General features: G+C 64.9%; 108 protein-coding genes, 1 tRNA gene and 2 riboswitches (2 of these 111 cut by a window edge). Of the genes, 57 read left to right on the plus strand and 52 right to left on the minus strand.

The window, feature by feature from the left end; all coding sequences use genetic code 11:
* From mnmG to hemJ, 4 genes are all read right to left on the minus strand, one after another.
* Positions 1 to 287 carry the start of a tRNA uridine-5-carboxymethylaminomethyl(34) synthesis enzyme MnmG gene (mnmG, locus tag HXX15_RS07440; RefSeq protein WP_296514314.1) on the minus strand. Its footprint begins 1588 nt before the window's first position, so 287 of the gene's 1875 nt are visible here — the first part of the coding sequence; the start codon lies at positions 285 to 287; its stop codon lies off the left edge, out of view.
* Between the two features lie 162 nt (positions 288 to 449).
* Positions 450 to 1844 carry a tRNA uridine-5-carboxymethylaminomethyl(34) synthesis GTPase MnmE gene (gene mnmE / locus HXX15_RS07445; protein WP_296514316.1) on the minus strand — a complete coding sequence of 465 codons (1395 nt, stop codon included), beginning with the start codon at positions 1842 to 1844 and terminating at the stop codon, positions 450 to 452.
* 137 nt (positions 1845 to 1981) lie between these two features.
* Positions 1982 to 3247 carry a transcription termination factor Rho gene (gene rho, locus HXX15_RS07450; RefSeq protein WP_296514319.1) on the minus strand — a complete coding sequence of 422 codons (1266 nt, stop codon included), beginning with the start codon at positions 3245 to 3247 and terminating at the stop codon, positions 1982 to 1984.
* A 267-nt stretch (positions 3248 to 3514) separates the two neighbouring features.
* The gene (hemJ, locus tag HXX15_RS07455) at positions 3515 to 3949 is read right to left on the minus strand and encodes a protoporphyrinogen oxidase HemJ (protein ID WP_296514323.1); all 435 of its coding nucleotides are present in this window, start codon (positions 3947 to 3949) and stop codon (positions 3515 to 3517) included.
* Between the two features lie 464 nt (positions 3950 to 4413).
* Between hemJ and HXX15_RS07460 the strand changes: the two genes are divergently transcribed.
* From HXX15_RS07460 to dnaQ, 4 genes are read left to right on the plus strand one after another with little or no spacing between them, the layout of a single operon-like run.
* Entirely contained in the window at positions 4414 to 5253 is an 840-nt protein-coding gene (locus tag HXX15_RS07460) for a pyruvate, water dikinase regulatory protein (protein ID WP_296514326.1), read from the plus strand.
* On the plus strand, positions 5250 to 5858 hold the full coding sequence (locus HXX15_RS07465; RefSeq protein WP_296514331.1) for a Maf family protein: 609 nt from the start codon (positions 5250 to 5252) through the stop codon (positions 5856 to 5858). The genes HXX15_RS07460 and HXX15_RS07465 overlap by 4 nt, the downstream gene beginning before the upstream one ends.
* 27 nt (positions 5859 to 5885) lie before the next feature.
* Positions 5886 to 6485 (plus strand): dephospho-CoA kinase, encoded by a 600-nt coding sequence (gene coaE, locus HXX15_RS07470; protein ID WP_296514333.1) that lies wholly within the window; start codon positions 5886 to 5888, stop codon positions 6483 to 6485.
* A 24-nt stretch (positions 6486 to 6509) separates the two neighbouring features.
* The gene (gene dnaQ, locus HXX15_RS07475; protein WP_296514335.1) at positions 6510 to 7199 is read left to right on the plus strand and encodes a DNA polymerase III subunit epsilon; all 690 of its coding nucleotides are present in this window, start codon (positions 6510 to 6512) and stop codon (positions 7197 to 7199) included.
* Positions 7200 to 7211: 12 nt separating this feature from the next.
* On the opposite strand, the gene secB is transcribed toward dnaQ, so the two are convergent.
* Positions 7212 to 7694 carry a protein-export chaperone SecB gene (secB, locus tag HXX15_RS07480; protein WP_296514337.1) on the minus strand — a complete coding sequence of 161 codons (483 nt, stop codon included), beginning with the start codon at positions 7692 to 7694 and terminating at the stop codon, positions 7212 to 7214.
* 470 nt (positions 7695 to 8164) lie between these two features.
* On the opposite strand from secB, the gene HXX15_RS07485 reads away from it, so the two are divergent.
* From HXX15_RS07485 to HXX15_RS07495, 3 genes are read left to right on the plus strand one after another with little or no spacing between them, the layout of a single operon-like run.
* Positions 8165 to 8872 carry a Tim44/TimA family putative adaptor protein gene (locus tag HXX15_RS07485; RefSeq protein WP_296514339.1) on the plus strand — a complete coding sequence of 236 codons (708 nt, stop codon included), beginning with the start codon at positions 8165 to 8167 and terminating at the stop codon, positions 8870 to 8872.
* Positions 8796 to 10343, plus strand: coding sequence for an MltA domain-containing protein (locus HXX15_RS07490; protein ID WP_296514341.1), 1548 nt, complete (start codon positions 8796 to 8798; stop codon positions 10341 to 10343). The genes HXX15_RS07485 and HXX15_RS07490 overlap by 77 nt, the downstream gene beginning before the upstream one ends.
* Positions 10340 to 10933 carry a Smr/MutS family protein gene (locus HXX15_RS07495; protein WP_296514343.1) on the plus strand — a complete coding sequence of 198 codons (594 nt, stop codon included), beginning with the start codon at positions 10340 to 10342 and terminating at the stop codon, positions 10931 to 10933. Before HXX15_RS07490 ends, HXX15_RS07495 begins: the two co-directional genes overlap by 4 nt.
* 166 nt (positions 10934 to 11099) lie before the next feature.
* Here HXX15_RS07495 and hslU read toward each other — a convergent pair whose 3' ends face one another.
* Both hslU and hslV read right to left on the minus strand, forming a co-directional pair.
* Positions 11100 to 12398: an ATP-dependent protease ATPase subunit HslU gene (gene hslU / locus HXX15_RS07500; RefSeq protein WP_296514345.1), complete on the minus strand. Its 1299-nt coding sequence runs from the start codon at positions 12396 to 12398 to the stop codon at positions 11100 to 11102.
* Between the two features lie 117 nt (positions 12399 to 12515).
* A complete protein-coding gene (gene hslV, locus HXX15_RS07505; protein ID WP_296514348.1) occupies positions 12516 to 13079 on the minus strand; it encodes an ATP-dependent protease subunit HslV in 564 nt (187 codons plus the stop codon).
* Between the two features lie 179 nt (positions 13080 to 13258).
* On the opposite strand from hslV, the gene hisB reads away from it, so the two are divergent.
* The 7 genes from hisB to coaA all read left to right on the plus strand — a co-directional run bounded on the left by hisB (position 13259) and on the right by coaA (position 17961).
* Positions 13259 to 13852 carry an imidazoleglycerol-phosphate dehydratase HisB gene (hisB, locus tag HXX15_RS07510; RefSeq protein WP_296514350.1) on the plus strand — a complete coding sequence of 198 codons (594 nt, stop codon included), beginning with the start codon at positions 13259 to 13261 and terminating at the stop codon, positions 13850 to 13852.
* 28 nt (positions 13853 to 13880) lie between these two features.
* The gene (locus HXX15_RS07515; protein ID WP_296514352.1) at positions 13881 to 14399 is read left to right on the plus strand and encodes a DUF2628 domain-containing protein; all 519 of its coding nucleotides are present in this window, start codon (positions 13881 to 13883) and stop codon (positions 14397 to 14399) included.
* On the plus strand, positions 14396 to 15046 hold the full coding sequence (gene hisH, locus HXX15_RS07520) for an imidazole glycerol phosphate synthase subunit HisH (RefSeq protein ID WP_296514357.1): 651 nt from the start codon (positions 14396 to 14398) through the stop codon (positions 15044 to 15046). Before HXX15_RS07515 ends, hisH begins: the two co-directional genes overlap by 4 nt.
* Positions 15043 to 15780, plus strand: a complete 738-nt coding sequence (gene hisA, locus HXX15_RS07525) for a 1-(5-phosphoribosyl)-5-[(5-phosphoribosylamino)methylideneamino]imidazole-4-carboxamide isomerase (RefSeq protein ID WP_296514359.1) — start codon at positions 15043 to 15045, stop codon at positions 15778 to 15780. The genes hisH and hisA overlap by 4 nt, the downstream gene beginning before the upstream one ends.
* 8 nt (positions 15781 to 15788) lie before the next feature.
* The gene (gene hisF / locus HXX15_RS07530; protein WP_296514361.1) at positions 15789 to 16565 is read left to right on the plus strand and encodes an imidazole glycerol phosphate synthase subunit HisF; all 777 of its coding nucleotides are present in this window, start codon (positions 15789 to 15791) and stop codon (positions 16563 to 16565) included.
* A 53-nt stretch (positions 16566 to 16618) separates the two neighbouring features.
* Positions 16619 to 16942, plus strand: coding sequence for a phosphoribosyl-ATP diphosphatase (locus HXX15_RS07535; protein WP_296514364.1), 324 nt, complete (start codon positions 16619 to 16621; stop codon positions 16940 to 16942).
* Between the two features lie 65 nt (positions 16943 to 17007).
* Positions 17008 to 17961: a type I pantothenate kinase gene (gene coaA / locus HXX15_RS07540; protein ID WP_296514367.1), complete on the plus strand. Its 954-nt coding sequence runs from the start codon at positions 17008 to 17010 to the stop codon at positions 17959 to 17961.
* Between the two features lie 192 nt (positions 17962 to 18153).
* On the opposite strand, the gene HXX15_RS07545 is transcribed toward coaA, so the two are convergent.
* From HXX15_RS07545 to HXX15_RS07560, 4 genes are all read right to left on the minus strand, one after another.
* Positions 18154 to 19116, minus strand: coding sequence for a GNAT family N-acyltransferase (locus HXX15_RS07545; protein ID WP_296514369.1), 963 nt, complete (start codon positions 19114 to 19116; stop codon positions 18154 to 18156).
* Positions 19117 to 19325: 209 nt separating this feature from the next.
* On the minus strand, positions 19326 to 21584 hold the full coding sequence (locus HXX15_RS07550) for a response regulator (RefSeq protein WP_296514372.1): 2259 nt from the start codon (positions 21582 to 21584) through the stop codon (positions 19326 to 19328).
* A gap of 150 nt (positions 21585 to 21734) precedes the next feature.
* Positions 21735 to 22214 (minus strand): hypothetical protein, encoded by a 480-nt coding sequence (locus HXX15_RS07555; RefSeq protein WP_296514374.1) that lies wholly within the window; start codon positions 22212 to 22214, stop codon positions 21735 to 21737.
* A 112-nt stretch (positions 22215 to 22326) separates the two neighbouring features.
* Positions 22327 to 23865 (minus strand): YifB family Mg chelatase-like AAA ATPase, encoded by a 1539-nt coding sequence (locus tag HXX15_RS07560; RefSeq protein ID WP_296514376.1) that lies wholly within the window; start codon positions 23863 to 23865, stop codon positions 22327 to 22329.
* A 184-nt stretch (positions 23866 to 24049) separates the two neighbouring features.
* Between HXX15_RS07560 and HXX15_RS07565 the strand changes: the two genes are divergently transcribed.
* Positions 24050 to 25105: a sensor domain-containing diguanylate cyclase gene (locus HXX15_RS07565; protein WP_296514378.1), complete on the plus strand. Its 1056-nt coding sequence runs from the start codon at positions 24050 to 24052 to the stop codon at positions 25103 to 25105.
* 81 nt (positions 25106 to 25186) lie between these two features.
* On the opposite strand, the gene HXX15_RS07570 is transcribed toward HXX15_RS07565, so the two are convergent.
* The 4 genes from HXX15_RS07570 to rsmI all read right to left on the minus strand — a co-directional run bounded on the left by HXX15_RS07570 (position 25187) and on the right by rsmI (position 28682).
* Positions 25187 to 26155, minus strand: coding sequence for an MBL fold metallo-hydrolase (locus HXX15_RS07570; RefSeq protein WP_296514380.1), 969 nt, complete (start codon positions 26153 to 26155; stop codon positions 25187 to 25189).
* A gap of 179 nt (positions 26156 to 26334) precedes the next feature.
* The gene (gene gshB / locus HXX15_RS07575; RefSeq protein WP_296514383.1) at positions 26335 to 27276 is read right to left on the minus strand and encodes a glutathione synthase; all 942 of its coding nucleotides are present in this window, start codon (positions 27274 to 27276) and stop codon (positions 26335 to 26337) included.
* 46 nt (positions 27277 to 27322) lie between these two features.
* On the minus strand, positions 27323 to 27736 hold the full coding sequence (locus HXX15_RS07580; protein WP_296514386.1) for a YraN family protein: 414 nt from the start codon (positions 27734 to 27736) through the stop codon (positions 27323 to 27325).
* Complete coding sequence (gene rsmI, locus HXX15_RS07585) at positions 27723 to 28682, minus strand: 16S rRNA (cytidine(1402)-2'-O)-methyltransferase (RefSeq protein ID WP_296514388.1); 960 nt, start codon at positions 28680 to 28682, stop codon at positions 27723 to 27725. The genes HXX15_RS07580 and rsmI overlap by 14 nt, the downstream gene beginning before the upstream one ends.
* A gap of 192 nt (positions 28683 to 28874) precedes the next feature.
* Here rsmI and HXX15_RS07590 point away from each other — a divergent pair, with 192 nt between their 5' ends.
* Positions 28875 to 30071, plus strand: a complete 1197-nt coding sequence (locus HXX15_RS07590) for a penicillin-binding protein activator (RefSeq protein WP_296514390.1) — start codon at positions 28875 to 28877, stop codon at positions 30069 to 30071.
* A gap of 9 nt (positions 30072 to 30080) precedes the next feature.
* Here the strand turns inward: HXX15_RS07590 and hemW are convergent, their stop codons facing one another.
* The 3 genes from hemW to rph are packed head-to-tail and all read right to left on the minus strand — an operon-like array spanning position 30081 to position 32634.
* On the minus strand, positions 30081 to 31241 hold the full coding sequence (gene hemW / locus HXX15_RS07595; RefSeq protein ID WP_296514393.1) for a radical SAM family heme chaperone HemW: 1161 nt from the start codon (positions 31239 to 31241) through the stop codon (positions 30081 to 30083).
* Positions 31228 to 31863 carry an RdgB/HAM1 family non-canonical purine NTP pyrophosphatase gene (gene rdgB, locus HXX15_RS07600; RefSeq protein ID WP_296514395.1) on the minus strand — a complete coding sequence of 212 codons (636 nt, stop codon included), beginning with the start codon at positions 31861 to 31863 and terminating at the stop codon, positions 31228 to 31230. The genes hemW and rdgB overlap by 14 nt, the downstream gene beginning before the upstream one ends.
* 51 nt (positions 31864 to 31914) lie before the next feature.
* Positions 31915 to 32634, minus strand: coding sequence for a ribonuclease PH (gene rph / locus HXX15_RS07605; protein WP_296514397.1), 720 nt, complete (start codon positions 32632 to 32634; stop codon positions 31915 to 31917).
* Between the two features lie 154 nt (positions 32635 to 32788).
* On the opposite strand from rph, the gene hrcA reads away from it, so the two are divergent.
* Positions 32789 to 33877, plus strand: coding sequence for a heat-inducible transcriptional repressor HrcA (hrcA, locus tag HXX15_RS07610; RefSeq protein WP_296514399.1), 1089 nt, complete (start codon positions 32789 to 32791; stop codon positions 33875 to 33877).
* Between the two features lie 102 nt (positions 33878 to 33979).
* Entirely contained in the window at positions 33980 to 34591 is a 612-nt protein-coding gene (gene grpE / locus HXX15_RS07615) for a nucleotide exchange factor GrpE (protein WP_296514402.1), read from the plus strand.
* Between the two features lie 2 nt (positions 34592 to 34593).
* Here grpE and HXX15_RS07620 read toward each other — a convergent pair whose 3' ends face one another.
* A complete protein-coding gene (locus HXX15_RS07620; protein WP_296514405.1) occupies positions 34594 to 35535 on the minus strand; it encodes a hypothetical protein in 942 nt (313 codons plus the stop codon).
* Between the two features lie 406 nt (positions 35536 to 35941).
* On the opposite strand from HXX15_RS07620, the gene dnaK reads away from it, so the two are divergent.
* The 8 genes from dnaK (at position 35942) to HXX15_RS07660 (ending at position 43021) form a co-directional block, all read left to right on the plus strand.
* Positions 35942 to 37843, plus strand: a complete 1902-nt coding sequence (gene dnaK / locus HXX15_RS07625; RefSeq protein WP_296514407.1) for a molecular chaperone DnaK — start codon at positions 35942 to 35944, stop codon at positions 37841 to 37843.
* A gap of 139 nt (positions 37844 to 37982) precedes the next feature.
* Complete coding sequence (dnaJ, locus tag HXX15_RS07630; RefSeq protein ID WP_296514411.1) at positions 37983 to 39125, plus strand: molecular chaperone DnaJ; 1143 nt, start codon at positions 37983 to 37985, stop codon at positions 39123 to 39125.
* A 94-nt stretch (positions 39126 to 39219) separates the two neighbouring features.
* Positions 39220 to 39822 carry an rRNA adenine N-6-methyltransferase family protein gene (locus HXX15_RS07635; RefSeq protein ID WP_296514413.1) on the plus strand — a complete coding sequence of 201 codons (603 nt, stop codon included), beginning with the start codon at positions 39220 to 39222 and terminating at the stop codon, positions 39820 to 39822.
* A gap of 45 nt (positions 39823 to 39867) precedes the next feature.
* Complete coding sequence (locus tag HXX15_RS07640) at positions 39868 to 40446, plus strand: NAD(P)H-dependent oxidoreductase (RefSeq protein ID WP_296514415.1); 579 nt, start codon at positions 39868 to 39870, stop codon at positions 40444 to 40446.
* 6 nt (positions 40447 to 40452) lie between these two features.
* Positions 40453 to 41163: an orotidine-5'-phosphate decarboxylase gene (pyrF, locus tag HXX15_RS07645; protein WP_296514418.1), complete on the plus strand. Its 711-nt coding sequence runs from the start codon at positions 40453 to 40455 to the stop codon at positions 41161 to 41163.
* A 24-nt stretch (positions 41164 to 41187) separates the two neighbouring features.
* Positions 41188 to 41490 carry a DUF1330 domain-containing protein gene (locus tag HXX15_RS07650; protein ID WP_296514420.1) on the plus strand — a complete coding sequence of 101 codons (303 nt, stop codon included), beginning with the start codon at positions 41188 to 41190 and terminating at the stop codon, positions 41488 to 41490.
* A gap of 68 nt (positions 41491 to 41558) precedes the next feature.
* Positions 41559 to 42374, plus strand: a complete 816-nt coding sequence (gene dapB, locus HXX15_RS07655; protein WP_296514422.1) for a 4-hydroxy-tetrahydrodipicolinate reductase — start codon at positions 41559 to 41561, stop codon at positions 42372 to 42374.
* Between the two features lie 23 nt (positions 42375 to 42397).
* The gene (locus HXX15_RS07660) at positions 42398 to 43021 is read left to right on the plus strand and encodes a 2,3-bisphosphoglycerate-dependent phosphoglycerate mutase (RefSeq protein WP_296514425.1); all 624 of its coding nucleotides are present in this window, start codon (positions 42398 to 42400) and stop codon (positions 43019 to 43021) included.
* An 89-nt stretch (positions 43022 to 43110) separates the two neighbouring features.
* On the opposite strand, the gene HXX15_RS07665 is transcribed toward HXX15_RS07660, so the two are convergent.
* Both HXX15_RS07665 and HXX15_RS07670 read right to left on the minus strand, forming a co-directional pair.
* Positions 43111 to 44007, minus strand: a complete 897-nt coding sequence (locus tag HXX15_RS07665) for a bifunctional helix-turn-helix domain-containing protein/methylated-DNA--[protein]-cysteine S-methyltransferase (RefSeq protein WP_296514428.1) — start codon at positions 44005 to 44007, stop codon at positions 43111 to 43113.
* A 59-nt stretch (positions 44008 to 44066) separates the two neighbouring features.
* Positions 44067 to 44582 (minus strand): DUF2244 domain-containing protein, encoded by a 516-nt coding sequence (locus HXX15_RS07670; protein WP_296514430.1) that lies wholly within the window; start codon positions 44580 to 44582, stop codon positions 44067 to 44069.
* Between the two features lie 22 nt (positions 44583 to 44604).
* Between HXX15_RS07670 and nth the strand changes: the two genes are divergently transcribed.
* Positions 44605 to 45396, plus strand: a complete 792-nt coding sequence (gene nth, locus HXX15_RS07675) for an endonuclease III (protein ID WP_296514893.1) — start codon at positions 44605 to 44607, stop codon at positions 45394 to 45396.
* 159 nt (positions 45397 to 45555) lie between these two features.
* Here the strand turns inward: nth and HXX15_RS07680 are convergent, their stop codons facing one another.
* On the minus strand, positions 45556 to 47103 hold the full coding sequence (locus HXX15_RS07680) for a peptidase S10 (protein WP_296514432.1): 1548 nt from the start codon (positions 47101 to 47103) through the stop codon (positions 45556 to 45558).
* A gap of 177 nt (positions 47104 to 47280) precedes the next feature.
* Entirely contained in the window at positions 47281 to 48252 is a 972-nt protein-coding gene (bchO, locus tag HXX15_RS07685; RefSeq protein ID WP_296514894.1) for an alpha/beta fold hydrolase BchO, read from the minus strand.
* A 680-nt stretch (positions 48253 to 48932) separates the two neighbouring features.
* Here bchO and HXX15_RS07690 point away from each other — a divergent pair.
* Entirely contained in the window at positions 48933 to 50675 is a 1743-nt protein-coding gene (locus HXX15_RS07690; protein WP_296514435.1) for an adenylate/guanylate cyclase domain-containing protein, read from the plus strand.
* A 22-nt stretch (positions 50676 to 50697) separates the two neighbouring features.
* On the opposite strand, the gene HXX15_RS07695 is transcribed toward HXX15_RS07690, so the two are convergent.
* From HXX15_RS07695 to lepA, 6 genes are all read right to left on the minus strand, one after another.
* The gene (locus HXX15_RS07695) at positions 50698 to 51450 is read right to left on the minus strand and encodes a sulfate transporter family protein (protein WP_296514437.1); all 753 of its coding nucleotides are present in this window, start codon (positions 51448 to 51450) and stop codon (positions 50698 to 50700) included.
* A 90-nt stretch (positions 51451 to 51540) separates the two neighbouring features.
* The gene (gene aceK / locus HXX15_RS07700; RefSeq protein WP_296514439.1) at positions 51541 to 53412 is read right to left on the minus strand and encodes a bifunctional isocitrate dehydrogenase kinase/phosphatase; all 1872 of its coding nucleotides are present in this window, start codon (positions 53410 to 53412) and stop codon (positions 51541 to 51543) included.
* A 287-nt stretch (positions 53413 to 53699) separates the two neighbouring features.
* Positions 53700 to 53882 (minus strand): YegP family protein, encoded by a 183-nt coding sequence (locus tag HXX15_RS07705; RefSeq protein ID WP_296514441.1) that lies wholly within the window; start codon positions 53880 to 53882, stop codon positions 53700 to 53702.
* A gap of 113 nt (positions 53883 to 53995) precedes the next feature.
* Complete coding sequence (locus HXX15_RS07710; RefSeq protein ID WP_296514444.1) at positions 53996 to 55963, minus strand: methyl-accepting chemotaxis protein; 1968 nt, start codon at positions 55961 to 55963, stop codon at positions 53996 to 53998.
* A gap of 136 nt (positions 55964 to 56099) precedes the next feature.
* A complete protein-coding gene (locus tag HXX15_RS07715; RefSeq protein ID WP_296514447.1) occupies positions 56100 to 58061 on the minus strand; it encodes a methyl-accepting chemotaxis protein in 1962 nt (653 codons plus the stop codon).
* A gap of 197 nt (positions 58062 to 58258) precedes the next feature.
* Positions 58259 to 60064, minus strand: coding sequence for a translation elongation factor 4 (lepA, locus tag HXX15_RS07720; protein WP_296514449.1), 1806 nt, complete (start codon positions 60062 to 60064; stop codon positions 58259 to 58261).
* A gap of 149 nt (positions 60065 to 60213) precedes the next feature.
* Here lepA and HXX15_RS07725 point away from each other — a divergent pair, with 149 nt between their 5' ends.
* On the plus strand, positions 60214 to 61752 hold the full coding sequence (locus HXX15_RS07725; RefSeq protein WP_296514451.1) for a glycosyltransferase family 39 protein: 1539 nt from the start codon (positions 60214 to 60216) through the stop codon (positions 61750 to 61752).
* Positions 61753 to 61904: 152 nt separating this feature from the next.
* On the opposite strand, the gene HXX15_RS07730 is transcribed toward HXX15_RS07725, so the two are convergent.
* The 5 genes from HXX15_RS07730 to HXX15_RS07750 all read right to left on the minus strand — a co-directional run bounded on the left by HXX15_RS07730 (position 61905) and on the right by HXX15_RS07750 (position 65924).
* On the minus strand, positions 61905 to 62246 hold the full coding sequence (locus tag HXX15_RS07730; RefSeq protein WP_296514453.1) for an HPr family phosphocarrier protein: 342 nt from the start codon (positions 62244 to 62246) through the stop codon (positions 61905 to 61907).
* On the minus strand, positions 62243 to 62644 hold the full coding sequence (locus tag HXX15_RS07735) for a PTS sugar transporter subunit IIA (protein ID WP_011471077.1): 402 nt from the start codon (positions 62642 to 62644) through the stop codon (positions 62243 to 62245). Before HXX15_RS07735 ends, HXX15_RS07730 begins: the two co-directional genes overlap by 4 nt.
* A 129-nt stretch (positions 62645 to 62773) precedes the next feature.
* Positions 62774 to 63313, minus strand: coding sequence for an HPr kinase/phosphorylase (locus HXX15_RS07740; protein WP_296514461.1), 540 nt, complete (start codon positions 63311 to 63313; stop codon positions 62774 to 62776).
* Complete coding sequence (locus HXX15_RS07745; RefSeq protein WP_296514464.1) at positions 63310 to 65118, minus strand: sensor histidine kinase; 1809 nt, start codon at positions 65116 to 65118, stop codon at positions 63310 to 63312. The genes HXX15_RS07740 and HXX15_RS07745 overlap by 4 nt, the downstream gene beginning before the upstream one ends.
* A 104-nt stretch (positions 65119 to 65222) precedes the next feature.
* Positions 65223 to 65924 carry a response regulator transcription factor gene (locus tag HXX15_RS07750; RefSeq protein ID WP_044412750.1) on the minus strand — a complete coding sequence of 234 codons (702 nt, stop codon included), beginning with the start codon at positions 65922 to 65924 and terminating at the stop codon, positions 65223 to 65225.
* A 222-nt stretch (positions 65925 to 66146) separates the two neighbouring features.
* Between HXX15_RS07750 and HXX15_RS07755 the strand changes: the two genes are divergently transcribed.
* On the plus strand, positions 66147 to 66887 hold the full coding sequence (locus tag HXX15_RS07755; RefSeq protein ID WP_296514896.1) for a DUF2470 domain-containing protein: 741 nt from the start codon (positions 66147 to 66149) through the stop codon (positions 66885 to 66887).
* Positions 66888 to 67067: 180 nt separating this feature from the next.
* Positions 67068 to 68684 carry a phosphoenolpyruvate carboxykinase gene (locus HXX15_RS07760; RefSeq protein WP_296514469.1) on the plus strand — a complete coding sequence of 539 codons (1617 nt, stop codon included), beginning with the start codon at positions 67068 to 67070 and terminating at the stop codon, positions 68682 to 68684.
* A 92-nt stretch (positions 68685 to 68776) separates the two neighbouring features.
* Here HXX15_RS07760 and HXX15_RS07765 read toward each other — a convergent pair whose 3' ends face one another.
* On the minus strand, positions 68777 to 69385 hold the full coding sequence (locus tag HXX15_RS07765) for a sigma-70 family RNA polymerase sigma factor (RefSeq protein WP_296514471.1): 609 nt from the start codon (positions 69383 to 69385) through the stop codon (positions 68777 to 68779).
* Positions 69386 to 69643: 258 nt separating this feature from the next.
* Here HXX15_RS07765 and HXX15_RS07770 point away from each other — a divergent pair, with 258 nt between their 5' ends.
* Both HXX15_RS07770 and HXX15_RS07775 read left to right on the plus strand, forming a co-directional pair.
* Positions 69644 to 70186, plus strand: coding sequence for a sigma-70 family RNA polymerase sigma factor (locus HXX15_RS07770; RefSeq protein ID WP_296514473.1), 543 nt, complete (start codon positions 69644 to 69646; stop codon positions 70184 to 70186).
* A 29-nt stretch (positions 70187 to 70215) separates the two neighbouring features.
* Entirely contained in the window at positions 70216 to 70746 is a 531-nt protein-coding gene (locus HXX15_RS07775) for a cupin domain-containing protein (RefSeq protein WP_296514475.1), read from the plus strand.
* Between the two features lie 21 nt (positions 70747 to 70767).
* On the opposite strand, the gene HXX15_RS07780 is transcribed toward HXX15_RS07775, so the two are convergent.
* The 3 genes from HXX15_RS07780 to HXX15_RS07790 are packed head-to-tail and all read right to left on the minus strand — an operon-like array spanning position 70768 to position 72461.
* Positions 70768 to 71562, minus strand: a complete 795-nt coding sequence (locus tag HXX15_RS07780; RefSeq protein WP_296514477.1) for a sulfite exporter TauE/SafE family protein — start codon at positions 71560 to 71562, stop codon at positions 70768 to 70770.
* Positions 71563 to 71578: 16 nt separating this feature from the next.
* Positions 71579 to 72112 carry a rhodanese-like domain-containing protein gene (locus tag HXX15_RS07785; RefSeq protein WP_296514480.1) on the minus strand — a complete coding sequence of 178 codons (534 nt, stop codon included), beginning with the start codon at positions 72110 to 72112 and terminating at the stop codon, positions 71579 to 71581.
* Between the two features lie 22 nt (positions 72113 to 72134).
* Positions 72135 to 72461, minus strand: coding sequence for a metalloregulator ArsR/SmtB family transcription factor (locus tag HXX15_RS07790; protein WP_296514482.1), 327 nt, complete (start codon positions 72459 to 72461; stop codon positions 72135 to 72137).
* 80 nt (positions 72462 to 72541) lie between these two features.
* On the opposite strand from HXX15_RS07790, the gene HXX15_RS07795 reads away from it, so the two are divergent.
* Together HXX15_RS07795 and HXX15_RS07800 are read left to right on the plus strand one after the other, a co-directional pair.
* On the plus strand, positions 72542 to 73435 hold the full coding sequence (locus HXX15_RS07795; protein WP_296514484.1) for an MBL fold metallo-hydrolase: 894 nt from the start codon (positions 72542 to 72544) through the stop codon (positions 73433 to 73435).
* Between the two features lie 119 nt (positions 73436 to 73554).
* The gene (locus HXX15_RS07800; protein WP_296514486.1) at positions 73555 to 73923 is read left to right on the plus strand and encodes a hypothetical protein; all 369 of its coding nucleotides are present in this window, start codon (positions 73555 to 73557) and stop codon (positions 73921 to 73923) included.
* A gap of 98 nt (positions 73924 to 74021) precedes the next feature.
* On the opposite strand, the gene rpoH is transcribed toward HXX15_RS07800, so the two are convergent.
* Both rpoH and HXX15_RS07810 read right to left on the minus strand, forming a co-directional pair.
* Positions 74022 to 74921, minus strand: a complete 900-nt coding sequence (rpoH, locus tag HXX15_RS07805) for an RNA polymerase sigma factor RpoH (RefSeq protein ID WP_296514489.1) — start codon at positions 74919 to 74921, stop codon at positions 74022 to 74024.
* Between the two features lie 216 nt (positions 74922 to 75137).
* Complete coding sequence (locus HXX15_RS07810; protein ID WP_296514491.1) at positions 75138 to 76151, minus strand: RluA family pseudouridine synthase; 1014 nt, start codon at positions 76149 to 76151, stop codon at positions 75138 to 75140.
* Positions 76152 to 76212: 61 nt separating this feature from the next.
* On the opposite strand from HXX15_RS07810, the gene HXX15_RS07815 reads away from it, so the two are divergent.
* The 5 genes from HXX15_RS07815 to HXX15_RS07835 all read left to right on the plus strand — a co-directional run bounded on the left by HXX15_RS07815 (position 76213) and on the right by HXX15_RS07835 (position 79226).
* On the plus strand, positions 76213 to 76545 hold the full coding sequence (locus HXX15_RS07815) for a hypothetical protein (protein ID WP_296514493.1): 333 nt from the start codon (positions 76213 to 76215) through the stop codon (positions 76543 to 76545).
* Positions 76546 to 76648: 103 nt separating this feature from the next.
* Positions 76649 to 76723: transfer RNA gene (locus tag HXX15_RS07820), tRNA-Glu, on the plus strand.
* Positions 76724 to 77253: 530 nt separating this feature from the next.
* Complete coding sequence (locus tag HXX15_RS07825) at positions 77254 to 78027, plus strand: TIGR04255 family protein (protein ID WP_296514496.1); 774 nt, start codon at positions 77254 to 77256, stop codon at positions 78025 to 78027.
* Positions 78028 to 78037: 10 nt separating this feature from the next.
* Complete coding sequence (locus tag HXX15_RS07830) at positions 78038 to 78544, plus strand: hypothetical protein (RefSeq protein ID WP_296514498.1); 507 nt, start codon at positions 78038 to 78040, stop codon at positions 78542 to 78544.
* 4 nt (positions 78545 to 78548) lie between these two features.
* A complete protein-coding gene (locus HXX15_RS07835) occupies positions 78549 to 79226 on the plus strand; it encodes a hypothetical protein (RefSeq protein WP_296514500.1) in 678 nt (225 codons plus the stop codon).
* A 229-nt stretch (positions 79227 to 79455) separates the two neighbouring features.
* Here HXX15_RS07835 and bluB read toward each other — a convergent pair whose 3' ends face one another.
* The 3 genes from bluB to cobT are packed head-to-tail and all read right to left on the minus strand — an operon-like array spanning position 79456 to position 82526.
* Positions 79456 to 80124, minus strand: coding sequence for a 5,6-dimethylbenzimidazole synthase (bluB, locus tag HXX15_RS07840; RefSeq protein WP_296514503.1), 669 nt, complete (start codon positions 80122 to 80124; stop codon positions 79456 to 79458).
* Between the two features lie 11 nt (positions 80125 to 80135).
* The gene (locus HXX15_RS07845) at positions 80136 to 81470 is read right to left on the minus strand and encodes a cobyrinate a,c-diamide synthase (protein WP_296514506.1); all 1335 of its coding nucleotides are present in this window, start codon (positions 81468 to 81470) and stop codon (positions 80136 to 80138) included.
* Positions 81471 to 82526 (minus strand): nicotinate-nucleotide--dimethylbenzimidazole phosphoribosyltransferase, encoded by a 1056-nt coding sequence (gene cobT / locus HXX15_RS07850; RefSeq protein WP_296514508.1) that lies wholly within the window; start codon positions 82524 to 82526, stop codon positions 81471 to 81473.
* A gap of 90 nt (positions 82527 to 82616) precedes the next feature.
* Positions 82617 to 82808, plus strand: a riboswitch (cobalamin riboswitch).
* 110 nt (positions 82809 to 82918) lie between these two features.
* Between cobT and HXX15_RS07855 the strand changes: the two genes are divergently transcribed.
* From HXX15_RS07855 to HXX15_RS07870, 4 genes are read left to right on the plus strand one after another with little or no spacing between them, the layout of a single operon-like run.
* Positions 82919 to 83371 carry a DUF1636 domain-containing protein gene (locus HXX15_RS07855; RefSeq protein WP_296514510.1) on the plus strand — a complete coding sequence of 151 codons (453 nt, stop codon included), beginning with the start codon at positions 82919 to 82921 and terminating at the stop codon, positions 83369 to 83371.
* The gene (gene cobU, locus HXX15_RS07860; RefSeq protein WP_296514513.1) at positions 83368 to 83901 is read left to right on the plus strand and encodes a bifunctional adenosylcobinamide kinase/adenosylcobinamide-phosphate guanylyltransferase; all 534 of its coding nucleotides are present in this window, start codon (positions 83368 to 83370) and stop codon (positions 83899 to 83901) included. Before HXX15_RS07855 ends, cobU begins: the two co-directional genes overlap by 4 nt.
* 4 nt (positions 83902 to 83905) lie before the next feature.
* On the plus strand, positions 83906 to 84532 hold the full coding sequence (cobO, locus tag HXX15_RS07865) for a cob(I)yrinic acid a,c-diamide adenosyltransferase (protein ID WP_296514515.1): 627 nt from the start codon (positions 83906 to 83908) through the stop codon (positions 84530 to 84532).
* Positions 84532 to 86019, plus strand: a complete 1488-nt coding sequence (locus HXX15_RS07870) for a cobyric acid synthase (RefSeq protein WP_296514517.1) — start codon at positions 84532 to 84534, stop codon at positions 86017 to 86019. Before cobO ends, HXX15_RS07870 begins: the two co-directional genes overlap by 1 nt.
* On the opposite strand, the gene cbiB is transcribed toward HXX15_RS07870, so the two are convergent.
* Positions 85992 to 86942, minus strand: coding sequence for an adenosylcobinamide-phosphate synthase CbiB (gene cbiB, locus HXX15_RS07875; protein WP_296514520.1), 951 nt, complete (start codon positions 86940 to 86942; stop codon positions 85992 to 85994). The genes HXX15_RS07870 and cbiB overlap by 28 nt on opposite strands.
* Before the next feature lies 1 nt (position 86943).
* Positions 86944 to 87753, minus strand: a complete 810-nt coding sequence (locus tag HXX15_RS07880; RefSeq protein ID WP_296514545.1) for an ABC transporter substrate-binding protein — start codon at positions 87751 to 87753, stop codon at positions 86944 to 86946.
* A gap of 66 nt (positions 87754 to 87819) precedes the next feature.
* On the opposite strand from HXX15_RS07880, the gene cobD reads away from it, so the two are divergent.
* Positions 87820 to 88800 carry a threonine-phosphate decarboxylase CobD gene (gene cobD, locus HXX15_RS07885; protein ID WP_296514547.1) on the plus strand — a complete coding sequence of 327 codons (981 nt, stop codon included), beginning with the start codon at positions 87820 to 87822 and terminating at the stop codon, positions 88798 to 88800.
* A 6-nt stretch (positions 88801 to 88806) separates the two neighbouring features.
* Here the strand turns inward: cobD and HXX15_RS07890 are convergent, their stop codons facing one another.
* From HXX15_RS07890 to HXX15_RS07905, 4 genes are all read right to left on the minus strand, one after another.
* A complete protein-coding gene (locus HXX15_RS07890; RefSeq protein ID WP_296514549.1) occupies positions 88807 to 89589 on the minus strand; it encodes an ABC transporter ATP-binding protein in 783 nt (260 codons plus the stop codon).
* Positions 89586 to 90608, minus strand: a complete 1023-nt coding sequence (locus tag HXX15_RS07895) for an iron ABC transporter permease (RefSeq protein WP_296514553.1) — start codon at positions 90606 to 90608, stop codon at positions 89586 to 89588. Before HXX15_RS07895 ends, HXX15_RS07890 begins: the two co-directional genes overlap by 4 nt.
* Entirely contained in the window at positions 90602 to 92512 is a 1911-nt protein-coding gene (locus HXX15_RS07900; RefSeq protein WP_296514555.1) for a TonB-dependent receptor, read from the minus strand. Before HXX15_RS07900 ends, HXX15_RS07895 begins: the two co-directional genes overlap by 7 nt.
* A 77-nt stretch (positions 92513 to 92589) precedes the next feature.
* A riboswitch (cobalamin riboswitch) is annotated at positions 92590 to 92848 on the minus strand.
* 128 nt (positions 92849 to 92976) lie between these two features.
* Positions 92977 to 93561 carry a hypothetical protein gene (locus tag HXX15_RS07905; protein ID WP_296514557.1) on the minus strand — a complete coding sequence of 195 codons (585 nt, stop codon included), beginning with the start codon at positions 93559 to 93561 and terminating at the stop codon, positions 92977 to 92979.
* A gap of 175 nt (positions 93562 to 93736) precedes the next feature.
* Here HXX15_RS07905 and HXX15_RS07910 point away from each other — a divergent pair, with 175 nt between their 5' ends.
* From HXX15_RS07910 to glgA, 3 genes are all read left to right on the plus strand, one after another.
* Complete coding sequence (locus HXX15_RS07910) at positions 93737 to 95449, plus strand: caspase domain-containing protein (protein ID WP_296514559.1); 1713 nt, start codon at positions 93737 to 93739, stop codon at positions 95447 to 95449.
* A gap of 188 nt (positions 95450 to 95637) precedes the next feature.
* Entirely contained in the window at positions 95638 to 96900 is a 1263-nt protein-coding gene (gene glgC / locus HXX15_RS07915) for a glucose-1-phosphate adenylyltransferase (protein ID WP_296514561.1), read from the plus strand.
* Positions 96897 to 98348 (plus strand): glycogen synthase GlgA, encoded by a 1452-nt coding sequence (gene glgA / locus HXX15_RS07920; RefSeq protein ID WP_296514563.1) that lies wholly within the window; start codon positions 96897 to 96899, stop codon positions 98346 to 98348. The genes glgC and glgA overlap by 4 nt, the downstream gene beginning before the upstream one ends.
* Positions 98349 to 98541: 193 nt before the next feature.
* On the opposite strand, the gene cysK is transcribed toward glgA, so the two are convergent.
* On the minus strand, positions 98542 to 99540 hold the full coding sequence (gene cysK / locus HXX15_RS07925; RefSeq protein ID WP_296514565.1) for a cysteine synthase A: 999 nt from the start codon (positions 99538 to 99540) through the stop codon (positions 98542 to 98544).
* A 275-nt stretch (positions 99541 to 99815) separates the two neighbouring features.
* Here cysK and HXX15_RS07930 point away from each other — a divergent pair, with 275 nt between their 5' ends.
* The 6 genes from HXX15_RS07930 (at position 99816) to HXX15_RS07955 (ending at position 106348) form a co-directional block, all read left to right on the plus strand.
* Positions 99816 to 100373 (plus strand): HNH endonuclease, encoded by a 558-nt coding sequence (locus HXX15_RS07930; RefSeq protein ID WP_296514566.1) that lies wholly within the window; start codon positions 99816 to 99818, stop codon positions 100371 to 100373.
* Positions 100374 to 100700: 327 nt separating this feature from the next.
* Positions 100701 to 101348, plus strand: a complete 648-nt coding sequence (locus HXX15_RS07935) for a TetR/AcrR family transcriptional regulator (RefSeq protein ID WP_296514569.1) — start codon at positions 100701 to 100703, stop codon at positions 101346 to 101348.
* Positions 101349 to 101356: 8 nt separating this feature from the next.
* On the plus strand, positions 101357 to 102361 hold the full coding sequence (locus HXX15_RS07940) for an HlyD family efflux transporter periplasmic adaptor subunit (protein ID WP_296514898.1): 1005 nt from the start codon (positions 101357 to 101359) through the stop codon (positions 102359 to 102361).
* Positions 102362 to 102363: 2 nt separating this feature from the next.
* Complete coding sequence (locus HXX15_RS07945) at positions 102364 to 104097, plus strand: ATP-binding cassette domain-containing protein (RefSeq protein WP_296514572.1); 1734 nt, start codon at positions 102364 to 102366, stop codon at positions 104095 to 104097.
* A gap of 5 nt (positions 104098 to 104102) precedes the next feature.
* Positions 104103 to 105233 (plus strand): ABC transporter permease, encoded by a 1131-nt coding sequence (locus HXX15_RS07950; RefSeq protein ID WP_296514901.1) that lies wholly within the window; start codon positions 104103 to 104105, stop codon positions 105231 to 105233.
* Positions 105155 to 106348: an ABC transporter permease gene (locus tag HXX15_RS07955; protein ID WP_296514575.1), complete on the plus strand. Its 1194-nt coding sequence runs from the start codon at positions 105155 to 105157 to the stop codon at positions 106346 to 106348. Before HXX15_RS07950 ends, HXX15_RS07955 begins: the two co-directional genes overlap by 79 nt.
* A gap of 51 nt (positions 106349 to 106399) precedes the next feature.
* On the opposite strand, the gene HXX15_RS07960 is transcribed toward HXX15_RS07955, so the two are convergent.
* On the minus strand, positions 106400 to 107467 hold the full coding sequence (locus HXX15_RS07960) for an AI-2E family transporter (protein ID WP_296514577.1): 1068 nt from the start codon (positions 107465 to 107467) through the stop codon (positions 106400 to 106402).
* 160 nt (positions 107468 to 107627) lie between these two features.
* Here HXX15_RS07960 and HXX15_RS07965 point away from each other — a divergent pair, with 160 nt between their 5' ends.
* Positions 107628 to 108893, plus strand: a complete 1266-nt coding sequence (locus tag HXX15_RS07965; RefSeq protein WP_296514580.1) for a DUF4010 domain-containing protein — start codon at positions 107628 to 107630, stop codon at positions 108891 to 108893.
* A gap of 3 nt (positions 108894 to 108896) precedes the next feature.
* Here the strand turns inward: HXX15_RS07965 and HXX15_RS07970 are convergent, their stop codons facing one another.
* Positions 108897 to 109451, minus strand: a complete 555-nt coding sequence (locus HXX15_RS07970) for a hypothetical protein (RefSeq protein WP_296514582.1) — start codon at positions 109449 to 109451, stop codon at positions 108897 to 108899.
* Positions 109452 to 109595: 144 nt separating this feature from the next.
* On the opposite strand from HXX15_RS07970, the gene HXX15_RS07975 reads away from it, so the two are divergent.
* Entirely contained in the window at positions 109596 to 110666 is a 1071-nt protein-coding gene (locus tag HXX15_RS07975; RefSeq protein ID WP_296514585.1) for a DUF2252 family protein, read from the plus strand.
* 36 nt (positions 110667 to 110702) lie between these two features.
* Positions 110703 to 111688, plus strand: the 5' portion of a protein-coding gene (locus HXX15_RS07980; protein WP_296514588.1) for a phospholipase. 91 nt of this gene lie beyond the right edge of the window; only the first 986 of its 1077 coding nucleotides appear in the window; it begins with the start codon at positions 110703 to 110705; the stop codon falls past the right edge of the window.

Below are 111688 nucleotides of genomic sequence, written 5' to 3' on the forward strand. Positions count from 1 at the left end.
TGCGCGCGCGGCCCGCGCACAGCGGGGCCCTTGCGACGATTGAGCATTCGGAACTGGATTCCGCCGGCGTCAGCCGCGCGACCCATTAACCCGTCGAGCGCATCGACCTCGCGGACCAGATGACCCTTGCCGAGCCCGCCGATCGCCGGGTTGCACGACATCGCGCCGATGGTCGCGAACTTATGGGTGACCAGCGCGGTGCGGGCGCCAAGACGCGCGGACGCTGCTGCCGCCTCGCTGCCGGCGTGGCCGCCTCCAATCACGATCACATCAAACGAATTCCGCATCGCAGGCTTCTAGCGCAGGTTTGCGGTGCCTTGAAGCGGGAACTTACCTTTGGCTGCAGTCAACTGAGATCGATGTTTCACGTGAAACAACCGCCATCCCTCAATTTCGAAAACAAAGAAATAAATATATATTCATCATATATAAAAATGAATAAAGAAATATTATTTACCTACACAAAATCGACTGAAGATTTCTCCGAGCACTTCCTCGACATCCACCCGCCCCAACAGGCGCCCAAGCGTGTTGCCCGCCACCCTCAACTCCTCCGCAACGACTTCCACACCGATCCCAACCTCCATGCTGCACTGCAACGCAACCGCAGCATGCTGCAGCAACTGCCGGTGCCGCTCTCGACTGATCAACACGCCCGCGCCGACACCAAAAAAAACCTCAGCGAACCCCTGCAGACGCCCCACCAACTCGGGAACCCCGTCGCCCCGACTGGCGGAAATCCGATAGATTGCCGCCGGATGATCTCCGTCCGGCTGCCCCAACTCAGCCTCAAGCCGCCCTCGGTTCGCCGCAACATTCCCCACCGCCGAATCATCGGCTTTCGCCGGCTCGAGATCGATCTTGTTGCGCACGTTCCAGACCACGGTTTCCCCACCGAAGCCCTCACCCTTATCCACGCCATTGCCGACACTCAGCCAAAGCACCAGATCGGCCTCCGCCGCCCGCACCTTTGCCCGCCGCACGCCCTCCTGCTCGACCGGATCGTCGCTGTCACGAATCCCGGCGGTGTCGATCACCGTCACCGGATAGCCGCCGAGATCCAACTGCACCTCGATGATGTCACGCGTGGTGCCGGCATGCGGCGACACGATCGCGACCTCGCGCCGTGCCAGCTGATTCATCAGCGTCGACTTGCCGACATTCGGCGGCCCCGCGATCGCCACCACCAAACCGTCGCGTAGCCGCTCACTTCGCCCCTGCGCCCCAAGCACTTCTTCGATCTCGCCGCGCAGTGCTGCGATCCGTCGCAACGCCGGGGCCATCAGCTCGCCCGCGACGTCGCCTTCATCCGAGAAATCGATCCCGGCCTCGATCAGCGCCGCTGCTTCGATGATCTGCTCGCGCCAACGCCGCGCACGGTCGCCGAGCAGACCCTTCAGTTGCCGCAACGCCTGGCGCCGTTGCTGGTCGGTGTCGGCGTGGATCAGATCGTCGAGCCCCTCGGCTTCGGTCAGATCAAGCTTACCGTTCTCGAAACCGCGCCGGGTGAACTCGCCGGGCTCCGCCGGTCGCACATCGTCGAACGACGCCAACGCAGAAAACAGCGCTACGAGCACCGCGCGGCCGCCATGGACATGAAACTCGGCGACGTCTTCGCCGGTCGCGCTTGCCGGCGCGGGAAACCACAGGACCAGGGCGTCGTCGATAAGCTCTTGATTCTGATCGCGTAATAGCGCGCGCGTAGAAACGCGCGGCGGCGGATTGCTGCCGCTCAGCGCGCGCAGCAAGTCCCCGGCACGTGAGCCCGACACCCGAACGATGGCAATCGCAGTCGGCGGCCGGCCCGATGCCAGGGCGAAGATCGTCTGGTCCCGCGGATGCATCGCCTCTCTTGCCGCCGAGCCACCGAAAAGGCAACGCAGTTTGCGGGCAGTCGAGATCCGATCTTGCAGCAACCTTGCAGCAAAACAAAAGGCGCCCCGCTCGCGCGGGACGCCTTCAACCAATCCGAACCAGCCGATCAGGTATTCATCGACTCGAAGAATTCGGCGTTGTTCTTGGTGTTGCGCAACTTGTCGAGCAGGAAGTCGATGGCATCCATCGTTCCCATCGGATTCAGGATTCGGCGCAGCACGTACATCTTCTTCAGCAGCTGCGGATCAGTGATCAGCTCTTCCTTGCGGGTGCCCGAGCGCGAAATGTCGATCGCCGGGAAGGTCCGCTTGTCTGAGACCTTGCGGTCGAGAATCAGTTCCGAGTTGCCGGTTCCCTTGAACTCTTCGAAGATCACTTCGTCCATACGCGAGCCGGTATCGACCAGCGCGGTGGCGATGATGGTGAGCGAACCGCCCTCTTCGATGTTGCGCGCGGCGCCGAAGAACCGCTTCGGCCGTTGCAACGCGTTAGCGTCCACGCCGCCGGTCAGCACCTTGCCGGAAGACGGCACCACCGTGTTGTAGGCGCGCCCCAGACGCGTAATCGAGTCGAGCAGGATCACGACATCGCGGCCGTGTTCGACCAGCCGCTTGGCCTTCTCGATCACCATCTCGGCGACCTGGACGTGACGCACCGCGGGTTCGTCGAAGGTCGAGGACACGACCTCGCCCTTCACCGAGCGCTGCATATCGGTGACTTCTTCGGGCCGCTCGTCAATCAGCAGCACAATCAGATAGCACTCCGGATGATTGGCTGTGATCGAATGCGCGATGTTCTGCATCAGCACGGTCTTGCCAGTCCGCGGCGGCGCCACGATCAAGGCGCGCTGGCCTTTGCCGATCGGCGCGACGATGTCGATGACGCGCGCTGACAGATCCTTGCGGGTCGAATCCTCCAGCTCGAGGCGGAAGCGTTCATCCGGAAACAACGGTGTCAGATTGTCGAAATTGACCTTGTGCTTTGACTTCTCCGGGTCCTCAAAGTTCAGCGTGTTGACCTTCAGCAGTGCGAAGTAGCGCTCGCCCTCCTTCGGGCTGCGGATATGGCCCTCGATGGTATCGCCGGTCCGTAGGCCGAATCGCCTGATCTGCGACGGCGAAACATAGATGTCATCCGGACCAGGCAGATAATTCGCATCGGGCGACCGCAGAAATCCGAATCCGTCGGACAGTACTTCGACGACGCCTTCCCCGATGATGTCGGTCTCCTTCGCCGAAAGCTGCTTGAGGCTGGCGAACATCAGCTCCTGCTTGCGCATCGTGCTGGCGTTTTCGACCCCCAGATCTTCCGCGAATGACACCAGTTCGGCTGGCGTCTTGGCCTTGAGGTCTTGAAGCTTCATTTCCCGCATTGGGATGGTCCTGTGGAAAATCGGGGGAGGGGAGTCGCGAGGTGGAAGAAAGTGCTGACGCCGAGCTATCAGGGGAGTCCGCAGGTCTTCAGAAACGAAGTCTTGAGCAACGAAGGTGCGGAGAGGCTTCAAACCTGATGCGGCGGCCGGTGTATGACAAAACCGGTTCGCAACCACATCCGCCTGCGTGGGGTGGGATGGCCGCACTATAGAAAATCAGGTGGTCTCACGCAAGGCGTTCCGTATTCGCCCCGCGCCTGGCCCGACCTAAAACGGTTTGACGATCACAAGAAGCACCACAAAGATCATCAATAATGTCGGTACTTCATTGATAATACGATAGAATTTATGTCCGTGCCGATTCTTGTCGGCGGCGAAAGCCTTCACCGAATGACCAAGGAAGAAGTGGATCGCCGTCATCGCCACCACCATCGCGAGCTTGCCGTGAAACCATGGTTCCGCGAAGAACTGCCGGTCCCAGGCGATGTACAGCCCGACAATCCAAGCGACAATCATCGCCGGCGTCATGATCGCCTTGTACAGCCGCCGTTCCATGATCTTGAAGGTTTCGGACTGCTTCGATCCGATCTCGGCATCGCAATGGTAGACGAACAGCCGCGGCATGTAGAGTATTCCGGCCATCCAGGAAATCACCGCGATCACATGCAGCGCCTTCAGCCACGGGTACAACAGATCAGCCATTCGGTCGTCTCGCCGCTGCCGATCGGCAGCCCTATGTTTTTCCGATCCTTCGGAACGCCATGCCTAACATGGGCAATATCGGAATGCTCGAAGATAGACTTGTTCGCAAGCCGTCCTTTTCTAAAACAATAGTTATAGATTCTTAGGTCTGAGTCTAAGTGACAGTGGATTAGGCCCACGCAACGCTGTCCATGAGTTTTCAGTATTTTGTTCACAACCCCACGGTGACAGCACCACGTTCTGGAGAATCCTGATAACGCGACTGGAGTCAGACAGTTGCGCCCCCGGTTAGCCGCTTTATCAAGAGACAAATCCACATAACCCCGCTAACATTCCCAGCACTCCGGAATCGTCTCCTCACACGAGGCCTGTGAAGAAAAAACCGGGTTATCCCGAGCCCGCCGGCCAAGGCGCCGCAATCTGGCCCCAGCCCCACAGCTTTTCACAGGATATACAGGGTTAGAATGCCGACCGAAGGCAGCTATTTTCATCTTCACCTGGTCTCCGATTCGACCGGCGAAACGCTGATCACGGTGTCCCGCGCCGTGGCCGCGCAATACGCCAATGTCACCCCGGTCGAACACGTCTATCCGCTGGTGCGCAGCCAGAAGCAGCTCGACCGCGTCCTCGCTGAAATCGAGGAAGCCCCCGGTATCGTGCTATTCACCTTGCTGGAAAAGGATCTGGTTGAACGCCTCGAGGCCAAGTGTCACGAGATCAACAGCCCGAGCCTGTCAATCATCGGTCCGGTGATGCAACTGTTCCAGGCCTATCTCGGCGCCGCCACCACCGGGCGCGTCGGCGCCCAGCACACCCTCAACGCGGAATATTTCAAGCGAATCGACGCGCTGAATTATTCGATGATGCACGATGATGGCCAACACGTCGAAGGCTTGGAAGAGGCGGACGTGGTGCTGGTCGGCGTGTCGCGGACCTCGAAGACACCGACCTCGATCTATCTCGCCAACCGCGGCATCCGCACCGCGAACGTGCCGCTGGTCGCCGGGATCGCAATTCCACATCAGCTGGAGACGCTGAAGAAGCCGCTTGTGGTCAGCCTTCATGCCACCCCGGAACGGCTCATTCAGGTCCGTCAGAATCGTCTGCTGAGCATGGGCGCCAGCAGCGGCAATGACACCTATACTGATCGTCAATCGGTGACCGACGAAGTGGCGCTGGCGCGGCGACTGAGTGCCAAATACGGCTGGGCGCTGCTTGAAGTCACCCGCCGATCGATCGAGGAAACCGCGGCCGCGATCATGAAATTGCTCGCTGACCGGCAACGTCAGAGGACCCACGAATGACGTTGTGGCTGGCGTCGCAGCCCCTGATTCTGGCTTCGCAAAGCCGCGCCCGGCAGTCACTGTTGGCCAATGCCGGGATTCCGTTCGAGGCCATTCCAGCCGCGATCGACGAACGCATCATCGCTGAAGCATCCGGCCTGTCGTCGCCGGGCGAAATCGCAGCTTTGCTCGCCGAAGAAAAAGCCGCCTCGGTTTCCAGCCGCCATCCCGGGCGTTTCGTGCTCGGGGCTGATCAGACCTTGGCGCTCGGAGAACACAGCTTCAACAAGCCGGCCGATCGCGCCGAGGCAGCAAAGCAGTTGCGCGAACTCGCCGGCCGCCGTCATGAATTGCATTCCGCGGTCGCGTTGGTGTGCGACGGCAAGACCCTGTTCGCCGACGTGGTGATCGCGCGGATGACGATGCGACCACTCGGCGCCAGTGACATCGAGGCCTATCTGGATGCGGCCGGCGATACGGTGACGTCGAGCGTCGGCGCCTATCAGGTCGAAGGTCTCGGCGTGCATCTGTTCGACGGCATCCACGGCGATCATTTCACCATTCTCGGCCTGTCGCTGCTGCCCTTGCTTGGATTCCTGCGACGGCAGAAACTGCTCGCGCTGTAACGAAAACAAAAAACGGGGAGCGGATCGATGCTGATCCTTGGTCTGACCGGCTCGATCGGAATGGGCAAGTCCACCACCGCGAAGCTGTTCGCGGAAGCCGGCGTCCCGGTCTATGACGCCGATGCCACCGTTCACATGGTCTATGACGGCGAGGCGGTCCCCGCCATCGAGGCGGCGTTTCCCGGCACCACGGTCGACGGCAAGGTTGATCGTGCCAAACTATCGGCGCAGGTGGTGCATGATCCGGCGGCGATGCAGCGGCTGGAGCAGATCGTGCATCCGATGCTCGGCGCCTATCACCGGAAATTCCTCGACGATGCGGAACGCTCCGGTGCGCCGATCGCCGTGGTCGACGTGCCGCTGCTGTATGAGACCGGTGGCGAGAAGCGGGTCGACGCGGTTGTGGTCGTCTCGACCACGCCCGAGCTGCAGCGCGAACGGATCCTCGCGCGCGACAATATGACGCCGGAGAAACTCGACGCCATCCTGGCGCGGCAATTGCCCGACGCGGAAAAGCGCAAACGCGCGGATTTCGTGGTGGATACTTCGCACGGACTCGATCCGGTACGCGTCCGAATCCGCGAAATTCTCAGCCAGGCTGCTAGGATGCCACAGCGGCGGGCGTGATTCGCTGCCTGATTGGCAAAATAGATGCGTGAGATCGTCCTCGATACCGAAACGACCGGCCTCGACCCGCTCCGCGGCGACCGGCTGGTCGAGATCGGCTGCGTCGAGATCTTCAACCGGATGCCGACCGGCCAGAGCTTTCACCGCCACATCAACCCGGAACGCGACATGCCGGCGGAAGCGTTCGCTGTACATGGCCTGTCCGGCGAGTTTCTAGCCGACAAGCCGCGGTTCGCCGAGGTCGTCGACGAGTTCCTGGAATTCATCGGCGACACGCCGCTGGTGATCCACAACGCCTCGTTCGATATCGGGTTCATCAATGCCGAGCTGGCGCGGATTTCGCGGCCACCGATCCCGCGCGATCGACTGGTCGATACGCTGTTACTGGCGCGACGCAAGCATCCCGGCGTCTCGAACCGACTCGATGATTTATGTTCGCGCTATGCGATCGACAATTCACGCCGCACCAAGCACGGCGCGCTGCTCGACGCCGAATTGCTGGCCGAGGTCTATATCGATCTGATCGGCGCCCGGCAGTCGCAGCTGATTCTCGCCGAAACCCAGGCCGACCGCACCATCCGGGAAGGCGAGGCCCCGCGCCGGCAGCGGCAGCTGCCGCTCGCGCCGCGCGTCAGCGAGGCCGCTCGCGCTGAACATCGGGCGTTTGCCGCCACGCTTGGCGACAAGCTGATCTGGAACGATTATCTGGCCTGACGGGGAGTCCGATCAGCTCGGCTTGCCCTGTTGCGCGGCCGCCTGCCGCTCCATGTTCTGCCGGTACAGTCCGACGAAATCAACCGGATCGAGCATCAGCGGCGGGAAGCCGCCGTCGCGCACCGCGGTCGCGATGATCTCCCGGGCGAACGGGAACAGCAGCCGAGGGCATTCGATCATCACCAGCGGGTGAAGATTCTCCTGCGGCACGTTGAGGATGCGGAACACGCCGGCATAAGCGAGCTCGAACCTGAACATCAAGGCATCGCCATTTTCGGCTTTGCCCTCGATCGACAGAGTCACCTCGAACTCATTCTCGGCGATGGTATTGGCGCCGACATTGATCTGGATGTTGATCGCCGGCTGCTGTTGCTGCGGCGCCAGCGAGGCCGGGGCATTCGGATTTTCGAACGACAGGTCCTTGGTATACTGCGCCAGCACGTTGAGCTGCGGGGGAGGACCGCCTTCAGGAGGGGTTCCGTTACCGTTGGTCATTGATGTCTCTCCAGAAGCGTTTTCAGGCAGCTGCGACCGGCTTGCGCCGGAAATCGCGCGAAAGGCAAGAGATTCCGTCGGGGCGAGTGGCTATCATAGCCCCGCGGCGGTCCACAAGGTGGGCGGAAGCATCAACCTGGCGAAACCGGGGCCCGCACGAGGATTTTCCGGCGCTGTACGACCGCAGCTTGCTCGGGAGCTCGCAATTGCCGGCCGGTTGAATAGGCGGGATTTCCCACCATGATCCGGTTTCCCCGCAGGGGCGAAACGCGTACAATTCGTCGGAATCAACGGCCCGCGCGCCAATTTGACGGGCTTCGCCAATGCGTTTGTTTGTGAGAAAACGCACCATTGGCTCGGCGCAGTTCATGCCTACATGGTGAGGGTTAGACCTTGCCGTCCCAATTCGTCTCCCCGGAGACGCACCTAAGCCGGCCCCGCGCTGGCGCCGACCAGAAAGTGAATGCGACGTGGATATTTACACCATCATCTTCCTGGCACTCGCGGTGTTTATTTTCCTGCGTCTTCGCAACGTGCTGGGCCAACGCACCGGCAACGAGCGGCCGCCGTTCGACCGCGCTGCGGCGCGCGATGTTCTTCAAGGCAAGCAGGACAATAACGTCGTGCCGTTGCCGGGCTCGCTGATCGACCAGACGCCGCTGGCGCCGACCGCCGATGTGGTGCCGCCGAGCGATCGCTGGAAGGGAATCGCCGAGCCCGGCTCCGACCTCGAGCACGCTCTCAATGCCATCGCCACACAGGATTCCTCGTTCGATCCGCATCATTTCCTCTCCGGTGCCAAGGGCGCTTATGAGATGATCGTGCTGGCCTTCGCCAATGGCGACCGCCGTGCGCTGAAGGATCTGCTGTCGTCCGAGGTCTACGAAAGCTTCGAAACGGTCATCAAGGATCGCGAAAAGCACGAGCAGAAGACAGAGACCCGATTCGTTTCGATCGAAAAGGCCGAACTGGTCGGCGCCGAGGTCCGTGACCGCGCGGCACAGCTGACGGTGCGGTTCGTGTCGCAGATGATTTCGGCGACCCGCGACAAGGCGGGCGCCGTGGTCGACGGCAACCCGGATCAGGTCGCGGATATCACCGATGTTTGGACCTTTGCACGCGACATTGGCTCGCGCGATCCGAACTGGAAGCTGGTTGGAACGGGAAGCTCTCACTAAGGCCAATTGTCGCCGCGTCGCCGCCTGCGTGATCGCGGCCGCGATTCTGCTTGTGCCGTTTTCGGCCGCTGAGGCCCGGCACCGGCACCATCATCATCACCCCAAGAAGCAGCTGATCTGGCCGCTTGAGATCCCCGGCAGCCAATACAGCCCGGTGGCATGGGGTGAGATCGCCGGCTGGAGTGACGACGACCAGTTCGCGGCATTCAAGACCTTCCGTGCCAGCTGCACGCCGATCGCGGCACAGCGCAAGCCGACTGTCGACTCCAAGCCGCTCGGTGGGTCGCTGCGCGATCCCTGCCACGCTGCCAAGGCCGCCGACATTGTCGACGTCGCGCAAGCCCGCCGGTTCTTTGAACGACATTTCCAGCCGCTGCGAATCTCGCGTCTCGGCGAGGGCGACGGGTTCGTCACCGGCTACTACGAACCGGTGATCGACGGTTCGCGCGTCCAGACCGACGTCTACAATGTTCCGGTGTATCGTCGGCCGTCGAACCTGTTCGTGCGCGGCGTGAGGCAAAGCGCATCGGGCCTGCCCAACAAGGGCCAGGTGTTTCGCAAGATCGGCCGCCGCAAACTGGTGCCGTATTACGATCGCGGTGAAATCGAGGACGGCGCCGTTGCGGGCCGCGGCCTCGAAATCGTCTGGCTGAAGAGCCAGACCGATCTGTTATTCACGCAGATCCAAGGATCGGCGCGGGTCCGGCTCGAGGACGGCACCACGGTGCGAATCAACTACGATGCCCACAACGGCTACCCCTATACGCCTGTCGGCCGCATCCTGATCGACCGCAACATCGTGCCGAAAGAACAGATGTCGATGCAGCGGATCCGGCAATGGATGGATGAAAATCCCGACGGCGCCAAGGAACTGCGCCGGCAGAACCGGTCCTATGTGTTCTTTCGCGAAGTCAAACTATCCGACAAGGACGAGGCGGTCGGCGCGCAGGGCGTGCCGCTGACGCCGGGCCGGTCGATCGCGGTGGACAAATCGCTGCACGTCTACGGCACGCCGTTCTTCATCGAAGGCGAATTGCCGATCGAGTCGGAGCAGGCGAAGACGCCGTTCCGCCGGCTGATGGTGGCGCAGGACACCGGTTCGGCGATCGTTGGTCCAGCGCGTGCCGATCTATATTTCGGCGCCGGCGCCGAGGCGGGCACGGTGGCCGGCCGGGTGCGGCATGCGATGCGGTTCGTGCTGCTGCTGCCGAACAGTCTCGACCCGGTGGCGCGGGGCCGCCAGATGCCGCTGCCTGAAGCGCGGCCGTCAGACAAGATCGGGAAGCTGTTTCCGCAAACCGTCGCAGCTAAGGACCAGACGGCCGACACGAAGGACGCTGATACCAAGGATGCCATCCCAGCCGCGCAGGCGAAGCCTGTTCCGCTGCCGGAAGCGCGACCGGAGATCACAGCGAGCCGCCGTCATTACCATCGTCACCATGAGCATCGCCGCCATCGCAGGGGTCGATGAAGCGCCCTGCGCCGCCAGAACCGCCGCCGCGCCGCAAGCGCGGCCTGAGCGAGGAGGAGCGTGCGTTATGGGAGCAAGTTGCCAGACAGATCAAACCGCTGCGCAAGAAACAGCGCGTGGTGAGGCCGGCTTCGGCTGCGCCAGCTGAGCCGATCGAGGTCGCCGCCAAGCCGGCGGCTACCGCGAAGCCGCATCCGGTCAAACGCATCGTCAAACCGCTGAAGGCTCCGACCCCAACGCCGCCGCCAGCGCTGGCGCCGTTGGGTCGGCGCGAGCGCTCGCATCTGTCGCGCGGCCGCAAGGATATCGAGGCCCGGATCGATCTGCACGGCATGACGCAGTCGCGCGCCCATCATGCGCTGTTCGCGTTTCTGCAGCGCGCCAGCGGCGACGGCCTGACCTTCGTGCTGGTGATCACCGGCAAGGGCCGCAGCGTAGGTCCGGATTCCGAGCGCGGGGTGTTACGCCGCCAGGTGCCGCACTGGCTTGGCCTGCCTGAATTCCGCGCCCTGGTGGTCGGATTCGAGGAGGCCCATATTGGTCACGGAGGCGAAGGCGCGCTGTATGTGAGGGTGCGGCGGGCGCGGTAGTCGCTTGCAAGCAGTGCACCGCGGTGCCCGATTTGCAGTCGTCACCACCCGCGAAAGCGGGTGGCCCAGTATTCCAGAGCGCCAATGTTTAACGTCGAGCGCTGTGCAATACTGGGTCGCCGATGACGGCGAGGAGTGTTGCGCCGCTCCACCTGCCAGCGGCAAATCACAAAATGAATCGGCTCAGATCCGCGTTCTTGGCCAGATCGCCGACGTGCTTCTGCACATAGTCGGCGTCGATGCGGATGGTCTCGCCGTTGCGGTCGGGTGCCGAGAATGAGATCTCGTCGAGCACTCGCTCCATCACCGTCTGCAAGCGCCGCGCGCCGATATTCTCGACGCTTGAATTGACCGCGACCGCGACGTCGGCCAGCGCATCGACAGCGTCGGCGGTGATGTCCAGCGTTACGCCTTCGGTCTGCAGCAGCGCGACATATTGCTTGATCAGCGAGGCCTCCGGCTCGGTCAGAATCCGCCGCATGTCGTCGCGGGTCAAAGCGTCGAGCTCGACCCGGATCGGCAACCGGCCCTGCAGTTCAGGTAGCAGGTCCGACGGTTTGGCGATGTGGAAGGCGCCCGAGGCGATGAACAGGATGTGGTCGGTCTTCACCGCGCCGTGCTTGGTCGACACCGTGGTGCCCTCGATCAGCGGCAAGAGGTCGCGCTGCACGCCTTCGCGCGACACGTCGCCGCCGTTGCGGCCGTCGCGCACGCAGATCTTGTCGATCTCGTCGAGAAACACGATGCCGCTGTTCTCGACCACGTGGATCGCTTCCTGCACCAGCTTGTCGCTGTCGAGCAGCTTGTCGGACTCCTCGTTGACCAGCAGCTCGTGGGAATCCGCCACGCTGAGCCGGCGGGTCTTGGTGCGACCGCCCATCTTGCCGAAAATGTCGCCGATCGAGATCGCGCCGATCTGCCCGCCTGGCATGCCGGGAATTTCGAACATTGGCGACCCGCCGGACTGAGTCTCGATCTCGATTTCCTTGTCGTTGAGCTCGCCGGCGCGCAGCTTCTTGCGGAACGAATCCCGCGTCGCCGGGCTGGAGCCCGGTCCCACCAGCGCGTCGAGTACGCGATCCTCGGCGGCGATCTGGGCGCGGGCCTGGACGTCCTTGCGCTTGCGTTCGCGCACCTGCGCGATCGCGACCTCGACCAGGTCGCGGATGATCTGCTCGACGTCGCGGCCGACATAGCCGACCTCGGTGAATTTGGTCGCCTCGACCTTGATGAACGGTGCGTTGGCGAGCTTCGCCAGCCGCCGCGCGATCTCGGTCTTGCCGACGCCGGTGGGGCCGATCATCAGGATGTTCTTCGGCAGCACTTCCTCGCGCAGCGATCCGGTCAGTTGCAGCCGCCGCCAACGGTTGCGCAGCGCGATCGACACCGCGCGCTTGGCGTCATGCTGGCCGACGATGAAGCGGTCGAGTTCGGAAACGATTTCACGGGGGGAGAAGTCGGTCATTTATGATTCTTTGCACTACGGTTAAGTTCATCGTCGCGAGGAGCAGTTGCGACGAAGCAATCAAGGCTGTGCCTGCCGCCTCTGGATTGCTTCACTTCGTCGCAATGACACCTACTACTAAAGCGTTTCCAGCGTCACATTGCGGTTGGTGTAGACGCAGATGTCGGCGGCGATATCCAGCGCGCGGCGCACGATCGTCTCGGCATCCTTGTCGGAATCGCCCAGCGCCCGGGCCGCCGCCAGCGCGTAATTGCCGCCCGAGCCGATCGCCATGATACCGGCCTCCGGCTCCAGCACGTCGCCGGTCCCGGTCAGCACCAGCGAGACGTCCTTGTCGGCAACGATCATCATCGCCTCCAGCCGCCGCAAATAGCGGTCGGTTCGCCAGTCCTTGGCCAACTCGACCGCGGCACGGGTCAATTGTCCTGGATATTGCTCGAGCTTGGCCTCGAGCCGCTCGAACAGGGTGAAGGCGTCGGCGGTAGCGCCGGCGAAGCCGCCGATCACGTCGCCCTTGCCGAGCTTGCGGACCTTCTTGGCGTTGGATTTGATCACGGTCTGGCCGATCGAGACCTGGCCGTCGCCGCCGATCACCACCTTGCCGCCCTTGCGCACCGTCAGAATGGTGGTGCCGTGCCAGACTTGGGGCGATCCTTCGCCCGAACCGGAGTGCATGTTCATGGAATTCCTCTCAAGATCGCTGATCTAGGCATTGCCCCGTGCGGTTGCAAATCCGGCCGGTGCGGCGGATTTGGTCACCATAGGCCGAAGATCGGGTCCGGAGAGCCGTGGCCGCTGTAGCGAAGCCGTCATCCGCCTGTTAAAAGGGCGCGTTTTCAGCATCCCGGAGAGCCCGCTTCATGCGCACGGCGACGATCAAGCGCAAGACCAAGGAGACCGACATCGAGGTTGCGATCAACCTCGATGGTACCGGCGTGTCCAAAGTGTCGACCGGGATCGGCTTCTTCGACCATATGCTCGATCTGCTCGCCCGCCACTCCCGCATCGACATCACGGTCAAGGCCGACGGCGACCTGCATGTCGATCATCACCACACCACCGAGGACGTCGGGATCGCGCTCGGCCAGGCGGTGAAGCAGGCGCTCGGCGACATGAAGGGCATTACCCGCTACGCCAGCATTCTGATGCCGATGGACGAGACGCTGACCCGCGTCGTGATCGACATTTCCGGGCGGCCGGTGCTGGTGTTCAAGACCGAATTCCCGCGCGACAAGATTGGCGAATTCGACACCGAACTGGTGCGCGAATGGTTCAACGCCTTCGCCGGCAACGCGGGCGTGACTTTGCACGTCGAAACCCTATATGGCGAGAATAGCCACCATATCGCCGAATCCTGCTTCAAGGGGCTGGCGCGGGCGCTGCGCGCTGCGGTCGCGATCGATCCCAGCGCCGCAGGCGAAGTGCCCTCCACCAAGGGTCAGCTCGGCGGCTGATCGGCTTCATCCCGCGGCGGAGAGACCCATGCCGGTTTACACAGTTCACGCGCCTCCGACGGTCGACCAGGAGCCCGACAATACGAGCGATCGGTTCGTGTTCGTGCGCGATGGCTTCCACGGCTGGGCGTTCCTGCTCGGGCCGGTGTGGTTGCTGTATCGGCGGTTGTGGCTGGCGCTACTGGGCTATATCGCGCTGAACGTCACCTTGACCCTGGGGCTCAGCGCGGCTCATGCCGACGCCGGGGCGCGGCTCGGCGTGATGTTTCTGCTGGCGCTGCTGCTCGGTTTCGAGGCCGCCACCCTGTGGCGCTGGACGCTGTCGCGCCGCGAATGGCGCCAGCTCGACATTGTGGTCGCCGCCGACGAAGAAGCCGCCGAGCGGCGGTTCTTCGATCGCTGGACCAGCGCCCAGCCAGGCGCCGTTGGCTACCAATTCCCCGTCGATCGCGGCGAACCGCCGCCGGTGCGGCGCATCCCACTGCCGGCGTCCTCGATCTACAACGATATCGTTGGATCGTTTCCACGGCCGGGGTCGTCGCGGTGACCGTCGCCATTATCGATTACGGCTCCGGCAATCTGCACTCCGCCGCCAAGGCCTTCGAGCGCGCCGCGCGCGGCATGAATGTGCCGGAAAAGATCGTGGTGACCCGCGATCCTGAGGTGGTGTTTCGTGCCGACCGCGTGGTGCTGCCCGGCGTCGGCGCCTTCGCCGATTGCCGCAAGGGCCTCGATGCGCTCGACGGCATGGTCGAGGCAATGACCGAAACCGTGCGCGACAAGGCACGGCCGTTCTTCGGCATCTGCGTCGGCATGCAGCTGATGGCGACGCGAGGCAAGGAGCACGTCGTCACCGACGGGCTCGACTGGATCGGCGGCGACGTCGTCAAGATCACGCCAAACGAAGAGAACCTGAAGATCCCGCATATGGGCTGGAACACGCTCGACATGGTGCGCGAGCATCCGGTGCTGGAGCGGCTGCCGCTCGGCCCGAAGGGCCTGCACGCCTATTTCGTCCACTCGTTTCATCTCGCGGCGACCAGCGAGGCCGACGTGCTGGCGCGCGCTGATTACGGCGGGCCGGTCACCGCGATGGTTGGTAAGGACACCGCGATCGGTACCCAGTTTCATCCCGAGAAGAGTCAGCGCTTCGGCCTGGCACTGATCTCAAATTTTCTAAAGTGGAAGCCGTGATACTTTTTCCCGCGATCGATCTGAAGAACGGCCAATGCGTCCGCCTCGAGCAGGGCGACATGGCCCGCGCCACCGTGTTCAATCTAGATCCGGCGGCGCAGGCGCGAGATTTCGCGGCGCAGGGATTCGAATATCTGCATGTGGTCGATCTTGACGGCGCCTTCGCCGGCAAGCCGATGAACGCGCAGGCGGTGGAATCGATGCTGCAAGCCGTCACCATGCCGGTGCAGCTCGGCGGCGGCATCCGCGACCTGAAAACCATCGAAGCATGGCTCGGCAAGGGCATCGCCCGGGTCATCATCGGCACCGCGGCGGTGCGCGATCCGGCGCTGGTGAGGGAAGCTGCGAAGAAATTTCCCGGTCGCGTGGCGGTCGGTCTCGACGCCCGCGACGGCAAGGTCGCCGTCGAAGGCTGGGCCGAGAGCTCGCAGGTCACGGTGCTGGAGATCGCGCAACGCTTCGAGGACGCCGGCGTCGCCGCGATCATCTTCACCGACATCGCCCGCGACGGCCTGCTCAAGGGCCTCAATCTCGACGCCACGATTGCGCTCGCCGAGGCGATCTCGATCCCGGTGATCGCCTCCGGCGGCTTCGCCTCGATCGACGACGTCAAGGCCCTGATCGCGCCCAGCGCGAAAAAGCTCGCCGGTGCGATCGTCGGGCGTGCGCTTTACGATGGCCGCCTCGATCCGGCGCAGGCGCTCGCGCTGATCAGCGGCGCCCGGGCCGCATAGGAAGCATCATGTTCAAGGTCCGCGTCATTCCCTGTCTCGACGTCAAGGACGGCCGTGTCGTCAAGGGCATCAATTTCGTCGATCTGCGTGACGCCGGCGATCCGGTCGAGGCCGCGATCGCCTATGACGCCGCCGGCGCCGATGAGCTGTGTTTTCTCGATATCACCGCAACCCATGAGAACCGCGGCATCATGCTCGACGTGGTGCGGCGCACCGCGGAGGCCTGCTTCATGCCGCTGACCGTCGGCGGCGGTGTGCGCACGGTGGACGATATCAAGGTGCTGCTGCGCTCCGGCGCCGACAAGGTCTCGATCAATTCGGCCGCGGTCAGCCGCCGCGAATTCGTCAAGGAAGCGGCGGAGAAATTCGGCGACCAGTGCATCGTGGTGGCGATCGATGCCAAGCGGGTCAAACGCGGCGGCGGCGGCGAGCGCTGGGAGATCTTCACCCATGGCGGACGCAACTCCACCGGCATCGACGCGATCGAATACGCCCAGGAAGTGGTGTCGCTCGGCGCCGGCGAGATTCTGCTGACCTCGATGGATCGCGATGGAACCCGGATCGGTTTCGACATTCCGCTGACCCAGGCGGTGGCCGACAGCGTCCCTGTCCCGGTGATCGCGTCCGGCGGCGTCGGCAATCTCGATCATCTGGTCGACGGCATCCGGCAGGGCCATGCCACCGCGGTGCTGGCGGCGTCGATCTTCCATTTCGGCGAGTTCACCATTCGTCAGGCCAAGGACCATATGGTCCGCGCCGGGCTGCCGATGCGGCTCGATCCCTAGATTAACGCCGGTCGGAGCGATACGCTCGGGGCGGCAGAACTGGCAGAGTAGTAATGGCTCGCTTCACGATCCACGACCTGGCCGCCACCATCGACGCCCGCGCCGCGGCGGGCGGCGAGGCGTCCTACACCCGGAAACTGCTCGACAAGGGCGCGGAACATTGCGCCAAGAAATTCGGCGAGGAGGCGGTCGAGACCGTGATCGCCGCGGTCGAGAACGATCGCGATCATCTGATCGCCGAAGCCGCCGACGTGCTGTTCCATCTGCTAGTATTGCTGAAGTCGCGCGACGTGAAACTGGAAGACGTCGAGGCCGCGCTGGCGCTGCGCACCACGATGTCGGGGTTGGACGAGAAGGCGGCGCGCAAACGCGACTGAGATGTCGGCCGCTGTATTCGGCCGCACGAGAATGCTCGATAAGAACATAAAGCGAGGGCAGCTTGATGGATGCGCGGTCAGACCTGCAGTACAATCCATACCGGATATTCTTGCGGTCGCAGTGGGCGAAGCTGCGTGACGATACGCCGATGACGCTGGACGTCGAGGAGATCGCGGCGCTGCGGTCGATGTACGACCGGCTCGATCTCAAGGAGGTCGAGGAGATCTATCTGCCGCTGTCGCGGCTGCTGTCGATTCATGTGGCGGCGATGCAGCAGCTGTATTTCGCGCAGCGGCGCTTTCTCGGCATTGTCGAGCGCAAGGTGCCGTTCATCATCGGCGTCGCCGGCTCGGTGGCGGTCGGGAAATCCACCACTGCGCGCGTGCTGCAGGCGCTGTTGGCGCGCTGGTCGCCACGGCCCAAGGTCGATCTGGTCACCACCGACGGCTTCCTGCATCCCAACGCCGTGCTGGAACGCGAAGGCCTGATGCAGAAGAAGGGTTTTCCGGAAAGCTACGACCTGCCGGCGCTGCTCGCCTTCCTCAGCGACATCAAGGCGGGGCGACGCCGCGTCCGTGCGCCGCTGTATTCGCATTTGACATATGACATCATCCCCAAGCAGTGGACCACGGTCGATCGGCCGGACATCCTGATCGTCGAGGGCGTCAACGTGTTGCAGACCGGAAGGCTGCCGCGCGACGGCAAGGCGGTGCCGGTGGTGTCCGACTTTTTCGATTTTTCGGTTTATATCGACGCCGACGAGCCGGTGTTGCGCGAGTGGTACGTGCAGCGCTTTCTGGCGCTGCGCGACACCGCGTTCCACGATCCGCGGTCGTACTTCCATCGCTACGCGCCATTGTCCGACGAGGAAGCGACCGCGACCGCGATTGCGATCTGGGAGCGCACCAATCTGGCCAATCTCGAGGACAACATCCTGCCGACCCGGCCGCGGGCGACGTTGATCCTGAAAAAGGGCGCCGATCACGTCGTCGAGACGGTGGCGTTGCGGCGGCTGTAGTTCGCGGGTGCCACGACGCTAATACTTGGGACGGGGAGTGCAGGCGCCGTTCCAATTTTCAACCGTCATCCCCGCGAAAGCGGGGAGCCAGTACGCGGCAGCTTTGCCGTTCAACTCAAACGCTCTCGAAGACTGGGCCACCCGCTTTCGCGGGTGGTGACAGAAAGGTTTGGATGGACCCGCGGTCCTAACTTACGCCGCGTGGCGGGTGGCGTCGGCGCCGAAGTGCTCGATGTAGCGGGTCTTGATCGCCGCCACCGGCATCACGATCAGCACGTCGGTGGTGCCGAACTGATAGTCGATCACCGCGCCGTCGCCGATGAAGGCACCGAGCCGCAGGTAGCCCTTGATCAGCGGCGGCAGCTGATGCAGCGCCACCTTTGGATTGATGGCTTCCTTCGCCATCCGGTTCATCTCGACGCGACGCGCGGGATTGGCGCTTGCCTGCCACTCCTGCGGAGCGGACGCGTAGTGGTGGAGGAACGACAGCGGTAACGCCAGCCGGTCCGGATCGGTGCCGTCGAAGCTGGCGCAACCGATCATCACATCGACCCCGTGCTGGCGCACGTAAGTCCAGATCCCGTGCCACAATAGTTCGACCGTGCGTTTGTTGCGATAGGGCGGCAGCACGCAGGAGCGTCCGAGCTCGAGAAAGCTGAGCTCGGGATGACGACTGATCATGCCGGAAATATCGAACTCATTCTCGGTGTAGAAACCGCCGGCATTGTCGGCGACCTCCTGCCGCAGCAGGCGATAGGTGCCGACCACCGGCTGCTTGCCGCTGAGCGACGGCTTGGCGGCGTGATCGATCACCAGCAGATGATCGCAGATCGCGTCGTAGCCATCCTTGTCGCGGCGCGCCAGCATGGTGGCGGCGTCGGCGATCGCAGTGCCGTCCTTGTAGAACACCCGATAGCGCAACTTCTGCGCCCGCTTCACGTCGTTTTTCTTCTGCGCCAGCCGGACTTCGAGCGAGCCGATCTTGCCGAGCGTCGCCGGCCGCAACGGAAACCGTGCGACCCGCTTGCCGCGGACCATCAGTTTCGGCGCCGGCTTGAACCAGGTGATCGCGCTCTGGGCGACCGCGCCGGCATTCTCGGGCCGCAGCAATTTCATGAATCGTTGAGTCGAGCGGGCCAGATCTTCGGGCTGCATGGTGATCCTCGCAACCGCATGCCTCCGAATCGGAGCGATGCGGTGTTTGAGCATCAACAATCACGAGCGTTCGACAGTGATGTGACACATCGATTGCCGGGACGTGACAGGCGTGCGTAGTTTGCCGTCGCGGGTATTCAGGTCAGGCAAAGCGGGTCGCTGGTCGAGATACGCGATGAAGTCGCGCGTTCGGCCCCGGACGTTCCTGATCAGGCTGCCAGATAACGCGATGCGGCGAGATCCTTGAGCGCCTCGGCCAGCTTGTCGCGGTCGAGCGGCTTGACCAGGAAGCCGTCCATCCCGGCCTCGAAGCAGGCATAGCGATCTTCCACCAGCGTATTGGCAGTGAGCGCGAGGATCGGGGTGCGCCGCACCTGTTGCCCGGCTTCGCGGGCGCGGATTCGCTTGGTGGTCTCGATGCCGTCGAGCACTGGCATCTGGATATCCATCAGCACCAGATCGTAGGGCGCGGCTGCGGCCTCGGCGGCGAGCCAGGATTCCAGCGCTTGCTCGCCATTGGTGGTGATAACGACACGATGGCCAAGCCGGGTCAGCAGCGAGCGCATCAGCAATGCGTTGATCTCATTATCTTCGGCGACCAGGATCGCGAGCGGGCGCCCGGGCGGCGTGGATGCCCCCTGCTTTGTGTCCGGCTCGTCCGGGGCGTCGCCATCGGCGATGCCCGGTGCGATCGGTCCGCTTGGTATGGTCAGCCGCGCCGCCAGCGATGCCGCCCGCAAAGGCTTCACCAGATAACCGGTGAAAGCTGTCGATGTCGCCGGCTGAAGTTCGTGGCGCGCCGCGGGGGTCAGCATCACAATCCGCTGCGTCGCGTGAGGGATCGCGAATTCGGCCAGCGCCTCGGCCTGGTCGGCGCCGATGCCACGGTCAATCAGGATCGCATGCCAGGGCCGGGCCGTGAGCAGCGCACAGGCGACGTCGAGGTCGGACAATGTGCGGGTGTCCGCACCCCAGCGCTCCAGCCGCCGCGCGATCAGTGAGGCTTCGATCGTCTGCGGCGCCACCAGCATAACCGGCTGCCCCGCGAGATCGGGGGCGATCACGGCCGCGCTTGCGCCGGCATTCCGCTCCGAAGCGGCGAGCCGGATGCAAAACTCGAAGGTCGAACCGAGACCCGGCTGGCTCGCCAGCGAGATATGGCCGCCCATCCGCTTGATGATGCGTTCGCTGATGCTGAGACCGAGCCCGGTGCCGCCGTAATTGCGGGCGATGCTATCATGGGCTTGCTCGAACTCGCTGAAGATCCGCGCCTGCGCCTCCGGCGCAATGCCGATGCCGGTGTCGCGGACCAGGAAGCGTATGTCGTCGAGCCGTTCGCCCGGCTCGACGATCAGCGCGACGCCGCCGCTTGAGGTGAATTTGATGGCGTTGCCGGCGAGATTCAGCAGCACCTGCCGCAGCCGGGCAGCGTCGCCGACCACTTCTGGGGGCAACCGCTCGTCGACATAGGTGGCGATCTCAAGTTGGCGAAGCTGCGCCCGCGGCGCCAACAATTCGGCGATGTCCTCGATCAGCGCGGCGAGCAGGAACGGTCGGCTCTCGAGATCGATTTTGCCGGCCTCGATCTTGGAGTAGTCGAGCAGTTCCTCGATCAGCGACAGCAACGCGTCGCCCGAGGTTTTCACCGCTTTGGCGTAAGTGATCTGCTCCGGGGTCAACGGGGTGTCGAGCAACAACCCGCTCATGCCGATGATGCCGTTGAGCGGGGTACGAATCTCGTGCGAGGCCATCGCCAGAAAGCGCGACTTGGCGCGGCTGGCGGCATCGGCGAGGTCACGGGCTTCGGCCAGTGCGCGCTCGGTTTCGGTGCGGTCGGTGACGTCGCGGCCGACGCATTGCAGTTCGGCGGGCTGACCGGCATCGCTGCGGACCAGGCCTTCGCGCCAGGCGATCCAGCGCGATCCGGTCGCGGTCGCGATCTGCTGGTCATGAACCCTCGTCCCGTTCGGCTCCAGCTTGGCCTCGCCCTGCGCCAGCACCGGCAGCGCGAAACGGCTGCCGATCAGCGCCGCGCGCGGCTGCTGCGCCAGCGCGCAATAAGCGTCGTTGACGAAGGTGATGGCGCCGTCGCCGTCGCGCAGCACGATCAGGTCGCCCTGGGATTCGAACAAGCTGCGGGCGCGTTCCTCGGCTTCCTGCAATTCCCAATTGCGGTCGGCCAGCGCCTCGTTGTGCAGGATGAGCTTGCGCTGGGCACGACGCAGCCAGCGCAGCCGCATGCTCAGCGTGGCCAGCGCGACGCAGGCCACCGCGAACAGGAAGCTGGCGCCGATCGCGAAGGCATGCGGGTCGTAGCCGGAGTTTGGCGACCGGCTGCCGCTGATAAATCCATAGGCGCCGCCGAATGCCGCGGAGAACACGATGAACGAACGCACCGTGAAGGCCAGCCAGGGATAACGGCGCGCCACCCGGCGCAATCGCGACTTGATCCGTAACATCCGCCCCATCGCAGGCCACTCCCCATCGATCGCTCGACCGCCGTGCGCGTGCCGCATCCTCGCAGCCGCGGTCGGCCGCGAGGATGCGGCGTCGGTGTTGCGAAGTGCTTGAAGCGGCGGGCGTTGCGTCGCCGCCGTGCGAACAGGGTTGATCGGGCGTTAAGACCGGCCGCCGATCGACGCAGTGGTGATCCGGGGATGTCCGTCGCCAGCGCCGACCACCAGCGCTGCCGCATCGCGCGCACTGAAGGATTTCGAGCTGACGAAGATCCGATAATCGGCGTCGTTGTCGCGGGTCAGATAGATCACCGGGTCCGCCGCCGCGGAACGCGAGGTGATCGCGACCAGCTGGGTCGCGGACGTGACCCGACAGGCCTTGCTGTCCGCGGCGTCGGGATCGTCGGTAACGGCGAAGTCCGCCGAGGCGGCGTCGTCGACGATCTGAACCCGGACGGTGGCGAGGCTGGGATCGTCGGTGAAACCGACATGGCGCTGCGCCTGCCACGGCGAGGATGCGATCTGGACCGAGTGATCGCCGAGCACGATGCAGGGCGGCGTCCCCGGCATCAACTCGCTGCGCGCAAACAGGCCGGCGATCAGCAACGGAACCACCGAGGCAAGGATCTTGAACCGCAACATGGCGCGCTACTCTACTTGGCCAGCCCCAATACGCAGGGCTATGGTTGGCAGAGCGTAAACAAAAGTCGTTACCGTGGGGTTGACGCGCGGCGACTGCGGTGAGCGATTTACCTCAGGCGGCGCGCTTGAGATTCTCGGCCAGCGCGCGATACGACAGCGCCTCGGCCAGGTGCAGCCGGCCGATCTTGTCGGCGCCGTCGAGGTCGGCCAGCGTGCGTGCGACGCGGAGCACGCGATGATAACCGCGTGCCGATAGCCGCATAGTTTCGGCGGCGTCGCGCAGCAGCTTGTGCCCGGCGGGGTCCGGCTGCGCGATGGTTTCCAGCACCGACGCCGGTGCTTCGGCGTTGGTGCGGATCTGCGGCAGCCCGACGGCGGCGTAGCGGGCGCGCTGGATTTCGCGCGCCGCGGCCACCCGCGCGGCGACCTCGGCAGAGCCTTCCGCCGGCGGCGGCAGGATTAGATCAGCGGCGGTCACTGCCGGGACTTCGATCCGCAGATCGATGCGGTCCATCAGCGGTCCGGAAATTCGAGCCTGGTAGTCCGCGCTGCAGCGCTCGAGCCGGCCGCGCTTGCAGGAATAGCCCGGCTCGTAGGCAAGGCCGCAGCGGCAGGGATTCATCGCCGCCACCAGCATGAAGCGGGCCGGATAGGTGACGCGATGATTGGCTCGCGACACCGCGACCTCGCCGTTCTCCAGCGGCTGGCGCAGCGAATCCAGCACCCGCGGGTCGAATTCCGGCAGCTCGTCGAGAAACAGCACGCCGTGGTGCGCCAGCGAGATTTCGCCGGGCTTGGCCCGCACCCCGCCGCCGGTCAGCGCCGCCATGCTGGCGGAGTGGTGCGGCGCGCGGAACGGCCGCCGCGCGGTCAGCGCGCCGTCGCGGATCTCGCCCGCGACCGAGGCAATCATCGACACTTCGAGCAATTCGGACGGCGACAGCGGCGGCAGAATCGAGGGCAGTCGCGCCGCCAGCATCGACTTGCCGGCGCCGGGAGAGCCGATCATCAGCAGATGGTGGCCGCCGGCCGCGGCGATCTCCAGTGCGCGCTTGGCGCTTTCCTGGCCCTTGATGTCACGCAGATCGAGCTGCGAGGCCGCGGCCTCGTGCACTCTGGGCTGCGGCCGGCCCAGTACTTGCGTTCCCTTGAAATGATTGGCGATCTGGATCAGCGAATTCGCCGCGATGATCTGGATATCTGGGCTCGCCCAGGCCGCTTCCGAACCGCAGGCGGCCGGACAGATCAGCCCCTCGTCGCGCGAATTGGCGGCGATCGCCGCCGGCAGCACCCCCGCCACCGGCGCGATCGAGCCGTCGAGCCCCAATTCGCCGAGCACGGTGAAGCCGGCCAGGGCATCTGGCGGAATCGCGCCGATCGCTGCCATCAGGCCGAGCGCGATCGGCAGGTCGTAATGGCTGCCTTCCTTCGGCAGATCCGCGGGGGCGAGATTGACGGTGATCCGCCGCGCCGGCAGCGCCAGACCCGACGCAATCAGCGCCGAGCGCACCCGTTCACGGGCTTCCGACACCGCCTTATCCGCAAGCCCGACCACCGCGAAGGCGGGCAGGCCAGGGGACACCTGCACCTGCACATCGACGGTCCTCGCCTCGATGCCTTCGAACGCCACGGTGGAAACGTGCTGAACCATGGATGCCCCACTGCCCGAAAGGCTAGCGCAAGGTTCCATTTGCTGCAAGAACAATAAGGGAACATGCGGCTACGCCGTCGCAGCGGGACGGCCCGGATGGGAATACCGCACGCCGACATCAAATCTTAAAGAATGGCCATGCAAACCTGTTAGCAGTCCCTCAAGCTGGCGCAGTTTCAATCGCATGTCCGATCGCTTCCCGCAGTCCCCGGCTCCGAGCGACTCCGAGGTGATCGCCGACTTGAAGGCGCAGCTGGACGCGCAGGCTGCGCTGCTCCGCGACCAGAGCACTTTGCTCGCCCATAGCCGGAAAATCTTCGATCGCGCGTCGGCCGCCGCCCGGATCGGCGTCTGGGAGTGCACCCTGCCGCAGGAGTCGCTGGTGTGGACCGATGTGGTCTACGACATCTTCGATTTGCCGCGTGGCGCGGCGCTCGACCGCGGCGAAATCCTGAGGTGCTATCCGGTGGAGTCCGCCAGGGAGTTGCACAAGCGGCGCAGCAACGCGATCGACCAATGCAGCGGGTTCAGCCTCGACACCGAGATCGTCACCGTCAAGGGCAACCGGCGCTGGATCCGGATCACCGCCACAGTGGAATCCGTAGACGGCGTCGCGGTCCGCATCTTCGGCATCAAGCAGGATATCACTGACGAGAAAATTCTCGCCGATCGCAACCGCTACCTTGCCGAGGTCGACGTCGTCACCGGGCTGGCCAATCGTAGCCGGTTTCAGTCGGCTCTGGGCGAACTCGACGCCGCCGCGGGCACCGGCAAGCCGTTCGGCGCGCTGCTGCTGATCGATCTCGACGAGTTCAAGGCGATCAATGACGGTTGTGGGCACGCTGTCGGCGACGAATGCCTGAAACAGGCCGGGCAACGCATCGGCAACGTCTGCGGCGGCGCCAGACTTGTGGCGCGGATCGGCGGCGATGAATTCGCCGTGATGCTGGGCACGGACCTGCAGTTCGCGGACATTTCCGGGATCGCCCGCGCCATCGTCGAAGAAATGCGGCGCCCGATCGTTCTGCACGGCCGCGAGCTTCAACTCGGCGTATCGGTCGGCATCGCGCTGGTTGATGGCTGCAGTTCCGCCCAGCTCTTCACGATGGCGGACGCCGCGCTCTATGCCGCAAAAGGCGCCGGCCGCAATACGTTCCGAATCTACAAGCCGGGATCGAGCAGGCCGCTCGCGTCCGCTGTGATGCTTTCTCAACTCGGTCAGCGGCCGGTCAGCGCCTGATGGTGCGAGACCGGGTAATCGGCCGGCGACCGGCGCGGCGAGGGACGGCGGCCCGCGCCGCCCCCGCCATCGCGCCGGAATTTAAAGCGTCATCACCATTGGCTCGGCGATGTAGCGAAAGCCGTCGCCGGCTTTGACGACGTGGCCATAGCCCGGCCAGGCGAAGTGATAGGACATCACCGCGGTCTTGTTGGCCGCCAGCATGGTCAGCATCTTCACCCGGGTCTGCGCCGACATTTTCGGGTCGGAATCATAGGCGAATTCCATCAGCGGCCGTTCCAGCAGTAGTACCGCGTGATGGGTCAGGTCGCCGAGGAAGGCGAACGACTTTCCTTCCGACTGGATCATGAACATGTGGTGCCCGAAGGTGTGGCCGGGTGCCGCCATCGCGGTGACGCCGGGCAAAAATTCCTGGCCGTCCTTGAAGAACACGATGCGGTCGCGCACCGGCAGCAGATTCTTGCGGGCATGGACGATGAAATCCTTCAACGCCGAGCCGAGCTTGCCCTCGTCGGTCCAGAATTCGAGATCAGCCTGGCTGATATAGATCTGCGCATTGGGAAACAGCGGCTTGTCGTTGGCGTCGACGATGCCGCCGATGTGATCGATATGGGCGTGCGAACACACCACCGCGTCGATGTCTTCCGGCTTGATGCCCGCCTCGGCGATGCTCTTCTGCAGTCGTCCGGTGGTCGGTCCGAACAGTTTCGATGTGCCCATTCCGGTGTCGAACAGAATCAGCTTGTCGCCGATGTTGACGATCGGGGCGTTCTGCTCGAGTACCACATTGGTGGGGTTGAGGAAGTTGTCGGTCAGCATCTTCTGGACGTCGTCCTTAGGCACGCCGAGGAACGAGCCGGAAGGATCGCCGAGCGGCAGCGGGCCGTCGGACACCACCGTGACTTCCGCACCGCCCACCATGAAGCGGTGAAAATACGGCGCCTGGGTGCCGAGTTTCGGCGCGCGCGCCGAAGCGATACCGGGCAACATCGTTGCGCCCAGTCCGGCGCCGAGTGCGAGCAGGGACCGTCGCGAAACATCGAGTGTCATGCGTCTCTCTCCCAATTGTTTTTTAAGTCTTGTTAGCGTGATGCGAGCCACCGTTCGCGCGATGGTCAGGCATCGACATGCTGCGCCCGCCTGCGAAGGCTGGCAAGCTCATTGCTGCTATGAATTGCGAGCAACCGATGTCTTCGCAATTGCGATAGCGCGACGCTGCGCGGCGGGCGTTAGCTACGCTTACGCTCGATTGCGTCCCAGATCATCGCCGCGACGTCCGGACCGCCGAGCTTGGCGATGGCGCGGATGCCGGTCGGCGAGGTGACGTTGATCTCGGTGAGGTGGCCGTCGATCACGTCGATGCCGACGAACAGCAGTCCGCGATCGCGCAAGTGTGGGCCGAGCCGCGCGCAGATCTCGCGTTCGCGCGCGCTGAGGTCGGTGGCAGCCGCGGCGCCGCCGCGCACCATGTTGGAACGCAGATCGTCGGCCGCCGGTACCCGGTTCACCGCGCCGGCGAATTCGCCGTCGACCAGGATGATGCGCTTGTCGCCGTGCTTCACCTCGGGAAGGAAGCGCTGGATCACCCAGGGCTCGCGGAACGTCACCGAGAACATGTCGTGCAGCGAGCCGAAGTTCATATCCTGCGGCAGCACCCGGAACACCGCGGCGCCGCCATGGCCGTGCAGCGGCTTCATCACCACCGCGCCGTGCTCGGCGCGAAACGAGTTGATTTCCTCGAGATCGCGGCTGATCAGAGTCGGCGGCATCAGGTCGGCAAAGTCCATCACGAAAATCTTTTCCGGCGCATTGCGGACGCTGGCCGGATTGTTGACCACCAGGGTCTGCGGATGAATCCGCTCCAGCAGGTGCGTGCTGGTGATGTAGGCGAGATCGAACGGAGGGTCCTGCCGCAGCAGCACCACGTCGAAGCCGCGCATGTCGGTGCGTACCGCCTCGCCGAGGGTGAAGTGATCGCCCAGTTGGTCGCGTACGCTGAGCGGCTGCACATGGGCGACGACATCGTTGCCGCGCAGCGACAGTTTGTCGGGCGTGAGATACGACAGCGCGTGGCCGCGCCGCTGCGCCTCCAAGAGCAGCGCGAATGTCGAATCGCCGCGAATGTTGATCCGCGCGATGGGGTCCATCTGGACGGCGACGTTCAATATCATGCGGGGGATCCGTGGTTCTGAATTGCGATGGGGTTGCGATCGGATGTCAGGTGCTGGCATCGAAAGCTGCGGGCAGATGATGCGGCGGACTTTGCGGCGCAATCAGCAGCGCGTCGAACCGCAGCTCGCATTCGGTATGTTCGGGATGCGTTGCCAGCCAGGCGCGCGCGGCGTCGATGATGCGCTGCTGCTGGCGTGGCGTCACCGCATAGGCGGCGTCGTCGAGTCGGGCGCGGGCCTTGACCTCGACGAACGCCACCAGATTCCGCCGCTGCGCTACGATGTCGATCTCGCCGTAACGGGTCTTGAATCGTTGCGCCAGGATTCGATAGCCGTCGGCTACCAGATAGGCCGCGGCGCGAGCCTCGGCGGACAGGCCGGTGCGAAACGCGGCAACGCGTTGCGGCGCAGGCGCGCGCGGCGGCGCAGTCTCGGCAGAGTCTTTTCTAGTCCTCGGCATCGCCGTCCCCGGTGTCACCCTGTCTGGTCAGTTCGAGCGCGCGTGCATAGATTTCGCGGCGCGGGCGTCCGGATATTTCGACCGCTTGCGCCACCGCGTCCTTGACGCTGTTGTGCTTCAAGGCCGCGCGCAGCATGTCGTCAAGTTGATCCGGCGCCATCGCCAGCGCATCTTGCGTCGGCGGCCCGATCACCACGACGAATTCGCCGCGGGTCTCCAGCGCATCGGCGGTCTCGGCCAGCGCCGCGACTTGGCCACGGCGAACCTCCTCATGCAGCTTAGTGAGTTCACGGCAGATCGCCGCCTCGCGCTCGCCCATGATTTCGGCGATATCGCGCAGGCTTTTTTCGATCCGGTTGCCGGATTCGAAGAGCACCAGCGTGGCGTCGATCCGCGCCAGTTCGGTCAATCGGGCGCGGCGGGCTCCCTGCCTCGAAGGTAGAAACCCGTCGAAGAAGAATCGATCGGTCGGCAATGCCGCCACCGCCAGCGCCGCCAGCACCGAGGACGGCCCAGGCAACGCGATCACCTGATGGCCCGCGGCGTAGACCTCGCGCACCAGCTTGAACCCGGGATCGGAAATCAGCGGCGTGCCGGCGTCGGATACCAGTGCGACCGAACCGCCCTGCGCCAGCTTCTCCAGGATTTTCGGCCGAGCCTGCGCGGCGTTGTGTTCGTGATAGGGTTTCAGCATCGCCGAGATGCCATACCGTTCGGTCAGTCGATGGGTGATTCGGGTGTCCTCGCAGGCGATGACATCGACGCCGGCCAGCGTCTCCAGCGCACGCAAAGTGATGTCGCCGAGATTGCCGATCGGGGTCGCCACCAGATGCAGGCCCGGAACCGCGCGCGGCGCGGTCAGCATCTGGCCGGCAACCAGGAAGGTCCGCGCGTTGGGTTGCGCTGGGTCGAGGGGCGTCGGCGTGGTGGCGGGTTTTGCGCGCATCGTCACAATCTAAACCGTTATGTTCTAGGATGACTTCCGGAAATCGGGACAGCGGAATTGCGCGATGGCGCCGCTGAGCATAAACCTTTTGTTTTGGTTAATCATTCGCCGACATTATGTTTAGTCCGGTGTCCGGAATCATCGGAAATTGAAATGCGCGCCGAACTTGCGTCGGCAAACCCAAGAGATGCAATGGCAGACTCGCCAGATCCGAACACGCAGCGCGCGGGACCGACACGCCGGACGGCTGTCGCGCTGATCCTTGGCACGCCGCTGCTCGGGGCCTGCGCCGGGGTGCAGCAGTCTCTCACCAATCCTTTCAGCCAGGAAGCCGCGCCTGGGCCGGCGCAACAGCCGCTCGCTGTCGGCTCCGGCCAGGTCAAGGTCGGCCTCGTGCTGCCGCTTTCCGCGGCCGGAAATGCCGGTGTCGCGGCGCAGTCGATGAAGAACGCCGCCGAAATGGCGCTGGCCGAGTTCCAGAATCCGGACGTTCAGCTCCTGATCAAGGACGACGCCGGCAATCCGCAGGGCGCCCAGGCCGGCACCCAGCAGGCGCTCGATGAGGGTGCCGAGATCATTCTCGGGCCGCTGTTCGCGCTGTCGGTTCCGGCTACCGCGCAGCTGGCGCGGACCCGTGGCATTTCAGTGATCGCGTTCTCGACCGATTCGAGCGTCGCGGGCCGGGGCGTCTACCTGTTGAGTTTTCTGCCGGAATCCGACGTCGACCGAATCATCACCTATGCCGCCAGCATCGGGAAGCGATCGTTCGCGGCGCTGCTGCCCGACAATGCCTATGGCAATGTTGTCGAGGCGGCATTCAAGCAGACCGTCAGCCGCAAGGGCGGTCGCGTCGTTGCGTTCGAAAGATACGGTGCCGATCGCGCCGGCCCGGCCCGCAGTGTGGCGCAGGCGCTCGGCAGCGCGGATTCGCTGTTCCTGGCCGACGATGGCGACGCCCTGGTTGCGGTGACCGACGCGCTGACGGCCAGCGGCGCCGATCTGAAGCGCGTGCAATTGCTCGGCACCGGGCTGTGGGACAGTCCGCGTGTGTTCGCCGCCCCGGCGTTGCAGGGCGGGCTCTATGCGGCACCGGATCCGTCCGGATTCCGAAGCTTTTCAGGGCGTTATCGCGCCAAATATGGTCAGGACCCGGTGCGCACGGCGACGCTGGCCTATGACGCGGTGGCGCTGGTCGCTGCATTGGCGAGAACCCAGGGTCCGCGGCGATTTTCGGCCGAGGTGCTGACCAATCCGTCGGGCTTTGCCGGCATCGACGGGCTGTTCCGGTTCCGGGCTGACGGCAGCAATGAGCGCGGCCTCGCGGTGATGCGGGTGGCCTCCGGCGGCGCCCAGCCTGCGGCGGGATCGCCGAAGAGTTTTGGCGCCTGAAATCATCGTTCAGGCTGCGAGGTCGGCGACCACCGCGTCGAGCACCGGGAATCCGGCTTGCGTGACGCGCAGCCGGCCATTGGCGTCAACCACGATCGCGCCCTCGTCGCGCAGCACCGCGATCCGGCCAGGATCAAGCGCGCGACCGGACAGCGCCTGATAGCGCGTTGGATCGATGCCTTCGGCCAGCCGCAGCCCCATCAGCAGAAACTCGTCGGCGCGCTCCTCGCTGTTCAGCAGGTCGTCGACGATGACGCCATGTCCGGTGGCCTCGACCCGCATCAGCCAGGTTTCTGGCCGCTTCTCGGTGGCGATCGCGTGCCGCCTGCCGTCGATATCGAGCCGGCCATGGGCACCGGGCCCGATTCCGGCATATTCCTGACCGCGCCAGTAAACCAGATTGTGTTTGCACTCGGCGCCCAAGCGAGCGTGATTGGAGATCTCGTAGGATGGCAGGCCGAGTTCGGCGCAGACGTCCTGGGTGACGTCATAGAGCGCGCGCGCAGTCGCTTCGTCCGGGGTCTTCAGCTTGCCGGCCTGATGCAGCGCGAAGAACGGCGTCTCGGCCTCGATGGTGAGCTGATAGAGTGACAGATGCTCGGCGGCCTGCGCGATCGCCTGCCGCAACTCGGCTTCCCACATCGCCGGAGTCTGGTCCGGGCGGGCATAGATCAGATCGAATGAGTAGCGGTCGAATACGGAACGCGCGATCGCGACCGCGTCCATTGCTTCCTGCACAGTATGCAGCCGTCCGAGTGCTTTCAGCGACGCATCGTCCAGCGCCTGCACGCCGAGCGAGACCCGGTTGACGCCGGCGGCACGATAGCCGCGAAACCGCGTCGCTTCGACGCTGGTCGGATTGGCTTCCAGCGTGATCTCGGCGTCGGGCGCGACGCGCCAATGCTTGCCGATCGCGTCGAGGACGGCGCCGACGGTCTTCGGCTGCATCAAGGACGGGGTGCCGCCGCCAAGGAAGATCGAGGACACTTCGCGGTCCGGCGCGCGCGCCGCGATGGTTTCGATTTCGCGGGCGAAGGCGCGGGCGAAACGCTCCTCGTCGATCGCGGCGTGGCGGACGTGGCTGTTGAAATCGCAATACGGACATTTCGACAGGCAGAACGGCCAGTGCACATAGACGCCGAAAGCCTTGTCGGGGTCAGCGGGGATCAAGACAGATCTCCGCCAGTTTCACAAAGGCGCGGGCGCGATGCGACAGCCCGAGCCCAAGCGGCGGCAGACCGTGCTTCTCGACGCTGGTCATCTCGCCGAAGGTCCTGGCATGGCCATCGGGCAGGAAGGTCGGATCGTAGCCGAAGCCGGCGGTGCCGCGTGGCGGCCAGACCAGGATGCCGTCGGCCCGCGCCTCGACTTCCTCGATGTGTTGGTCCGGCCAGGCGACGCACAATGCGGAGACGAAGTGGGCGGTGCGCTGCCCTGGCTCGGTGGCGCCGCGTTCCTGCAGCAGCCGCTCGACCCGCGTCATCGCCGCGGTAAAATCCTTGCCATCGCCGGCCCAGCGCGCCGAATAGATCCCCGGCGCGCCGTCCAGCGCATCGACCACCAAGCCGGAATCGTCAGCGAACGCCGGCAGTTGCGCGGCTTTCGCGGCGGCGCGCGCCTTGATTGCAGCATTGGCGCGGAAGCTGTCGCCGGTCTCATCGGGCTCGGCCAGACCGAGCTCGCCGGCCGAAACCGCCTCGATGCCGTATGGCGCCAGCAGCTCGCGCATCTCGGCGAGCTTGCCGGGATTGTGGGTCGCGATCACGAGCTTGCCACTGATTCGACGATGCATGACAAGCCTAGGCTAGCGCAGCTTGGGGCAAAACGGCGCGACAATGATGGTTCACGCCACCGCCATTTTCTGCAGATCGACCAGCCGGGCCACGCCCTTTTTCGCCAGCGCCATCAGCGCCAGGAATTCGTCCTCCGAGAACGGGGCCTTTTCGGCGGTGCCCTGAACCTCGATGATGCGGCCGTCGCCGGTCATGACGAAATTGGCGTCGGTATCGGCTTCGGAATCCTCGGCATAGTCGAGATCGAGTACCGGGACGCCGTTGTAGATGCCGCAGGAAATTGCCGCGACGTTGTCGCGCAGCACGGGGGCGTTGCCCTTGAACATGTTGCGGTTCTTCATCCAGGCGATGCAGTCGGCCAGGGCCACCCAGGCGCCGGTGATCGAGGCAGTGCGGGTGCCGCCGTCGGCCTGGATCACATCGCAATCGACCGTGATCTGGCGCTCGCCGAGGGCTTCCAGATTGACGGTGGTGCGCAGCGAGCGGCCGATCAGCCGCTGGATTTCCACGGTGCGGCCGTTTTGCTTGCCGGCGGTGGCTTCGCGGCGGGTACGTTCCAGGGTGGCGCGGGGCAGCATGCCGTATTCGGCGGTGACCCAGCCGCGGCCCTGGCCCTTCAGCCATGGCGGCAGCCGTTCTTCCAGCGTCGCGGTCACCAGCACATGGGTGTCGCCGAATTTGACCATGCAGGAGCCCTCGGCATATTTGACCACGCCGCGTTCCAGCGACACGGCGCGCAGTTCGTCGGGCGCACGGCGGCTTGGCCGCATGGGGAATCCTCCAAAAATTCAAGAAAAGCTGATCTCGCGGTGCTTTTAGGGGTGGCGTGCCGCAGCGGCAAGGCCCGTACAACGCAATCGCCACAATGCCCGCTTGTATCCGGGGCCCGGGATCGACAAATTAGGGGCTTCAAGGAGGCTCCTGTTGGCTCATCACGAACCGATCGGCCTGATCGCACCGCATGCCGGGCTCGCCCAGCTCAACGAGCGCTCGCGGGAAATCTTCCGCCAGATCGTCGAAAGCTACCTCGCTACCGGGGAGCCAGTCGGCTCGCGCAACATTTCGCGCCTGATCACCGTGCCGCTGTCGCCGGCGTCGGTGCGCAATGTGATGTCGGATCTCGAGCAGCTCGGCCTGATCTATGCGCCGCACACCTCGGCCGGTCGGCTGCCGACCGAACTCGGGCTGCGGTTCTTCGTCGATGCGCTGATGCAGGTCGGCGATCTCACCGAGCCGGAGCGGCAATCGATCCAGGCGCAGCTCGCGTCGGTGGGCCAGGCGCAATCGGTCGAGGCCGCGCTCGGCGAGGCCTTGACGCGGCTGTCCGGCCTGACCCGGGCCGCAGCGGTGGTGCTGACGGCGAAGTCCAATTCACGGCTGAAACACATCGAATTCGTTCGTCTTGAGCCGGAGCGGGCGCTGGTAGTGCTGGTTGCCGAGGACGGGCAGGTCGAGAATCGCGTGCTGGTGCTGCCCCCGGGGGTGCCGTCGTCGGCGTTGACCGAGGCTTCGAACTTTCTCAATGCGCGAATCCGCGGCCGGACGTTGGCCGAGGCCAGGCTCGAACTCGAGACCTTGCTGACGCAGGATCGCGCCGAACTCGATCAGCTGACCCAGAAGGTTATTTCGGCCGGAATCGCCAGCTGGTCAGGTGGCGAAACCGACGACCGCCAGCTGATCGTGCGCGGCCACGCCAATTTGCTGGAAGACCTTCACGCCCTGGATGATCTGGAACGGGTGCGCCTGCTGTTCGACGATCTCGAAACCAAGCGCGGCGTGATCGATCTGTTGGGCCGCGCCGAGCGTGCCGAGGGGGTTCGGATTTTCATCGGCTCGGAGAACAAGCTGTTCTCGCTGTCCGGCTCCTCCACCATCATCGCGCCCTATAGCGACGGCGCCGGCCATATTGTCGGCGTTCTGGGCGTGATCGGGCCGACCCGGCTGAATTATGCGCGGGTGATCCCGATGGTGGATTATGCCGCCCGGATCGTCAGCCAGATGCTCGGCGGCTGATCCGCGACGGCCCATCGCGCTTGATTTTCGTCCCGCAAACCACGATATCCCGGCGAGCCCACCTCCCCATCGATCGAGACGATTTTTCAAAAAGGTAGCGTGATGACCGATTCCAACGGACAGAAGGATAATCCGGACCAGACGGCGCAGGCCGCCGAGCCGGTGGTCTCCAAGCCGTACATCATGCCGGACGATCCGGAAGAAGGCTCGAACGAGGCGCTGGTCCGCGAAGCCGCCGAGTCGCGCGACAAGATGTTGCGGACCCTGGCGGAGATGGAAAACCTGCGCAAGCGGACCACCCGCGAGGTGGCGGACGCCAAGACCTATGGCATCGCCGGATTCGCGCGCGACGTGCTCGACATCGCCGACAATCTGCAGCGCGCGCTCGACGCGGTGCCGGCCGACGCCAAGGCCGCAGCCGATCCGGGTCTGAAGGCGTTGATCGAAGGCGTCGAACTGACCGAGCGGTCGCTGCTCAACGCGCTGCAAAAGAACGGCGTCAAGAAATTCGATCCGTCGGGCGAGAAGTTCGATCCGAATTTTCAGCAGGCGATGTACGAAGTCCCGGACTCATCGGTTCCCGCCGGCACTGTGGTGCAGGTCGTGCAGGCCGGTTTCACCCTCGGCGAACGCGTACTTCGCCCGGCGCTGGTTGCGGTGTCGAAGGGCGGTGCGAAGCCGGCACCGACGAGCGGCAGCGACTCCCTCGCCTGATTTCAGCGCGGCTGCAGTCCATCGCGCACCGCGCGAAACCGCGGAAACGCCTGGGGCCATTGGTCCCGGGGCGAGCTGGCGATAATCCGCAACGCGACATTGGCGCTACCGAACCGGAGCCATTGCACCACCGTGACCGGGGTGTTGTCTTTGCCGCTGACGGCGTCGATCCGGGTCTCGTAGCCCGGCGCGCCGTCGATCCGCACCGGCTCCGACATGGTGATGCGGCCGTCGCGCAATCCGGGGATCACCCCCGCGGCCTGCTGGGCGAACCGGCCGCGATCGTCGGGCCGCTCCGGCGCGGAGCCGATCAGGCCCAGCACCATGAAGGGCGCGGCCTCGACACCGGTGTCCTCGTTGCCGTCGGCGAGCAACAGCGCCGCACCCGGCGCCAGCGTCCGCACCATCTTGAAGTTGCTCAAATCACTGACCTTGAACGGCATCAGGGCGATCTGCTCATCGACCGGTACCTGCTGTCGCACCGTGACGCTGGCGAACATCCGCTTCACCGCGTCGTCCGGATAGGTCTTGGTCTTGGCTTCCGCGACCTGCACCGCGACATAGCCGGAAAACGCCTTGCCGCCCGCCACGATCAACGAGTAACGGCGCACACTGTCGGCGCCGTCCTTGCCGTCCTCGGCGGTGTAAAAGGCGTCGCCTGCGGCGGTCACGATGGCTTCCGGCTTGATCCCGGCAGTGCCGGCGGGCGCGGTCTTGGCCGCGGCCTCGACTTCGCCGAAGGCGGCGCCGGGAAGTTCGGCCAGCAACACCTTGACGCCGTGGTCCGGGGTTTCAAAGCCGATAAAGGTGACCGACGGGACCAACCCAGCCATCGGCGCGATCCCGATCCGGATTCCGCGCGGGTAGGTCGGATCGGCCGCGAAGGCCGGGCTGACGGCCGCCGATAGCAAGGCAATCGCGACGAGACGTACAATCTGTTTCATGAATTTTCTACTGGGTTCGCATTGCGGCCGTTCGATGGTCGGAGGCCGCCAGTCGTTCGCGATTGCCGCGATTGGCCGCCGACGCGATGGTTTCCCTGCTTGGACGCCAGATCAAGCGTTGACAATAGGGCAAGCCACGAATGCCCGCATTGGCGCTTCGGGCAAACGCCGTTGCCTGAGCTGCGCCGCGGCAAGTCATTCGCCCGGCATTGGCGGTCCCGGCGGCGGGATTGGTTAAAGCTCAATGATTTCGTGAGCAAGCACTGCTCCGGTCCTTGCGGGCACCACCCCCCCTCCTATATGAGGCAAGACCACCGCGACATCGCGAGAATTTAATATTGGGGGTTTGGATTGGTGCGCCGTCAGGGCCCGGCCAACCTGCCGCAAAAAGAAGGATATCAGGACTATGGGAAAGGTCATTGGGATCGATCTCGGCACTACCAATTCGTGCGTCGCCGTCATGGACGGCAAGACCTCGAAGGTCATCGAAAACGCCGAGGGCATGCGCACCACTCCGTCGATTGTCGCCTTTAGCGATGACGGCGAAAGACTGGTCGGCCAGCCGGCGAAGCGCCAGGCGGTGACCAATCCCGAGCGGACGTTCTTCGCGGTGAAGCGCCTGGTCGGCCGCCGCTACGACGACCCGATGGTCGAGAAGGACAAGAAGCTCGTCCCCTACAAGATCGTCAAAGCCTCCAACGGCGACGCCTGGGTCGAAGCCGACGGCAAGACTTATTCGCCCTCGCAGGTCTCGGCCTTCATTCTGCAGAAGATGAAGGAGACCGCGGAAGCCCATCTCGGCCAGAAGGTCGATCAGGCGGTCATCACCGTTCCCGCTTACTTCAACGACGCCCAGCGTCAGGCCACCAAGGACGCCGGCAAGATCGCCGGTCTTGAAGTGCTGCGCATCATCAACGAGCCGACCGCGGCCGCGCTGGCCTATGGCCTCGACAAGACCAAGGCCGGGACCATCGCGGTGTACGACCTCGGCGGCGGCACCTTCGACGTCTCGATCCTGGAGATCGGCGACGGCGTGTTCGAGGTGAAGTCGACCAATGGCGACACCTTCCTCGGCGGTGAAGACTTCGACATGCGTCTGGTCAGCTACCTCGCTGACGAATTCCAGAAGGAGCAGGGCATCAACCTGCGCAACGACAAGCTGGCGCTGCAGCGGCTGAAGGAAGCCGCCGAAAAGGCCAAGATCGAATTGTCGTCGACCACGCAGACCGAAATCAATCTGCCCTTCATCACCGCGGATCAGTCCGGTCCGAAGCATCTGACCATGAAGCTGACCCGCGCCAAGTTCGAGGCGCTGGTCGATGATCTGGTGCAGAAGACCATCGAGCCGTGCCGCAAGGCGCTGAAGGATGCCGGCCTCACCGCCGGCGAGATCGGCGAAGTGGTGCTGGTCGGCGGCATGACCCGCATGCCCAAGGTGCAGGAAGTCGTCAAGCAGCTGTTCGGCAAGGAGCCGCACAAGGGCGTCAACCCGGATGAAGTCGTCGCCATCGGCGCCGCGATCCAGGCCGGCGTGCTGCAGGGCGACGTCAAGGACGTGCTGTTGCTCGACGTGACCCCGCTGTCGCTGGGCATCGAGACGCTGGGCGGCGTGTTCACCCGCATCATCGATCGCAACACCACGATCCCGACCAAGAAGAGCCAGGTGTTCTCGACCGCCGAAGACAATCAGAATGCGGTCACCATCCGGGTGTTCCAGGGCGAGCGCGAAATGGCGGCCGACAACAAGGTCCTCGGCCAGTTCGACCTGATGGGGATTCCGCCGTCGCCGCGCGGCATGCCGCAGATCGAGGTCACCTTCGACATCGACGCCAACGGCATCGTCAACGTTTCGGCAAGGGACAAGGCTACCGGCAAGGAGCAGCAGATCCGGATTCAGGCGTCGGGCGGATTGTCCGAAGCCGACATCCAGAAGATGGTCAAGGACGCCGAGATCAACGCCGCGGAAGACAAGAAGCGGCGCGAGGCGGTCGACGCCAAGAACCACGCCGACGCCTTGGTGCATACCACCGAGAAGGCGCTGGCCGAACATGGCTCCAAAGTCGAGGAGAGCGAGCGGCGCGCCATCGAGGACGCGCTGGGCGACCTGCGCGAAGCGCTGAAGGGCGACGACGCAGAGGCGATCAAGACCAAATCCAATACGCTGGCGCAGGCTTCGATGAAGCTTGGCGAGGCGATGTACAAGCAGCAGGCCGAACACGACGCCGCCAAGGATGCTGCGAAGGACGACGTCGTCGACGCCGAATTCACTGAAGTCGACGACGACAAGAACACCAAGAAGTCGGCGTAATCCGCCGCGGAGAGACCGTGACCCTCATCTGATCAGCGCGTTGAGCGTTCGGCGGGTGAGGGTCATTTTTCGTTAAGCCCGGGACGGCATTGTCATGCGTTCCCTCGGAATCAGGGCGAACTTCGAGCAGGTTTGACGGATGTCCACCACCAAGCGTTGCTACTACGAAACCCTTGAAGTCGATCGGAGCGCCGACGAATCCAGCCTGAAGGCGGCGTTTCGCAAGCTGGCGATGAAATGGCATCCGGACAAGAATCCGGGCGATGCGTCGAGCGAAGTTCGGTTCAAGGAAATCAACGAAGCCTATGAAGTGCTGAAGGACGGCGACAAGCGCGCCGCCTATGATCGCTTCGGCCACGCCGCGTTCGAGCAGGGTCATGGCGGAGGAGGCCCGGGCTTCGGTGCCGGCTTCGCCTCGTCGTTCTCTGATATTTTCGAAGATCTGTTCGGCATGGCCGGACAGCGCGGCGGCCGCGGCAACGGCCGCGAGCGCGGCGCCGATCTGCGCTACAATATGGAAATCACGCTGGAAGACTCCTTCCAGGGCAAGACCGCCCAGATCGAGATTCCGGTCTCGGTCACTTGCGAGGCTTGCTCCGGGATCGGCGCCAAGGCAGGCACCAAGCCGAAGACCTGCTCGACCTGCGGCGGCGCCGGCCGGGTTCGCCAGGCTCAGGGCTTCTTTACGCTGGAGCGCACTTGCCCGGGTTGCCAGGGCCGCGGCCAGATGATCGAGGATCCATGTCCGTCGTGCTCCGGCGCCGGCCGGGTGACCCGGGAGCGGACGCTGTCGGTCAATATTCCGCAGGGCGTCGAAGACGGCACCCGGATCCGGCTCGCCGGCGAAGGCGAGGCTGGCGTCCGTGGCGGCCCGCCCGGCGATCTCTATATTTTCCTGTCACTGGCGCAGCACGAGTTCTTCCAGCGCGATGGCGCCGACCTGCACTGCCGGGTGCCGATCTCGATGGTCACAGCCGCACTCGGTGGCGATTTCGAGGTTCCAACCATCGACAAGGGCAAGACCAAGGTGAAGGTGCCGGCAGGCACCCAGACCGGACGTCGTATTCGCATTGCAGCAAAGGGTATGCCGGTATTGCGGTCGCGGCAGATGGGCGACATGTATGTTCAGGTCGCGGTCGAAACTCCTCAGAACCTCACCAAGAAGCAGCAGGAGCTGCTGGCCGAGTTCGAGAAATTATCTTCCGGTGCAACGCAACCCGAAGCCGCGGGTTTCTTCACCAAGGTCAAGGACTTCTTCGGAAACCGCACGGGCACTCCCTAACCGTCTAACTTGACCAGACCGAGCCGTGCCTATACTTGTTGATGTAACAAAAATTTGACAGTCGGCCGAATACCTCCCTCGGTTTGGTATCTAAATGGCTTTGCAATCATCCGTTCGTGCGTTGAAGAAGCCACCCCGTCTGGATGACGAGGTCCGCTTCCTCCGCTCGTGGATGGAGAAGCCGCTGCACATGGGCGCGGTGATGCCGTCCGGCCGCTTTCTGGCCCGCACCATGGCGGCGTATGTTGATACCAATGCCTCCGGTCCGGTGATCGAGCTCGGGCCGGGGACCGGCGCGATCACGAGCGCGTTGATCGAGCACGGCGTCGATCAGAGCCGCTTGGTGCTGGTCGAATTCAATCCGAGTTTCTGCGCGCTGCTGCGCGAGCGCTATCCGCTGGCCACCGTGGTGCAAGGCGACGCCTATCGGCTGCGGGATTCGCTGTGGGATGTGCTGAGCATGCCGGCGACCGCGGTGGTATCCGGGCTTCCGCTGGTCACCAAGCCGATGCTGACCCGCATGAAGCTGATCCGCGATGCGTTCAATCTGCTCGAGCCCGGCGCGCCCTTCGTCCAGTTCACCTATTCGGTGGCGCCGCCGATTCCGAAATCGCTGCCGGGCGTGTCCACAGAGGCGTCGGAGCGGATCTGGATGAATATTCCCCCGGCGCGGGTCTGGGTGTATCGCAAGGGCTGATCCGGTCCGGCGCAGGCTTCGGAGCTGCGCCCTGTGAGCGAAACTATGCCCACCGTCAAAATCCTCATTATTCCTGGCTCGCTGCGCACCGGCTCGCACAATGCGAAACTGGCGGCCGCCGCGGCGCATGAATTCGCGCTGGCCGATGTCGATGTGACACGGTTGTCGCTCGGCGATTACCCACTGCCGATCTATGACGGCGATTTGGAAGCCAAATCCGGCGTGCCGAAGAATGCGATCAACCTGAAGCGGATGATCGGCGCCCATAACGGCGTGCTGCTGGTCACGCCGGAGTACAATTCCTCGGTGCCGCCGCTCTTGAAGAACGCGATCGACTGGGTGTCGCGCGTGCGCGATCCGCATGAGAGCCCCGGCCAGGTATTTCGCGAGCGCGCTTTCGCGCTGGCCGCGGCCTCGGAAGGCAAGCTCGGCGGCTCGCGCTGTCTCGCGGCGCTGCGGCTGATCCTGTCGGGCTGTCGCGCGCCGGTGATCCCCAATCAGGTCGCGTTGTCGTTCGCCGATCAGGCCTATGACGAGATGGATCATTTGAAGCACGCCGGCGATATTGCGGCGCTGAGAGACATGGTGCGGCAACTGATCGAATTCGCCCAGCAGCTGAAATGAGGACTAATGCCTGACGCCGCCATTGCCGACCGCGACCGGCTGATCGTCGCGCTCGACCTGCCGAGCGTCGACGCCGCGCGAGCGATGATCGTCCGGCTCGGTGACAGCGTCACGTTCTACAAGATCGGCTATCAGCTCGCTTACGCTGGCGGCCTGCCGCTGGTGCGCCGGCTGGTGGACTCCGGCAAGAAAGTGTTCGTCGATCTCAAGCTGCACGACATCGGCAATACGGTCGCGCGGGGGGTGGAGAGCCTGGCCACGCTCGGCGCCAGCTTTCTCACCGTCCACGCCTATCCACAGACGATGCAGGCCGCGGTCGCAGCGCGCGGCAACTCCGGGCTGAAGATACTCGCCGTCACGGTGCTGACCTCCTACGACGACGCCGATCTTCACGCCGCGGGCTATCGGCTCGGCGTCTCCGATCTGGTCGAACTGCGCGCCCGGCAGGCGCAGGCGGCCGGCGTCGACGGGCTGGTGTGCTCGCCCGAGGAGGCGGCCAATCTGCGCGGCATCGTCAGCGCCGGCATGCAGCTGGTGACGCCGGGCATCCGCCCCGCCGGCAGCGCCGCGGGCGACCAGAAGCGGATCATGACGCCGGCGCGCGCGATCAAGGCCGGCGCCGACTATCTGGTGGTCGGGCGGCCCGTTGTCGAAGCGCCCGACCCGAAACAGGCGGCCGAGGCGATCGTCGCCGACATCGCGCAGGCGCGCGGCTAATCATCGATCAAACGGGAGAAGCAGATGACGAAGGCTTACTGGATCGCGCGCGTCGAGGTCGCGAACATGGACGGTTACAAGGAATACGTGGCGCAAAACGGTCCCGTGTTCAAGAAATACGGCGCCAAGTTCCTGGTCCGCGCCGGCAAATATGAGAACCCCGAAGGCGCGTCGCGATCGCGCAACGTGGTGATCGAATTCAAGGACTACGACACTGCGCTGGCCTGCTACAATTCGCCGGAATATCAGCGGCTGGTGGCCATCCGGAAGCCGCATGCGGAAAACGACCTGGTGATCGTCGAGGGATATGACGGCCCGCAGCCGTAACCGGGGGATCGGTTGCCGGGCCGGTGTTGGCCCGCTATACCGCGCCTGAGCCAAAGGATCGCACCGCCATGCCCGAAATGCGCCTGATCGTTGCCGGAGCCGGCGGCCGGATGGGCCGCGCTTTGATCCGGACCATCGCCGAGACCGACGGCGCGGTGCTGGCCGGCGCGCTGGAGGCCCCTGGCTCGCAATGGCTGGGCAAGGATGCCGGCACGCTGGCCGGCCTGCCGGAAAACGGCGTCAAGCTGTCGGCTGATCTGTGGTCGCTGTCGGCGGAGGCTGACGGCATTCTCGATTTCACCGTGCCGGGTGCGACCATCGCCAATGTGGCGATCGCCGCGCAGCGCGGCATCGTCCATGTGATCGGCACCACCGGGCTGTCCGCCTCGGACAACGCGGTGATCAAGAGCGTGACCAAGCAGGCCGTGGTGGTGAAGTCCGGCAATATGAGCCTCGGCGTCAACCTGCTGGCCGCGCTGGTGAAGCGCGTGGCGCAATCGCTCGATGACGGCTTCGATATCGAGATCGTCGAGATGCATCACAAGGCCAAGATCGACGCGCCGTCCGGCACCGCGCTGATGCTGGGCGAAGCCGCCGCCGCCGGCCGCGACATCAAGCTCGATGAGCACTCCGTGCGCGGACGCGACGGCGTTACCGGCGCGCGCAAGACTGGCGACATCGGCTTTGCCTCGCTGCGCGGCGGCACCGTGGCGGGGGACCATACGGTGATGTTCGCCGGGCCCTATGAACGCATCGAACTCACACATAAGGCTGAAGACCGGATGATCTTCGCGCATGGCGCGTTGAAGGCGGCGCTTTGGGCCCATGGCAAGCCGCCCGGTCTGTATTCGATGGCCGACGTGCTCGGCCTTAGTGATTTCTGACACCTGAAACCGGAAGTAATAGAATGAGTGACCGCCTTCTCGTGCTCGTGCGTCATGGCCAGAGCGACTGGAACCTGAAGAATCTCTTCACCGGCTGGAAAGATCCCGACCTCACCGAGAAGGGCGTCGCCGAGGCCAAGGAAGCCGGCGTCAAGCTCAAGGCCCAGGGCCTGGTGTTCGACATCGCGTTCACCTCGGTGCTGACGCGCGCGCAGCATACCCTCGATCTGATGCTGACCGAACTTGGCCAGACCGGCCTGCCGACCCACAAGCACCTGGCGTTGAACGAACGCGACTACGGCGATCTGTCCGGTCTCAACAAGGACGACGCCCGCAAGAAATGGGGAGAGGAGCAGGTCCATGTCTGGCGCCGCTCCTACGACGTGCCGCCGCCTGGGGGCGAGAGCCTGAAAGACACGCTGGCGCGGACGCTACCTTACTACGTGCAGGAGATATTGCCCTGCGTGCTGCGCGGCGAGCGCACGCTGGTCGCGGCCCACGGCAATTCGCTACGGGCGCTGATCATGGTGCTGGAGAAACTGTCCCCGGAAGGCATTCTGAAGCGCGAACTCGCCACCGGCGCGCCGATCATCTATCGGCTCAACGCCGATTCGACGGTGGCGTCGAAGCTCGATCTGGCGGGATAGTTAGTTAGCCGCGCACAGAACCTCATGGTGAGGAGCGCGCTCTTTCTTGCGCGCGTCTCGAAGGGTGAGGTGCTCTTCTTGTTGATAGTTCAACCGGTCCCGACCTGTCCGGCTTCCCAGCCCAGCATTGCCTGCTTGCGGGTGATGCCCCAGTGATAGCCGGTCAGCGCGCCGCTCTTGCCGAGCGCGCGATGGCACGGCACCACAAACGAGATCGGGTTCTTGCCGACCGCAGCGCCGACCGCGCGCGACGCCTTCGGTGCGCTGATCTTGCTGGCGATGTCGGAATAGCAAACCGCGCGCCCCATCGGGATCTTCAGCAGCGTCTCCCAGACCCGAACCTCGAAATCGGTGCCGATCAAGACAACGCGCAGCGGTTGATCTGCGCGCCAGCTCGAGGTCTCGAACACCCGCCGCGCCAGCGCGGCGGTGGCGTCCTGGTCGGCGACGAAAGTCGCGCGCGGCCAGCGTTGCTGCATGTCGGCGAGCGCGGCCTGTTCCTCGCCGGGATCGGCGAAAGCCAGCCCGGCCAGTCCGCGGTCAGTCGCGATCACCACCGCGGTGCCGAACGGCGAGGGATGAAAGCCGTAGCGCAGGACCATGCCGGCGCCGCCGGTCTTCCATTCGCCAGGCGACATCGCCTCGTGGGTGACGAACAGATCGTGCAGCCGCCCCGGACCGGACAGGCCGGAGTCGAGTGCGGCGTCGAGCACGCTGGCGGAATCGCGCAGCAAGCCCTTGGCGTGGTCCAGCGTCAGTGCCTGCATGAAGGCTTTCGGCGTGAGGCCAGCCCAGCGCCGGAACAGATGATGCAATTCGTCGGGCGTGAGGCCAGCGGCGTCGGCGATCGCCTCAATGGTAGGCTGCGCGCGCCAGCGTTCCGAAATGAATGCGATCGCACGGCGCACCGAATCGTAGTCGGCGAGGGCGGCGTCGCGCGGTCCGGGCTTGGTCAGGCGGTGATCGGTCATGGCGAGGTTCATCATGCCCCAGATCTAGCGGCGCGGCTGCAGCCCCACCACCCGTTTCCCGACAGCGTCTAGAGTTATGACTGATACGCGGGACCGCGTCGCGCGGCCTCCAGCGCCGCGCTCAACGCCTTGGCAAAGTTCGCCTTTTCCTCGGCGCCCAGGAAGCTGGCGATGCTGACGCGGCGGCCGCTGGAGACCAGATAGAGCCGTTCGACGCCGAATTCGGCGTGAACAATCTGTTCCAGCCGCACCCACAGCGGATTGAGCACCCATTCCACCACATGGCCGCGATGGCTGACTCGCCGGACCCGCAGCTCCGAGGGCGTCATCGAGATTTCCTCGACCGCCTTGGCGCGCGCAAAATTCACCCGAAACGCCCAGTAGATCAACAGGATATCGAGCCCGAAGAAGCCGAACACCGGCCATGCGCCGAGCATCCAGAACACCACGCTGATGGCAAAGCTGACCACGCTCAGGGATCCCATCAGCAGCCAGAAGCCGTTGTGGCTCAACGAGAGGTGCGGAGTCAGCAGCGCCGAAAACAGCGTCGGCTGGGCGGGATTGGAACTAAAGTCATTGCCTAAGGTCATCGCGGATAATTATACCGTGCCGATGCCGAAAATCACGCGCGGACCATCCCGTAAGTCGAATCCCGTCGCCGCTCGCGGCTTGCGGAAAACCCGTGACGCGGTTGCGGCGAAGCCGAGGCAGGCAAAATCTGTTGCGGCGAAATCGGGGCAGCGCGCTGCGGCGGCAAAATCCGTCGCCCGCTGGAGCGCCGCCGAAGTGCGCGAGGCGTTCACCCGATTCAAAGCCGCCAACCCGGAGCCGAAGGGCGAGCTCGAGCATCTCAATCCGTTCACGCTGTTAGTTGCGGTGGTGTTGTCGGCGCAGGCCACCGACGCCGGCGTCAACAAAGCGACGCGGCAATTATTCGCGCTCGCCGATACGCCGCGCAAGATGCTCGACCTTGGCGAAGACCAGGTGCGAGAACTGATCAAGACTATTGGCCTGTATCGCAACAAGGCCAGGAACGTGATCGCGCTGTCGGAGAAGCTGATCGCGGATTTCGGCGGCGAGGTGCCGCGCAGCCGCGAAGAACTCGAGACACTGCCGGGCGCCGGCCGCAAGACTGCCAACGTCGTGCTCAACATGGCGTTCGGCCAGCCGACCATGGCAGTCGATACGCATGTGTTTCGAGTCGGCAACCGTACCGGCCTCGCGCCCGGCGACACGCCGCTCGCCGTCGAGCTCGAACTCGAGCGGGTGATCCCGGCGGAGTTCATGCTGCACGCGCATCACTGGCTGATCCTGCACGGTCGCTACACCTGCCTGGCGCGCAAACCGCGCTGCGAGGTATGCCTCATCAACGATTTATGTCGTTGGCCGGAGAAGACGGTGTAACAGTGCATCGCCGAGAGCAGCTGTCGGCGCGGATATTCAGGTAGTGAGTCCAAGCCCGGCCACGACGCGGAGAGGAATCGGCATCACGAGAATCCGGACAGCATTCAATTGCTGAATTGATTCTTCGCCGGGGCTTCAAGCTCTACGACGACGCCTTCGTTACTTCATCATCGCCTCGGCCTCGGCGCGCAGCGCCTGGCGGGCGGGATCGCGGGAGTAGAACATGTGGCCGCCGGGATAGACCGTGAGTTTGACGCGATCCGGTGAGGCGTAGGCCGGTAACTGATCGAGCAGGATCTGCGAGCCGAAATACGGCGTGGCGAGATCGAACAATCCGTGCGCGACCAGCAGTTTCAGTTTCGGATCGAGCGCGAGGATTTCGCGCAGTTGCGAGGTCGACTCCACCGGATTGCGGCCGCGGCCGAAGTTCCATGCCTGCGACACCGCGCCGTTGAGCAGCTGGTAGGAGCCGTCCGGCCGCCAATTCAGCCTGCCCCTGGTGAGATCGACTGCGGCGCTGGTGAGCGGCGCGATCAGCGGATCCGACGACGGATCGCCGAAATCCGACGAGCTGGAATCCGGATTCGGATCGAAGCCCAGCACCGAGGCGTCGTAGCGGCCGGTGACCTTGCCGTTGGCGCGGTCGAATTCGCGGCGGAATTCCGAGACGTCGAAGCGGCCGGTCAGCCTGCGGCTCACCGCGCGGTCGATCCCGGTCAATGCTGCGACCTTGTCGGCCAGCCGTGTGGTGGCCGCGCTGTCGGCGACTCCCTTGACCAGATCGGTCAGAAACTCGCCGCGCGCGTAAGCCTCGACGTCGGCGATGTCGGCGCGGGTCACCGGGCCTTTCTGCTGCCGCGCCACCGCCGCCATCGAGGGCAGGCTGGCGACATATTGCAGCAGGCTGGAGCCGGAATATTCGCGGAAGTCGAGCAGCGGCGACACCAGGATCAGGCCTTTGACGCCGATGCCCTGCCGGGTCTGCAGGTTGCGCACGATCTTCGGGCCGCGAATTCCGCCATAGCTCTCGCCGGCGACGTATTTCGGCGACAGCAGCCGGTCCGACTTTTCCAGCCAGCGGCGGATCACCAATGCCAATGAGGCGACATCGCCGTCGACGGAATAGAACTGCTTGCGGACGTCCTCGCCGCTGGCGACGAAGCGGCTGTAGCCGGTGCCGACCGGATCGATGAAGACGAGGTCGGTGAAGTCGAGCCAGGTTTCGGCGTTGGGCAATAGCTCGGGTGCGGCCGAGGCGTTGCCTCCCATCGGTAGCCGCCATGGTCCGGCGGCACCGAGTTGCAGCCAGGCCGAGGACGCGCCCGGCCCGCCATTGAACAGGAAGGTGACCGGCCGGCTCTTCGGCTCGGCGCCGTCGAGCAGATAGGCCGTGGTGGCGATGTCGGCCTGCGGCTCGCCCTTGTCGTTGAACAGCCGGATCGAGCCCGCAATGGCGGTGAAGGCGAGGCTGCGGCCGGGCAGAGCCAACGTGTGCTTGGTGGTGGAATCCGGCGGCAGCTTGTGCAGATCGGCCGGGGCGGGCGAAGCGGCCGGCTTGCCGCGCGTGCCGGTGTCGGACTTCTCTGCGGACTGCGCCGCGGACGCCGTCGGCGAGGCATCCTGCGCGCGCGCCCCGGTCAGCAGCGCCACGGCGAGCAGAGCCATTGCCATGCCGACCCGGCGCACGGCCGGCAACAATATCGTCATCCCGAGTCTCCCACCTGTCGCGATCGATCCGGCGATGCCGATTGACGGCATGGCCGCGCAGCCGCCATTTCAGCGCAACACTGCGACGGATTGGCGACCCTCGCAACAAGTTGAAGTGCCGTAAACAGGGAGAACGATCCACACGCTAATGTGGATCGCGTGCCGTTGCCGATCTCGCTATTTCGACAGCGCGCCTCGGGGATGAAGCTGCCAGGCCTGCACCAGCTCCGGCACCACCGCATGCGGCATCGGCAGCAACCCGATGCTACGGGCGAGCCCGATCATCAGGTCGCTGACTTCGCGCGGCTGCTCCTCATGCGCGAGATGGCCGAGGCCCGGCATCGTCACGACGCTCGAACGCGGCACCATGGCGTGGACTCGCGCCGCATCCTTCGGCGCAATGGTCTTGTCGTTGCCACCGCTGATCAGCATCAGCCGGGTCGCCAGCCGCGGCAGGTCGAGCGCCAGTGGCGCCAGCTTCCAGTTCGCCATCATCCGGATCGCCGAGGCGACGTGACCCGGGCTGCTGGTGAGCCGGCGATAGAACTTGATGCCGGCCGGCTCCAGCGCCGAGCCGGTGTCGGCGATCATGCGCTCGATGAACTTGTCGCTGTTGGCGAAGCTGGCGAACAGCCGCGGCACCATCGCGTTCATCGCAAGTAGTCGGGCGAACGGCGTCATGATCCGCCCGGCCAGACCGCCGATCGGCAGCATCGCGCCGTTGAGGCCGACCAGGCCGTGCGGCGCGATCGTGCCGTCGAGGCACATCCGCGCCAGCACCGCGGCGCCAGCTGAGTGACCGGCGACGAGCACCGGCTTGTGGCCGAGCTTATCCAGCAGTGCAGCGAGGTCCGCCGCCATCGCGTCGAGCGAGAGCCGCTCTGGTGCTGGCGCCTGGGTGAAACCATGGCCGGGCAGGTCGGGCGCCACCACGGTGAAATGCCATGCCAGCATCGGCGCGAGCGTGCGCCACGAATGCGTCGCCGCGCCGGTGCCGTGAAGCAGCAACAGCACCGGGCCGCTGCCCATCTGCTGCACGTGCCAGCGCAGTCCGGCGGCCTCGACGAAGCTGCTGGTCTCGCGGTTCGGCCAGTCATCGCCGTCCGGACTCCAGCAAAGTTTGCCTTGCTCTGTCATGAGGGACGGCATTTGCGCCAGCGGATCGTTTGGCTTGGGCTGCATTTTGATTCCGTCTGTTTGATACGCCATCGCAACATCACCGGCGCGTATTGTCAAACACTGTTAGTTACGTGAGGTTCCGAGGCGGCCGCGAAAATCGAATCAATTGCTATCAGCGCTCGATTGTGCGTCATCGCAACGTACTACCAGTACCGGTAACAATACGATCGTCACGTTCGGATGTCGGATCTAGACGTGTCGATGTGTCAGCGGCGCTCGACAACCGCGAGGCAGAAAGCCCTTGTTGCTCGGTGAGATTGACGCTCTCTATGTCCAATCCGCGAGACACTCGGAAATTCCGCATTCGGCATGTGCAATTCTGTTTTCAACAGTTCGTTTTCAGTCATACTGCCTGCAGATATCCGGAACCGAACTATCAAGTCCGGATTGCTCATGTCGAACAGCCGATGCGACGCGTGGATGCGGAATGCGCGCGGGCATCTGGAGAAGCGCAATGAAGATGTCTCACCTGGCCAATTTTGTTCTGATCATCATCGGCGGCGCCGTGCAGGAAGCCGCCAGCGCGGTGCGGCGCGGCTGGCGCGGCCGCCAAACCCGGCGCGATTGATCCGCGGCGCGACGCGCGGCTCGCGATAGACACCCCGTCGCGCCGGTCCTAAGCTGCCCGCAAGGGTGGCGGGCGCAGCGGAATGGCCGGACAGCGGGTCGAGCGGAGACTGGCGGCGATATTGGCCGCCGACGTGGTCGGTTATTCGCGGCTGATCAGCGCTGACGAGCAAGGCACCCTGACGCGGCTGCGCGCGTTGCGGGCCGAGGTGATCGAGCCCAATATAGGCAAACACGGCGGGCGGCTGTTCAAGACCATGGGCGACGGCTTCCTGGTCGAGTTTGCCAGTGCGGTGCAGGCGGTGAACTGCGCCATCGCGATCCAGCAGGAAACCGAAGCGGCAGCAGCGGCATTCGACGACGACCGCAAGATGCGGCTGCGGATCGGCATCCATGTCGGCGACGTAATGGTCGATGGCGACGACCTGATGGGCGACGGCGTCAATATTGCGGCACGGCTGGAAAGCATCGCCGCGGTTGGCGGCCTCTCGATCTCTCGCGCGGTACACGACCAGGTCCGCGACCGAATTGACGTGGCGTTCGACGATCGCGGCGAGATCGCGCTGAAGAACATCGCCCGGCCGGTGCAGGTGTTCGCGCTCGCCGGCGCGAAGCAGGCCGCGCCTGCGAAGCCGGTGGAGGCGCCGGCGCTGGCGTTGCCCGACAAGCCGTCGATCGCGGTGCTGCCGTTTCAGAATATGAGCGCCGATCCGGAGCAGGAGTTCTTCGCCGACGGCATCGCCGAGGACATCATCACCGCGCTGTCGCGCTACCCCTCGCTGTTCGTGATCGCGCGCAATTCCAGCTTCAGCTACAAAGGCCGCGCGGTCGAGATCAAGGCAGTCGGTCAGGAGCTCGGCGTTCGCTATGTGCTCGAGGGCAGCCTGCGCAAATCCGGCAACCGGGTCCGCCTCACCGCGCAGCTGATCGAGGCCGAGTCCGGCAATCACGTCTGGGCCGAGCGTTACGACCGCGATCTCGCCGACATTTTCGCGGTACAGGACGAGATCACGCTGGCCACCACCACGGCGATCGCGCCGGCGATCGCCGCGGCCGAACAGCAGCGCGCCATGCGCAAGACCCCGGCCAGCCTCGACGCCTGGGGCGCCCAGCAGCGCGGCATCTGGCATCTCGGCAAGGCCAACGCCGAGGACGATGCTCTGGCGGAGAAATTCTTCCGCCGCGCCATCGAACTCGATCCGATGTTCGCCGGCGGCTATATCGGGTTGTCGGCTGTGCTGAGCCGCGCCAAGGGCACCCAGAACGAGGAAGAAGCGCTGGCGCGCCGCGCCGTCGCGCTCGACGGCAACGACGCCGAGGCCCATGCCCGGCTGGCGCTGGCGCTGGTCGCCCGCGGCGATCGGCCCGGCGCCTGCGCGGAGGCGGAACGCGCGCTGGCGCTGTGTCCGAATCTGGCCGCGGCGCATGGCGCGCTCGGCGTGGCGCTGGCCTATTCGGGGCGACCGGCGGACGCGGTCGCGGCACTTGCCGCCTGCCTGCGGCTCGACCCGCGCGCGCCGTCGCTGGTCAATCGTCTGAACCAACTGGCGCTGGCGCATTATTTCTGCCGCGACTACAAGGCTTGCGTCGACGCGGCCGAGCGCGCGATCCGGTCGTTTCCGGATTTCCCCTCGCCCTATCGCTGGCTCGCCGCGGCACTCGGGCAACTCGGCCGCAGTGCAGAAGCGCACGCGGCGCTGACCAAGGCGATCGCGGTGTCGCCGGATGCGTTTGCGTTTCAGGTCCGGGATTGCCCGCCCTGGTTCCGGCCCGACGACCACGCCCACATGCTGGAAGGCCTGCGCAAGGCCGGCTGGGAGGGCTGAGACCGAATTGCCGGTCGCCGGCTCAGCCGGCGGAAACTTCCCGCTGCCGGCGCTGATCGATCAGCTCGGGCCGCGGCCCCGACAGGCGCTTGTGCATATGGACCATGAAGGCCATGCCGAATAGCGGCGTCGCCAGGTTGACGATCGGGATCGAGACGAAGGCGGCGATCACCAGTCCCGAGGTGAACACGATTGCGGCGTTCGCCTTACGCATCGCCTTGGCCTCGGCGGCGGGCCGAAACCGCATCGCGGCGAGTTCGAAATATTCCCGGCCGAGCAGCCAGGCGGTGGCGATGAAGAACGCGATGAAGCCGGCGCCGGCGATGAACACGAACGGCAGCGCGACCAGATAGACCGCGATGGTCAACAGCGCGGTCTTGATGGTTTCGGTCATCGCCAGGCCGAACGGCAGCGCGACGCCGGGCCGCTCCTCCGGATAATATTCGCGCTCGACATGCTCGGCGACGTCATCGACGAAAATGCCGGCCACCAGCGAGGTCACCGCCGGCATCAGGAACACCGCGCCCAGCACGACGCCGAGTCCGGCGGCGATCGAGATCAGCCAGGCCAGAATGTTCAGCGGGGCGTGAAAGTTGGGGCCCAGCGCAGTCTCGGCCCAGAGCTCACCGGAGCCGGCGAACCAGCTCAAGGCGCGCTGCAGGCCGATCGCCATCACGGTGATCAGCGCCAGCGCGAACGCGATCGAACGCCACAGGATCGAGCGCATCGGCGGCGACAGGATCTGAGTCAGTGCCTTGACGGCGGCGTCCAGCATGGCGGTGTCCTTGGTCGAAAACCCTCCGCACAGGTAGAGACGGCGGCCGGCTTCGGCAAGGGGCGGCCGCCGCGCGCGGCCGGCTCGCCCCTACCGCCGCAGCCGCCGCGAGGCCGGGTAGCTCATGACTTCCGGCACTTTGCCGTCGCGCAGCGCGCGTTGCATGGCCTCCCAATAGTCGACCCGCAGCAGCTCGGGATGGGCGTCGCGAAACGCCCGGCGCAGGGCGAAATCGTCAATTCGCAGCCCGGCTTCCAGTTCGTCCGGCGCGAACACCGCGCCATGCTCGAATTGCCAATGCGGAATCTCGGGCTCGCCATTGGCGCGGCCGGCATTGCTGCGGATCTTGATTTCGGTCAGCGGTTCGACCGCGTGGTAGTCGAACAGATAGACCTTGAGGGTGCGGCTGACGCCGTAATTGTAACCGTCGAGATCGCGGTTGAAGATATTGGCGGCGGCGTTGTTGCGGATGCAGTGGCCGAGATTGATCACCGCGGCGCGGGCCTCCGCGGCCGACGCCTTGGCGAGGAACAGTGGCAGCGGCACCAGCTTCATCTGCACGATCAGCTGGCGGAACACCAGCGCCGAGCGATCGAGGCTGACATTGCCGATGCCGGCCTCCAGCAATTCGTCGAGCAGCTCGGGCGCGAACATCGCGCGCTCGAGCTTGACGTTGGTGTAGATGATGTTGTCCAGCATCGCGCCGGCGCGGTCCATTTCGTGGACCAGATGGTACTTGCGCAGCACGCTGTCGGGGCCGTCGAAGCGATCCCATTTGTAGCTGTCGGTGGGATGGTCGCGGATGATCTTCATCACATAGCCCGACGTCGGCATCGTGAAGGCGATCGCCACGGTGCCGCGCAGGCCGGGCGCGGTGTCGAGCTTCTCCTTGCTGCGGCGATGATGGCCGAGAATCTCGGTCATCACAGCGACCTTGCCGAGATGATGAAAGCCGATGGTGGAATAATGCAGACCGAGCGGGCGCTTCGGCATCAGTTCGCTGAGCAGCAGCGCCAGCTCGTGATAATGCGGATTGGTGACGTGGAAATTCGCCAGCGCCGGGGAGAATGCGTATTGCAGCTCGTCGCTCTCGCACAGCACCGCGTCGACGAACAGTCCGTCGGCCTCATGCAGCACCGCGATCATCAGCGGGATGCTGCGCAGCGGGTGGTCGCTGCTGCTGCGCAGCACGACGCGGCCGACCAGGCAGGCCTCGCGATTGCGGAAGAAGCCGGAATTCGCCATCTCGATCCGCGCCGATTCGCCGCTGCGGGGCGCCAGCGGCTCCAGCGCGCTGCCGATCGCGGCAGCCACAAGAGCGGCGTCGCCATCGAGATCGCGCCACGGTTGGTCACGACCGGGCACCGTGAAGCCGGACATCTCCAGGATGCTGCGAATCACCGCCGGTTCGACTGGAATACGGGCCGGAAAGCTCTTCAGCACCGAGCGGGCGCTGCCGCTTCGCTTCGCGGTGATTCCGGCCTCGTAGGAGATCGGCCGCCATTCGTTGCTGAGCAGCATGCGGCGCAGCGACTGCCAGAATGCGAACACGAAATCGGCCTCGTAGCGGGTCGCGATCGCGGCCAGCAATTCGGCCTCGGCGAGCGCCCACAGTCGTTCGTCATTGGCGGATTCCGGCAGCCCGGCATGCAGCAACGGCGTCAGCTGGTCGAGGCAAGCGGTGTACAGCGTCAGCCGGTCGCGCGACAGCTGCACCGTCGCCGGCCAGTCGCGCGCCTCGAACGCGGCCTTGACCAGCTGCGGAATCCGCCGCGACACCGCGTAGTAACTGGTGAAGGCGTCCAGCACCACGCGGGCCAGCAGCCGCGCCTGCTGCTCCAGCTCACCGGCGCGGAACAGCTCGTCGAGCAGATCGAAATCCGGCTCCGCGATCTGCGGCGCGCCGACGATCTGGATGCTGCCGAGGTGAGGGTTGGTACCGTGGTGGTCCGTACTGCTCATGGAACCGTCTTCGCTGGCGCAGGGTCGACCAAAGGTCGGCGTGTTGACAAGCCGATCCTGCGCCGTGTCCATATGACAAGGCGTGATCTGACGCAAAGTTCGGATCGCTGCGCCGGCAGCGCTGGCTTCGGTTGACGTGGTGACAGGTCGCGCAAATGCCACGCAATGGCGCGAAGCGGCTTGCGGCACCGGGTCATCGCCGGCAGCCCGCTTGCATCGGCTGCCGCCGAGATCCGGGCGCGCACTGGCGGCGTGTGCCGGGGACCGGTCTGGCCGCCGCGGACGGACTATTTGGTCTGATCGTCGAGCGTGGCGTCGGGGGAATGCTTCTTGATCGATTCGATGGCGCTGAGCGCAGAGGCCTTCTGCGCATAGCCCTCGGAGGCTAACATCGTTTCGCCATTCGGCGCCTTGAACCGGAACCGGAATTCACCGACCTTGTCCTTAAACACTTGGAATTTGTAGGCCATCAGTCCCTCCCGCGATATGTTTGCTGCGACCGGGTGCAATCGTCGGTCGCGGCCGCGGTCGTGTCAATCGGCACGCTGCGGCGATGTGCGGCGCAGCCGATCGGGACGATTCGCTAGGCGGCCTCGCGCAGGCCAGCGAGGAAGCTGTCGACGCGCTCGAACAACGCGGCGGCGTGCTGGTTGAGTTCGCCGGATGCCTGCAGCACGCTGTTGGCAAGCGCGCGCGACTGCCCGGCGGCCTGGCTGGCGCCGGCGACGTTGACGGAAACCTCACTGGTACCGACTGCGGCTTCCTGAACGCTGCGCGCGATCTCCCGGGTGGCGGCGCCCTGTTCCTCGACCGCGGTCGCGATGATGGCGGCGATGCTGCTGATCTCCTGGATCGTACCGCTGATGCCGCCGATCGCGGTGACGCAATCGCCGGTGGCGGACTGGATCGCGTTGACCTGACCGGCGATCTCCTCGGTCGCCTTGGCGGTCTGGCTCGCCAATGCCTTCACTTCGGACGCGACGATGGCAAACCCCCGGCCGGCCTCGCCGGCGCGCGCCGCCTCGATCGTGGCGTTCAGCGCCAACAGATTGGTCTGGCTGGCGATCGCGCCGATCAGCCGCAGCACTTCGCCGATCTTCTCGCCGGCGCTGGCGAGGCTTTCGACCATCGCGGTGGTTTGACCGGCCTTGACCACGGCGCCATCCGCAACATTGCTGGAATGCACGACCTGACGGCCGATCTCGGCGACGGACGCGGCGAGTTCCTCGGTGGCGGCGGCGACGGTGTTGACGCTGGCGGAGGCTTCTTCCGAGGCGGCCGCGGCCGCGGCGGTGCGTTCCGAGGTGCCGCTGACGCTGGCGGTGATTTCGCCGGCGACGCGCTGCATGTCCGTAGTGGCCCGCGCGACGGCGCCGACCACGCCCTTGACGTCGGTCTCGAAGCGGTTGGCCATTTCGCGCTGCAAGGTTCGCTTGTCGCGTTCGGCCTGCGCCTTGGCCGCCTCCTGCGCCTGCCGACTCGCGGCCGTCTCGATCATGCTGCGGCGGAACACATCGACCGCGGTCGCCATGGTGCCGAGTTCATCGGCGCGCTCGCCGCCGGGGATCGCGACTTCGGTATCGCCGCTGGACAACCGGTTCATCACCGTGGTGATGGCGACGAGCGGCCGCGACATGCCGCGCCCGACGATCAGCGCGAGCACGATGGCGCCGATCAGGATGGCGATAGCGCCGAGTATGAGATTGCGCTGCGAGCTGGCCGCCACGGCCTCGTATTCGGTGGTGTCCTTGATCAGCTCGATCACCGCGATTGGCTGGCCGGCATAGTTCTTGATCTGCCCGAGATAGAGCGCCGCCGGGTGGCCGTCGAGCGTGGCTTCGCGACGCAGCGTGGCGCCGTCGAATACGCTCTTCAACTCGTCTTGGGTCGCGACCACGCTGTCGCCGAAGGTCGAGGCCAGCCTGCCGAAGGTCTTGCCGTCGAAACGATGGACGGCGAGATCGACGCCGAGCCGCTGCTTGGCGCGGTCGACGAATTCCTTGCCGAAACTGATGCCGATATCGGCGACGGCGAGGCTCTTGCCGTCGCGCATGATCGGCGTCATCGCAAATATTGCCAGTGTTTCGCGCGCCGCCTCGACGCCGACGATCGGCTTGCCGGTCTTGTTGGCTTCCACGATGGTAGTGCGGCGGGCCGAGACATCGTCGCCGAACGACTTCGGGTCGTGCAGGCGAAGGAACAATGTCGCCGGCGGCAGGGTGATGTTGACGAACTGGATGCCTTGCGCATTGACCGCCGTCATCGCGCCGCCGAGCAGCGCCATCACGCCGTCACGATCGCCCTTGGCGATCGCGTCCGCGACTGGCGGCAACGCCGCGATCACGCCGCTGACCGCCAGCGCCGTGCGGCCTTCATAATCGAGCGCAGCAATCAGGCTATCATACTGAAGCTTGAGCTGCTGGTCGAGCGCGAGCCGCGTCAGCGTTCGCTGCTGAACGATCGAATAGGTTCCAAGAACGCCGCAGGCCAGCGCGACGGTCAGCGAAATCGCGAGGATCAGGCGGGCCGCGATCGATTTCAGCTTGAACATGGATGCACCAGCGTTGGAGGGCGATAGTCCCCAACCATGTCGGCAATTACTTAACATTCCTGCGAAACTTCTCGGCCGTGCCAAGATGCTGGTACTCTTACCAGCGACGCCCGCAGCCCGCGCGACTGCTGTCGCGCTACGCGGCCTCGCGCAGTCCCGCCAGGAAACGGTCGACGCGCTCGAACAGCGCGGTGGCATGCTGGCCGAGTTCGCCGGACGCCGCCAGCACGCCGCCGGCAAGAATGCGCGAGCGTTCGGCGGCCTCGCTGGCGCCGGCGATATTGTGCGACGCCTTGCCGGCGCCGGCCGTGGCCTGCTGCACACTGCGCGCGATCTCGCGCGTCGCGGCGCCCTGTTGCTCGACCGCGGAGGCGATCGTGGTGGCAATCCCGCTGATTTCGCGGATCGTGCCGCTGATGCCGCCGATCGCCGTGACGCAGCTTCCGGTGGCGGACTGGATCGCGGCGACTTGGCCGGCGATTTCCTCGGTGGCCCTGGCGGTCTGGCTGGCGAGACTCTTCACCTCCGAGGCGACCACGGCAAAACCTCGTCCGGACTCGCCGGCGCGCGCCGCCTCGATCGTGGCGTTGAGCGCGAGCAGATTGGTCTGGCTGGCGATCGCGCCGATCAGCCGCAGGGCTTCGCCGATTTTCTCGCCGGCGCTGGCGAGGCTTTCGACCATCTGCGTGGTGCGGTCGGCCTCCGCCACGGCGTCGTCCGCGACGCCGCTAGAATGACTGACCTGGCGGCTGATTTCGCTGACCGATTGCGACAGCTGCTCGGCGTTGCTGGCGACCACACCGACACTGGCTGTCGCCTCTTCGAACGCCACCGCCGCCGCGGACGTTTGCTGCGAGGTGCCGCCGGCGCTGGCGGTGATTTCGCCGGCGACCCGCTGCATGTCGGTGTTGGCGCTGGCGACGGCGCCGATCACGCCCTTGACGTCATTTTCGAAACTGTGCGTCAACGCCTCCAGCACCGCTGCGCGCTTCTGCTTGACGGCCTGCTCGGCGGCCTGCAGCTGCGCCAGCCGATCGGCCTCGATCATGCCGCGGCGGAACACGTCGACGGCTTTCGCCATCGTGCCGAGTTCGTCGGAGCGCTCGTTGCCGGCGATCGTCACGCTGGTGTCGCCGCCGGACAGCCGGTTCATCGTCGCGGTCATCGCCGTCAAAGGCAGCGACACGCTGCGCCCGAGCAGAAACGCCATCGCCACCGCGGCGGCGAGAATGATCGCTGTTCCGACGATCATCAGGGTCTGGGCGCCGGCGGCCGCGGCCTCGTAGGCGGTGGTGTCCTTGATGACTTCGATCACTGCGACCGGCTGGCCGGCGTAATTCTTGATCTGCCCGAGCAGCAATTCCACCGGGTGGCCGTCGAGCACCGCGCTGCGCCGTGCCGTGGCGCCGTCGAACACCGCCTTCAGCTCCAGCTTGCTGGCGACCGCGCCGCCGGTGGTCGAGGCCAGCAATTTGAAATCGCCGGCGTCGAAGCTGTGCACTGCGATATCGGCGCCGAACCGCCGCTTGGCGCGTTCGACGAATTCCTTGCCGAACGAAACCCCGATATCGACGACGCCCAGGCTCTTGCCGTCGCGCAGCACCGGCGTCATCGCATAGATCGCGAGGGCGTCGGGGCCCTTCTCGACGCCGACGATCGGTTTGCCGGTCCGATTGGCTTCGACGGGGGCGGTACGCCGCGCCGAGATGTCGTCGCCGAAGCTCGCCGGTTCGCGCACGCGCAGGAACGCGGTCGCCGGCGGCAGAATCAGGGTCACGCGCGGCACGCCCAATGCTTCGAGCGCCGCCTGCGGCGCGCGCAGCAGTGTCAGCAATCCCTCGCGATCGCCCCTGAGCAGCGCGGCTTCGACCGGCGGCAGCGCCGCCAGCGCGGCGCTGACGGTCTTCGCCGCGCGGCCCTCATACTCGATGGCGGCGACAATACTGTCGTAGAGCAGCGTCAATTGCTGATCCAGCGCCAGCCGAGTGAGCGCACGCTGCTGGACGATCGAAAACGTCCCCAGGACGCCGCAGGCGACGGCGACCGTCAGCGAGATGGCCAGCACCAGACGCGATGCAATCGATTTCAGTTTGAACATTTGAACGCCGCCCCCGGATGAGATCCGGACCGTGGCAGAAACTCATTAAGAAGAGTCCCGGCGCGGACGGGATGGTCGCGACCCGGTGAAACTACGGGCAGCAACGCTGACGACGTTCCGACCGCCCGTTCAGCGAGCGCGTTCGAGCAGGAGCAGTGTCCGGATATCTGGAAGCGACAAAGGATCCGTTGCCGCCCTCAGCTATCCACCTTCAGCGCGGCGATGAACGCTTCCTGCGGAATATCCACCTTGCCGAACTGCCGCATCTTCTTCTTGCCCTCCTTCTGCTTCTCCAGAAGTTTGCGCTTTCGCGTGATGTCGCCGCCGTAACATTTGGCGGTGACGTCCTTGCGCAGCGCGCGGACGGTTTCGCGGGCGATGATCTTGCCGCCGATCGCCGCCTGGATCGGAATCACGAACATGTGCGGCGGGATCAACTCCTTCATCTTCTCCACCATGGCGCGGCCGCGGCCTTCGGCGCGGGTGCGATGCACCAGCATCGACAGCGCGTCGACCGGCTCGTTGTTGACCAGGATCTGCATCTTCACCAGATCGGCCGGCTTGTAGTCGGTGAGATGATAGTCGAACGAGGCATAGCCCTTGGAGACCGACTTCAGCCGGTCGTAGAAATCGAACACCACCTCGTTGAGCGGCAGATTGTACTTCACCATGGCGCGGGAGCCGACATAGGTCAGCTCCTTCTGGGTGCCGCGGCGGTCCTGGCACAGTTTCAGCACGCTGCCGAGATATTCGTCGGGCGTGAGGATCGTGGCCTCGATCCACGGCTCATGGATCTCGGCGATCTTGACCACGTCCGGCATGTCGATCGGATTGTGGATCTCGATCTCGGCGCCGTCGGTGAGGTGCATCTTGTAGATCACGCTCGGCGCGGTCGCGATCAAATTGAGGTCGAATTCGCGGGACAGCCGCTCCTGGATGATTTCCAGATGCAGCAGGCCGAGGAAGCCGCAGCGGAAACCGAAGCCGAGCGCCGCGGAGGTTTCCATCTCGAAGGAGAAAGAGGCGTCGTTCAGCCGCAGCTTGCCCATCGCGGCGCGCAGCGTCTCGAAATCGTCGGCGTCGACCGGGAACAGCCCGCAGAACACCACCGGGATCGCCGGCTTGAAGCCGGGCAGCATTTCGGTGATCGGCTTGCGATCGTCGGTGATGGTGTCACCGACGCGGGTGTCGGCGACTTCCTTGATCGCCGCGGTGATGAAGCCGATCTCGCCGGGGCCGAGTTCGTCGCCGGTCGTCATCTTCGGGGTGAAGACGCCGACCCGCTCCACGTCATAGGCGGCGTTGGTGCCCATCATCCGGATCCGCTGGCCCTTCTTCATCACGCCGTCGACGACGCGGACCAGCACCACCACGCCGAGATAGACGTCGTACCAGCTGTCGACCAGCAGCGCCTTCAGCGAGGCGGACCGATCGCCGATCGGCGGCGGCAGCCGGTGCACGATGGCTTCCAGCACCAGGTCGATGCCGATCCCGGTCTTGGCCGAGATCATCACCGCGTCGGAGGCGTCGATCCCGATCACGTCCTCGATCTGCTGCTTGACCTGGTCGGGCTCGGCGGCCGGCAGGTCGATCTTATTCAGCACCGGCACGATCTCGTGGCCGGCGTCGAGCGCGTGATAGACATTGGCGAGCGTCTGCGCCTCGACGCCCTGCGAGGCGTCGACCACCAGCAGCGAGCCCTCGCAGGCGGCGAGCGAGCGCGACACTTCGTAGGCGAAGTCGACATGACCGGGGGTGTCGATCAGATTGAGGATGTAGGTGGTGCCGTCCTTGGCCGGATAGGTCAGCCGCACCGTCTGCGCCTTGATGGTGATGCCGCGCTCGCGCTCGATGTCCATCGAGTCGAGCACCTGCTCCTTCATCTCGCGCGCCTGCAGGCCGCCGGTGGTCTGGATCAGCCGGTCGGCCAGGGTCGATTTGCCATGGTCGATATGGGCGACGATCGCAAAATTGCGAATGTTGGTGATGGGAATGGCGGTCATGGGCGCGGGATAGCATTGGCGTCCCGGGGCGGCAAGGCAATCGGGCTCACCAGCCGCCGGAAACGGGGTTTCGGCGGCGCTTGACGGCCTCACCGGGACCGGATCATGTCCGCCTTCTTTTCCGGCAAGCCAGGGTCCTGATCGCCGCGATGCCCACCTCCCGTTTTCACCTCGCCTGGGTCGAGCGCTGGATCGACGCGCTGCTCGATCCGCAGCGGCAGGAGCGTACCGTCGGGTGGACACTTGTCGCCTATGCGGCGGTCTGGACCGCGTACCGCGCGATCGCGACGCTGCCGCGCGACCTTCATGCCGACGTCACCGAACTGTATGCCTGGTCGCGGGATCTGGCGTTCGGCTACGACAAGCATCCGCCGTTCAGCGCTTTCGTCACCAAAGCGTGGTTTACGCTGTTTCCGGTTTCGGACCTGATGTTCCATGCGCTGGCGACGTTCAACATCGCGCTGACGCTGTACATCGCCTGGCGCACCATGCGGCGCTACATGGGTGCGGAGAAATCGGCGTTCGGGCTGGCGCTGTTGATGCTGATCCCGTTCTTCAATTTCATCGCGCTGAAATACAACGCCAACGCGGTGCTGCTGCCGCTGTGGGCGCTGACCATCCATTGCTTCCTGCGCGCCTTCGAACAGCCGGGCCGGCGGCTGCGAGACCTGGCGTGGCCGGCGCTGGCCGGCGCGTTCGCGGGCGCCGCGATGTTGGGCAAATACTGGTCGATTGTACTAGTGGCCTCGCTCGGCCTCGCCGCGCTGATCGATCCGCGCCGTGCCGCGCTGTTCCGGTCGCCGGCGCCGTGGCTGATGATCGCGGTGGGAGCGGCGGTGCTGGCGCCGCATCTGGTATGGCTGGTGCAGCACCACTTTCCGTCGTTCGCCTATGCGACGTCGGTGCATCCGGCCGCCAGCCTTGCCGGCAATGTCGTCGATACATTGAGCTATCTGCTGGGCTGCATCGCTTACGTCTCGCTGGTGCTGGTCGCCGCCTATTGGCTGCTGCGCCCGTCGCGCGCGGCGTTGGCCGAGATCGCGGCGCCGGCCGACCCGCAGCGCCGGCTGATGCTTTTGATCCTGCTGCTGCTGATCGTGTTGCCGACGCCGTTCGCGTTGCTGAGCGGGATCCGCATCACGCCGCTATGGACGATGCCGTCCTGGACCCTGCTGCCGATCGTGCTGCTGGCGTCGCCGCTGGTGAGCGTCGACCGCGAGGCGGTGCGGCGGTTGGCGGTCGGCGCCGCGCTGCTGTCGCTGACGATGCTGGTGCTGGCGCCCGCGGTGGCGTTGGTGATCCACCGCACCACGCCGCCGGAGTCGTTCGAATACGCCTCGGTGCTGGCCGGCCCGATCGAGCGGGAATGGCAGCGACGCAGCGACCGGCCGATTCAGCTGGTTGCCGGCGATACCGTGCTGGCAATGAATACGGCCTACTACCTGCGCACCCGGACGAAGTCGTTCGACCGCGACGATGTCGCCGCGATCGCTGCGGCCGCGCATCAATACGGCGCGGTGCTGGTCTGCCCCGCGACCGAAGCCGCTTGCCTCGCCACCGCTAACAAGATCGCGGCGGATCAGCCCGAGATCCTGCGCGGCGAGGTGCGGGTGACGCGATCGTTGTTCGGGATCGAAGGCACAGCGCTGCGCGACGTCTTCATGATCGTGCAGCCGCCCGCGAAGTAAGCGGTCCTATTGAGATCAAACACGCGGTCATTCCGAGGCACCAGCCCGTCAGGGCGAGTGAACCCGGAATCTTGCGGTCGGGCAGGGCGTTGCGGCCAGATTCCGGGTTCGCTCGCAGCGGAATGACGGCGGCCATTGGTGCCGGGAAAACGCTATTCTTCTTCGCCGAATTTGGTGCCGAGCAGTTCGGTCAGGGCGTCGATCGCTTCCTGCGCCTGCGGCCCGACCGCGGACACCACCACACTGGTGCCGATCCCGGCCGACAGCATCATCAGCCCCATGATCGAGGTGCCGCCGACGGTCTCGCCATTGCGGGTGACCCAGACCTCGGCGTTGAAACGCTCGACCATCTGGACGAATTTGGCGGAGGCCCGCGCATGCAGGCCGCGCTTGTTGATGATCGGGAGTTCGCGAGACACCGTCGCGGCGGGTGATCCGCTGTCGTCAGCCGCGGCGCCGTCCGCGGAACCGGTCGGGTCGGGCTGTGCGGTCATTTGCCGGCGAGGACCCGGCTGGCGATGGTGACGTATTTGCGGCCGGCTTCCTGCGCCAGCGCAATGGCGTCGGGCAATGGCCGCTCTTCGCGGACCTTGGCGAGCTTCACCAGCATCGGCAGATTGATCCCCGCGAGCACTTCCACCTTGGGGCGGCTCATGCAGGAGATCGCCAGATTGGAAGGGGTGCCGCCGAACATGTCAGTCAGGATCGCGACGCCGTCACCGCTGTCGACGCGGTTGACGGCTTCGATGATGTCGCTACGGCACAGATCGGCGTCGTCTTCGGCGCCTATCGTCACGGCCTCGATTTGCTTCTGTGGCCCCATCACGTGTTCCAGCGCCGCCTTGAACTCGTCGGCAAGGCGCCCATGGGTCACAAGTACTAGACCAATCATCGGAAACTCCTCGCGGGTGCTTTTGGTGCACCGCGCGAACGGGTCACTTTGACCATCCAGAGCCCCTATGCAAGAGGGCTCTTCGCGTTTCTCCCTAAAATGCGAGACAATTCGGGAGCCGGCGCGGGCCTATTCGGACTCGAGTGTTGGACTTATATGGTTACCAATTCCCTTCGAACAATCGCCGGATGCCGGCGCGTCAGCCAGACCATCGGTTGTCGTCAGCGCCGCTACCACCAAAGGTAGTGGAGCGAATCCGGCGCTGACCGGGATCCGCGGCAATTCGACGCCCTCGACCGTGGTCCACAGCGCCTCTGGCAACGGAAGCCGGTCGCCGTCGTCGGCAGCCAGATCGACCACCAGCCCGACCGCGGCCTCGGCGGCGAAGTCGCAGTGGCGGATGCCCAGCCCGCGGATTTCGATCAGCCCGGCAAGCTCGGGCACCGGGCGGACCAGCAATTCGCCCTGCCGCCGTTCCAGCGTGACCCGGTCGTCGCCAACCAGAGTCGCAGTCGGGATCTGCCCGGCGCGGCCGGCGAGGATCAGCTCGAACGCCAGCCGCGATTTGCCAGAACCGGACGCGCCCCGGATCAGCACCGCGCGGTTGCCCACCAGCACCGCGGCGGCATGCACGCTGGTCGAAGCCGGCGCTGGATCGGGCGCACTCATGTCGCCGGCAGCCGGACCACGAAGCGGGCGCCCGCGACGGTGGCCTCGCCGTCGGCATCGACCGGACCGGCCCGGTTCTCGGCCCAGATCCTGCCGCCATGGGCCTCGACGATCTGCTTGGAGATCGACAGCCCGAGGCCTGAGTTCTGGCCAAAACCCTGATGCGGCCGGTCGGTGTAGAACCGCTCGAAGATCTTCTCCAGCGCATCGTCGCGGATGCCCGGTCCGTCATCGTCGACCACGATCTCGATTTCGCCCCTGCGGCGGCGGCAGACGATGCCGACCTTGCCGCCTTCGCTGGAAAACGATTGCGCGTTCATCAGCAGGTTCGAGATCACCTGGCCGAGCCGCGAATCGTGGCCGGGCACCGAGAATGAATCGCTGGCCGCGCCCTCGAAGCGAACGTCCACGGCGGCGTTGTTGCCGAGCCTGGTTTCGTTGGCGACCAGCGTCAGCGTCGTCAGCAGCCGCCGCAGATCGACCGGCGCGACGTCCTGGCGCTGCAATTCGGCGTCGAGCCGGCTGGCGTCGGAGATATCCGAGATCAGCCGGTCCAGCCGTTTGACGTCGTGTTCGATCACCGCGAGCAGCCGGGAACGGCTGTTGGCGTTCTTCGCCAGCGGCAGTGTCTCCACCGCCGAGCGCAGCGAGGTCAGCGGGTTCTTCAGTTCATGCGAGACGTCGGCGGCAAACCGTTCGATCGCCTCGATGCGATTATACAGCGCGTCGGTCATGTCGCGCAGCGCGCCGGACAGATGGCCGATCTCGTCGCGCCGTTTGGTGAAATCCGGAATCTCGACCCGGGTCCGAATGCGGCGGCGGACCCGCTCGGCGCTGTCGGCGAGCCGTCGCACCGGGCCGGCGATGGTCGAGGCTAGCAGCAGCGACAGCACCAGCATCACCGCGGCGGCGACGCCGAACACTTTCAGGATCGCCAGCCGCTCCGCGGTCACCATCTGGTCGATGTCGTCGCCCTGGGTGGAAAGCATCAGCGCGCCGTGCACCGCGCGAAACCGCTGCACCGGCACCGCGACCGAGACGATCACCTCGCCGCGGTCGTTGATCCGCACCATGCTGCTCTTCTGGCCCTTCAGCGATTGCGCGACCTCGCCGTAGCCGTTGCCGTTCTCCGGACCCAGTTCGCGATACAGCGGCAGATCGCCGCGATTCAACCAGGTCCTGATCGCGATCGTGGTCCGTTCGACCAGGCCAGGCTTCTCGTTGGTGGGCGGCGGCAGTTCGAATCGCAGCACGTCGCCGCGGCCATACAGGCTGCGGCTGTCGAGGATCAGCACACCGTCGCGATCGTAGATCCGAGCGCGGGTCTTGGTCGGCGAGATCAGCCGCCGCAAAACCGGCGCGACGCGCTCCGGATTGATCGGGAAATCCAGCACCGCATATTCGTCGGCCGGGCCGTAGCTCTCGCCGGGTTTCAGATCCAGCAGCCGATCCGGATCGATGGTGATCGTGTTGGTTTCGACGGTGGCGGACGCCGCGATCGCGCCGGCGATGATCTCGGCCTGCACCAGCAGGCTCTGGGCGCGAGCGTCGATCAACCCGGCGCGGAACTGCGAGAGATACAGAATGCTCGCCACCAGGGCGATCAGCCCGGCGAGATTGAGCGACACGATCCGGCGAGTGAGGCTGGAGAAGCTCAGCGTGAAGAAGAACTGTCCGGCGCGGCGCAGCCAGCGCATCGGGCGCGACCGGCGCCAGCCGCGCGCCCCCCTGGCAGCCACGTCCGTCACCTGGGACGGGTCCTCCCGGGCATCGACGTTCGGATCAGGCGGGGTGCGATCAAGCAATGGCCAAAACTGCCCGGTTGGTTCCGATCATTCGCGCGCGCATTCTACCCCAGAGCGACCGGGCCGTCAGTTGTCAAAACGGCCGGCCGTCTCGTCGATCGGGCTCAGGTCTCTTTGAATCGGTAGCCGACGCCATACAGCGTCTCGATCATCTCGAAATCGTCATCGACCACCTTGAACTTCTTGCGCAGCCGCTTGATGTGGCTGTCGATGGTGCGATCATCGACATAGACTTGGTCGTCATAGGCGGCATCCATCAGCGCGTTGCGGCTCTTCACCACGCCGGGGCGGGTCGCCAGCGCCTGCAGGATCAGGAATTCGGTGACCGTCAGCGTCACCGGCTCGTTCTTCCAGGTGCAGGTGTGGCGCTCCGGGTCCATCCGAAGCAGTCCGCGATCGAGCGCCTTGGCGTCGGTTTCCTTCGGCGCGGCGGTAGGATCCTTCGGCGCGGCGCGGCGCAGCACCGCCTTGACTCGCTCGACCAGCAAGCGCTGCGAAAACGGCTTGCGGATGAAATCGTCGGCACCCATCTTGAGGCCGAACAGTTCGTCGATCTCCTCGTCCTTGGAGGTCAGGAAGATCACCGGCAGGTCCGACTTTTGTCGTAGCCGGCGCAGCGTTTCCATGCCGTCCATCCGCGGCATCTTGATGTCGAGGATCGCCAGGTCCGGCGGGCTGGTGCGGAAGCCGTCGAGCGCCGACGCGCCATCCGTGTAGGTCATGATCCGGTAGCCTTCGGCTTCCAGCGCGATCGAGACGGATGTGAGAATGTTGCGGTCGTCGTCGACCAGGGCGATTGTGGGCATGAGCCTGCTTTCCGAAACGGAGTGGCGAGACAGTACAGTGAAGCGATTCGGCAAGTCGCCGTTCGTTTGTGGTGGCCTTAAGAGCACAGTCAACGAGCAATGCAAGCTGGGCTGAAGTGTGGCCGGTTCCAGAAGCTGCAGGCAGCTCAGGTGGAACTTCCCATATATGCCCTGAATTTGCTCAAAAAAGGCCCAGTTTGAAAAGAGATGGCGGGTTTGACGATGCAGCCGACCTCCGATTTCAGCGCCGCCGGGCTGGCCCGCGCCCTGTTACGCCGCCGCCGCCAGGGCGCGCTGGCCACCCTGATGGTCGCCGACGGCGCGCCCTATTGCTCGCTGGTCAATCTGGCGAGCCACCCCGACGGCTCACCGATCCTGCTGATCTCGCGGCTGGCGGTGCATACCCAGAACCTGCTGGCCGACCCTCGGGTATCGTTGATGTTGGACGAGCGCGGCGAGGGCGATCCGCTGGAGGGCGCCCGAATCATGCTGGCGGGAACTGCGGTCGAGGCCATGGGCGACGACATCGCGCTGCTGCGCCGGCGTTATCTCAATGCCCATCCCTCCGCCGAGCAGTTCATCGACTTCAAGGATTTCTCGCTGTTCCTGATCGTGCCCTCGGGCGCACATCTGGTCGCGGGTTTCGGCCGGATCGTCGATCTGGAACCGGATCAGTTCCTAACCAACCTCGGCGATGCCGAAAGTCTGCTCGCAGCCGAGCAATCCGCCGTCGATCACATGAATGCGGATCATTTGGGCACGATGAATCTTTATGCGACCAAACTGCTTGGCGCCGAGACCGCGGAATGGCGCTGCGCCGGCATCGATCCAGATGGGCTGGACCTGCAGGCGGGCGCGCGGACCCTGCGGCTCGATTTCCCGCAGCGGATCGTCGACCCTGCCGCATTGCGGGATGTCCTGAAACGCATGGCTGATCAGACGCGTAATGCAGCGCTCAGTTGACACAGCGCAAGGTCGTCGCGCCATAAACCAAATAATGCGGCTTCGGGTTGGCAAAGCTGGCGTTCGTCACTATTAGGTCGCCCGACCGGAGCAGGCCGGCTATATTCACGGTTACCGCGACAGATGCGCGTGGCGGCAATCGCGCGATCGAGATAACGCGGATTCGAGGAGGATTTTTTCGTGCAAGAGACGGGCGTGCATAACGGTGCCTTCGGCGCCGACAAATTCGGCTTAAGAAATCTCAAGAGTTTGAACTGGAATCTCGGCGCGCCGCAGCTCTACGAGCACGCGCTGCGCGCCGGCGAGGCCGTGCTGTCGGCCGACGGCGCGCTGTGCGCCGACACCGGCGTGTTCACCGGCCGCAGTCCGAAGGACAAGTTCACGGTACGCGACGCCACCACCGAGCAGAGCATGTGGTGGGCCGGCAATCAGTCGATCACCTCCGAACAGTTCGAGATCCTGCACCAGGATTTCCTCAAGCACGCCGAAGGCATGACGCTGTTTGCGCAGGATCTGTACGGTGGCGCCGATCCGAGCTTCCAGATCAAGACCCGGGTGTTCACCGAACTGGCCTGGCACTCGCTGTTCATCCGCACGCTGCTGATCCGTCCCGATCCGGCGGCGCTGGCGAGCTTCGTGCCCGAATTGACGATGATCGATCTGCCGAGCTTCCGCGCCGATCCGAAGCGTCACGGCTGTAAATCCGAGAATGTCGTCGCGATCGATTTCGCCCGCAAGATCGTGCTGATCGGCGGGTCTTATTATGCCGGCGAGATGAAGAAGTCGGTGTTCACCACGCTGAACTATCTGCTGCCCGCGAAGGGCGTGCTGCCGATGCATTGCTCGGCCAATGTCGATGCCGATGGCGACAGCGCGATCTTCTTCGGACTGTCCGGCACCGGCAAGACCACGCTGTCGGCCGACCCAAAGCGTACCCTGATCGGCGATGACGAGCACGGCTGGGGCAAGGACGGCATCTTCAATTTCGAAGGCGGCTGCTACGCCAAATGCATCAAGCTGTCGAAGGAAGCCGAGCCGGAGATTCACGCCGCGAGCAAGCGGTTCGGCGCGGTGCTCGAGAACGTCGTGCTCAATGCGAGAACTCGCGAGCCGGATTTCGACGACGGCTCCAAGACCGAAAACACCCGCTCGGCCTATCCGCTGGAATTCATCCCCAATGCTTCGCGCACCGGCCGCGCCGGCCAGCCGAAGAACATTGTGATGCTGGCGGCGGACGCGTTCGGCGTGATGCCGCCGATCGCCAAGCTGACTCCGGCGCAGGCGATGTATCACTTCCTGTCCGGTTATACCGCGAAGGTTGCCGGCACCGAGCGTGGTCTGGGCAATGAGCCGCAGCCGGAATTCTCCACCTGCTTCGGCTCGCCGTTCCTTCCGCTCGATCCGTCGGTGTACGGCAACTTGCTGCGCAAGCTGATCGCCGAGCACAATGTCGATTGCTGGCTGGTCAACACCGGCTGGACCGGCGGCAAATACGGCACCGGCAGCCGGATGCCGATCAAGGTGACGCGGGCGCTGCTCACCGCGGCCCTGAACGGCTCGCTGCGCGACGCCGAGTTCCGCACCGACAAGTATTTCGGTTTTGCGGTGCCGGTCGCATTGCATGGCGTGCCCAACGACATTCTCGACCCGATCAAGACCTGGGCCGACAAGGCCGAGTTCGACAAGACCGCGCGTTCGCTGGTCGGCATGTTCCAGAAGAACTTCGCCAAGTTCGAAGCGCAGGTCGATGCCGACGTCCGCGCCGCGGCGCCGGATGTGAAGATGGCGGCGGAATGAGATTCGCAACATCGGTTTGAAATCACGGGCGGCCCGGTGGGCCGCCCGTTTCTTTTGGTCGGGACTGCGTCGTCCGCGACGCAATGCGTCGCTCAGGGCGCTTTGCGGATAGTTGCCTTGGCGTGATCGCCGACCGACGCCTGCAACTCCAGCAATGCGCGCCGTAGATGGGTCTTGACCGTGTTGGCGGGAACGCCCATGCGCTGCGAAAGCTGCTGTCGGCTGAACTCCTGCAGGTAGGCCAGCAGAATCAGGCGGCGCTTGTCCGGAGCAAGCCGGGCAAATGCCGTCAGCGCCCACGGGCGCCGCTGCGCGAGGTCGAGCTCATCAAGCGGGTCGGGATCGTTCGACGCGATGGCCAGCATCTCGGTCTCGCTCGCGACGGTCTCGAACTGGCGCTTGCGGATAACGTCGATTGCCGCGTAGCGAACGATCGTCGCCATCCAGGCGATCGGCGAGGCGACCGCGGGATCGTAGTTCGCGGCGTTGCGCCAGATCTTGAGATAAGCCTCCTGCAGGACATCCTCGGCGACGCCTCGATCCTTCAGGATTCGCAACGCGACGCCATGGAGCTTGCGATTGGTCGCGCCATAGAGTTTTGCGAATGCCGACTTGTTGCCGCGCGCGACTTCGTCGAGCAGCTGCAACAGCATGTCCCTTGCGCCCTGTTGCTGGGCGCCTTCCCGCGACGTCGTATCCACGATCCTGCTCCGGCTTGTCCATCTGTTCGACCCGGGCCCGATTCGACAGGGCTCAGATCATCGGCATGCGGGTCAATACGGGGGAATTTCGCAAAAGGTTTCGGTGCCGGAACATCGCAGCCTGATTGTTTTTGCTGCGTTCGGGCCGCGACTGCGAACGGTTTTGAAACCCGGCGTCGTTGAACCGTAACTTCCTTAGCCCTATAGTCGCGAACGGAACCACCACCCTTGCTTGTATTTGTACTGACTCACCTCATAATGCGACAGATTTCCGACGACGACCTCAGTCAGGTGCTCAAGTCTGTTGCCTCCGGCGACCGCGTCGCATTCCGTCGGCTTTATGCCGAGGCTGGTCCCATCCTGTTCGGCGTTTGCAATCGAATCCTTCGCGACCGCCCAGCGGCGGAGGACGCCTTCCAGGAGGCGATGCTGCGAATCTGGCAGAAATCCTATCTCTACGACCCCGCCAAGGGCGGAGCGATGAAATGGATGGTCGCGGTTGCACGCAACGTCGTGCTCGACCGTTTGCCGCAGCGCCGGGTCAAGCTGATGTCGCTTGGCGACGACGACGTCGCCGCGCTGGTCGACGCTTTGGCGCGGCCGAAAGAACCGTCGCTGGGACCTGATCTGCGCAAGTGCCTCGGCCTGCTGCAGCAGAACTATCGCCAATGTGTGATTTTGGCCTATCATCACGGATTGAGTTACGAAGAACTGGCCGATCAACTGGCCGTTCCTCTCGGGACGATCAAGAACTGGATCCACCGTGGCGTCGAAAAGTTGCAGCTATGCCTGAGTCAGTGAAGCCGGGACCCCATGACGCCGCCGAGTACGTGCTCGGACTGCTGCGCCATGGCGATCGCCGCGAACTCGAGGCACAGCTCGATTCTAACGAAGGACTGCGCACACAGATCGAGTATTGGCAGGACGCGTTTTCAAGTCTCGATGCGGCCGAGACCGAGCCGGCTCCGGTCGGACTGTTCGAAAAGGTTCTCGAGAAGATCGATGAAGAAGGTCTGCACCTGCCGGGTACGCAGACCAAGCGCGCCGCCGCGGCCGACTGGTATCAGATCAGCCCCGGCATTGAGGGGCGCGTGCTGCATGTCGATCAGGCCCTGAAGCGGCGATATCTGCTGGTGAGGATGCAGCCAGGCTCGACCTATCACTCCCACTCGCACCATGCTGACGAACAGGCTCTTGTGCTCGAAGGCGACCTGCGCTTCGGCGATCTGGTGCTCTCCGCCGGCGACTTCCACGTCGCGACGCCGACCTCTTCCCATCCGCCCGGTCGGACCGTCAATGGCTGCCTGGTGCACGTGGTGATGGGGATCGACCGCGACGAGTCGGCTTCGCTGCGGCTTTAACTGAACAACGCCGGTGCGGCGCTACATAAAATACATCACGCCGCGATAGCAGACATAGATACCGACCAGAACCACCACGCTCGCAAAGGTCGAGCGCAACGCCTTGTCGTGAGTGCCGATGATCTTGCCGGCCACGATCCCGATCAGTCCGCCGAGTAGTCCGCCGGCGATGAACACTCCCGCCAGCCGCCAGTCGATCAGCCCGGACACCGCGTAGCTCACCGCGGTCGAAGCGCCGAACGCCACCACCGCGACCAGCGAAGTGCCGATCGCCAAGGTCAGCGGCATTCCGGTCGCCAGAATCAGGCCGGGCACGATCAGAAATCCGCCGCCAATGCCGAAGAAGCCTGCGAGCAGGCCGACGCCGAAACCGGTTCCGATCAGCTTCGGCAGCATGGTTTGCGCCGATGCCCGGGTCAGCCGGATCGATGCGTCGCCGCTGGCGGCGCGCTTGCGCGACATCAGCGCGCCGATCACGATCATCAGGATGCCGAACAGCACTAGCAGCTTCTGGCCGTCGATCTGCTTGGCGATGCTGGAGCCGGCCACCGCGCCGCCGATTCCGGCGGCCGAGAACACGATGGCGCAGGGCCAGCGCACATTGCCGCGGGCCCAATGCGACAGCATGTTGGCGAAGGCGCTGATCGCCACCGCGATGGCGCTGGTGCCGATCGCGACATGCGGTGACTTGACGCCCACGACATAGACCAGCAGCGGCACCGCGAGCACCGATCCGCCGCCGCCGATCAGCGCCAGGATGAAGCCGACCAGTCCGCCGGACAGCACCGTCACGACGTCGGCGGACGCGATCAACATTGCGGACGGCTTTCGCTCACGCCTGAACCGGCGCGGCGACGCTGCGATTCCACGGCGCCCGAGCCAGCAGCCGCGCCATCGGGCAGGCGCCGCTGACGCCGGAAAACACCTGGCCGGCGCCGACCAATCCCGACAGCAGATAGAAGCCGGGATTGACCAGCGCGCCGAGCAGGGCGCCCGCCAACACCAGCAACCCGGAGACGATCTGTACCTGGCGCATCATTTCCATCGGCTGGCGCCGGTCTTCGACGATCGGCAGTCCGGCGCCCTTCCAGGCGTCGATGCCGCCGTCGAGAATGAACGCCTCGCAGTCGGTCGACTGCGCCAGCCGGTCGGCATTGCTGGCGGTGCGATACCCGGAACGGCAATGGAAGATCACCGTGGTGGCATCGGGGCCGAGGTCGAGTTTGGCAAGCCGTGACAGCGGCGCGTGCTGCGCGCCGTCGATCCGAGAGCGGGTGTGTTCACTCAGTTCCCGGATGTCGATCAGGACGGCACCGCGATCGACCAGCTGCTTGGCCTTTGCGGCGGAGATGTGCGGGAGTGGCATGTGAAAGACTCCGTGGTGAAGGTCACGAGGAAGGGGTGGCGCGGCAGAACAGGCGGTGCAGCTCCGCCATCAATTTTTCGATGCGGGGATCGGAAATCCGGTACCAGAGGGTCTGGCCGTCGCGGCGGAAGGTCACGATATTCTCCTCGCGCATCCGGGCGAGATGCTGCGACAGCGCCGACTGGCTGAGACCGACCGCCTCGACCAGCGCCCCTACTGTCACTTCGCCGGCCTCGACCAGTTTGCATAGAATCGTCAGCCGGCGGACATTGCCGAGTGCGCGCAAGGTGTTGGCGACCTCCAGCGCATTGGCCTCGAAGTCCTGGATGTCGGTGGCGGTGGTCTGCATTGGCGCCTCGTACATTAGATATTGCTTATTTATAATATGACAATAAGTGTCAACAGCAGTCGCCCCCAGGAGTACGACCCGTGACCGCTTCCTCCCCCGTGATCCGTGCCTTCTTCAACGAGCCCACCAATACGGTCAGCTATCTGGTCGCCGATCCCGCGGCCCGTGCCGCGGCGGTGATCGACCCGGTGCTTGACTACGATCATAGCGATGGCTCGGTGGATGTCGCTTCGGTCGAAGCCATTCTGGAGGCGGCCCGCAGCGATGGGTTGACCATCGCCTGGGTGCTGGAGACCCACGCCCACGCCGATCACCTGTCCGGCGCCCCCTATATCAAAGCCAAAACCGGCGCCAAGGTCGGGATCGGCGAACACATCAAGGACGTGCAGCGGATCTTCTGGCCGATGTTCAACGTCGAGGATCTGCGTACCGACGGCAGCGATTTCGATCGACTGTTCGCCGACGGCGAGACCTTTCCGATCGGCGAGCTCACCGTCGAGGTGCTGCATACGCCCGGGCACACCCCTGCCGATATCGCCTACAAGATCGGCGACGCGGTGTTTGTCGGCGATACCCTGTTCATGCCCGACTATGGCACCGCGCGGGCGGATTTCCCCGGCGGGGATGCGCACCAGCTGTATCGCTCGATCCAGAAATTGCTGGCGCTGCCGCCGCAGACGCGGCTGTTCATGTGCCACGACTACAAGGCGCCCGGCCGCGACAATTACGCCTGGGAAACCACGGTGCGCGATGAGCGCGACGGCAACGTCCATCTGCGCGGCGGCGTCACCGAGGCGGAGTTCGTCGCGATGCGGACGGCGCGCGACGCCACGCTGAAGGCGCCGACGCTGCTGCTGCCGTCGATCCAGGTCAACATCCGCGCCGGTCACTTTCCAAAGGCCCAGCAGAACGGCGTACGCTATCTGCTGCTGCCGGTTCATGCCAAGCCCGGCGCCGAGGCCGGAATCAGCTGACGTGCAGGCGCTCCGGAGCCGTTGCATCCGCCTCGGATTAACAGAGCCTTAACCAGCGATGGCGTGTACTGACCGCAATTCGCGCGGCGCCATCGCTGGCCGTGCGACGGAGCATTCCCATGGCTGATATGCTGAGCATTCTATCCGCCAACTACAAGACGGTCGGGCTGCAGACTCCGTCGAACACGCCCTACAAGGCGGTCGATCCCGCCGCCTATCAGGGCACATGGACCGGCGTCTATGCCAATGGCAAGAAATTCGCGGTCACCGTAACCAACGTCACCGGCTTCAGAGCGCAGGTGAAATACGACAGCGCTGGCACCGTCAAATACCAGCAGGTGCTGATCAAGGACAATACGTTCCGGGTCGGCGACACCAAGTTCAAACTGAGCAAGTCGGGCACCAGCGCCGAGATCAAGAACGTCGTGACCGACCCGGTCACGCAAAGTACTTACCTCGACACCGCGACCGCCAAACGGACGGCCTGAGCCGCCGAATTATCGGACCAGTACAAAGAAAAACCCCGCCGTCGCCGGCGGGGTTTCGCGTTGGATCGCTGATCGGCCGGCGTCGCCGGCCTCTCAATTCAGTGCACGGCGTGAAGCGTGGCTTCTTCCTGCCGGGCGATCGTGGTCTTCACCGCGCTCTGCACCTTCTCGAAGGCGCGGACCTCGATCTGCCGCACCCGTTCGCGCGACACGCCGAATTCGGCGGCGAGGTCTTCCAGCGTCATCGGCTCGTCGGCAAGCCGGCGGGCCTCGAAGATCCGCCGTTCGCGCGGGTTAAGCACGCCAATCGCACCATTCAGCGCCGCGCGGCGATGATCGAGCTCTTCGTGCTCGGCCATGATGGCTTCCTGCGTCGGCGAGTGATCGACCAGCCAGTCCTGCCATTCGCCGGGCTCGCCGTCGTCACGGATCGGGGCGTTGAGCGACGCGTCGCCGCCGAGCCGGCGGTTCATGTCGACCACGTCCTGCTCGGTGACGCCGAGCCTTTTGGCGATCAGCTTGACCTGGTCGGGGTGCATATCACCCTCGTCCAGCGCCGAGATCTTGCTCTTCGCCTTGCGCAGGTTGAAGAACAGCTTCTTCTGGTTCGCGGTGGTGCCCATCTTCACCAGCGACCACGACCGCAGGATGTATTCCTGGATCGAGGCCTTGATCCACCACATCGCATAGGTGGCGAGGCGGAAGCCCTTTTCGGGCTCGAACCGCTTCACCGCCTGCATCAGGCCGACATTGCCTTCCGAAACGACTTCGGAAATCGGCAGGCCGTAGCCGCGATAACCCATGGCAATCTTGGCCACGAGTCTTAGATGGCTGGTGACAAGGTGATGCGCCGCGTCGCGATCGTCGTGTTCGCGCCAGCGCTTCGCAAACATATATTCCTGCTGGGGCTCCAGCATCGGAAACTTGCGGATTTCCGAGAGGTAACGAGAGAGGCCGGATTCTCCGTTGAGAACCGGTAGTGTTGCTGCACGGGCCATTCAGCGCCCTCCAGTGGTTCAGGTCCCCGACATCGGGCGACCAGGCAGACGGTCGCTTTGCTAAAGCCGACCGGGCTGCGATGTTCCGCGCTGGGACATCCAACGCACCAACAATATACACGATTTTTTTCGGCCCGTGGAAGCTCAGAGCCCGTCACGTCGCCGTGACGGCCGATTAACAGATTGACATACCTAACGTTTTGCGAACGAGGTGCGTCATTCCGTCGCCGCTAAAGTGGCTTGCAGGCGAGCCAGGTCGGCCGGCAAATCGGACTGCCACTCGAGAATCTCCCCGGTCCTGGGGTGTTCCAATACCAACAGATAGGCATGCAACGCCTGCCGCCCGAGCTCCCGCAGCGCCGCCTGCGCGGCGGGGCGGAGGTGACTGGCCTTGGTCTTGAAATGCGGGCCGTAGACGTCGTCGCCCAGCAGCGGATGGCCGATATGGGCCAGATGGACTCTGATCTGGTGGGTGCGGCCGGTTTCCAGCGTGCAGGCCAGCAGCGTCGCGATCGGCTTGCCGTCGCGGGCTGCGAAGCTCTGCTGGATCTCCCAATGGGTGATGGCCTCGCGGCCGCCCTCGCGCACCGCCATTTTCTCGCGGGCGAACGGGTGGCGGTCGATCGGCAGGTCGATGGTGCCATGCGGGCGATTCGGCGTGCCCCAGACGAACGCCATATAGCCGCGGCGCAGCGCGCCGGTGCGGCCATGGTCGGCGAATTGCTCGCTGAGCGATTGATGGGCGCGGTCGTTCTTGGCCGCCACCATCAGCCCCGTTGTGTCCTTGTCGAGCCGGTGCACGATGCCGGGTCGTTTCACCCCGCCGATGCCGGACAGGCTGGCGCCGCAATGGGCGATCAGGGCGTTGACCAGCGTGCCGGTCTCGTGACCGGCGGCCGGATGCACCACCAGCCCGCGCGGCTTGTCGATGACGATGATGTCGTCGTCCTCGTAGACGATATTGAGCGCGATCGCCTCGCCGGCGGGCTCCGCGGCGACCGCTTCCGGGACGTCGATTGTGATCGTATCACCCGGGGCGACATGATAAGCGGGGTCGCGGATGGCGGCGCCGCCGATCACCACCCGATCGGCAAGGATCAGCGCTTTCAGCCGCGACCGCGACAGCTCGGGACGGCGCACCGCCAGGACGCGATCGAGCCGGATCGAGCCCTCGTCGCCGGCGACGGTGACCTGCAGCAACTGACCTTTGTGTTCCGACGAATCTTCCAAGATCGAGCCATCTTCCAGAATTGAGCCGTGCTCCAGAGAGCCTTGTTTTAAAGAGCCTTGCATGACCGAAACCGTTGTACCCGAACCGACCCCCGAACAAGCCGCGCTGTTCTCGCGGGTACGGCGGATGATGTTGATTGCTGGGCTGACCACGGCGCTCGCGGTGGCGGCCGTGCTGGTCGCCATCGGTTACCGCCTTTACCGCGCCGAGGGAAGCAGCCCGGCCAGCAATACCACGGCGACGCTGCCGAAAGGGGCAAGGATCGTCTCCACCGCGGTCGCCGGCGACCGCCTGGTGCTGACGCTCGATATAGGCGGCGCGGTCGAGATCCGCACCTTCGACGCCAAGACCCTGAAGCCGACCGGACGGCTCACCTTCGCCCCCGAGCCATAGCGCCCGGATTGGGCGTTTTTGCTCGCAATCCGCGTCGCCGCAGCCCGGCCGCCGCCGTCGATCTTGCAGCGACGGCGTTTCGCAGCTATTAGCCTCTCGTCCCGCTCCCTTCGTCTAGCGGTTAGGACGTCGCCCTCTCACGGCGAAAACAGGAGTTCGATTCTCCTAGGGAGCGCCACCGCTTTCAACGACTTAGTGAGTTCTGGCGGGCGTCGGGTCCAATATCGCTCCCCGCGCCGGGCGCTCAAATCTGCCGAGCCCGCAGGAAGGCCGCCAAGGGGCGGCCCGGCGAGCGGTGATCTGGCGGCCTTCCGGACCATGACCGGGGATGGCACCGCCAAACCCTTCAGGCGGCCGTACAGCGTTCCGGCCGCCGGGTTACTGCGATGGTGCGTCGGATCCGGAATAATGGGCTGGCGGCTCATATTCCAAAGGCCGCCGCCAAAGCCGATCTCCCCCACGGCCGCTGCGGATCGGACAATGAAGATTCGTCCAATCCAGAGCGGCCGTGAGCAGCACGGCGCGGTGATCCTCCGGAGCCCGGCAAGCCTTATGGATCGAAAGGTGATGTCAACGGTTGTTCGGCAGTGTGACGGCGCTGCGCCGATTTTGCCCATCCAAGGGTCCTTCGTCCGGCCAAAGCCGCTAGACGGAAGGGCCGCGAACCGCATAGTGTGCCGATTCGAGGGTTGTAAAGGGACTTGTTCGATGAAATTTCCGGCGAGGGAGAGGGTGCTGTATGAGCCGAACCCGCTCACTCAGGTCATTTGCACGATTCACTTTTCCCGGATTCTGGCAATCGACCACGAACTTCCCGTGGGCTTTCAACAAGACTTGATTCAGGCCTTCCCTTTTCTTGAGACCGAGGAAGCGCCAATTGAAAAAAGCAGTTCGGAACGAGGTGAGCAGCGAACACCCAGCTCGATGATATACGAGTTCAATTCGGCGGATCGCGATGTCACTATCGCATTGGGAGCGGACTTCGTCGGGGTGCGGACCCTCAAGTACGAACGATGGGAGAAGTATCAGGAGAACATCAGCACCGCTGTTTCTACGCTGCTAAAGCACTACTCCCCTAAGGTCTTCACACGAATCTCCCTCAATTATATCAACGTGATCGACCGCAAGCGCCTAGATCTCAGCGACGTTCCGTGGCGCGAGCTGATTATGCCCGCGCTGATCGGGCCGCTTGCCGATGAGCAGATACCAGAATCTGACGTGGAATATTATGCATCTCTCATCAATCTCCCACTCGCAGACGGCAAAGTGCGCATCACGGCTGGTCTCGTCAGTGATGATGATAAAAATACTCCTCCAAATTTCCTAATTGACAATTTGTTTTTCTCCGAAAGAGCGGTAGACGCCGATGAACGACAGAGCATTGACCATCTCACCCGCTTCAACGCTGAAAGCGGCTGTGTGTTTCGATGGTGCATCAAGCAACGCCTTCACGAAGCCCTCAATCCAAGGTCGGTCGACTGAGCCTGTTCGCATGACCGACGTGTGGGATTTTTCTAAGCTGTCGGTGTGTGGTTATTCCACGGTCACAGCGGGCTCGTTGTCTTCCTTTGACATGGCGCGGCACTTTGTCTTGGCGGTTCCCAAGAACTGGCTTCGAGTCAGACCCGAAGTCGTACGACCTCGTATACCCTTTTGCATTTTGGACGACGAGCCCGCCCGAAAGCGACGGGCGTTAGACCTATCTTGGTTGTTCAACGCGGTAACGGCAGGAACCGAAAGTAGCAATACCGACCAGATCAAGGATGTAATTGCGGGTCTCAACTCCCTGCTAAAGGAACGGCGCTTTGACGACATAAGCCGAATCTATTCGGTGATCCCGCCAAAACTTCTTACGCCAGAATTGATGCTCACTCTGCTGAGAGTGACGTTTCCTGTTCGCATGAAAATTTTAAGCTGGCATTCTTTGTTGACTAAGGTTCGCTTCGAATTGGAGTCGCGTGGACTTCCTGCTAAAGAAATCCTCATTGGCCTGATTTGAGCAGATGCATTTGTTGTCATCCAACGAGCGCCCGTTTAGCGACGTTGACTATCTTGGAATCGCAGCAACACGAGTGGACCCGATCTATGAAGGCCAAGAGTTCGGTCTTCATGCTGGGTTTCTATATCGGGTTGACAACTCTCGGCCAAGACTAGCGCACTTTGCTTGGCACGAGAGTCAGCGTGACGATGAACCAAGCGATAGATATCTCTGGAACGACATTAATCTAAACGAATTCAATCGTCGATTTGTCGCCTCATGGCTAGATGAGCGGAGAAACCATCCCGATAAGATACCGTACGGCTTCCGAACCGATGGAAGTCCGTACGATGCCGATACAGGAAGGTTCATTAGTCCGCCCATTGGTCAAGGATTCACGTGCGCAACATTTATCGTGGCGGTCCTTAGACACCTAGGCTTTGAATTGCTGAATGAAGATACTTGGCCTTTATCTCGAACCGACGATGCACTTTGGCAAGCTGGGATTATCGCGAGGCTCAGGGAATGCGGCGTGCCGACTGAGCACGTTGCAGCTCTGGCGCAGGATATTGGTGCCCGCAGATTCCGTCCCGAAGAAGTATGTGGCGCGACCTGCCTTGCTCCGAATTGGCCCGTTGACTTCGACAATGCCTCTGCAATTGCTGCAGGAATTATTGCCGATATCGAAGCACATAAGCGCTAAATCGGCAGAAGCTTTTTTGCATCTGCGAACTCCTGCTCGTTGGTCCTGTTCGACAGGACCAAGTAGTGATATTCGATGATCTCCATTTCGTCGGGACCGCACCGGTCCATCTGAACACGCCCCCCCCAATTGATAGTCGATGCAGATTGAATGTTTACCCGCTAAATCGCTCCTCAGCGCTTTAGGATGATTGCAGAGGCACCAGCGGCAAACCGCGCCGTCGCCCGCCTCAGCGCGACAGCACCGTCCGCCCGGCGCTGGTGCGGTCCTGCCAGTGGTGGCGGACCAGTTCCGGGTCGATGTGTTCCTCGACCGGCCAGCCGACGCACAGATAGGCGATGAATTTCCAGCTCTCCGGCACGTCGAGATCGGCCTCGACCTGCCGCGGATCGAGGATCGAGACCCAGCCGACGCCGAGGCCGGCGGCGCGGGCGGCGAGCCAGAAGGTTTCGATCATCACCACCACCGAATAGTCGAGCGCCTCCGGCATGGACTGGCAGCCGACGCCGGCGCCCTGGTCGGTGCCGCGATCGCAGAACAGCGCGAATTGCCGCGGCGCGACGTCGATACCTTCCAGCTTCAGCCGCGCATAGAGTTCGGCGCGCGCGCCGCGGTACGTCGCCGCGGCGCGTTCATTGCTGAGCACGAAGTTGGCGCGGATCGTCTCGCGCATCGCTGCGCTGTCGACGCTGACCCAGCGCCATGGCTGGCTGTTGCCGACCGAGGGCGCCAGTTGCGCCAGATCGAGCAATTGCTCGATCAGCTCCGGCGCGACGGCGTCGCCACGGAACCGGCGGACGTCGCGCCGCCAGGCGATCAGTTCGGCGAGCTTGGCCTGAAACGGCGCATCGAAGCGCGGCGGGGCCGCGTTCGCCGCGGTGATATCAAGTTCGGACATCGGGGACTGATTCATGCTGTTGCGACCATGTGGAAGAAGCTGCCGGTGACGCGGCCTCGCCGGCTCCCCGACGGGGCTGGGTCACTGCTGTAGGCGTCGGTGACGAACGCAAACGGCTCATCGGCGCCCGGCGCGGTGACGCTGGCGTAGTGGAATTCGTGGCCGCGCAAAATGGCTCCGGCGGCGCCGAGGCATCCGTCCGCGACCAGGAGGGCTTCGCGATAGCCGAGATGCAGTTTGCGCTGGGCGAAACTGGTGTGGACGCCGAGCAGGCCGGCCATCCGGTGCACGGCGCCGCCCGCGTCGGTCAGCGTCTCGCCCAGGGTCATGTAGCCGCCGCACTCGCCATGGACCGGCTTGTCGGCGGCGAAGCGACGCAGCCCGTCGAGAAAATCGCCCGCCGCCGCGAGCTGGCCGGCGTGTAGTTCAGGATAGCCGCCCGGTAGCCAGCAGACGTCGCAATCGGGTGCGGGTGCCTGGTTCGCTAGCGGCGAGAAGGCGACGATCTCGGCGCCGCTGGCGCGCCAGCCGGCCAGCAGATGCGGGTAGACGAATGAGAACGCCGCGTCATGGGCCAACGCGATGCGCTGGCCGGGCGGCCGCAACGCCACGGCAGGCGCGTCGACCGGCGCCTGCATCGGGCCCGCGAGCGCAATCAGCTGGTCGAGCCGGATATGTTCGGCGACGAGATCGGCCATCGCGTCGAGCCGGTGGTCCAGATCGGAGGTTTCGCCGGCCTGCACCAGGCCGAGATGTCGTTCCGGCAAGGCGATGCGGCTCGAGGCCGGCAGGCTGCCGAGGATCGGAATCCCGAGCGGCGCAATGCCGTCGCTAACCAGTTGAAGATGGCGCGGGCTGCCGATCCGGTTCAGCACCACGCCGGCGATTCGGATCCGCGGATCGAAACTCATGAAGCCCTTGACGACGGCGCCGGCCGATTGCGCCTGGGCGCCAACGTCCAGCACCAGCACCACCGGCAGGTCGAGTGCCCCCGCGACGTCGGCGGAGGACCCGGTGCGGCCCGGCTGGCCCGACGCGCCGTCGAACAGCCCCATCACGGCTTCGCAGATCACCAGGTCGCAATCCTGCGCGGCCTGCGCGGCGAGTCCGGCGAGCAGGCCCGGGCTCATGCTCCAGCTGTCGAGATTGAGGCTGGGCCGGCCGCTGGCGGCCTGATGAAAGGCGGGGTCGATGTAGTCCGGCCCACATTTCGCGCCGCTGACGCGCAAGCCGTTGCGATGCAGCGCCCGGAGCAGGCCGAGCGTCAGCGTGGTCTTGCCGCTGCCCGAGCGCGGCGCCGCAATCATCAGACCGCGCGCGGCGAGCTGATGATGAACGGGATTCATTCAGATCTTTCCGGCCAGCACGTCGCTGAGATCGACGACGTCGGTCAGCAGCCGCGCCGCGGCGCGCAGCAGCGGCACTGCGAGGATCGCGCCGGTGCCTTCGCCGAGCCGCAGTCCGAGATCGAGCAGCGGCCGCGCCTCGAGCGCGGCCAGCGCAATGTCATGGCCGCGTTCGGCGGAGCGATGCGCGAACACGCAATAGCCACGCGCCGCCGGGCAGAGCCGGACCGCGAGCAGCGCTGCCGCGGTGGCGATGAAGCCGTCGATGATCACCGGGCGGCGCCGCGAGGCAGCGCCGAGAATCGCGCCGGCCATCATGGCGATCTCCAGCCCGCCGAATTCGGCGAGTACGTCGAACGGCGCGATGGCGTTGCTGCGCGCGGCCGCCATTTCGATCGCGGCGCGCTTCTTCGCCATGCCGGCGGGGTCCTGCCCGGCGCCGACGCCGATGCATTGGTCGAGCGGCGCTGGCGCCAGCCGATGCAGCAGCAGCGACGAAGACGCGGTGTTGCCGATGCCCATCTCGCCGAGTGCGATGATGTCGGCGCCGTCGCGAATTTCCGCGACCGCCAGTTCGCAGCCCTTGCTCAGCGCATCGGCGGCCTGCTGCGGCGTCATCGCCGGTTCGCGCGCGGCGTTGCCGGTGCCCATCCGAATCTTGGCATCGATCAGGTCGGGATGCGCCGGCAGTTCGGCGGCGACGCCGGCGTCGATCACGCGCACATCGACCTGGCTGGCGGCCGCGAAGGCGTTGGCGCAGGCGCGGCCGGCCAGATAGGTCATCACCATCGCTACCGTCACGGCGGCGGGAAATTGCGAGACGCCTTCTGCGGTGAGGCCGTGGTCGCCGGCGAACACCATCAGCACGGCGTTGTCGCCGCGCGGCTCGCCGGGATGCCGGATCATGCCGAGCTGGACCGCGAGATCCTCGATCCGCCCGAGCGAACCGAGCGGCTTGGCCTTGCCGTCGATCCGCGCGCGAATCGTCGTCTCAACCGACAGATCGACCGGCGCGATCGCCGGCGGTTGCCAAATCGTGAGTGTGTCGGTCGGCATTGTGGGTCCTCGCTGCGAGGCCGGTAACTGACGCAACATGATCAGTGCGGTCAACACCACCTTCGCGTGGTTGACCGGCGCGATGACGGCGGCTAGCGTTCTTGTGATGGTCCTTCCGCGTGGAAGGTGAAAAGGGAAGCCGGTGCGAGTTCGCTCAATCCCGGTGCTGCCCCCGCAACTGTAAGCGACGAGCCCTCGCCGAAGCCACTGGGATATCCTGGGAAGGCGGCGAACGGCAACGACCCGCGAGCCAGGAGACCTGCCATCACGAACTGTGCTTTGGAGGCGTCGTCGGGGCGGGGTGCACCGGACGGGAGCGAGCGTGACGGCGCAAGCCGATCGCGCGCGACCCAACAAAGCTCGCGGCCGCAAGGCCTTGATGTGAGCTCGAGATGGACCGTGACTGCCCCGACGAGACCTCCACCGAACTGACACCGATCGATCCGCGGCGCGATCCGCCCGCCGGTGCTGTCGTGGTCAGCGTCTGCACCACCTGCAAATCCGCCGACGGCAAAACCATCGTCGGGCCGCAGATGATCGACGCCATCAAGGCCGGACTCGACGCGGCCGATCCCGGCGTCGTGGTGCGGCCGGTGCAATGCCTCAGCGTCTGCAAGCGTCCGGCTACCGTCGCGGTGTCGAGCCCGGACGGCTACACCTTTCTGTTCGGCGACCTCGAAACCGACAGTGGCAGCGCGGCGCTGCTGGCATTCGTCCGCTCCTATCAGCAATCCAACTACGGCCTGGTGCCGTGGCGCGACCGCGCGCAGGTGCTGCGCAAGGGCATGGTGGCGCGGCTGCCGCCGGCGCGCTGGTCACCGGATGATGGACGCGCGCCGTCATGAGCGCGCTGTCCACCACGCTGGTGCTCGGCGGCGCGCGCTCCGGCAAATCGGTCTTTGCCGAGAAGCTGATCGAAGCCAGCGGCCTGGCGCGCATTTATCTCGCCACCGCCACCGCCGGCGACGCCGAGATGACCGCGCGGATCGCGCATCACCGCCGTCGCCGCGGCGAGGGCTGGACCACCATCGAGGAGCCGCTGGCGCTGGTCGAGGCGCTGACGCGCGAAGCGATTTACGGCCGCGCCGTGCTGGTCGATTGCCTGACGCTGTGGCTGTCGAACCTGATGCTGGACGGCCGCGATCCCGAGATCGAGGCGCGCCGGCTGACGCGGTTTCTTGGCGTGGCGCAATATCCGATCGTGCTGGTTTCCAACGAAGTCGGCCTCGGCCTGGTGCCGGAGACGCCGCTCGGCCGCGCCTTTCGCGACGCGCAGGGACGGCTCAACCAGATCGTCGCCGCCGCCGTGCCTAACGTCGTCTTCATCGCCGCCGGGTTGCCGCTGTGGCTCAAGCGTTCGCATCAGGAGAGCTGACCGCATGACCGGGATTTCAACCGCCAGCGACGACAATGCCCGCCACGCCGAGAAGGCGAAGAAGCACAAGGCGGCGCACGACAAGATCATGGCCGGCAAGACCGGCGAAAAGGGCCTGCTGATCGTCCACACCGGCACCGGCAAGGGCAAGACCTCGGCGGCGCTCGGGATGGTGTTTCGCCACATCGGCCATGACATGCCGGTCGGTGTGGTGCAGTTCACCAAATCGCCGAAATGGGACACCGGCGAAGCCAGGCTGCTGGCGAAATTCCCCGAGTTGGTGACGCTGCATATCATGGGCGAAGGGTTCACCTGGGAAACCCAGGATCGCGCTCGCGACATCGCCGCCGCCACCGCCGGCTGGGAGTGCGCCAAGCAGCTGATCCGTGACGACCGCCACCGCATGGTGCTGCTCGACGAGCTCAACATCGTGCTGCGCTACGACTACCTGCCGCTCGACGAGGTGCTGGCATTCCTGCGCGACGAGAAGCCGGCCGACAAGCACGTCGTCATCACTGGCCGCAACGCCAAGCCGGAGCTGATCGAGATGGCTGACCTGGTCACCGAGATGACGTTGGTGAAGCACCCGTTCCGCGCCGGCGTGAAGGGCCAGAAGGGCGTGGAGTTTTGATGACGAGGCCGACGCCCGCGCTGATGATCCAGGCCACCGGCTCCAATGCGGGCAAGTCGACGCTGGTGGCCGGGCTGGCGCGGGTGCTGGTGCGGCGCGGTTTGAAGGTGGCGCCGTTCAAGCCGCAGAACATGTCGAACAACGCGGCGGTCGCAGTCGACGGCGGCGAGATCGGCCGGGCGCAGGCGGTGCAGGCCCGAGCGGCGCGGCTGCCGCCGAGCGTGCACATGAATCCGGTGCTGCTGAAGCCGGAGACCGACACCGGCGCGCAGGTCATCGTGCAGGGCCAGCGCTGGGGCCGGCTCGGCGCGACAAACTATCTCGACAAGAAGGCGGCGCTGCTGCCATTCGTGCTGGAGAGCTTTGCCAAGCTCGCGCGCGACGCCGACATCGTGCTGGTCGAGGGTGCCGGCAGCCCGGCCGAGACCAATCTGCGCGCCGGCGACATCGCCAATATGGGATTCGCCGAAGCCGCCAATGTGCCGGTGCTGCTGGCCGGCGACATCGACCGCGGCGGGGTGATCGCCAGCCTGGCCGGCACCCATCTGGTGCTGGAGCCGGACGAGCGCGCGCGGATCCACGGCTTCATCATCAACAAGTTTCGCGGCGACGCGCGGCTGTTCGATCGGGGGCTCGCCGAGATCACCCGCTTCACCGGCTGGCCGTCGCTCGGCGTGGTACCGTGGCTGCCGCAGGCGGCGTGGCTGCCGGCCGAGGACGCGGTCGATCTCGACCGCGCGCGGGACTCGTCTTCGAGCCGGATCATCGCGGTGCCGATGCTGGCGCGGATCGCCAATTTCGACGACCTAGATCCGCTCGGGATGGAGCCCGGCGTGAAACTGGTGTTCGTGCCCCCGGGCCAGCCGATTCCCGGCAATGCCGATGTGGTGATCATTCCGGGCAGCAAGTCAACGCTCGGCGATCTGGCGTTTCTGCGCGCGCAGGGCTGGGACATCGACATCAAGGCGCATGTCCGCCGCGGCGGCTATCTGCTCGGGTTGTGCGGCGGCTATCAGATGCTGGGAACGAGCATCGCCGATCCCGACGGCGTCGACGGTCCCGCCGGAACGGTGGCGGGGCTGGGCCTGCTCGATATCTCGACGGTGATGCGCGGCGACAAATCCACCACGCTGGTCAGCGGCATCCATTGCGGCAGCGGCGCGGCGGTCGAAGGCTACGAGATCCATCTCGGCCGCAGCGACGGCGCCGATTGCGCCCGGCCGGTGCTGACGATCGACGGCCGTCCGGACGGCGCGATCTCGCCCGACGGCAAGGTTCAGGGCACCTATGTGCATGGCCTGTTTACCGGCGACGCCTTCCGCAAGGCGTGGCTGGCGCAGCTCGGCATCGCATCGACGCTGGCTTACGAAACACAAATCGAAACCGCGCTCGACGCGCTGGCCGATCATCTCGAGGCGCATCTCGATATCGACCAGATTCTCCGGATCGCGCGCAGCCGTCACAGCACCAGCGCCAGCACTGCATAGACCGCCGCCTGCAAGACGCAGGCGGCCAGCAGCAGATCGAGCGCGCGGCCGATGTCGTCGGGCGACGCGTCCATCCGCGCCTCGGCGTTGAGAAACGGGTCGTCGACCACGCCCGCCGCATAGGTCCGCGGCCCGGCCAGCGCGATGCCGAGCGCGCCGGCCATCGCGCTTTCCGGCCAGCCGGCATTGGGCGAGCGATGTTTCGACGCGTCGCGGCGCATCGTTGCGGAGGCGGTGGCGATCGAACCGCCGGCCAGCGGCGCGACCAGCGCGATCAGCACGCCCGCCAGCCGCGCCGGAATGAGATTTACCACATCGTCGAGCCGCGCCGCCGCCCAGCCGAACGATTCGTAGCGCGCATTGCGGTGGCCGATCATCGAATCGGCGGTGTTGATCGCCTTGTAGGCGATCAGCCCCGGCAGCCCGCCCAGCGCCAGCCAGAACAGCGGCGCCACCACGCCATCGGAAAAATTCTCCGCGCAGGATTCGATCGCGGCGCGCGACACCCCGGCCTCGTCGAGCCGGTTCGGATCGCGGCCGACGATCATCGCCACCGCGGCGCGGGCGGCTTGCAGCCCACCGGTGGCGAAGGCGGAACGCACGCGGGCGACGTGCTGATACAGGCTGCGCTGCGCGATCAGCGTCGCGGCCAGCAGGCCGAGCACGAGATCGCCGCCCGGCGCCTGCCACAGCATGGTCTGCAGCAGCAGCCCGACCAGCGCGGCGGCCGTGACCAGGATCAGCACCGCACCGACGCCGGCGAGCTGGCGTCGGCGCGGCGACCAGTCCGCGCGATTCAGCGTGCGATCGAGCCAGCCGATCAGGCCGCCGATCAGCACCACCGGATGCGAAAGTCGCCGCCACAGCCAGTCGGGGTCGCCGATCATGGCGTCGAACAACAGCGACGCGACCACGATCAGCACCTCAGCGCTCCACCCGTTCGAGCTCGGTCCGCAGACGCTGCAACGCCTCCACCAGCATCGGCCCGCCGCAATTGATCAGCCGCTCCGGAATCACGATGCGCCTGGCGCTCGGATAGAATCGCTCCAGCGCCGGATGCAGCAGGAAGGCGCGGCCTTCGTCCTCGGCGAAATCGCCGCCGTCGGTCACCAGCAGAAAATCCGGCCGCAGGCTGACGATGGTCTCCAGCGAGCGGAAGCCGGCCTGCGTCGATTCGGATTCGCCGATCGCGTTGGTCAGGCCCGCGGTGGTGAGCAGCGAACTGGCGAGACTCTGCGCGCCGGCGATCCAGCCGCGCCGCGATACCGGCAGCACCCGATAGGGCCGGCGCGCCGCCACCTGGCGCAGCTGCGCGACCGCCGCGTCGAGCCGCGCCAGTTCGGCAGCGGCGCGGTCGGGATGGCGGACCAGATCGCCCATCAGGCGGATCTGCGCCCTGACCTCATCCAGCGATCGCGCGGCGTCGAATTCGGCCACGCGCAGGCCCTTCTGCTTCAGCAATTCGCGGGTCGCGCGCTTGGTGTAGCGGCCGGCGACGACGATGTCCGGCTTCAGGATCAGCACGTCCTCGGCCTCGCCGGACAGGATGGGGAATTGCGCCGCCTTCGCGGCATCCCAGGAGCGGACGGGGTCGCGGGAATACGGACTGAGGCCGAGGATTTGCGACCGATCGGCCAGCGTCATCAACAGCTGGTCGGTGCAGACATTGATCGAGGCGATCCGCGGCAGTTGGTCGGCGTGTGCGGCATTCGGCATCGCGATGGCGATCAGCATCGCGAATGCTGTGACGATGCGCCGCCGCCTCTCGCACTTTGCAATGGATGATGGCATGAAGCGGCGATGAAGCATGGCGGCGATCTGACCGAGGCCATGGCGCGCCATGGCGGCGCGCCGCGGATGTGGCTCGACCTTTCCACCGGAATCAATCCGTGGTCGTGGCCGATTCCGGAGCTGCCCGCCGAGGTCTGGCGGATCCTGCCGTCGCGCGCCGACGAATTCGCGCTGATCAATGCCGCCCGCGCGGCCTATCGGGTGCCCGCCGGCGTCGCGATCGTCGCCGCCTCCGGCACTCAGGCGCTGATCCAGTGGTTGCCGCATCTCGCCGCCGCCGGCGCGGTCGCCGTGATCGGGCCGACCTACAACGAGCACGCTGCGGCATGGCGCAACGCCGGCCGCGAGGTGATCGCGATTAGTTCGCTCGATGGGATTCCGGATGGCGTGCGCCATGCCGTGATCGTCAACCCGAACAATCCCGATGGCCGCGTCGCCGCTCGCGACAGCCTGGCGCGCGCCGCCGCAATGCTGCAGGCACGGGGCGGCTGGCTGGTGATCGACGAGGCCTTCGCCGATGTCGATCCGACGATCGGCGCCGCTGCGTTGTGTCCAGACTTGCCGATCGTGATCCTGCGCTCGTTCGGCAAGTTCTATGGCCTCGCCGGGGTGCGGCTCGGCTTCGCCATCGCCGCGCCGGACATCGCGTCGCGGATCGAAGCTGCGATCGGCCCATGGGCCTGCTCCGGGCCGGCGCTGCTGATCGGCGCCGCCGCCTTGCGCGATTCCGATTGGGCCGACGGTATGCGCGATGCACTGCGGCGTCAGGCCGCCCGACTCGACGTGGTGCTGCGCGCGAGTGGATGCGAGATCGTCGGCGGCACCTCGCTGTTCCGGCTGGTGCGGCGGCACGACGCTCGCGCCATGCATGACGCATTGGCGCACCGACAGATCTGGTGCCGGCGGTTCGACTGGGCCGACGATCTGCTGCGGTTCGGGCTGCCGCCGGACGACGCCGCGCTGGCTCGGCTGGCGGCGGCGCTCGGTTAGCATCGCCTAGACCCCAGCCCAGGGCAGGATTACGGCGCTGTCCTGGTGTGCGGCGCGATAGGCGCTGACGCGAAACACCTCGGCCATGATCCGGTCCGACAGCGCCACCTCGGGCGCGCCATGCGCCACCAGCTGGCCGTCCGACAGCACCAGCACGGAATCGGCGAAGCGCGCCGCCAGCCCGAGGTCGTGCGTGACGACCACCACCAGCGTGCCGGCGTCGGCGGCGGCGCGTAGCGTGCGCATCACGTCGATCTGGTAACGCGGATCGAGCGAGGCGGTCGGCTCGTCGGCGAGCAGCACCGGGGCCTCGACCGCGAGCACCCGCGCCAGTGCCACCCGGCTGCGCTCGCCGCCGGATAGTTCGGTGACGGAACGATCGCCGAATTGCACCACATCGGTCGCTGCCATCGCCCGCGCCACTGCGGCTTCGTCGTGCGGCGATAGCCGCGCCGGGTCGGTGGCGCCATGCGGATAGCGGCCGAGCGCCACCACGTCGCGTACCGGCAGCGGCCAGTGCACCAGATGGCCCTGCGGCAGATAGCCGAAGCGCTTGGCGCGCTCGCGCAGCGGCAGCGCCGACAATGCGACGCCGTCGATCGTGACGCTGCCCTGCGACGGGATCAGTCCCGCCAGCGCGCGAAGCAGCGTGGTCTTGCCGGCGCCGTTCGGCCCGACCAGCGCCACCAGATGCCGGCGCGGCAATTCGATCGTGACGTCGCGCAGCACGGCGCGGCCGGACAGGCTGACGCCGAGATGTTCGGTGCGGACAAAAGGAGACTCGCTCATGCGACGCCTCCGCCCAGCGCGCGGCGCTCGCGCACGATCAGATAGAGGAAGAACGGCACGCCGATGATCGACGTCAGCACGCCGACCTTGATGTCGGAGGTCGACGGGATCAGCCGCACCGCGATGTCGGCGGCCAGCAGCAGCGCGGCGCCGGTCAGCGCGCTCGGTACCAAGAGCCGCGCCGGATCGTGGCCGATCAGCGGCCGCATCAGATGCGGCGCGACCAGGCCGATGAAGCCGATGGTGCCGGAGACGGCGACGCCGCCGCCGACGCCGAGCGCGACGCCGGCGATCACCAAGAGCCGCAGCCGGCCGACATCGACGCCGAGACTTTGCGCGGTCTCCTCGCCGAGGCTGAGCGCGCGAAACGCCGAACGCTGACTCATCAGTAGGAGGGCGCCGGCGACGATGAAGGGCAGCGCCAGCATCACATGGCGGAAGCTGCGGTCCTCGAGCGAGCCGAGCAGCCAGAACGCGATCTCCAGCGTGGCGAACGGGTTGAGCGACAGGTTCATCACCAGAGCGGTGGCGGCGCCGGCGAAGCTGGAGATCGCCAGCCCCGCCAGGATCAGCAGCAGCAGGCCGGCATTGCGACCGGCGACGGCGAGCAGCGCGAACACCGAGACGAAAGCCATCGTGATGCCGGCGACCGGCAGCGCGTAGGAGCGCACATCGGCCCAGCCCAAGGCGATCATCAGCACCGCGCCGAACGCGGCCGATTGCGGCGCGCCGAACAGCGACGGCGACGCCAGCGGATTGCGCAACAGCCCCTGCAACGCCGCGCCGGACAGGCCCAGGATGCCGCCGATCGCCAGCGCCAGGATCGTGCGAGGCAGACGGATCTCCTGGACGATGACCTGCTGCACGTCGCCGCCGCCGCCGAACAGCGCCTCGATCACTACCAGCGGCGACAGCTTCACCGGCCCGATGGCGAGCGAGCCGATCGCCAACAGCCCGACCAGAACGGCGAGGCCGGCGGTGACCATCGCCCGCCGGGCGGGGCCTGGAGCGACTACCATGTGGCGTTGAATCCCGCATAGCCGGCCGGGCCGGTGGTGCCGAAATTCACCACCTCCTGATAATGCGCATCGAAGATGTTTTCGCCGCGCGCGAACAGCTTCCAATTGGCGTCGAGCCTGTATTCGGTGAACAGATCGACCCGCGTATAGGGATCCAACGGGTTGAGTTCGTTGGCGGAGCTGAAGCGTTTCGACACCATCGTCACCCTCGGTTCGATCAGCCACTTGTCGGTTGGCGTGATCGCCAGCGCCAGCCGCGTCAGGTTGCGCGGTCGCCGGCTCAGCGTCAGATCGGTCGCCAGGTCGACGGCGTGTAAATACGTATAGGCGGTCTTCAGCCGGAGCAGGCCCGGCATCAGGTCGATATCACCGCCGAGTTCCAGTCCATAGGTTTCGGCGCGGCTGACATTGGTATAGTGCCCGAGCGGATTGGCGGCGTCTGTGGTGAAGTCGATCAGATTGTTGAACTTGTTGCCGAACCAGGTCGCCGACAGGGTGACGCGACCGTTGAACAGCGACTGATCGACGCCGGCATCGTAGCCAAAGCTGTGCTCGGGGCTAAGGTCGGTGTTGCCGTAGATCGGCGCGTAGAGCTGATACAGCGTCGGCGCCTTGGCGCCGGTGCCGGCGCTGCCGCGTAGTTTGGTGCCGGTCTCGGGGATCGCGTAGGCCGCAGTTGCTCGCCAGGTCTCGAACCGCGCGACATCCACCACATCGTCGACCCGGCCGCCGAGCGTCACGGTCAGCCGCTCGCCGATTGGCAATTGCCACAGCGCAAACAGCGCATTGGTATCCTGGCTGGCCGCGATCTGCGACGTGCGGGGGACCGCGGTCGGCAGCAGCTTGGTCAGGTAGGTGTCGGCGGTCTCGTGTTGCGCCTTGGCGCCGAACACCAGCGATCCGGCCGGGCCGAGCTTCAGATTGCCCTGGTACTCGGCCGCCATGCTGTCGGCCAGATAGTCCGACACCGTGGCGGTGGTGTTCTTCGGCAGCATGTTGGTCTTGTAGGAGAATTCGTTGAACGCGCGGTCGATATGGGTCTCGGAGACGCTGACATTGTGGGTCAGGATGCCACTGAGGCTGTCGACCGACGCGCGGCCCCAGACTTGCTCCAACGATCGTGTCGCGCTCGACGGCGTGTCCGGAAAAGCGCCGGTCGCCGCGTCATAGGCCGACCGAGTCTGGGTGGCAAGCAGACCGCTTTCCAGCCGCACGCCCTCGCCGGCGTCGTAGCCGACCCGCGCGGTGCCCCCGATCCGGCTGAAACCGTCGCGTTCGAGATTGGGAAACTTCGCCTCGATCGCTGGGATCCGGTAGCCATAGCGCGAAAACCCGTCGCTGCGCTGGCCGTTGCCGGAGAACGCATAGGACCACGGGCCGTTCGAGCCGCTCAGCGCGCCGCTGCCGCCGCCGGTGCCGTAGCTGCCGCCTTCGCCGCGCAGACTGACCTGCGCCGGGCCTGAGCCCTTCCGGGTGATGATGTTGATGACGCCGCCGATCGCGTCCGAGCCGTACAGCGCGCTTTGCGGTCCTTTCAGCACTTCGACGCGCTCGATCGCGGCGGGCGCGATCATCGCGAAATCGAAATCGCCGCTGGCTGCGGTCGGATCGTTGACGCGGATGCCGTCGATCATCACCAGGGTCTGGCCGGTGTTGGCGCCGCGCAGTCGGATATTGGTAGTCGATCCGGGCCCACCGCTTTCGGTGATGTCGAGGCCGGGCACGTCGCGCAGGGCGTCGACCAGCGAGCCCGGATTATTGGTGGCGATACTCTCGCCGCGCACCACGCTGATGGCGCTGCCGGTCTGGCTGATCGGCTCGGAGGTGCGATCGGCGGTGACCACCAGATCGGGGAGTTGCTGCGGAGAAAATTGCGCGCCGGCCGTGGCGCTGAAACAGGTCAAGACAAGACAAGCCGCCGACGCGGCAGCACAAGGCTGGGAAACCATCGCGAACCCCTTCTGTCGACCCACCGTCGAACGAGTTGAACCTCGTCAACGGCCGGTCTCCTGGCTCGCGGTCGTTACCGGATCCGCCTTCCCGGATTTTTCGCCCGGCAGTTGCCCGGCTTCTCCAGTGGCTTTGCGCGATCGGCGGAAGTGAGACACTTCAGCGGATCACGCGGTGGATCGCGAATGGCCGCATACAGTTGCGGGGGCAGCCGCGGCATTGGGGATCGCTCCCCGCACCGCATTCCCGTTTCACCTCCTTACGGAGGCACCGATGACGCGACACAGGAAGCACACCGCGCCATTCCGCGCAACGGCAAAGCCGATGGGTTCGCTTGCCGGCACGGCAGACTTTCGGACGCGCGGCATGCGCGACAGCTTGTGTGACGCGCGCTCGTCGTGCGGCCGGGCTCGGCGGATCAATCGGTTCGCGCCGGCGTCGCGGCCAACAGTCCGGAGAACACGATCCCCATGAAGATCGTGATCATGCCGGCGCTCACGGCGTTCATCGAAAACAGCGCGGCATAGGATTCCGGCGGATAGAGATGTACCGGCGCGGCGTAGCGCCCATGCAACAACAAATAGGCCACGACCGGCAAGCCGGCGAGGATCAGCATCAGCAGCCGTTCGCCCGGACGAAACAGCAGGCTCGCCAGCATCGCGCATGGCAGCAGAAAGAGTTCGGTCCCCGATGCTTCGCCCAGCAGCCAGGTGCAGAACACGGTGTTGATCGTCGCCACCAGCGACAGCGCGATCCGGCCGAGCCGCGGATGACGGCGCGCGATGGCGGGAACGATCAGGAAGAACGGGAATGACAGCGCCGTCAGCAGCAGCCAGGGCATACCATCGGCGCCCGCCACCAGTACCACATAGATCGGATAGAACGGCCCGTTGCCGGCCAGCACCAGCGCGACGAGGTTGCCGACCGCCGCGAGCGGGTCGTTGTTCGAACCATAGTCGAGTAATCTGGTCCTGGACCGCGTCAGCATGGATCGGATGGTCATCGGGACTCACATTTGGAATGAGGCGTCAACTGGCCCGGAGGGACACCGCTTCATCAGGTTGAGGTGATTTCCTCGGATAAACTCACCGCCTGTATTTGGCACAGATCAAGGTCCGCCCCAAGCTTGCTTGACACGGTGCCGAGTGTGGCAGCGAGTCGTAACGATGATTCACATGATGCTCTGGAAGACAATCACCCTCGGCGCAACCGCCGTCGCGATCGGGCTTTGCGGGTTATGCGATGCCAGCCCGGCGCTGGCCGAGCAGCGCGTGGCGCTGGTGATCGGCAACAGCAGCTATCAGCACGCGCCAGCCCTCGCCAATCCGCGCAATGACGCCGCCGATGTCGGTGAGAAATTGAAGCGGCTCCACTTTGAGCTGTTCGGCGGCCAGGACATGGATCGCGCGGCGATGCTCGCCGCGCTCACCGCATTCGGTCGCGCCGCCGAGAAGGCCGATGTGGCGCTGGTGTTCTATGCCGGCCACGGCTTGCAGATCAACGGCCAGAACTATCTGGTGCCGGTCGACGCCAATGTCGGCTACGAGGCTGAAGCCGATATCGCGCTGGTGCCGTTCAACGTGGTGATGCAGCAGCTCAACCGCGGCAGTTCGATCAACATCGCGATTCTCGACGCCTGCCGCGACAATCCGTTCGCCAAGGATCTGTCCCGCACGATGGGAACGCGGGCGCTCGGCGCGCTCGGCCGCGGCCTCAGCCGGGCGCCGTCGGTGTCGGGCAGTTTCATCGCCTATGCGACGCAGCCGGACAACGTCGCGCTGGACGGCAGCGGCCGCAACAGCCCGTTCACCTCGGCGCTGCTGAAATTCATCGAGCGGCCGGAGCTTTCGATCTCCGACCTGATGATCGAAGTTCGCAAGGAGGTCATCAGCGCCACCGGTGGCAAGCAAGTGCCGTGGGATTCGTCGTCGCTGACCGGGCGGTTCTCCTTCCGGGTCGAGGGGACTGTGGACATCGTGCCGGAAGGAACCCAACCGGTGAGCACACCGCAACCGCCGTCGTCGCCCCGCCAGCAGGTGGATTCCAAGACCCTGGAATTCAGTGTCTGGAACGAAATCCAGAACTCCGGGGAGCGGTCCGCGTTCGAGAAGTTCCTGGCGGATTTCCCCAACGGCGTGTTCGCCGCCGCCGCGCGTGGTCGAATCGCCGCGTTGAGCGCGCCGTCGGGTGCGCCGGCGGGGCGGCCCGAGGCGTGCTCCCATGCGTCCGTCATCGATGACAATTTTGCCAAAGCCGCTGCGTCGGCGGGGATTGCGCATGGGGTGACGTTTTCCGCAGGTCCGAACGGCGGCGCCAGCTTCTCGCGCCGGCGCGAAAGCCGGATCGTCTACCCCTATGCGCGCACCGGCCTGCCGCGAACCGGCACGCTGGAATGGTTGATCAATGTCTCCAGCGGATATTCCTATTCCGCCGGCAAGCTCGCGGAGCGAACCGGCTGCGCCCTGATCTTCACCACCGATATCCAGAACGGCGACGTGACTTGGCCCGGCAGCGCATGGCTTTACGTCTGCAATAACGGCGATATTCGCTTTCATATCGCTGGCGCAAAATACGAAGCCGGTGGCAAACCTGAATACCGTCTCGAAGTCAAAGGCACCGGGTTTCGCTACGGTGACTGGCATCGGATCGGCGTCAGCTATGGCAATCTCGGGCGCGCCATCATGCTTGATGGCGTTACGGTCGCCTCGGATGCCAACATGACCCAGACATTGGGCGCGGGCGGCACTCACACGGCGTCGGTCGACGATCCCACCATCGGAGAATCGGTGTCCGGATTCTGGCCGAACAACCAGCACGAAGGCGGGTTCGAAGGCACCGTGGCGCGGTTCCGCGCCTCCGACACGCAGCAGGACTGGTGTGTTTCCCGCTAGCCTCCGTCCGGCCGCCGACGCCGATCACATTGCCGCGCGGTCGTATCCGACCGAAGCATTGCAAGGCTCCGCCGCCTCGGCCACTATGTGGCGCTGCAACACGACTCCGCGTCCCTGCGGGGCTGATCTGAACGTCATCCCGACCTGCCGATCGGTTTAGGTCCGTCGACCGCACGATGAGAGGCTCCATGAGTACCGGCGTAAATCCCCCGCTTGCCCGCCACGCGATGGCTTATGTTCTGGCGGGAGGTCGCGGCAGCCGGCTGATGGAACTCACTGACAAGCGCGCCAAGACCGCGGTGTATTTCGGCGGCAAATCCCGGATCATCGATTTCGCGCTGTCGAACGCGCTGAATTCCGGGATCCGGCGCATCGCGGTGGCGACCCAATACAAGGCCCACAGCCTGATCCGACATCTGCAGCGCGGCTGGAACTTCTTCCGCCCGGAGCGCAACGAGAGCTTCGACATCCTGCCGGCGAGCCAGCGCGTGTCCGAGGAGATGTGGTATCGGGGCACTGCCGACGCGGTCTATCAGAACATCGACATCATCGAGAGCTACGATCCGAAATTCATCGTGCTGCTGGCAGGCGACCATGTCTACAAGATGGACTACGAGAAGATGTTGCAGCAGCACGTCGACCAGGGCGCCGACGTCACCGTCGGCTGCCTCGAAGTGCCGCGCGCCGAGGCCTCGGGCTTCGGGGTCATGCACACCACCCCCGATGACGTGATCCATACGTTCCTGGAAAAGCCCGCCGATCCACCGGAGATCCCCGGCAAGCCAGGGATCTCGCTGGCCAGCATGGGCATCTATGTGTTCGACACCAAATTTCTGCTCGAGGAGCTGAAGCGTGACGCCTCCGACGCCAATTCGTCGCACGATTTTGGTAAGGACATCATTCCCTATTTGGTCCAGCACGGAAAAGCCGTGGCGCACAACTTCAACAAGTCCTGTGTCCGCTCGCATGCCGAGGCCGCCAGCTACTGGCGCGATGCCGGCACCGTCGATTCCTATTGGGCGGCGAATATCGATCTTACCGACATCGTTCCGCAACTCGATCTCTACGACAAGGACTGGCCGATCTGGACCTATGGGGAGATCGTGCCGCCGGCGAAATTCGTCCACGACAAGGATGGTCGGCGCGGCGCTGCAACATCGTCGCTGGTATCCGGCGGCTGCATCATCTCCGGCGCGACGCTGCGCCACACGCTTTTGTTTACCGGGGTCCGGGTGCATTCCTATTCCAGCGTCGAGGGGGCGGTGATCCTGCCTTACGCCGACATCGCCCGCTCCTGCCGGCTGAAAAACGTTGTGGTCGACGCCAATGTGCGGATCCCGCGCGGGTTGGTGGTCGGCGAGGACCCCGAACTCGATGCCGCGCGATTCCGCCGCAGCGAACTCGGCACCTGCCTGATCACCCAGTCGATGATCGACAGGCTCGACAAATGAAAACTGTCACGGCGCTATCCGTCGCGTCGGAAATCTATCCCTTGATCAAGACCGGCGGCCTCGCCGATGTCACCGGCGCGTTGCCGGCGGCTTTGAAGCCGCATGGCATCACGATGCGGACGCTGGTGCCGGGCTATCCGGCGGTGCTGGCCGGCATCGAGGATCCGCATCCGGTGCATGTCTTCGCCGAGCTGTTCGGCGGCGCCGCGCGGCTCCTGGCGGCGCGCCAGGACGAACTCGAACTGCTGGTGCTCGACGCCCCGCATCTCTTTGCCCGGGCCGGAAATCCCTATGTCGGACCGGATGGCAACGACTGGCCCGACAACGCGTTCCGGTTCGGCGCGCTGGCCAAGGTCGCCGCGATGGTCGGGCAGGGCTTGGTCGACGGTTTTTCGCCGCAGATCGTGCATGCGCATGACTGGCAGGCCGGGCTGACGCCGGCCTATCTGCGCTACAGCGGCAAAGCTTCGCCTGCGACCGTCTTTACGATTCACAACCTCGCTTATCAGGGCCAGTTTCCGCGCGATCTACTCGGCGCGCTCGGCCTGCCGGAGCGAGCCTTCGCAATGGACGGCGTCGAATATTACGGCGCGATCGGTTATCTCAAGGCCGGGTTGCAGCTCGCCGACCGCATCACCACGGTGTCGCCGGCCTATGCGCTGGAGATCCAGGGACCGGAAGCAGGCATGGGACTCGACGGTCTGCTGCGGCTGCGCGCGCAACAGCTCAGCGGCATCCTCAACGGCATCGACGACCAGGTCTGGGACCCGTCCACCGACATCCGGATCGCCGCCAATTACGACCTGCACACCATCGCGGCGCGGTCGCGCAACAAGCTGTCGCTGCAGGGCAGGTTCGGGTTGCGCCCGGAGCCCGGCACGCTGCTGATCGGCGTGATCAGCCGGCTGTCCTGGCAGAAGGGACTCGATTTGCTGATCGAGGTGTTGCCGACCTTGCTGGCCGACGGCACCCAGCTGGCGCTGCTGGGTTCCGGCGATCCGGCGCTGGAAGCGGTCTTCCGCACCGCCGCGCAGGCCCATCCGGGCCAGGTCGGTGTGGTGATCGGCTATGACGAAAGCCTCGCGCATCTGGTCCAGGCCGGTGCCGACGCGCTGCTGGTGCCGTCGCGGTTCGAGCCTTGCGGCCTGACCCAGCTGTGCGCGATGCGCTACGGCGCGGTGCCGGTGGTGGCGCGGGTCGGTGGACTGGCCGATACCGTGGTCGATGCCAATGAAATGGCGATCGCCACCGGGGTTGCGACCGGGGTGCAGTTTTCGCCGGTGACGGCCGATATGCTGGCGGCGGCGCTGCTCAAGACCCGCGCGCTGTTCGCCGACCGCGCCGCCTGGCGCAATCTGCAGATCAACGGCATGACCACCGACGTGTCATGGCGCAACCCGGCGCAGCATTACGCCAGGCTGTATCGGGAGCTGCTGGCAAGCCGCTGAGGGCGACGTCGCGTTTCCTCCCCGTTGCAAGGACACCGCACCACGCGCGTCATTCCGGGGCGCGAGGCCGCAGGCCGAGCGAACCCGGAATCTTGCAGCGTTGCCGTGTGGCGAGATTCCGGGTTCGCTCGCAGCTGTCGCTGCTCGCGCCCCGGAATGACAGCCTGTCTTGATGCGGGCGGCTGTGCTCGCCTCAGACGCCTTCGAATAGCGCGGTCGACAAATAACGTTCCGAGAACGACGGCACGATCGCCACGATGGTCTTGCCGGCGTTTTCCGGTCGCTGGCCGAGTTCGATGGCCGCGGCGATCGCCGCGCCGGACGAAATCCCGCCGGCGATGCCTTCGTTGCGCGCCAGCGCCCGGGACGTGGCGATCGCGGTGGCGCTGTTGATCTTGACGATCTCGTCGATCACCGAACGGTCGAGAATATCCGGCACGAAGCCGGCGCCGATGCCCTGGATCTTGTGCGGGCCGGGCGCGCCACCCGACAGCACCGGACTTTCCTCCGGCTCGACCGCGACCACGCGCAGCGACGGCTTGCGCGGCTTCAGCACCTGCCCGACCCCGGTGATGGTGCCGCCAGTGCCGACGCCGGCGACGAAAATGTCGATATTGCCTTGCGTGTCGTTCCAGATTTCCTCGGCGGTAGTGCGGCGGTGAACCTCCGGATTGGCGAGGTTCTTGAATTGCTGTGGCATCACCGCGTTCGGCGTCGAGGCGACCAGCTCCTCGGCCGCGGCGATCGCCCCCTTCATGCCCTTGGCGGCTTCCGTCAGCACGATCTCGGCACCCAGAAACGCCAGCATCTTGCGGCGTTCGATCGACATCGATTCCGGCATCACCAGTTTCAGCCGATAGCCCTTGGCGGCGGCCACGTAGGCCAGCGCGATCCCGGTGTTGCCGGAGGTCGGTTCGATCAGCAGCGTGTCCGGCTTGATAATCCCGGCCTGTTCCATCGCGGTGATCATTGCGGCGCCGATCCGGTCCTTCACGCTGCCGGCCGGATTGAAATATTCCAGCTTGGCCAGGATCGTCGCCTTGACCCCGTGCTGCTGAGGCAGCTTGTTCAGCCGCACCAAGGGGGTGTCACCGAACGCCTCGGCGACGCTGGCATAGACCCGGCCGCGGCCGGGCTGATGCGTCGACGGGGCGGAAGCGGGCTGGATCGATGCGGGTGCTGCGCTGGACATGGACGCCTCCGGGGTATGGGGGTTGGCAAGGATGTGCGAGTTCGGATCAGATATCCTGATCGGGACCGCGTCAACGCACCCGGGAAACATGGAACAATTGCCTTCCGCGGGCGGCTTCCAGAGGACGTCCGTTTCGCGGGATTGCCAGATTTAGGCTGAAATACCGGCAGCTGATCGCAGGACAATTCGTCTGCCCCTTCACAAGGCCGTCACGCTGCCTGTAGTATGCCAACTCATGCTGCTTCGCAGCGTTGGATGGGGGCCAGGAGCGTTACTTGAACGCACATGTCTCGCAAGGCGGTTGGCCGGTATTGGTGTTGAACGCGGACTTCCGGCCGCTCAGCTATTATCCGCTTTCACTTTGGTCGTGGCAGGATGCGATCAAGGCGGTGTTCCTCGACCGCGTCAATATCGTTGAGCACTACGACCACGCGGTGCATAGCCCGTCGTTCGAGATCCAGCTGCCCAGCGTGGTGTCGCTGAAATCCTTCGTCAAGCCGACCACGCATCCCGCCTTCACCCGGTTCAACGTGTTCCTGCGTGACAAATTCATGTGCCAGTATTGCACGGCGCCGGACGACCTCACCTTCGATCACATCATCCCGCGCAGCAAGGGCGGTCAGACCACCTGGGACAACGTGGTCGCAGCCTGCTCACCGTGCAATTTGCGCAAGGGCAACATGACGCCGCAGCAAGCGCGGATGTTCCCGCGGCAGGCGCCGTTCGCTCCCACCGTGCACCAGCTGCATCGCAACGGAAGGCTGTTCCCGCCGAACTATCTGCACGACAGCTGGCTCGACTATCTCTATTGGGACACCGAGCTCGATCCGTAGCAGTGGCGCTCGGCTTCGTGCCGCCTCTCATAAGACCGTCACGTATTTTGACCCAAACTATCTTCGTGGCTCGACGCGCCCACGCACCCTGACCGTGCGCCCTTGCATGTGAGGCCTGCATCGTCCGGCCGAAGATGATGTTCTGTCAATTTTTGACTGACGAATTAGTCAAAAATGAACACCGATAGTGCGTGGACGTCATACATTCGTCCAATAAAATTGGACTTTTGGTATGCAGACGAGCCGCGCGGTGGCTTTCGTGAATTTGACTAATCAGTCAGTAATGATAAGTTTCTGTCGATATATTGCTCTTCGGAGACTGGCATCTTGACGACCATCGAACTGCCCAAGCGAGTTGCCGGAAAGCGAGCCAGGGGAAAGGAACGGCGTCGGCAAGCCATTCTCGATGCCGCTTTCGATCTGTTCATCAGCCAAGGTTTCGCTGGCACGCGGCTCGACGAGGTCGCAGAGCAGGCCGACGTCGCCAAGGGCACGATCTACCTGTTCTTCAAGGACAAGGAAGACTTGTTCGAAAAGGTGGTGCTCGGCGCGCTTGGTCCGACCCTGGACATGCTCGACAGTGCCGCCAATCGCGGCGACATACCGTTCAACGTGCTGCTTACCAGGATATTCGAAGCCTTTGGCAAAGAGATCTTGTCGACGAGACGTCGCGAGATCGTGCGGCTGATCATCATGGAAGCGCCGCGCTTCCCGCGGATCGCGAAGTTCTATCATCGCGAAGTGATTTCGAAGGGCATAGGCATCATTCGCAAATTGGCTCAGCGTGCGCATGCGAATGGCGAGCTGTCGTCGGATGCGCTGGTCCGGTTCCCGCAATTGCTTTTCGCGCCGCTGCTGCTGAGCGCGATCTGGGAAAGCCTGTTCTCCCGTCTCGAGCCGCTTGATGTCGAAGGTATGCTGGCGGCTCACCGCGAACTCCTGCTCTCTCCGTCGCAACCGAGGAGTTCGACATGAGCACGCGCATGAAGGCGATCCTGGCGATCGTGGTTTTGGTCGCCGGCATCGGCGGTGGATTTTGGTGGTGGCAAGGCCATCGGGCCAGCGATGGAACGCTCCTGCTGCAGGGCAACGTCGAAGTCCGACAGGTCAATCTGGGCTTCAAGGTACCTGGACGTATCGCATCATTGCTGGTCGATGAAGGCGCCAAGGTCGAACCGGGCCAGAAGCTAGGCTCGCTCGATCGGGTCTATTTTGAGGACAATCTCCGCCAGATGCGTGCCCAGCGCGACCAGTCGGCCGCCAATCTCGCGAAGATGGTCGCAGGCAACCGTCCGCAGGAAATCGCACAGACTGAAGCGCTGGTCGCCGAACGTGAGGCGGCGAGCGCAAATGCCAAGGTCAGCCTCGACAGGGCTACCCAATTGCTCAAGACGGCCTCCGGCACACAGAAGACCTATGACGATGCGGTTGCCCTCAACCGTCAAGCCGATGCGCAACTGACCTCTGCCCGCGAAGCGCTGCGTCTGATGAAGGCGGGATTCCGGCAGGAAGACATCGATCTTGCTCGCGCGCAACTCGCAGACAAGGAAGCTGCGATCCGGATCGCCGAGCGGCAACTGATCGACGCCGAACTGCTGGCACCCACGGCCGGTGTGGTGCTGAGCCGCGTGCGCGAGCTCGGCGCCATCGTCAACGCGGGCGAGACAGTCTTTGTCCTCAGCCTGACCACGCCGGTCTGGGTCCGCACTTATGTTTCGGAGCCGGACCTCGGACGGATCAGGCCGGGCATGCCGGTCGAATTGCGCTCCGACACGGCGCAAAGCGCGCCGATCAGGGGGCGGATCGGGTTCATTTCGACGACCGCGGAATTCACGCCGAAGACGGTGGAGACCCGCGAATTGCGGACCGCGCTGGTCTACCGGGTTCGTGTCGTGGCTGACGATCCGGACGGGATGCTGCGCCAGGGAATGCCCATGACGGTTGTTGTCCACGCAGGCACAGGCGTTGCGACGGCCGAAGGGAAATAGCCATGGTCTCGCCGCTGGTCTCGATCGAGGGCTTGTCCAAGGTCTTCGCGCCGAATGCTCCTGCGGCCATCCAAGCGCTGACGACTGAAATCAAGGCGGGACAGGTCACCGGGCTGGTCGGCCCCGACGGCGCAGGGAAGACGACGCTGATGCGGCTGATGGCGGCGCTTCTGGAGCCGACCGAAGGGCGAATCGCGGTGCTGGGTCATGACGCGCGCAGCGAAGCGACCGCGATCCATGACGAGATTGGCTATATGCCGCAGCGCTTCGGCCTCTATGAAGATCTGTCGGTGATGGAGAACCTCACGCTCTACGCCGATCTTCGCGGCGTGGTCGGCGACGAGCGCAAGGCGACGTTTGAGCGGCTGCTCGCCTTCACCGATCTCGCGCGCTTCACCGATCGGCTGGCAGGCGCGCTTTCGGGCGGCATGAAGCAGAAGCTCGGACTGGCCTGCGCGATGCTGAAATCGCCGAAACTGCTGCTGCTCGACGAACCCAGCGTCGGCGTCGACCCGATCTCGCGCCGGGAATTGTGGAAGATGGTCTACAGCCTGATCGACCACGGCGTCGGCGTGGTGTGGAGCACGGCCTATCTGGACGAAGCTGAGAACTGCGCCGAGGTGATCGTGCTCAACGAGGGCCGCGTGCTGTTTCAGGGCGACCCGAAAGCCATGACCGCCGGAATCTCCGGCCGTGTATTTCAGGTTCACGGCGCAGGCGCCGACCGGCGTTCGTTGCTGGCGCGGACGCTTGCGAGCCCGGACATCATCGATGGCGTCATGCAGGGCGAAGCGATTCGCCTCGTCACCGCCGAAGGAGCGGCGGAGCCGACGCCGCAAAGCATCGGCGCCAGCTCGGTGGTGATCAACAACGTGCCCCCACGTTTTGAGGATGCGTTCGTTGCGATGCTGGGCGGGCAACCGAAACGCACACTGACGGCGCCCGGCAGGCAGCCGGAACGTCACGACGGCCACGCACCCGTCGAGGCCAAGTCGCTGACGCGGCGTTTCGGTGATTTCACCGCCGCCGATCACATTACCTTTGAGATCGCCCGCGGCGAAATCTTCGGCCTGCTCGGCCCGAATGGCGCCGGAAAGTCGACGACCTTCAAGATGATGTGCGGCCTGCTGCGCCCCACCGAAGGCGCAGCGTTGGTCGACGGGCTGGACCTTTACATGGCTCCCTCCGCTGCGCGCGCACGGCTCGGCTATATGGCGCAGAAATTCTCCCTCTACGGTGACCTCAGCGTGGCGCAGAATCTCGATTTTTTCGCCGGCGCCTATGGGCTCTCGGGCGCCAAACGTCGCGAAGCGGTCGCCCGGGTCATCGACGCCTTCGATCTCAAGGCGAAGCTTCATCAGAACGCCGGCGGCCTTCCGCTCGGGTTCAAGCAGCGGCTCGCATTATCCTGCGCGATCATGCATGAGCCGCCGGTTCTGTTTCTGGATGAGCCGACGTCCGGCGTCGATCCGCTCACGCGCCGCGAGTTCTGGGGCTACATCAACGCCATGGTGGGACGTGGCGTCACCATCATGGTGACCACCCACTTCATGGACGAGGCCGAATATTGCGATCGCGTCGGGCTGATCTATCGCGGCAAATGTATCGCGATCGACACCCCCGAAGCCCTGCAGGCCTCGGTGAAGTCCAAGGAACTGCCGCATCCGACCCTCGAGGATGCCTTTATCGCTCTTGTCGAAGCGCACGACCTGCGTCAACAGCAGGCGGCCGCATGAGCACGATATCGGTCAGGTCCGGGCGCTGGCGTCGCATTCGCGCCCTCGTCGTCAAGGAGTCGCTTCAGGTCGTGCGCGACCCGTCGAGCTTTGTCGTCGCCTTCGTTCTTCCGGCGCTGCTGCTGTTCCTGTTTGGTTTCGGCATTACCTTCGATGCGACGCGGATCAAGGTCGGTCTGGTCGTCGAGGAGCCGACCCCGGAGAGCCAGGAGTTCGTGGCGTCGCTGTCGAACACCCGTTACTTCGACGTTCGCCAGTCCTCGAGCCGCCTATCGTTCGTCGACGACCTTTCCGCAGGCAAGATCAGCGGCATCATCGTTCTGTCCGGCGACTTCACCGAACGTCTCGCACGGGGCGATACAGCCGGCGTGCAGGTCATTACCGACGGCAGCGATCCGAACACCGCAGGTCTGGTGACCGGCTACGTGCAGGGCGCCTGGCAGTCTTGGCAATCGCAGCGTAATTTCGCCTCGGCCGCCTCGGCGCCGGGGCAGATCGACGTGCAGCCTCGATTTTGGTTCAACCCCGAACTTGAGAGTCGGCGGTTGCTGGTGCCGGGATCGATCTCCCTCATCATGATGATGATGGGATCACTCTTGACCGCCTTGGTGGTCTCGCGGGAGTGGGAGCGCGGCACCATCGAGGCCTTACTGGCGACCCCTGTCGGCACCCTTGAATTCATTATCGGCAAGCTGGTGCCCAACTTTATCCTGGGTCTGTGCGCCATGACGGTCTGCGTTCTGGCTGCTCTGTTCGTGTTTGACATCCCGCTGCGCGGCTCCCTGATCGTGCTGGTCGGATTTACCGCCGTCTTTCTTGCGGTGGCGCTCAGCCTGGGGCTGCTGATCTCGACCGTGGCAAGGACCCAATTCGTGGCGAGCCAGATGGCGATGCTGGTGGCGTTCTTGCCGGGTCTGTATTTTTCGGGATTTTTGTTCGAGATCGCGAGCATGCCGGCGCCGCTGCGGGCGTTCTCGGTCATCGTGCCCGCGAAATACTATGTCCGCGGCCTGCAGACCATCTTCCTCGCCGGCGACATCGGCTCGGTGCTGATCCCGTGCACGCTGATCCTCGTCTTCATGAGCACCGTGTTGTTCGTGCTTACCGCGCGCAACACCCGGCAGCGGCTGGATTGAGAGCGATGATCTGGACCAGGCTCTTGGCCCTGATAGTGAAGGAACTGCTAGCGGCGTTCCGCGATCGGAAGGCCCGGATGGCGCTCGTTCTGCCGCCGCTGGTCCAGTTCTTCCTGTTCGCCTACGCGGCGACGCTCGAAGTCAGTAATGTCCCCGTCGGAGTCTATAATCAGGATTGGGGTGCCTATTCCGAGCAATTGATCGGCCGCTTCGAGCGCGCATCGGCATTTTCGGAGGTCCGTCGCTATGCCAGCGAGGCGGACGCGCGGGACGCAATCGATCGCCAGGACGTCATGGTCGTGGTCCAGATCGGCCAGGATTTTTCCCGCAAGCTCGCCGGCGGCGAGAAGCCGAGCGTCCAACTGCTGCTCGACGGCCGCAAATCGAACAGCGCCCAGCTTCTCAACAACTACCTCGGAACCATTGTCGCCCAGTTCAGCGTCGATTTCCGCAACGGCCTCGCCTACAGGCCGATGAGCGAGATCGTCGACCGCAGCTGGTACAATCCCAACCGCGGCTATCGCGAATCCATGGTACCGATCCTGATTGCGACGCTGCCGATGACGATGGTCATGATGATTGTCGGCATGTCGGTGGCGCGCGAGCGTGAACTCGGAACCTTCGAACAGCTCCTGGTCTCGCCGTTGCAGCCGCTCGAGATCGTCGTGGGCAAGTCCGTGCCGGGGCTGATCGTGGGATTGGCGCAGTGCGCGATCATCGCGGTCATCGTCACCCAGCTCTTCGGAATCCATATCACGGGGTCCGTGGTGGTGCTGTTTACAGGTCTTACGATCTTCCTTGTCGCCACCATCGGCATCGGCCTGTTCATTTCGTCTTTCGTGTCGAATCAGCAGCAGGCGATGATGGGCATCATGGTCACGATGATGCCGTTGATGATGCTCTCGGGATTCAGTTCGCCGGTTCAGAACATGCCGACCTGGCTGCAACCGCTCGCGCAGATCAATCCGCTGACGCATATCGTCGTGATCATCCGCGGCGTCTTTCTCAGGGATATGCCGTTCTGGCTGGTTGCCGAGCGCTTGTGGCCAATGATCGCCATCGCGGCCGTGACGATTACAGCCGCTGCCTGGATGTTCCGGCGGAAAATTCAATGAGATCGCTACGGGACTGCGGTTTCCCTGGCGGGACCAGATCGCCAGCGTGTCTCACGTCGTGCCGCGATCGGCCTCGAATTCCTGCCGTGAAATCGAATAGATGTCCCAGACCGCGATGAACATCGCCGCGATCACCGGGCCGATCACGAAGCCGTTCAGGCCGAACGCCTCGATGCCGCCCAGCGTCGAGATCAGCACGACGTAGTCCGGCATCTTGGTGTCCTTGCCGACCAGGATCGGGCGCAACAGATTGTCGACCAGGCCGATCACCAGCGAGCCGTAGGCGATCAGGATCACGCCCTGCCAGATCGCGCCGGAAGCGAGCAGATAGATCGCAACCGGGATCCAGACCAGGCCGGCGCCCACCGCGGGCACTAGCGACAGGAACGCCATCACCACGGCCCACAGCAGTGCCCCGTTGATTCCAAGCAACCAGAAAATCAGCCCGCCCAGCGCGCCCTGCAGCAGGGCGATCAGCATGTTGCCCTTCACGGTGGCGCGGATCACCACGGTGAATTTCAGCAGCAGCTCGTCTTGCTGTTGTTCGTGCAGCGGCAGCGCGCCCCTGACCCGGCGCGCCAACAGATCGCCGTCGCGGAGGAGGAAAAACAGCAGATACAGCATGACGAACAGATTGACGACAAATTCGAAGGTGCTCTGCCCGATGTTGATCGCCTGTCCGGCCAGGAACTGGCTGCCTTTCAAGAGGCCCGCCGACAGCCGTTCCTGAAGCGCGCCGAGGCTGGCGATCCCGAACCGATTCATCAGTTCGCTGATCCACGCCGGCAAGGCATCGACGACCTGTCGAAACAGCCGGACCAGGTCGAGCTCACCCGACTGGATTTTCACATACATGCCGTTGGCTTCCTGCGCCAGGGCTGCGCCAATCAGCGACAGCGGCAGGATTACTATCATCACGATGATCGCGAGGGTCGTGACAGCGGCGAGGTTGCGCCGATGCCCCGTGGCGTTGCAGAGTCCCCGGTACAGCGGCGCGAACAGAATCGCGATCACGACGCCCCAGAGCACCGCCCCGTACAGCGGCAGCAGGATCCATCCGAACGCCAGCGACGCCGCCACGATCAGGAACAAGAAAAATTTGTTTTCGTACGTGTGCATAACGAAGTCCATCAAGTCGCTCGACGGGCGGGCAACCTTCGTCGCGCTCGGCGTCAGGCCATCCTGTTGCCTACTTGAGCCAAACCGTGACCCGGCGCAACTCCGGCAGTAGGGTCAGCCGACAACAGCGCGGTCTACAGCAGCATTGGACACATTTCGAATGGACGCAGCAACATTTGCAATCGAACCGGTCGTCCTGAACCTCGCGGTCGCGCTCGGGATTGGGTTGTTGATTGGCGCCGAACGGGAGCGCCGCAAAGGCGAAGGTCCGTTCCGCGCGCCGGCCGGAATCAGGACGTTCGCGGTGACCTCGTTGTCCGGCGCAATCAGCATATTGGTCGGCGGCGAGGTGCTTCTCGCCGTCGCAACCGCGGGAATCATCGTTTTGGCGACGTTCGGCTATTGGCGCGGGCGGGAGGACGATCCCGGCCTGACCACCGAAGTGGCGCTGATCGCCACGGTGATGCTGGGCGGTCTTGCGATGGAAAGAGCGGGGCTGGCCGGCGGCCTCGGCGTGACCGTGGCGCTGCTGCTCGTCGCCAGATCCCGGCTGCACCGCTTCGTTCGCTCGGTGCTGACCGAGAGCGAACTCGAGGACGCGCTGATTTTCGCCGGCGCGTCGCTTGTTGTGCTGCCGCTGGTGCCGGATCGCGCGATGGGGCCCTACGGCGCGCTCAATCCGCACTCGATCTGGATCATTGTCCTGCTGATCATGGCCATCGGCGCGGCGGGTCATGTCGCGGTGCGCCTGCTTGGCGCCAGGTTCGGACTGCCGTTGGCGGGTCTTGCCTCCGGCTTCGTCTCGAGTACGGTTACGATCGCGGCGATGGGCGCACGGGCGGCAAAGTCCAGCGACATTCTGGCCTCGGCGGTCGGCGGCGCCGCGTTGTCGACGGTAGCAACGATCGTGCTGATGGCAGCGGTCCTTGCGGCCACCAGCGCAGCGACCTTGCATTCGCTCGCGGTCCCGCTGGTCTGCGCGGGTCTGGCTGCGGTGGTTTACGGCGCGGCCTTCACGATTGCCGCCTTCCGGCAACAGGCTGAAAGCGAAGCGCAAAAAGGCCACGCCTTCAGCCTCTCCACGGCTCTGGCATTCGCACTCACGCTTTCGGGCATCATGCTCGCTGGCGCCGCACTGCAAGATTGGTTCGGCGAAAGAGGCGTTCTGCTGGCTGTGGCGCTCGCCGGCTTCGTCGACATCCATTCTGGTGCGATTTCGGTGGCATCGCTGGTCGCCAATGGAAAGATGACCGCGGGTGACGCGATCGTTCCGATTCTGGCGGGATTTTCGACCAACACCATCAGCAAGATCGTGTTCGCCAGGACCAGTGGCGGGCGCGCCTTTGCGGTTCGCGTGGTCCCGGGGCTAATCTTCGTCGCGTTGGCGGCCTGGGCGGGCGCGCTGGTGGCTCCGATAGCAAACTGAGCCTTAGCCTGCCGCGGGGGGATAGGGCTTGAGTTCGACCGTGGCGGTCGAGAGCCTGCGATACAGGTCCCGCCGGCGCGCGATCGGCAGCCATTCGTACAGAAAGATCTCCAGCGGGCGCCAGTTCGCCACCCAGCCCAGGATCAGAAAGCTCTCCTCGACCAGTCGTCGGAACGGCGAGTCGATCAGATAGCCGCCGGCCAGGTGCGCCAGCGCCAGACACACGATCAGGATCGAGATGCCGATCGCGAGGGTTCGGCGGCCGATCCGGAACAGTTCCTTCAGCTCGCGTTGTTTCGTCGCGGTGCGTTCGGCGAAGTAGCGGCCCAGCGCCGCGCCGAAATCCCCCGCCGCGGCTCGCTGCACATCGGTATCGGGAAAATGCACCGCGATCCGGATCGCCCGGTCGGTGTCGAGCTCGCGCGCCCAGTCGACGATGTATTCCTCCGCCTCCTTGTCGAGATCCCGCTCGCGAAACGGAAACGGATCGAGGGTGTGAAACAGCTGGGCGATGTCGTCGACTCGCAGCTCGATCAGATCGGGAGTGGTTGTCGTCATCGCAGGGCAGCCAAACCGCAAAGCATTTGAAGTCGTATCGACCGAACAGCGCATTATTCGGATTGCATTGCCACCAAACCCTGCGCCAGAGTCAATCGACGAAACTGGACGAATGGCCATTGCTTGAGCCGCGCGGAGGCCCGAATGTCGCGTCATCAGGACAACTCGTTTGGCAAGGATAATGCCGCTTACGAAGCCTGGCTGCATACGCAATGCGATGTCGTCGCCAAGGATGTCCGCCATAAGCATGAGAAGATGAAGGAGAGCGCCTTCATCTTCCTGCGGGCGACCTATTTCCGCTGGGCCAGGACCATTCCGACCTTGTGTCCGGAGCTGATGGATGCACCGCGCGTACTGTCGGTCGGCGACATGCATCTGGAAAATTTCGGCACCTGGCGCGACGCCGAGGGCCGGCTGGTCTGGGGCGTCAACGATTTCGACGAAGCCGCGGTGATGCCGTATCCGCTGGATCTGGTCCGGCTCGCGGCCAGCGTCCGGCTCGCGCCGCGCGGCAAGCTGGACAAGCAGGCGGCTGCGGCGGCGGTGCTGAAGGGCTATCGCGCCGGACTCGCCGCGCCGCGTCCGGCGCTACTCGACGAGAGCGACACCTGGATGCTTCGCCATGCCGTTGCCGCCCGCAAGACCTCGGAAAAATTCTGGTCCGACGTCGCCAAATTTCCGAGAGCCCATCCGTCGCGAAAACTCATGCGCCACCTGGTCGAGAGCCTGCCGAAACACGCCGACAACGTCGAATACTTCCGGCGCGTCGCCGGCAGCGGCAGTCTCGGACGGCCGCGCTACGTCGCGATCGCCAATTGGCGCGGCGGAAGGGTGTTGCGCGAGGCCAAGGCACTGGTGCCGTCGGCATGGGTCTGGGCCAACGGAGAGGAGAACGCGAGCTCGCATTTTCTCGAACTGGCGACGGCGAATTACCGGGCGCCCGATCCGTTTCTCGAGGCCCGCCACGGCTTCGTGATCCGACGGCTCGCGCCGGATTCGCGCAAGATCGAACTCGGCCACAAGGCCGGTACGGTCCTCAGGGCCAATCTGCTGTGGGCGATGGGATACGACCTCGGATCGGTTCATGCTGCGGGTTCGCCGGGCGCGAAGGAGTTGCTCGCCGATCTGAAACAGCGACCGCGCGGTTGGCTCAACGCCGCGGCGAAGACCGCGGCGGCCGCGGTCAGGCGCGACTATCACGAATGGTGTGGATGAGTGATCGAGCTGGGCGTGGACGGGGGACGTAGCGCGATGAGCGACGCCGTGGTGGACGACATCGTGGCTTTGCTGCCGCCGCTGCTGCAGTCGCTGGAAGCGCTGGGCTTCGTCGCCCGCTATCTCGATCCGTCGGAGTTCGGCGTGGTGATGCAGCGAATCGACACGCCCGATCAGGCGTTGCGCGACGTGCTGCCGCGGCTGGCGAACTGGCCGGAGTCGTTTGCGTATCTGCGGGGGCCGTTGCAATCCGCCAGCGAGGCGGCGCTCGCCGCGTTCGCCGGGCTGCGCGCGGTCGAAGCCGGCGACGGCGATCTGATCGTAGTGTTTCGCGCGCTGCGCCAACTGCCGCGCGCGCAGGAGGCGCTGTACCCGCTGGCGGCGCTGTTGCCGCCGGTCTCGGAATTTTTCATGGCTCCCGAGCTGCGCGACAATGCCGATCTGGCGGCGCGGCTAGCGCAGCCGGCCGAACCGGACACCGGGATCTCGCACCACGATAACGAGCCCGGCAGCCGCGGCGGTTTCTCGCTCTATGTGCCGGAAACCTACACGCCGGATCGGGCCTGGCCGCTGGTGATGGCGCTGCATGGCGGCAGCGGCCATGGCCGCGGCTTCCTGTGGAGCTGGCTGCGCGACGCCCGCAGTCGCGGCGCGATCTTGGTTGCGCCGACAGCGACAGGGAGTACATGGGCCTTGATGGGCGACGATGCCGACACGCTGAATCTCGGCCGCATTCTCGATCAGGTGCGAGGGCGCTGGACCGTCGATACGACGCGTCTGCTGCTGACCGGCATGAGCGACGGTGGCACCTTCTGCTACGTCAGCGGGCTGGAACGCACGTCGCCGTTCACCCATCTGGCGCCGGTCGCCGCCAGCTTCCATCCGCTGCTGGCGGAGATGGTGGATGCCGAGCGGCTGCGCGGCCTGCCGATCCAGATCGTGCACGGGCGGCGCGACTGGATGTTTCCGGTCGAGGTCGCCCGCCAGGCCCGGCAGGCGCTATCCGCCGCCGGCGCCGCCGT

Source organism: Rhodopseudomonas sp. (genome assembly GCF_013377015.1).
GTDB lineage: Bacteria > Pseudomonadota > Alphaproteobacteria > Rhizobiales > Xanthobacteraceae > JARJEH01.

Bases quoted from the DNA above. Each gene is read 5' to 3' on its own strand.
- mnmE (WP_296514316.1), bottom strand. From the start codon at position 1,844: ATGCATCCGCGGGACCAGACGATCTTCGCCCTGGCATCGGGCCGGCCG.
- rho (WP_296514319.1), bottom strand. From the start codon at position 3,247: ATGCGGGAAATGAAGCTTCAAGACCTCAAGGCCAAGACGCCAGCCGAA.
- hemJ (WP_296514323.1), bottom strand. From the start codon at position 3,949: ATGGCTGATCTGTTGTACCCGTGGCTGAAGGCGCTGCATGTGATCGCG.
- HXX15_RS07460 (WP_296514326.1), top strand. From the start codon at position 4,414: ATGCCGACCGAAGGCAGCTATTTTCATCTTCACCTGGTCTCCGATTCG.
- HXX15_RS07465 (WP_296514331.1), top strand. From the start codon at position 5,250: ATGACGTTGTGGCTGGCGTCGCAGCCCCTGATTCTGGCTTCGCAAAGC.
- coaE (WP_296514333.1), top strand. From the start codon at position 5,886: ATGCTGATCCTTGGTCTGACCGGCTCGATCGGAATGGGCAAGTCCACC.
- dnaQ (WP_296514335.1), top strand. From the start codon at position 6,510: ATGCGTGAGATCGTCCTCGATACCGAAACGACCGGCCTCGACCCGCTC.
- secB (WP_296514337.1), bottom strand. From the start codon at position 7,694: ATGACCAACGGTAACGGAACCCCTCCTGAAGGCGGTCCTCCCCCGCAG.
- HXX15_RS07490 (WP_296514341.1), top strand. From the start codon at position 8,796: ATGTTTGGACCTTTGCACGCGACATTGGCTCGCGCGATCCGAACTGGA.
- HXX15_RS07495 (WP_296514343.1), top strand. From the start codon at position 10,340: ATGAAGCGCCCTGCGCCGCCAGAACCGCCGCCGCGCCGCAAGCGCGGC.
- hslU (WP_296514345.1), bottom strand. From the start codon at position 12,398: ATGACCGACTTCTCCCCCCGTGAAATCGTTTCCGAACTCGACCGCTTC.
- hslV (WP_296514348.1), bottom strand. From the start codon at position 13,079: ATGAACATGCACTCCGGTTCGGGCGAAGGATCGCCCCAAGTCTGGCAC.
- hisB (WP_296514350.1), top strand. From the start codon at position 13,259: ATGCGCACGGCGACGATCAAGCGCAAGACCAAGGAGACCGACATCGAG.
- HXX15_RS07515 (WP_296514352.1), top strand. From the start codon at position 13,881: ATGCCGGTTTACACAGTTCACGCGCCTCCGACGGTCGACCAGGAGCCC.
- hisF (WP_296514361.1), top strand. From the start codon at position 15,789: ATGTTCAAGGTCCGCGTCATTCCCTGTCTCGACGTCAAGGACGGCCGT.
- HXX15_RS07535 (WP_296514364.1), top strand. From the start codon at position 16,619: ATGGCTCGCTTCACGATCCACGACCTGGCCGCCACCATCGACGCCCGC.
- coaA (WP_296514367.1), top strand. From the start codon at position 17,008: ATGGATGCGCGGTCAGACCTGCAGTACAATCCATACCGGATATTCTTG.
- HXX15_RS07545 (WP_296514369.1), bottom strand. From the start codon at position 19,116: ATGCAGCCCGAAGATCTGGCCCGCTCGACTCAACGATTCATGAAATTG.
- HXX15_RS07550 (WP_296514372.1), bottom strand. From the start codon at position 21,584: ATGGGGCGGATGTTACGGATCAAGTCGCGATTGCGCCGGGTGGCGCGC.
- HXX15_RS07555 (WP_296514374.1), bottom strand. From the start codon at position 22,214: ATGTTGCGGTTCAAGATCCTTGCCTCGGTGGTTCCGTTGCTGATCGCC.
- HXX15_RS07560 (WP_296514376.1), bottom strand. From the start codon at position 23,865: ATGGTTCAGCACGTTTCCACCGTGGCGTTCGAAGGCATCGAGGCGAGG.
- HXX15_RS07565 (WP_296514378.1), top strand. From the start codon at position 24,050: ATGTCCGATCGCTTCCCGCAGTCCCCGGCTCCGAGCGACTCCGAGGTG.
- HXX15_RS07570 (WP_296514380.1), bottom strand. From the start codon at position 26,155: ATGACACTCGATGTTTCGCGACGGTCCCTGCTCGCACTCGGCGCCGGA.
- gshB (WP_296514383.1), bottom strand. From the start codon at position 27,276: ATGATATTGAACGTCGCCGTCCAGATGGACCCCATCGCGCGGATCAAC.
- HXX15_RS07580 (WP_296514386.1), bottom strand. From the start codon at position 27,736: ATGCCGAGGACTAGAAAAGACTCTGCCGAGACTGCGCCGCCGCGCGCG.
- rsmI (WP_296514388.1), bottom strand. From the start codon at position 28,682: ATGCGCGCAAAACCCGCCACCACGCCGACGCCCCTCGACCCAGCGCAA.
- HXX15_RS07590 (WP_296514390.1), top strand. From the start codon at position 28,875: ATGGCAGACTCGCCAGATCCGAACACGCAGCGCGCGGGACCGACACGC.
- rdgB (WP_296514395.1), bottom strand. From the start codon at position 31,863: ATGCATCGTCGAATCAGTGGCAAGCTCGTGATCGCGACCCACAATCCC.
- rph (WP_296514397.1), bottom strand. From the start codon at position 32,634: ATGCGGCCAAGCCGCCGTGCGCCCGACGAACTGCGCGCCGTGTCGCTG.
- grpE (WP_296514402.1), top strand. From the start codon at position 33,980: ATGACCGATTCCAACGGACAGAAGGATAATCCGGACCAGACGGCGCAG.
- HXX15_RS07620 (WP_296514405.1), bottom strand. From the start codon at position 35,535: ATGAAACAGATTGTACGTCTCGTCGCGATTGCCTTGCTATCGGCGGCC.
- dnaK (WP_296514407.1), top strand. From the start codon at position 35,942: ATGGGAAAGGTCATTGGGATCGATCTCGGCACTACCAATTCGTGCGTC.
- dnaJ (WP_296514411.1), top strand. From the start codon at position 37,983: ATGTCCACCACCAAGCGTTGCTACTACGAAACCCTTGAAGTCGATCGG.
- HXX15_RS07635 (WP_296514413.1), top strand. From the start codon at position 39,220: ATGGCTTTGCAATCATCCGTTCGTGCGTTGAAGAAGCCACCCCGTCTG.
- HXX15_RS07640 (WP_296514415.1), top strand. From the start codon at position 39,868: ATGCCCACCGTCAAAATCCTCATTATTCCTGGCTCGCTGCGCACCGGC.
- pyrF (WP_296514418.1), top strand. From the start codon at position 40,453: ATGCCTGACGCCGCCATTGCCGACCGCGACCGGCTGATCGTCGCGCTC.
- HXX15_RS07650 (WP_296514420.1), top strand. From the start codon at position 41,188: ATGACGAAGGCTTACTGGATCGCGCGCGTCGAGGTCGCGAACATGGAC.
- dapB (WP_296514422.1), top strand. From the start codon at position 41,559: ATGCCCGAAATGCGCCTGATCGTTGCCGGAGCCGGCGGCCGGATGGGC.
- HXX15_RS07660 (WP_296514425.1), top strand. From the start codon at position 42,398: ATGAGTGACCGCCTTCTCGTGCTCGTGCGTCATGGCCAGAGCGACTGG.
- HXX15_RS07665 (WP_296514428.1), bottom strand. From the start codon at position 44,007: ATGATGAACCTCGCCATGACCGATCACCGCCTGACCAAGCCCGGACCG.
- HXX15_RS07670 (WP_296514430.1), bottom strand. From the start codon at position 44,582: ATGACCTTAGGCAATGACTTTAGTTCCAATCCCGCCCAGCCGACGCTG.
- nth (WP_296514893.1), top strand. From the start codon at position 44,605: ATGCCGAAAATCACGCGCGGACCATCCCGTAAGTCGAATCCCGTCGCC.
- HXX15_RS07680 (WP_296514432.1), bottom strand. From the start codon at position 47,103: ATGACGATATTGTTGCCGGCCGTGCGCCGGGTCGGCATGGCAATGGCT.
- bchO (WP_296514894.1), bottom strand. From the start codon at position 48,252: ATGCCGTCCCTCATGACAGAGCAAGGCAAACTTTGCTGGAGTCCGGAC.
- HXX15_RS07690 (WP_296514435.1), top strand. From the start codon at position 48,933: ATGGCCGGACAGCGGGTCGAGCGGAGACTGGCGGCGATATTGGCCGCC.
- HXX15_RS07695 (WP_296514437.1), bottom strand. From the start codon at position 51,450: ATGCTGGACGCCGCCGTCAAGGCACTGACTCAGATCCTGTCGCCGCCG.
- aceK (WP_296514439.1), bottom strand. From the start codon at position 53,412: ATGAGCAGTACGGACCACCACGGTACCAACCCTCACCTCGGCAGCATC.
- HXX15_RS07705 (WP_296514441.1), bottom strand. From the start codon at position 53,882: ATGGCCTACAAATTCCAAGTGTTTAAGGACAAGGTCGGTGAATTCCGG.
- HXX15_RS07710 (WP_296514444.1), bottom strand. From the start codon at position 55,963: ATGTTCAAGCTGAAATCGATCGCGGCCCGCCTGATCCTCGCGATTTCG.
- HXX15_RS07715 (WP_296514447.1), bottom strand. From the start codon at position 58,061: ATGTTCAAACTGAAATCGATTGCATCGCGTCTGGTGCTGGCCATCTCG.
- lepA (WP_296514449.1), bottom strand. From the start codon at position 60,064: ATGACCGCCATTCCCATCACCAACATTCGCAATTTTGCGATCGTCGCC.
- HXX15_RS07725 (WP_296514451.1), top strand. From the start codon at position 60,214: ATGCCCACCTCCCGTTTTCACCTCGCCTGGGTCGAGCGCTGGATCGAC.
- HXX15_RS07730 (WP_296514453.1), bottom strand. From the start codon at position 62,246: ATGACCGCACAGCCCGACCCGACCGGTTCCGCGGACGGCGCCGCGGCT.
- HXX15_RS07735 (WP_011471077.1), bottom strand. From the start codon at position 62,644: ATGATTGGTCTAGTACTTGTGACCCATGGGCGCCTTGCCGACGAGTTC.
- HXX15_RS07740 (WP_296514461.1), bottom strand. From the start codon at position 63,313: ATGAGTGCGCCCGATCCAGCGCCGGCTTCGACCAGCGTGCATGCCGCC.
- HXX15_RS07750 (WP_044412750.1), bottom strand. From the start codon at position 65,924: ATGCCCACAATCGCCCTGGTCGACGACGACCGCAACATTCTCACATCC.
- HXX15_RS07755 (WP_296514896.1), top strand. From the start codon at position 66,147: ATGCAGCCGACCTCCGATTTCAGCGCCGCCGGGCTGGCCCGCGCCCTG.
- HXX15_RS07770 (WP_296514473.1), top strand. From the start codon at position 69,644: ATGCGACAGATTTCCGACGACGACCTCAGTCAGGTGCTCAAGTCTGTT.
- HXX15_RS07780 (WP_296514477.1), bottom strand. From the start codon at position 71,562: ATGTTGATCGCGTCCGCCGACGTCGTGACGGTGCTGTCCGGCGGACTG.
- HXX15_RS07785 (WP_296514480.1), bottom strand. From the start codon at position 72,112: ATGCCACTCCCGCACATCTCCGCCGCAAAGGCCAAGCAGCTGGTCGAT.
- HXX15_RS07790 (WP_296514482.1), bottom strand. From the start codon at position 72,461: ATGCAGACCACCGCCACCGACATCCAGGACTTCGAGGCCAATGCGCTG.
- HXX15_RS07800 (WP_296514486.1), top strand. From the start codon at position 73,555: ATGGCTGATATGCTGAGCATTCTATCCGCCAACTACAAGACGGTCGGG.
- rpoH (WP_296514489.1), bottom strand. From the start codon at position 74,921: ATGGCCCGTGCAGCAACACTACCGGTTCTCAACGGAGAATCCGGCCTC.
- HXX15_RS07815 (WP_296514493.1), top strand. From the start codon at position 76,213: ATGACCGAAACCGTTGTACCCGAACCGACCCCCGAACAAGCCGCGCTG.
- HXX15_RS07825 (WP_296514496.1), top strand. From the start codon at position 77,254: ATGAAATTTCCGGCGAGGGAGAGGGTGCTGTATGAGCCGAACCCGCTC.
- HXX15_RS07830 (WP_296514498.1), top strand. From the start codon at position 78,038: ATGACCGACGTGTGGGATTTTTCTAAGCTGTCGGTGTGTGGTTATTCC.
- HXX15_RS07835 (WP_296514500.1), top strand. From the start codon at position 78,549: ATGCATTTGTTGTCATCCAACGAGCGCCCGTTTAGCGACGTTGACTAT.
- bluB (WP_296514503.1), bottom strand. From the start codon at position 80,124: ATGTCCGAACTTGATATCACCGCGGCGAACGCGGCCCCGCCGCGCTTC.
- HXX15_RS07845 (WP_296514506.1), bottom strand. From the start codon at position 81,470: ATGAATCCCGTTCATCATCAGCTCGCCGCGCGCGGTCTGATGATTGCG.
- cobT (WP_296514508.1), bottom strand. From the start codon at position 82,526: ATGCCGACCGACACACTCACGATTTGGCAACCGCCGGCGATCGCGCCG.
- HXX15_RS07855 (WP_296514510.1), top strand. From the start codon at position 82,919: ATGGACCGTGACTGCCCCGACGAGACCTCCACCGAACTGACACCGATC.
- cobU (WP_296514513.1), top strand. From the start codon at position 83,368: ATGAGCGCGCTGTCCACCACGCTGGTGCTCGGCGGCGCGCGCTCCGGC.
- cobO (WP_296514515.1), top strand. From the start codon at position 83,906: ATGACCGGGATTTCAACCGCCAGCGACGACAATGCCCGCCACGCCGAG.
- HXX15_RS07870 (WP_296514517.1), top strand. From the start codon at position 84,532: ATGACGAGGCCGACGCCCGCGCTGATGATCCAGGCCACCGGCTCCAAT.
- HXX15_RS07880 (WP_296514545.1), bottom strand. From the start codon at position 87,753: ATGCTGATCGCCATCGCGATGCCGAATGCCGCACACGCCGACCAACTG.
- cobD (WP_296514547.1), top strand. From the start codon at position 87,820: ATGAAGCATGGCGGCGATCTGACCGAGGCCATGGCGCGCCATGGCGGC.
- HXX15_RS07890 (WP_296514549.1), bottom strand. From the start codon at position 89,589: ATGAGCGAGTCTCCTTTTGTCCGCACCGAACATCTCGGCGTCAGCCTG.
- HXX15_RS07895 (WP_296514553.1), bottom strand. From the start codon at position 90,608: ATGGTAGTCGCTCCAGGCCCCGCCCGGCGGGCGATGGTCACCGCCGGC.
- HXX15_RS07905 (WP_296514557.1), bottom strand. From the start codon at position 93,561: ATGACCATCCGATCCATGCTGACGCGGTCCAGGACCAGATTACTCGAC.
- HXX15_RS07910 (WP_296514559.1), top strand. From the start codon at position 93,737: ATGCTCTGGAAGACAATCACCCTCGGCGCAACCGCCGTCGCGATCGGG.
- glgC (WP_296514561.1), top strand. From the start codon at position 95,638: ATGAGTACCGGCGTAAATCCCCCGCTTGCCCGCCACGCGATGGCTTAT.
- glgA (WP_296514563.1), top strand. From the start codon at position 96,897: ATGAAAACTGTCACGGCGCTATCCGTCGCGTCGGAAATCTATCCCTTG.
- cysK (WP_296514565.1), bottom strand. From the start codon at position 99,540: ATGTCCAGCGCAGCACCCGCATCGATCCAGCCCGCTTCCGCCCCGTCG.
- HXX15_RS07940 (WP_296514898.1), top strand. From the start codon at position 101,357: ATGAAGGCGATCCTGGCGATCGTGGTTTTGGTCGCCGGCATCGGCGGT.
- HXX15_RS07945 (WP_296514572.1), top strand. From the start codon at position 102,364: ATGGTCTCGCCGCTGGTCTCGATCGAGGGCTTGTCCAAGGTCTTCGCG.
- HXX15_RS07960 (WP_296514577.1), bottom strand. From the start codon at position 107,467: ATGCACACGTACGAAAACAAATTTTTCTTGTTCCTGATCGTGGCGGCG.
- HXX15_RS07965 (WP_296514580.1), top strand. From the start codon at position 107,628: ATGGACGCAGCAACATTTGCAATCGAACCGGTCGTCCTGAACCTCGCG.
- HXX15_RS07970 (WP_296514582.1), bottom strand. From the start codon at position 109,451: ATGACGACAACCACTCCCGATCTGATCGAGCTGCGAGTCGACGACATC.
- HXX15_RS07975 (WP_296514585.1), top strand. From the start codon at position 109,596: ATGTCGCGTCATCAGGACAACTCGTTTGGCAAGGATAATGCCGCTTAC.